The organism is Brenneria izbisi, assembly GCF_025840185.1.
GTDB classification, from domain to species: Bacteria; Pseudomonadota; Gammaproteobacteria; order Enterobacterales; family Enterobacteriaceae; genus Brenneria; species Brenneria izbisi.
In genome coordinates this window covers 1-115,343 of the sequence record NZ_JAMPJU010000009.1, presented here as the reverse complement: position 1 = coordinate 115,343, position 115,343 = coordinate 1, and the positions used below count along the sequence as shown (strand labels likewise).

General features: G+C 52.7%; 101 protein-coding genes, 1 other RNA gene and 1 pseudogene (1 of these 103 running past the window's edge). 55 read left to right on the top strand and 48 right to left on the bottom strand.

The features are described from left to right. On the bottom strand, window positions 1-1,783 hold the 5' portion of the coding sequence (gene cas3, locus NC856_RS12705) for a CRISPR-associated helicase Cas3' (RefSeq protein WP_264090799.1). It extends 941 nt beyond the left edge of the window; the window shows 1,783 of its 2,724 coding nt (coding positions 1-1,783); the start codon lies at window positions 1,781-1,783; the stop codon falls past the left edge of the window. A gap of 73 nt (window positions 1,784-1,856) precedes the next feature. Then, on the bottom strand, window positions 1,857-2,567 hold the full coding sequence (locus NC856_RS12700) for a bactofilin family protein (RefSeq protein ID WP_264090798.1): 711 nt from the start codon (window positions 2,565-2,567) through the stop codon (window positions 1,857-1,859). Between the two features lie 405 nt (window positions 2,568-2,972). Between NC856_RS12700 and NC856_RS12695 the strand changes: the two genes are divergently transcribed. From NC856_RS12695 to NC856_RS12675, 5 genes are all read left to right on the top strand, one after another. Then, window positions 2,973-3,908, top strand: a complete 936-nt coding sequence (locus NC856_RS12695) for an aminoimidazole riboside kinase (RefSeq protein ID WP_264090797.1) — start codon at window positions 2,973-2,975, stop codon at window positions 3,906-3,908. 182 nt (window positions 3,909-4,090) lie between these two features. Then, window positions 4,091-5,641, top strand: coding sequence for a carbohydrate porin (locus tag NC856_RS12690; protein WP_264090796.1), 1,551 nt, complete (start codon window positions 4,091-4,093; stop codon window positions 5,639-5,641). Window positions 5,642-5,738: 97 nt separating this feature from the next. Beyond that, entirely contained in the window at window positions 5,739-7,109 is a 1,371-nt protein-coding gene (locus NC856_RS12685) for a sucrose-specific PTS transporter subunit IIBC (protein ID WP_264090795.1), read from the top strand. Beyond that, a complete protein-coding gene (locus NC856_RS12680; RefSeq protein WP_264090794.1) occupies window positions 7,109-8,518 on the top strand; it encodes a glycoside hydrolase family 32 protein in 1,410 nt (469 codons plus the stop codon). The genes NC856_RS12685 and NC856_RS12680 overlap by 1 nt, the downstream gene beginning before the upstream one ends. 30 nt (window positions 8,519-8,548) lie before the next feature. Further along, window positions 8,549-9,568, top strand: a complete 1,020-nt coding sequence (locus tag NC856_RS12675; RefSeq protein ID WP_264090793.1) for a substrate-binding domain-containing protein — start codon at window positions 8,549-8,551, stop codon at window positions 9,566-9,568. A gap of 57 nt (window positions 9,569-9,625) precedes the next feature. Here NC856_RS12675 and exbD read toward each other — a convergent pair whose 3' ends face one another. Together exbD and exbB are read right to left on the bottom strand one after the other, a co-directional pair. After that, a complete protein-coding gene (gene exbD / locus NC856_RS12670; RefSeq protein WP_264090791.1) occupies window positions 9,626-10,048 on the bottom strand; it encodes a TonB system transport protein ExbD in 423 nt (140 codons plus the stop codon). A 3-nt stretch (window positions 10,049-10,051) separates the two neighbouring features. Further along, window positions 10,052-11,074 carry a tol-pal system-associated acyl-CoA thioesterase gene (exbB, locus tag NC856_RS12665; RefSeq protein WP_264090790.1) on the bottom strand — a complete coding sequence of 341 codons (1,023 nt, stop codon included), beginning with the start codon at window positions 11,072-11,074 and terminating at the stop codon, window positions 10,052-10,054. Between the two features lie 343 nt (window positions 11,075-11,417). On the opposite strand from exbB, the gene metC reads away from it, so the two are divergent. From metC to dkgA, 3 genes are all read left to right on the top strand, one after another. Then, entirely contained in the window at window positions 11,418-12,611 is a 1,194-nt protein-coding gene (metC, locus tag NC856_RS12660; RefSeq protein ID WP_264090789.1) for a cystathionine beta-lyase, read from the top strand. A gap of 206 nt (window positions 12,612-12,817) precedes the next feature. Next, window positions 12,818-13,483, top strand: a complete 666-nt coding sequence (locus NC856_RS12655) for a DedA family protein (RefSeq protein WP_264090788.1) — start codon at window positions 12,818-12,820, stop codon at window positions 13,481-13,483. Between the two features lie 173 nt (window positions 13,484-13,656). Then, window positions 13,657-14,475, top strand: a complete 819-nt coding sequence (gene dkgA / locus NC856_RS12650; RefSeq protein WP_264090787.1) for a 2,5-didehydrogluconate reductase DkgA — start codon at window positions 13,657-13,659, stop codon at window positions 14,473-14,475. Window positions 14,476-14,540: 65 nt separating this feature from the next. Here dkgA and NC856_RS12645 read toward each other — a convergent pair whose 3' ends face one another. Next, a complete protein-coding gene (locus NC856_RS12645) occupies window positions 14,541-15,278 on the bottom strand; it encodes a GntR family transcriptional regulator (protein WP_264090786.1) in 738 nt (245 codons plus the stop codon). Between the two features lie 588 nt (window positions 15,279-15,866). On the opposite strand from NC856_RS12645, the gene NC856_RS12640 reads away from it, so the two are divergent. Together NC856_RS12640 and NC856_RS12635 are read left to right on the top strand one after the other, a co-directional pair. After that, window positions 15,867-17,324, top strand: a complete 1,458-nt coding sequence (locus NC856_RS12640) for a purine-cytosine permease family protein (RefSeq protein WP_264090785.1) — start codon at window positions 15,867-15,869, stop codon at window positions 17,322-17,324. After that, the gene (locus NC856_RS12635) at window positions 17,321-18,256 is read left to right on the top strand and encodes a PfkB family carbohydrate kinase (RefSeq protein WP_264090784.1); all 936 of its coding nucleotides are present in this window, start codon (window positions 17,321-17,323) and stop codon (window positions 18,254-18,256) included. The genes NC856_RS12640 and NC856_RS12635 overlap by 4 nt, the downstream gene beginning before the upstream one ends. 76 nt (window positions 18,257-18,332) lie before the next feature. On the opposite strand, the gene ftsP is transcribed toward NC856_RS12635, so the two are convergent. The 3 genes from ftsP to parC form a co-directional block, all read right to left on the bottom strand. Beyond that, the gene (ftsP, locus tag NC856_RS12630; protein ID WP_264090783.1) at window positions 18,333-19,745 is read right to left on the bottom strand and encodes a cell division protein FtsP; all 1,413 of its coding nucleotides are present in this window, start codon (window positions 19,743-19,745) and stop codon (window positions 18,333-18,335) included. A gap of 94 nt (window positions 19,746-19,839) precedes the next feature. Next, complete coding sequence (locus NC856_RS12625) at window positions 19,840-20,577, bottom strand: 1-acylglycerol-3-phosphate O-acyltransferase (RefSeq protein WP_264090782.1); 738 nt, start codon at window positions 20,575-20,577, stop codon at window positions 19,840-19,842. A gap of 153 nt (window positions 20,578-20,730) precedes the next feature. Beyond that, window positions 20,731-23,001, bottom strand: a complete 2,271-nt coding sequence (parC, locus tag NC856_RS12620) for a DNA topoisomerase IV subunit A (protein ID WP_264090781.1) — start codon at window positions 22,999-23,001, stop codon at window positions 20,731-20,733. 427 nt (window positions 23,002-23,428) lie between these two features. On the opposite strand from parC, the gene NC856_RS12615 reads away from it, so the two are divergent. Both NC856_RS12615 and NC856_RS12610 read left to right on the top strand, forming a co-directional pair. Continuing rightward, complete coding sequence (locus NC856_RS12615; protein WP_264090780.1) at window positions 23,429-24,463, top strand: CAP-Gly protein; 1,035 nt, start codon at window positions 23,429-23,431, stop codon at window positions 24,461-24,463. A 307-nt stretch (window positions 24,464-24,770) separates the two neighbouring features. Continuing rightward, entirely contained in the window at window positions 24,771-27,128 is a 2,358-nt protein-coding gene (locus NC856_RS12610; protein ID WP_264090779.1) for a TonB-dependent receptor domain-containing protein, read from the top strand. A 101-nt stretch (window positions 27,129-27,229) separates the two neighbouring features. Here the strand turns inward: NC856_RS12610 and parE are convergent, their stop codons facing one another. The 5 genes from parE to nudF all read right to left on the bottom strand — a co-directional run bounded on the left by parE (window position 27,230) and on the right by nudF (window position 31,751). Continuing rightward, on the bottom strand, window positions 27,230-29,125 hold the full coding sequence (parE, locus tag NC856_RS12605; RefSeq protein WP_264090778.1) for a DNA topoisomerase IV subunit B: 1,896 nt from the start codon (window positions 29,123-29,125) through the stop codon (window positions 27,230-27,232). Between the two features lie 67 nt (window positions 29,126-29,192). Beyond that, entirely contained in the window at window positions 29,193-29,774 is a 582-nt protein-coding gene (yqiA, locus tag NC856_RS12600; protein ID WP_264090777.1) for an esterase YqiA, read from the bottom strand. Then, window positions 29,774-30,601 (bottom strand): 3',5'-cyclic-AMP phosphodiesterase, encoded by an 828-nt coding sequence (gene cpdA, locus NC856_RS12595; RefSeq protein ID WP_264090776.1) that lies wholly within the window; start codon window positions 30,599-30,601, stop codon window positions 29,774-29,776. Before cpdA ends, yqiA begins: the two co-directional genes overlap by 1 nt. Window positions 30,602-30,682: 81 nt before the next feature. Further along, on the bottom strand, window positions 30,683-31,114 hold the full coding sequence (locus NC856_RS12590; RefSeq protein ID WP_113865338.1) for a DUF1249 family protein: 432 nt from the start codon (window positions 31,112-31,114) through the stop codon (window positions 30,683-30,685). Between the two features lie 4 nt (window positions 31,115-31,118). Beyond that, on the bottom strand, window positions 31,119-31,751 hold the full coding sequence (nudF, locus tag NC856_RS12585; protein ID WP_264090774.1) for an ADP-ribose diphosphatase: 633 nt from the start codon (window positions 31,749-31,751) through the stop codon (window positions 31,119-31,121). Between the two features lie 376 nt (window positions 31,752-32,127). Between nudF and tolC the strand changes: the two genes are divergently transcribed. The 3 genes from tolC to NC856_RS12570 all read left to right on the top strand — a co-directional run bounded on the left by tolC (window position 32,128) and on the right by NC856_RS12570 (window position 35,575). Beyond that, window positions 32,128-33,540 (top strand): outer membrane channel protein TolC, encoded by a 1,413-nt coding sequence (gene tolC, locus NC856_RS12580; protein ID WP_264090773.1) that lies wholly within the window; start codon window positions 32,128-32,130, stop codon window positions 33,538-33,540. 200 nt (window positions 33,541-33,740) lie between these two features. Further along, window positions 33,741-34,403 carry a DUF1190 family protein gene (locus NC856_RS12575; RefSeq protein WP_264090771.1) on the top strand — a complete coding sequence of 221 codons (663 nt, stop codon included), beginning with the start codon at window positions 33,741-33,743 and terminating at the stop codon, window positions 34,401-34,403. 11 nt (window positions 34,404-34,414) lie between these two features. Continuing rightward, window positions 34,415-35,575, top strand: coding sequence for a glutathionylspermidine synthase family protein (locus tag NC856_RS12570; protein ID WP_264090769.1), 1,161 nt, complete (start codon window positions 34,415-34,417; stop codon window positions 35,573-35,575). A gap of 181 nt (window positions 35,576-35,756) precedes the next feature. Here the strand turns inward: NC856_RS12570 and ygiD are convergent, their stop codons facing one another. Both ygiD and xopAK (NC856_RS12560) read right to left on the bottom strand, forming a co-directional pair. Continuing rightward, complete coding sequence (gene ygiD / locus NC856_RS12565) at window positions 35,757-36,542, bottom strand: 4,5-DOPA-extradiol-dioxygenase (protein WP_264090768.1); 786 nt, start codon at window positions 36,540-36,542, stop codon at window positions 35,757-35,759. A gap of 325 nt (window positions 36,543-36,867) precedes the next feature. Continuing rightward, window positions 36,868-37,626 carry a XopAK family type III secretion system effector gene (gene xopAK / locus NC856_RS12560; protein ID WP_264090767.1) on the bottom strand — a complete coding sequence of 253 codons (759 nt, stop codon included), beginning with the start codon at window positions 37,624-37,626 and terminating at the stop codon, window positions 36,868-36,870. A gap of 442 nt (window positions 37,627-38,068) precedes the next feature. Here xopAK (NC856_RS12560) and NC856_RS12555 point away from each other — a divergent pair. Continuing rightward, window positions 38,069-38,425, top strand: a pseudogene (locus NC856_RS12555) (transposase); the annotation flags it as partial. Between the two features lie 4 nt (window positions 38,426-38,429). Here the strand turns inward: NC856_RS12555 and xopAK (NC856_RS12550) are convergent. The 3 genes from xopAK (NC856_RS12550) to rsmI form a co-directional block, all read right to left on the bottom strand. Continuing rightward, window positions 38,430-39,182, bottom strand: coding sequence for a XopAK family type III secretion system effector (gene xopAK, locus NC856_RS12550; protein ID WP_264090766.1), 753 nt, complete (start codon window positions 39,180-39,182; stop codon window positions 38,430-38,432). 401 nt (window positions 39,183-39,583) lie between these two features. After that, window positions 39,584-39,964: RNase P RNA component class A (gene rnpB, locus NC856_RS12545), an RNA gene on the bottom strand. Between the two features lie 25 nt (window positions 39,965-39,989). Then, a complete protein-coding gene (rsmI, locus tag NC856_RS12540) occupies window positions 39,990-40,877 on the bottom strand; it encodes a 16S rRNA (cytidine(1402)-2'-O)-methyltransferase (RefSeq protein ID WP_264090765.1) in 888 nt (295 codons plus the stop codon). Window positions 40,878-40,938: 61 nt separating this feature from the next. Between rsmI and NC856_RS12535 the strand changes: the two genes are divergently transcribed. The 4 genes from NC856_RS12535 to dolP are packed head-to-tail and all read left to right on the top strand — an operon-like array spanning window position 40,939 to window position 44,513. Next, window positions 40,939-42,945: a penicillin-binding protein activator gene (locus NC856_RS12535; RefSeq protein WP_264090764.1), complete on the top strand. Its 2,007-nt coding sequence runs from the start codon at window positions 40,939-40,941 to the stop codon at window positions 42,943-42,945. After that, window positions 42,942-43,298: a YraN family protein gene (locus tag NC856_RS12530; protein WP_264090838.1), complete on the top strand. Its 357-nt coding sequence runs from the start codon at window positions 42,942-42,944 to the stop codon at window positions 43,296-43,298. Before NC856_RS12535 ends, NC856_RS12530 begins: the two co-directional genes overlap by 4 nt. 41 nt (window positions 43,299-43,339) lie before the next feature. Then, window positions 43,340-43,930: a DnaA initiator-associating protein DiaA gene (gene diaA / locus NC856_RS12525; RefSeq protein WP_113865347.1), complete on the top strand. Its 591-nt coding sequence runs from the start codon at window positions 43,340-43,342 to the stop codon at window positions 43,928-43,930. Between the two features lie 10 nt (window positions 43,931-43,940). Next, window positions 43,941-44,513 (top strand): division/outer membrane stress-associated lipid-binding lipoprotein, encoded by a 573-nt coding sequence (dolP, locus tag NC856_RS12520; protein WP_113865348.1) that lies wholly within the window; start codon window positions 43,941-43,943, stop codon window positions 44,511-44,513. Between the two features lie 279 nt (window positions 44,514-44,792). On the opposite strand, the gene mtgA is transcribed toward dolP, so the two are convergent. The 4 genes from mtgA to NC856_RS12500 all read right to left on the bottom strand — a co-directional run bounded on the left by mtgA (window position 44,793) and on the right by NC856_RS12500 (window position 49,968). Continuing rightward, on the bottom strand, window positions 44,793-45,530 hold the full coding sequence (mtgA, locus tag NC856_RS12515; protein WP_264090763.1) for a monofunctional biosynthetic peptidoglycan transglycosylase: 738 nt from the start codon (window positions 45,528-45,530) through the stop codon (window positions 44,793-44,795). Continuing rightward, window positions 45,527-46,180 carry an isoprenoid biosynthesis glyoxalase ElbB gene (elbB, locus tag NC856_RS12510; protein ID WP_264090837.1) on the bottom strand — a complete coding sequence of 218 codons (654 nt, stop codon included), beginning with the start codon at window positions 46,178-46,180 and terminating at the stop codon, window positions 45,527-45,529. The genes mtgA and elbB overlap by 4 nt, the downstream gene beginning before the upstream one ends. A 365-nt stretch (window positions 46,181-46,545) precedes the next feature. Beyond that, window positions 46,546-48,903 (bottom strand): aerobic respiration two-component sensor histidine kinase ArcB, encoded by a 2,358-nt coding sequence (gene arcB, locus NC856_RS12505; RefSeq protein WP_264090762.1) that lies wholly within the window; start codon window positions 48,901-48,903, stop codon window positions 46,546-46,548. 129 nt (window positions 48,904-49,032) lie between these two features. Continuing rightward, the gene (locus tag NC856_RS12500) at window positions 49,033-49,968 is read right to left on the bottom strand and encodes a TIGR01212 family radical SAM protein (protein WP_264090761.1); all 936 of its coding nucleotides are present in this window, start codon (window positions 49,966-49,968) and stop codon (window positions 49,033-49,035) included. A gap of 656 nt (window positions 49,969-50,624) precedes the next feature. Here NC856_RS12500 and gltB point away from each other — a divergent pair. The 3 genes from gltB to NC856_RS12485 all read left to right on the top strand — a co-directional run bounded on the left by gltB (window position 50,625) and on the right by NC856_RS12485 (window position 57,438). Then, entirely contained in the window at window positions 50,625-55,085 is a 4,461-nt protein-coding gene (gltB, locus tag NC856_RS12495) for a glutamate synthase large subunit (RefSeq protein WP_264090760.1), read from the top strand. Window positions 55,086-55,094: 9 nt separating this feature from the next. Next, window positions 55,095-56,513, top strand: coding sequence for a glutamate synthase small subunit (locus tag NC856_RS12490; RefSeq protein ID WP_264090759.1), 1,419 nt, complete (start codon window positions 55,095-55,097; stop codon window positions 56,511-56,513). Between the two features lie 151 nt (window positions 56,514-56,664). Further along, window positions 56,665-57,438: a (S)-acetoin forming diacetyl reductase gene (locus NC856_RS12485; protein ID WP_264090758.1), complete on the top strand. Its 774-nt coding sequence runs from the start codon at window positions 56,665-56,667 to the stop codon at window positions 57,436-57,438. A gap of 85 nt (window positions 57,439-57,523) precedes the next feature. On the opposite strand, the gene NC856_RS12480 is transcribed toward NC856_RS12485, so the two are convergent. The 6 genes from NC856_RS12480 to zapE all read right to left on the bottom strand — a co-directional run bounded on the left by NC856_RS12480 (window position 57,524) and on the right by zapE (window position 61,861). Then, window positions 57,524-57,961 (bottom strand): GFA family protein, encoded by a 438-nt coding sequence (locus NC856_RS12480; RefSeq protein ID WP_264090757.1) that lies wholly within the window; start codon window positions 57,959-57,961, stop codon window positions 57,524-57,526. A 195-nt stretch (window positions 57,962-58,156) separates the two neighbouring features. Then, on the bottom strand, window positions 58,157-58,654 hold the full coding sequence (gene sspB, locus NC856_RS12475) for a ClpXP protease specificity-enhancing factor (RefSeq protein ID WP_264090756.1): 498 nt from the start codon (window positions 58,652-58,654) through the stop codon (window positions 58,157-58,159). A gap of 4 nt (window positions 58,655-58,658) precedes the next feature. After that, window positions 58,659-59,300 carry a stringent starvation protein SspA gene (sspA, locus tag NC856_RS12470; RefSeq protein ID WP_264090755.1) on the bottom strand — a complete coding sequence of 214 codons (642 nt, stop codon included), beginning with the start codon at window positions 59,298-59,300 and terminating at the stop codon, window positions 58,659-58,661. Window positions 59,301-59,661: 361 nt separating this feature from the next. Further along, on the bottom strand, window positions 59,662-60,054 hold the full coding sequence (gene rpsI, locus NC856_RS12465; RefSeq protein WP_109053781.1) for a 30S ribosomal protein S9: 393 nt from the start codon (window positions 60,052-60,054) through the stop codon (window positions 59,662-59,664). Window positions 60,055-60,069: 15 nt separating this feature from the next. Then, entirely contained in the window at window positions 60,070-60,498 is a 429-nt protein-coding gene (gene rplM, locus NC856_RS12460; protein WP_109053780.1) for a 50S ribosomal protein L13, read from the bottom strand. Between the two features lie 232 nt (window positions 60,499-60,730). Beyond that, window positions 60,731-61,861, bottom strand: coding sequence for a cell division protein ZapE (gene zapE, locus NC856_RS12455; RefSeq protein WP_264090754.1), 1,131 nt, complete (start codon window positions 61,859-61,861; stop codon window positions 60,731-60,733). A 221-nt stretch (window positions 61,862-62,082) separates the two neighbouring features. Between zapE and zapG the strand changes: the two genes are divergently transcribed. The 3 genes from zapG (at window position 62,083) to degS (ending at window position 65,343) form a co-directional block, all read left to right on the top strand. Then, window positions 62,083-62,487, top strand: coding sequence for a Z-ring associated protein ZapG (gene zapG, locus NC856_RS12450; protein WP_264090753.1), 405 nt, complete (start codon window positions 62,083-62,085; stop codon window positions 62,485-62,487). Window positions 62,488-62,742: 255 nt separating this feature from the next. Then, on the top strand, window positions 62,743-64,113 hold the full coding sequence (degQ, locus tag NC856_RS12445; RefSeq protein ID WP_264090752.1) for a serine endoprotease DegQ: 1,371 nt from the start codon (window positions 62,743-62,745) through the stop codon (window positions 64,111-64,113). Between the two features lie 144 nt (window positions 64,114-64,257). After that, window positions 64,258-65,343, top strand: a complete 1,086-nt coding sequence (degS, locus tag NC856_RS12440; RefSeq protein ID WP_264090751.1) for an outer membrane-stress sensor serine endopeptidase DegS — start codon at window positions 64,258-64,260, stop codon at window positions 65,341-65,343. A 111-nt stretch (window positions 65,344-65,454) separates the two neighbouring features. Here the strand turns inward: degS and murA are convergent, their stop codons facing one another. The 7 genes from murA to mlaF form a co-directional block, all read right to left on the bottom strand. Beyond that, a complete protein-coding gene (gene murA, locus NC856_RS12435; protein ID WP_264090750.1) occupies window positions 65,455-66,717 on the bottom strand; it encodes a UDP-N-acetylglucosamine 1-carboxyvinyltransferase in 1,263 nt (420 codons plus the stop codon). A 109-nt stretch (window positions 66,718-66,826) separates the two neighbouring features. Continuing rightward, window positions 66,827-67,081, bottom strand: coding sequence for a BolA family iron metabolism protein IbaG (gene ibaG / locus NC856_RS12430; protein ID WP_264090749.1), 255 nt, complete (start codon window positions 67,079-67,081; stop codon window positions 66,827-66,829). Between the two features lie 189 nt (window positions 67,082-67,270). Then, window positions 67,271-67,564 carry a lipid asymmetry maintenance protein MlaB gene (mlaB, locus tag NC856_RS12425; RefSeq protein WP_264090748.1) on the bottom strand — a complete coding sequence of 98 codons (294 nt, stop codon included), beginning with the start codon at window positions 67,562-67,564 and terminating at the stop codon, window positions 67,271-67,273. A gap of 13 nt (window positions 67,565-67,577) precedes the next feature. Continuing rightward, window positions 67,578-68,210 carry a phospholipid-binding protein MlaC gene (gene mlaC, locus NC856_RS12420; protein ID WP_264090747.1) on the bottom strand — a complete coding sequence of 211 codons (633 nt, stop codon included), beginning with the start codon at window positions 68,208-68,210 and terminating at the stop codon, window positions 67,578-67,580. A 12-nt stretch (window positions 68,211-68,222) separates the two neighbouring features. Next, window positions 68,223-68,789, bottom strand: a complete 567-nt coding sequence (gene mlaD, locus NC856_RS12415) for an outer membrane lipid asymmetry maintenance protein MlaD (RefSeq protein WP_264090746.1) — start codon at window positions 68,787-68,789, stop codon at window positions 68,223-68,225. 4 nt (window positions 68,790-68,793) lie between these two features. Further along, complete coding sequence (gene mlaE, locus NC856_RS12410; RefSeq protein ID WP_264090745.1) at window positions 68,794-69,576, bottom strand: lipid asymmetry maintenance ABC transporter permease subunit MlaE; 783 nt, start codon at window positions 69,574-69,576, stop codon at window positions 68,794-68,796. A 7-nt stretch (window positions 69,577-69,583) separates the two neighbouring features. Then, the gene (gene mlaF / locus NC856_RS12405) at window positions 69,584-70,396 is read right to left on the bottom strand and encodes a phospholipid ABC transporter ATP-binding protein MlaF (protein WP_264090744.1); all 813 of its coding nucleotides are present in this window, start codon (window positions 70,394-70,396) and stop codon (window positions 69,584-69,586) included. Between the two features lie 302 nt (window positions 70,397-70,698). On the opposite strand from mlaF, the gene NC856_RS12400 reads away from it, so the two are divergent. From NC856_RS12400 to npr, 11 genes are all read left to right on the top strand, one after another. After that, window positions 70,699-71,661, top strand: coding sequence for a calcium/sodium antiporter (locus NC856_RS12400; protein ID WP_264090743.1), 963 nt, complete (start codon window positions 70,699-70,701; stop codon window positions 71,659-71,661). A 57-nt stretch (window positions 71,662-71,718) separates the two neighbouring features. Beyond that, window positions 71,719-72,705, top strand: a complete 987-nt coding sequence (gene kdsD, locus NC856_RS12395) for an arabinose-5-phosphate isomerase KdsD (RefSeq protein WP_264090742.1) — start codon at window positions 71,719-71,721, stop codon at window positions 72,703-72,705. Between the two features lie 84 nt (window positions 72,706-72,789). After that, window positions 72,790-73,356: a 3-deoxy-manno-octulosonate-8-phosphatase KdsC gene (kdsC, locus tag NC856_RS12390; RefSeq protein WP_264090741.1), complete on the top strand. Its 567-nt coding sequence runs from the start codon at window positions 72,790-72,792 to the stop codon at window positions 73,354-73,356. Next, window positions 73,353-73,919, top strand: coding sequence for an LPS export ABC transporter periplasmic protein LptC (gene lptC / locus NC856_RS12385; protein ID WP_264090740.1), 567 nt, complete (start codon window positions 73,353-73,355; stop codon window positions 73,917-73,919). The genes kdsC and lptC overlap by 4 nt, the downstream gene beginning before the upstream one ends. Further along, complete coding sequence (lptA, locus tag NC856_RS12380; protein WP_264090739.1) at window positions 73,900-74,472, top strand: lipopolysaccharide ABC transporter substrate-binding protein LptA; 573 nt, start codon at window positions 73,900-73,902, stop codon at window positions 74,470-74,472. Before lptC ends, lptA begins: the two co-directional genes overlap by 20 nt. Window positions 74,473-74,474: 2 nt before the next feature. Further along, on the top strand, window positions 74,475-75,200 hold the full coding sequence (gene lptB, locus NC856_RS12375; protein ID WP_264090738.1) for an LPS export ABC transporter ATP-binding protein: 726 nt from the start codon (window positions 74,475-74,477) through the stop codon (window positions 75,198-75,200). Between the two features lie 49 nt (window positions 75,201-75,249). After that, complete coding sequence (gene rpoN, locus NC856_RS12370) at window positions 75,250-76,683, top strand: RNA polymerase factor sigma-54 (RefSeq protein WP_264090737.1); 1,434 nt, start codon at window positions 75,250-75,252, stop codon at window positions 76,681-76,683. Window positions 76,684-76,705: 22 nt separating this feature from the next. Further along, on the top strand, window positions 76,706-76,993 hold the full coding sequence (hpf, locus tag NC856_RS12365) for a ribosome hibernation promoting factor (protein ID WP_264090736.1): 288 nt from the start codon (window positions 76,706-76,708) through the stop codon (window positions 76,991-76,993). 95 nt (window positions 76,994-77,088) lie between these two features. Beyond that, a complete protein-coding gene (gene ptsN / locus NC856_RS12360; RefSeq protein ID WP_264090735.1) occupies window positions 77,089-77,562 on the top strand; it encodes a PTS IIA-like nitrogen regulatory protein PtsN in 474 nt (157 codons plus the stop codon). A gap of 154 nt (window positions 77,563-77,716) precedes the next feature. Continuing rightward, window positions 77,717-78,571 (top strand): RNase adapter RapZ, encoded by an 855-nt coding sequence (rapZ, locus tag NC856_RS12355; protein ID WP_264090734.1) that lies wholly within the window; start codon window positions 77,717-77,719, stop codon window positions 78,569-78,571. Between the two features lie 30 nt (window positions 78,572-78,601). After that, window positions 78,602-78,874 (top strand): PTS phosphocarrier protein NPr, encoded by a 273-nt coding sequence (gene npr, locus NC856_RS12350; RefSeq protein ID WP_113865378.1) that lies wholly within the window; start codon window positions 78,602-78,604, stop codon window positions 78,872-78,874. 63 nt (window positions 78,875-78,937) lie between these two features. Here npr and pmbA read toward each other — a convergent pair whose 3' ends face one another. Next, complete coding sequence (pmbA, locus tag NC856_RS12345) at window positions 78,938-80,278, bottom strand: metalloprotease PmbA (protein WP_264090733.1); 1,341 nt, start codon at window positions 80,276-80,278, stop codon at window positions 78,938-78,940. A 302-nt stretch (window positions 80,279-80,580) separates the two neighbouring features. Between pmbA and yjgA the strand changes: the two genes are divergently transcribed. Beyond that, window positions 80,581-81,126 carry a ribosome biogenesis factor YjgA gene (gene yjgA / locus NC856_RS12340; RefSeq protein ID WP_264090732.1) on the top strand — a complete coding sequence of 182 codons (546 nt, stop codon included), beginning with the start codon at window positions 80,581-80,583 and terminating at the stop codon, window positions 81,124-81,126. Between the two features lie 124 nt (window positions 81,127-81,250). Here yjgA and NC856_RS12335 read toward each other — a convergent pair whose 3' ends face one another. The 4 genes from NC856_RS12335 to aaeX form a co-directional block, all read right to left on the bottom strand. Beyond that, entirely contained in the window at window positions 81,251-82,705 is a 1,455-nt protein-coding gene (locus tag NC856_RS12335) for an NAD-dependent succinate-semialdehyde dehydrogenase (RefSeq protein ID WP_264090731.1), read from the bottom strand. A gap of 112 nt (window positions 82,706-82,817) precedes the next feature. Continuing rightward, window positions 82,818-84,776: a p-hydroxybenzoic acid efflux pump subunit AaeB gene (aaeB, locus tag NC856_RS12330; RefSeq protein ID WP_264090730.1), complete on the bottom strand. Its 1,959-nt coding sequence runs from the start codon at window positions 84,774-84,776 to the stop codon at window positions 82,818-82,820. Between the two features lie 4 nt (window positions 84,777-84,780). Beyond that, window positions 84,781-85,728, bottom strand: a complete 948-nt coding sequence (gene aaeA, locus NC856_RS12325) for a p-hydroxybenzoic acid efflux pump subunit AaeA (protein WP_264090729.1) — start codon at window positions 85,726-85,728, stop codon at window positions 84,781-84,783. 8 nt (window positions 85,729-85,736) lie between these two features. Further along, window positions 85,737-85,940, bottom strand: coding sequence for a p-hydroxybenzoic acid efflux pump operon protein AaeX (gene aaeX / locus NC856_RS12320; RefSeq protein ID WP_264090728.1), 204 nt, complete (start codon window positions 85,938-85,940; stop codon window positions 85,737-85,739). Window positions 85,941-86,262: 322 nt separating this feature from the next. Between aaeX and aaeR the strand changes: the two genes are divergently transcribed. After that, window positions 86,263-87,198, top strand: coding sequence for an HTH-type transcriptional activator AaeR (gene aaeR, locus NC856_RS12315; RefSeq protein WP_264090727.1), 936 nt, complete (start codon window positions 86,263-86,265; stop codon window positions 87,196-87,198). Between the two features lie 148 nt (window positions 87,199-87,346). Here aaeR and tldD read toward each other — a convergent pair whose 3' ends face one another. The 8 genes from tldD to csrD all read right to left on the bottom strand — a co-directional run bounded on the left by tldD (window position 87,347) and on the right by csrD (window position 99,789). Beyond that, window positions 87,347-88,792 carry a metalloprotease TldD gene (gene tldD / locus NC856_RS12310; protein WP_264090726.1) on the bottom strand — a complete coding sequence of 482 codons (1,446 nt, stop codon included), beginning with the start codon at window positions 88,790-88,792 and terminating at the stop codon, window positions 87,347-87,349. Window positions 88,793-88,850: 58 nt separating this feature from the next. Beyond that, complete coding sequence (yhdP, locus tag NC856_RS12305; RefSeq protein ID WP_264090725.1) at window positions 88,851-92,675, bottom strand: AsmA2 domain-containing protein YhdP; 3,825 nt, start codon at window positions 92,673-92,675, stop codon at window positions 88,851-88,853. A gap of 42 nt (window positions 92,676-92,717) precedes the next feature. Beyond that, window positions 92,718-94,187: a ribonuclease G gene (gene rng, locus NC856_RS12300; RefSeq protein WP_264090724.1), complete on the bottom strand. Its 1,470-nt coding sequence runs from the start codon at window positions 94,185-94,187 to the stop codon at window positions 92,718-92,720. Continuing rightward, window positions 94,177-94,770, bottom strand: a complete 594-nt coding sequence (locus tag NC856_RS12295) for a Maf family protein (protein ID WP_264090723.1) — start codon at window positions 94,768-94,770, stop codon at window positions 94,177-94,179. The genes rng and NC856_RS12295 overlap by 11 nt, the downstream gene beginning before the upstream one ends. A gap of 9 nt (window positions 94,771-94,779) precedes the next feature. Beyond that, window positions 94,780-95,268, bottom strand: a complete 489-nt coding sequence (gene mreD / locus NC856_RS12290) for a rod shape-determining protein MreD (protein ID WP_264090722.1) — start codon at window positions 95,266-95,268, stop codon at window positions 94,780-94,782. Further along, window positions 95,265-96,248: a rod shape-determining protein MreC gene (gene mreC / locus NC856_RS12285; protein ID WP_264090721.1), complete on the bottom strand. Its 984-nt coding sequence runs from the start codon at window positions 96,246-96,248 to the stop codon at window positions 95,265-95,267. Before mreC ends, mreD begins: the two co-directional genes overlap by 4 nt. 242 nt (window positions 96,249-96,490) lie before the next feature. Beyond that, a complete protein-coding gene (gene mreB, locus NC856_RS12280; protein ID WP_009114770.1) occupies window positions 96,491-97,534 on the bottom strand; it encodes a rod shape-determining protein MreB in 1,044 nt (347 codons plus the stop codon). Between the two features lie 317 nt (window positions 97,535-97,851). Next, window positions 97,852-99,789, bottom strand: coding sequence for an RNase E specificity factor CsrD (csrD, locus tag NC856_RS12275; RefSeq protein ID WP_264090720.1), 1,938 nt, complete (start codon window positions 99,787-99,789; stop codon window positions 97,852-97,854). A gap of 317 nt (window positions 99,790-100,106) precedes the next feature. Here csrD and msrP point away from each other — a divergent pair, with 317 nt between their 5' ends. The 16 genes from msrP (at window position 100,107) to NC856_RS12195 (ending at window position 115,188) form a co-directional block, all read left to right on the top strand. Further along, complete coding sequence (msrP, locus tag NC856_RS12270) at window positions 100,107-101,108, top strand: protein-methionine-sulfoxide reductase catalytic subunit MsrP (protein ID WP_264090719.1); 1,002 nt, start codon at window positions 100,107-100,109, stop codon at window positions 101,106-101,108. A gap of 14 nt (window positions 101,109-101,122) precedes the next feature. After that, a complete protein-coding gene (gene msrQ / locus NC856_RS12265; RefSeq protein ID WP_264090718.1) occupies window positions 101,123-101,734 on the top strand; it encodes a protein-methionine-sulfoxide reductase heme-binding subunit MsrQ in 612 nt (203 codons plus the stop codon). 239 nt (window positions 101,735-101,973) lie between these two features. Next, on the top strand, window positions 101,974-102,426 hold the full coding sequence (gene aroQ, locus NC856_RS12260) for a type II 3-dehydroquinate dehydratase (RefSeq protein ID WP_264090717.1): 453 nt from the start codon (window positions 101,974-101,976) through the stop codon (window positions 102,424-102,426). Between the two features lie 24 nt (window positions 102,427-102,450). Beyond that, window positions 102,451-102,918, top strand: coding sequence for an acetyl-CoA carboxylase biotin carboxyl carrier protein (accB, locus tag NC856_RS12255; protein ID WP_264090716.1), 468 nt, complete (start codon window positions 102,451-102,453; stop codon window positions 102,916-102,918). An 11-nt stretch (window positions 102,919-102,929) separates the two neighbouring features. Continuing rightward, on the top strand, window positions 102,930-104,273 hold the full coding sequence (gene accC / locus NC856_RS12250) for an acetyl-CoA carboxylase biotin carboxylase subunit (protein ID WP_264090715.1): 1,344 nt from the start codon (window positions 102,930-102,932) through the stop codon (window positions 104,271-104,273). A gap of 467 nt (window positions 104,274-104,740) precedes the next feature. After that, window positions 104,741-104,983, top strand: a complete 243-nt coding sequence (locus NC856_RS12245; RefSeq protein ID WP_264090714.1) for a YhdT family protein — start codon at window positions 104,741-104,743, stop codon at window positions 104,981-104,983. Further along, on the top strand, window positions 104,973-106,424 hold the full coding sequence (gene panF, locus NC856_RS12240; RefSeq protein WP_264090713.1) for a sodium/pantothenate symporter: 1,452 nt from the start codon (window positions 104,973-104,975) through the stop codon (window positions 106,422-106,424). The genes NC856_RS12245 and panF overlap by 11 nt, the downstream gene beginning before the upstream one ends. A 17-nt stretch (window positions 106,425-106,441) precedes the next feature. Further along, a complete protein-coding gene (gene prmA, locus NC856_RS12235) occupies window positions 106,442-107,323 on the top strand; it encodes a 50S ribosomal protein L11 methyltransferase (RefSeq protein ID WP_264090712.1) in 882 nt (293 codons plus the stop codon). Window positions 107,324-107,595: 272 nt separating this feature from the next. Continuing rightward, entirely contained in the window at window positions 107,596-108,561 is a 966-nt protein-coding gene (dusB, locus tag NC856_RS12230; RefSeq protein ID WP_264090711.1) for a tRNA dihydrouridine synthase DusB, read from the top strand. A 23-nt stretch (window positions 108,562-108,584) separates the two neighbouring features. Next, a complete protein-coding gene (fis, locus tag NC856_RS12225; protein WP_012883002.1) occupies window positions 108,585-108,881 on the top strand; it encodes a DNA-binding transcriptional regulator Fis in 297 nt (98 codons plus the stop codon). A 367-nt stretch (window positions 108,882-109,248) separates the two neighbouring features. Next, on the top strand, window positions 109,249-110,019 hold the full coding sequence (locus tag NC856_RS12220) for an amino acid ABC transporter substrate-binding protein (RefSeq protein ID WP_264090710.1): 771 nt from the start codon (window positions 109,249-109,251) through the stop codon (window positions 110,017-110,019). Between the two features lie 26 nt (window positions 110,020-110,045). Next, window positions 110,046-110,711, top strand: coding sequence for an amino acid ABC transporter permease (locus NC856_RS12215; protein ID WP_113865398.1), 666 nt, complete (start codon window positions 110,046-110,048; stop codon window positions 110,709-110,711). Between the two features lie 332 nt (window positions 110,712-111,043). After that, window positions 111,044-112,069, top strand: a complete 1,026-nt coding sequence (locus NC856_RS12210) for an amino acid ABC transporter substrate-binding protein (protein WP_264090709.1) — start codon at window positions 111,044-111,046, stop codon at window positions 112,067-112,069. A gap of 67 nt (window positions 112,070-112,136) precedes the next feature. Further along, on the top strand, window positions 112,137-113,315 hold the full coding sequence (locus NC856_RS12205; RefSeq protein WP_264090708.1) for an amino acid ABC transporter permease: 1,179 nt from the start codon (window positions 112,137-112,139) through the stop codon (window positions 113,313-113,315). Between the two features lie 8 nt (window positions 113,316-113,323). Further along, window positions 113,324-114,418 (top strand): amino acid ABC transporter permease, encoded by a 1,095-nt coding sequence (locus NC856_RS12200; RefSeq protein WP_264090707.1) that lies wholly within the window; start codon window positions 113,324-113,326, stop codon window positions 114,416-114,418. 8 nt (window positions 114,419-114,426) lie between these two features. Next, complete coding sequence (locus NC856_RS12195; protein WP_113865402.1) at window positions 114,427-115,188, top strand: amino acid ABC transporter ATP-binding protein; 762 nt, start codon at window positions 114,427-114,429, stop codon at window positions 115,186-115,188. The last annotated feature ends 155 nt before the right edge of the window (window positions 115,189-115,343 follow it).

Here is a 115,343-nt window from a genome sequence, read left to right as displayed (position 1 = left end):
GCATATCATCCGCTGACACACCTTCCGCCACAAGCTGACGATAGAGAGTAATCGCGTCATCCACCGTGTTTCTGATCCAGCAGGCCGACTGACCGAGCGCCACCGCCTCTTTGATCACCTCAATCCCTTGCTCCCTTAGCGTCAGCCAGCCGACGCTCACTTCCCGTTTCACTTCCGAGCGTGTTGCCAGCGCCGTTTCCTGCAATCCTTCTCGGTTCACCTGCGTCAGCCACGGATAACTCGCGTCGGGATCGGGTTGCCATGATCCCGCGTCACATCCGATGCCGAGCAGGAAAGCCTGCGTTAGCCTGTCACGCAAACTCAGCGGCAAGGTCGCGCTCAGGATGATCACACTTCCGCCACCGCGGGCATGGAAACCAATCAGATGCTCAATGAGCTTGCTCATATAAGCATCATAGGCGTGGACTTCATCCAGAATAAGGATCTTATGCTGTAGCCCCAGTACGCGCAGCGACTGATGGCGAAACGGCATCACCGCCATCAGCGCCTGATCGAGCGTACCTACCCCGACATCCGCCAGCAGCGCTTTTTTGCGTGAATCGGCAAACCAGATGTTGCAATCTTCACTGGCGGCGCGCTCTTCCTTGTCGTACTGCGTCTGCCCCTGACTTTCACCGTCCCACAGAGATTGCCTAAAAGCGGACGACATATGGCGCGCGCCGTGCGCCAGCATCAGCGACGGCGGTAACTCCGGCTGATACAACGCCCGGTATGCCGCAGCAAGCCGTTGATACATGGCATTGGCTGTCGCCATGGTCGGTAAAGCGACATAAATGCCGCTGCCTTTCTGCTGCGCCATCAATCGATGCGCCAGGACCATTGCGGCTTCGGTTTTTCCCGCGCCGGTAACATCTTCCAGAATAAAAAGTTGTGGCCCGACAGCGGAAATAGTCACCTCCAGCGCCTGCTGTTGTAGCGGCGTCGGCTGCTGAATAAACGGAAATAACTGCTGGATATGTTGAAAAGCAGACGGAGAAGGCGTGCGCGGTAAATGTGATACCACTGTTGCCGCCGTCGGCAACGCATAATGTTGCCAATAATCGCTTAGCGGCATCGGGTCGCTGCGATAGTGAAAATCCTGTTGACGCGATCCAAGCCAGTCAGCAAGCACCGTCAGCCCGGCAAGCGCCCAGCTTTGTTGCTTAAGCGTCGCCTGCCAAACCTTATCAGAGAACAGAGTGGGGAAAGCGGATGAAAATGGAAATACATTTGCTAAATCAGAAAGATACTCACCTACTGCCAGATAATCATCCGGGTGGAAAGCAAGTTTTCCCTTAACGCCGCTCTCCGGCGGCTTGCCGTGGTGTCCGGTCACGATGTTCAGCCAGATATCCAGCGTTTTTTTCTCGTAACGAGAAATCTCACCAAAAGGAAAAATCCGTGGGATATCGTCCCGATATTGCCACAGCCAAAATCCTAATGAATCATGTCTGGCAGAAGCGGCCTGACCCGCATTTTTCACCAATGGCGAATCAGGATTGCTATATTTCTGTTGAAAACCGCGGGCAAATTTTCCGATATCATGCCACGCCAGAAAATAGGCAAACCACTGCGCGCCTGTTTCATCCGTCAATTTTAGTTCAGAGAACAGATTATTGGCCTGAAAATAATTATTTTTTACCAACCAATAACCACAGGCAGCCACATCAAGACAATGATAAGGCAATAAATGGTAATCATCCCCTGTCGCTATCTCAGAGGATTGACCAGCTTTGCCCCAATAACGAAAATAACGCTGGTTGGCCGCTTCTTGATTCGTCATTTATATTTACGCCCTGAATAATTAATCCCAATTCCCGTTTATCATGCTACGGAATAATCACCTTACCCCGCACCTACATATTATTCCCCGACAGCGCCATCAGGTTTTCCGGTTCAATAGGATTTTTATCGATTTTATCTTTTTTCTTTTCCACGTAAGTCAATTTTTCCTGTTGCGGTTTTTCAGGTTTTAACGGATTTGACTGACCGGTAAATATGCCGCCTTTTTCAATGGATAACTCATCGGAAAAGATATCGCCGATGACGACGCCCTGCGCTTGTATTGCAACTACGCTGGCGGAAATTCGGCCTTCGACATGGCCGTTGATAATAATCTGCCGTGATGTCATTTCACCTTTTACCTGGCCGCCATGCTCCACTTTGATGGTATTATCACATTGCACATCGCCTTCAATGTGACCTTCCACGGTAATATCGCCATCCACCGCCAGTTTCCCCTTCATCTGCGCGCCCTGAGAGATAAACGTATCCTTCTTTACACGCACAGGGCTTACTGAATTAACCAACTCCGCCGGGTTGTTTATTTCACTATTCTCTTGCGGCGCGGCTGCGGCCTTTTTGCTTTTATCAAATGAAAACATCCAATAACTCCTTTTTAAATTATAAAGAAACACCATCAGCCCACTTGCGCCGATGCCCAGAATAACAGTCAGTATTTGCTCGTAAGCCAGAATGGGTAAATCCAGGGGGATATCAATAAACCAGATAACAATCAATAACGCCCATATCGCCCATAAGCCCCATAACAGATTGTAATTACGCACGGTTATCATACCGCCCCGACAACAGCCTCAAAGGATGTTTTTCCAGACGGCACCACGTGGCGACGATGCAGATAGGGTGCGGAAGTTCGCTGAGTGTGCTGAATTCATTTCGAACCCGCCAAGAAGTGGTTTGGTTCATATCTCGCTCTTCTCCTTTGCGCCATAAATCCTGTCACAGATCGCACTATGCAACGCTGCGTTATTAGGTATCGGATAAAACGTTTTTTTATTTAGCCTGACATTATCGGTGATGGGCGTTGGATCGCACAAATTTTCAGCTTACATAATGAGCTAAAAAAGCGTTTCTTGTGCGCTCGCAAACATCTTACGTGAATGAAGTTGATTAGCTAAACCGATTCTTCTATGTTAGCAAACAGTTTCAATATCCTTTATAAGAGTAAACATATGGCACACAAAATTTGGGTGATGGGCGATGCCGTGGTCGATCTCATCCCGGAAGATTCAGAGCGTTATCTCAAATGTCCTGGTGGAGCGCCGGCCAACGTTGCCGTCGGCATCGCCAGACTGGGCGGCGGCAGCGCCTTTATTGGCCGGGTGGGTGACGATGTTTTTGGTCACTTCCTGCAAGACGTGCTACGCCGGGAAGGTGTTGATACTCAACACATGATTCGGGATAGCCGTCATCGCACCTCGACGGTGGTCGTCAGCCTGGATTGCGTTGGCGAACGTTCATTCACCTTCATGGTTCGCCCGAGCGCCGACTTGTTTTTGCAAACGGAGGATTTGCCCACTTTCCATCGTGGCGAATGGCTGCATCTGTGTTCGATCGCCTTGTCGCAGGAGCCTTCACGCAGCACCGCTTTCACGGCCATGCGACGCATCAAGGCCGCGCAGGGATGGGTGAGCTTCGATCCCAATATTCGCGAGGATTTGTGGAGTAGCGCGCAAGCCTTGCAGGACATGCTTTTTCAGGCATTGGCGCTGGCCGATGTGGTGAAATTATCTCGCGAGGAGTTGAGTTTCCTCAGCGCCACGGATGATCCCAAACAGGGTATCGCACAATTAATGCAACGTTTCCCTATTCAGTTGCTGCTCGTTACACTCGGTAGCGAAGGAGTATGGCTACACGATCGCCGACAACTTCAGCACTTCAGCGCCCCCTATGTCACCCCGATAGATACCACGGGGGCGGGCGATGCCTTCGTCGCCGGTCTGCTGCAAGGTCTTGCCGAATACAACGACTTATCGCAATGCGACTCATGGGATAGCGTGATCGAACAAGCGCAACGGTGCGGTGCGCTGGCCACCACCGCAAAAGGCGCCATGACCGCGCTTCCCTATGCGCAAGAGCTTGAGACCCTTTCCCTCGCCAAACGCTAATCCTCTATTTCAGGGCGGTTTATGGCTTGTTTTGTCGTCAAGATCACAGTTACAGAATCGGGTTGGTAAAATTCCTTGCTAACCCGATTGACGCCCTTTAATTTTCACGAAAAACCGGTTTAGCTATTTAGCAAAACTGTTTTCTGAAACAACAATAAAACTCCTTAAGAAGAGAATGCAATATGAAAAAAAGCCATCTTGCTGTAACAATAGGATTATTACTTTCATCTCCTTTTTATGTATCGGCGGCCAGTTCAGACAGCGTGGAGGCACGTCTGAATGCGCTCGAACAACGACTACAACAGGCGGAAGCCAGAGCCGCGGCAGCAGAAGCCCGTGCGGATGCAGCGGAAAAACAAACACAACAACTTGCTACCCGCACGACGCAAACCGAGCAGAAAACCCAGCAGGTTGAACAGCGCACCAGCGCGCTGGCCAGCCAGAAATCATTTGCCGATGGTTTCGAGTTCCACGGTTACGCCCGTTCAGGTTTATCAATTAATGATTCCGCCACCAGCGCCAAAACCGATATCGGGCCGGGCATGTCGCCCGCCGGTCAAACCGGCGGTTATGTTGGTCGTCTGGGCAACGAAGATGACACCTATGTCGAATTGAAGCTGGAGCACAAACAGAAGCTGGATAACGGCGCCACCACCCGCTTTAAAGTCATGATGGCCGACGGTCAACGTAGCTATAACGACTGGACGGGCGATGAAAGCGATCTCAATATCCGCGAGGCGTTTGTCGAACTGGGCTCGCTGCCGAGCTTCACCGGTGCGTTAAAAGACACCACGCTGTGGGCGGGTAAACGTTTTGACCGCGACAACTTTGATATTCACTGGCTGGACAGCGACGTAATCTTTCTGGCCGGCACCGGCGGCGGGATCTATGACGTGAAATGGGCGGACAACTTCAAGAGCAACTTCTCCTTGTATGGCCGCAGCCTGGGTGAAATCACCGCGCTGGATAACGACGTCAAAAACTACGTCTTTACCGCCAACAACTATGTCGGGCCGTTCCAGTTTATGCTGAGCGGGTTAAAAGCAAAGAATAACGACGTAAAAGAAAACACCGGTTCGAACCGGGACAACACTTTCGTCACTAACACCAACGCGGGCGACAAAGGTTATCACGCCATGGTCGCCTATCATGGCGACAGCTTCTATGGACTGCGTGAAGGTTCGTCTAAAGTCGCGGTACTCTATGGTCGCGGGCTGGGCGCGGAAGTTAAAAATATCGGTTCGGACGGCAACCTGACGGATGACGCCAACACCTGGCGTCTGGCAACCTACGGCACCACGCCGATCAGCAAAAACTGGAGCTTTGCCCCGTCGATTTTGGCGCAAACCAGTTCTGACCGTTATGTCGATGGCGACAGTTACAAATGGATCACCTTCAATGCGCGCCTGATTCAGGAAATCACTGAAAACTTTGCTCTGGCCTATGAAGGCAGCTATCAGTACATGGATCTCGATCCCAAAGGCTACACCACATCAAGCGCGGGCCGGTTGAACAGCGTCAGCGGCGGTTTCTATAAGCTGACCTTTGCGCCGACCTTTAAAGTGGGTGATATCGGCAATTTCTTCAGCCGTCCCGAACTACGTGTCTTTGCCAGCTATATGGACTGGGATAAGCGCCTGGATAACTACTCCAGCGAAGACACCTTCGGTTCGACCGGCTTTAAAGCCGGCGGCGAATGGAATTTTGGCGTCCAAATGGAAACCTGGTTCTGATAGGGAGGTAGCACCAATCCCGGTTATCGAAATCGATAACCGGCGCTAATGATATAGCATATCCTATAAATAAAAGAGGAATAAAAAGAGGAATAAAATGGATATTAACACTACAGCAAATGCTCTTATCCCCCTTCTTGGCGGGAAAGAAAATATCGCCAGCGCCGCCCACTGTGCAACACGTCTGCGTCTGGTGCTGACTGACGATAGTCTGGCCGATAAAAAAGCGATTGAAGCGGTCGACGGGGTGAAAGGCTGCTTTCAAAACGCCGGACAGATTCAGATTATCTTTGGTTCAGGACTGGTCAACAAAGTTTATGCCGAGTTCATCAAGGCCGCAGGCATCAGCGAATCCAGCAAGTCTGAGGCAGCGTCTCTGGCAGCCCGGAAACTGAACCCGGCGCAACGCCTGGCGCGCCTGCTGTCAAACATCTTTGTGCCGATTATGCCGGCGATTATCGCCTCCGGTCTGTTGATGGGGCTGCTCGGCATGTGCAAAACCTACGGTTGGGTTGATGCCAGCAGCGCGGTTTTCATTATGCTGGATATGTTCAGCTCCGCCGCCTTCATTATCCTGCCAATCCTCATCGGTTTTACCGCCGCACGGGAGTTCGGTGGTAACCCGTATCTGGGCGCCACGCTGGGCGGTATCCTGACTCATCCGGCGCTCACCAATGCCTGGGGCATAGCCAGCGGCTTCCAGACCATGAATTTTTTCGGTCTGGAAATCGCCATGATCGGTTATCAGGGTACGGTATTCCCGGTACTACTGGCCGTGTGGTTTATGAGTATCCTGGAAAAACGTTTACACAAAATGGTGCCCGATACGCTGGATATTATCGTCACCCCGTTCCTGACCGTCATTATTTCCGGCTTTGTGGCATTACTGATCATCGGCCCGGCGGGGCGTATGCTCGGCGATGGCATCGCGATGGTGCTGAGTACGTTGATCACCCATGCCGGATGGCTGGCCGGCTTGCTGTTTGGCGGTCTCTACTCGATGATCGTTATCACTGGCGTTCACCACAGTTTCCATGCAATCGAAGCCAGCTTGCTTGGGAATCCGGCCATCGGCGTCAATTTCCTGCTGCCCATCTGGGCGATGTCGAATGTGGCGCAAGGCGGCGCGTGTCTGGCGGTGTATTTCAAAACACGTGATGCCAAAATCAAAGCCATCGCCGTCCCTGCGGGTCTTTCCTGCCTGTTGGGGATCACGGAGGCGGCAATATTCGGTATAAATCTGCGCTTCATCAAAGCATTCCTGTCAGGATTGGCGGGCGGCGCGCTCGGCGGCGCATGGGTGGTCTTCAGTCACGTCAACATGACGGCGGTGGGACTGACCGGCTTCCCTGGGCTGGCAATCGTACAGGCAGGTTCTATGCTGAATTACCTGATCGGTATGCTGATCGCCTTTAGCGCGGCATTTATCATCTCACTGCTACTGAAATATAAAACGGATAGTGAATAATGAAGGAAGTCCACTTATTAAAACGCATGGCGCATGCCCTGATGTCGGGTTGTAACCAGACGCATGATGATCCTTATCGTCCGGCATGGCACCTGTCGCCGACGGTGGGGCTGCTTAACGATCCAAATGGATTTATCCATCACAACGGGCGTTACCATCTGTTTTATCAGTGGAATCCTTTAGCCTGTGCCCACGGAGCAAAATTCTGGGGGCACTGGAGCGCCACCGATTTGGTGCATTGGAAACACGAACCTGTCGCCCTGGTTCCCAGTGAAAGCTACGAAACCCACGGTTGCTATTCAGGCTCCGCCGTGGTGGATAACAATACCATCACGCTGATTTACACCGGCAACGTCAAATACGACGACGGTTCACGTACCGCGTTCCAATGCATCGCCCGTGAAAATAGCAGGGGCGAATACGACAAACTGGGACCGATACTCACGCTGCCCGAAGGTTATACCGGTCATGTACGCGATCCGAAAGTCTGGAAGCACGATGAGCGCTGGTACATGGTATTGGGCGCGCAGGATAAAGCGCTGCAAGGGAAAGTCCTGCTTTACCGCTCCGACGATCTGCTCGACTGGACACAAATCGCCGAAATCGCAGGCTCCCGCCTCGGCGGGCTGGGCGATTTTGGCTACATGTGGGAATGCCCGGACTTATTCCCGCTCGACGGGCGGGAAATCCTCGTTTGCTGTCCTCAGGGGCTGGCGCCGGAAGAAGAACGCTATCTGAATACCTTTCAGGCTGGCTACTTCGTTGGCGATCTGGATTATCAGCGCGGTCAGTACCAACATCAAGGTTTTCACGAACTGGATCTTGGCTTTGAATTTTATGCCCCGCAAACGACGAAAAGCGAAGATGGCCGACGCTTGATGTTTGCCTGGATGTCGATCCCTGATGAGAACGAGTTTTTCGAACCAACGATAGCGCATGGCTGGATCCACACCATGACCTGTCCGCGTGAACTGACGCTCCGTGGCGACACGTTGTTCCAACAACCGGCGCGTGAACTGAAACAGTTGCGCACACAGCATTACACCTGGAACGGCGCGGCGAATTACGCCCCTGCGCTTCCTATTCACAGCGCAGAACTTTTGCTGGCGGTACAAGGCGAATTCCAGTTGGATTTCGCTTCTCTGCTGGTACTTTGCTGGGATGGCGAACGGCTGACGTTAAGTCGTCGCAATCTGCGCACCGGGGAGCCGGAACATCGTTACTGGCGGGGAGAACTGAATCAATTGCAGATCCTGTGCGATCGTTCCAGCATTGAAATTTTTATCAATGACGGCGCGGCGGCGATGTCTGCCCGTTATTTCCCGGATAATAATGCGATGCTTTCCTTCAGCGGCTCCGGACGACTGACGCTGCAACACTGGCTGTTAGCGTCATGCGTGATAGAATAGTGTTACTTTTTTCTGACAGCAGATCCCGTGGTGAAACAGACTAAACGCGTAACAATCAGTGACATCGCCAGGCTTGCAGGCGTATCAAAATCCACCACCAGTCTGGTGCTGAATGGCCGCAGCAAAGAGTTTCGCGTTTCTGATACAACCCGCGATCGTATTCTGGCGGTCGCCCAAGAGCAACGTTATCAACCCAGCATTCATGCCCGTTCATTGCGTTCCTCCCGCAGCCATACGCTGGGGCTGGTGGTGCCGCAAATGACCAACTACGGCTTTGCCGTTATCTCGCGTGAACTGGAAATGTTGTGTCGCGAAGCGGGGCTACAGTTGCTGATCGCCTGTACGGATGAAAATGCCAGTCAGGAAATGATGGCCGTCAACAGCCTGATACAACGTCAGGTCGATGGTTTGATCGTTGCTTCCAGCATGCTCAGCGATCACGAATACCAGAAAATCAATCAACAGTTGCCGGTGGTGCAATTTGACCGGGTAATTGGCGACTCCACACTGCCGCTGGTTATTTCCGAAGCGGTGGAATCAACGGCGGAATTGGTGGAACGTATCGCCCGTCAGCATCAGGAAGAATTCTATTTCATTGGCGGCCAGGCGCGCATTTCCCCTACTCGCGACCGGCTGGCCGGGTTTCAGTTGGGGTTGCAACGCGCAGGGCTGGAATGTCGACCTGAATGGATCATTCATGGCAGTTACCACCCCAGTTCCGGTTATGAAATGTTTGCCCAGCTATGCGCCACGCTGGGCCGTCCGCCCAAGGCGTTGTTTGTTGCGGCCTGTGGCCTGCTGGAAGGGGTATTGCGTTACCTGAATCAGCACAACCTGATGGAAAGCGATATCCGGCTGTGCAGCTTTGACGATCATTATCTGTTTGATTGTTTACCGATGAAGATTGATACCATCGCTCAGGATAGTGAGGCGCTGGCAAGAAACAGCTTTGACATGATTACGCGCTTAATCGACCAGCAACCGCTGGGGGAAGACAAACGCTATATATCGACGCGTATACACTGGCGGCATCCTGATTCACGTCAGTAAATCAAGCGCCGCCAGCGCTGTACATCAACTTATGTACATTCAATTATGTACATTCAACTATTTAGCGGCGGATTCTGCGCCAACCAATCCAACTTTGAGATAACCGGCTTTGCGCAGCGTATCCATGACGCTCATCATGGTTTCATAATCCACGCTTTTATCTGCCTGAAAGAAGATAGTGGTTTCTTTATTGGCGCTGGTTTTGGCATCCAACGCCTGGGCCAGCGACTGCTCATTGACCGCGTCGTCGCCCACATAGAGTTGCTTGTCCGCTTTCACCGTCAGGTAAACCGGTTTTTCCGGGCGAGGCTGCGGCGCGGCAGAAGAAGCTGGCAGGTCGATGCGAATATCCACCGTCGCCAGCGGCGCCGCCACCATAAAGATGATTAGCAACACCAACATGACATCGATAAACGGCGTCACGTTGATGTCATGCATCTCGCCATTTTCACTCACATCATCATTCAAATGCATGGCCATGGCTTATCCCACCCGCAGTTTATGCGCCGATGGCGCCATCCGGTTGTCATTGCTGGCGGCAACATCCAAATCGCGGCTCAATAGCAGCAGCACCTGCGCGGCAGCATCTCCTACCTGCGCTTTATAGCCGGTGATCCAACGAGCGAAGACATTATAAATCACCACCGCAGGGATCGCCGCCACCAAACCAATCGCCGTCGCCAGCAAAGCTTCGGCGATACCCGGCGCAACTACCGCCAGATTGGTGGTCTGCGTCTGCGCGATACCGATGAAGCTATTCATGATGCCCCATACCGTACCAAACAGCCCGACAAACGGCGCCACCGCGCCGACCGTCGCCAGATAGCCATTGCCCCGGCCCATATGACGCCCAGTCGCCGCAACGCGACGTTCCAGACGGAACGCGGTACGTTCCTTAATACCATTGTTATCATCAGAACGGGCTGACAGTTCCATCTCATTCTGCGCATCCATCAGCAGTTGCTGCGTAACGCTGCCCGCTTTGAAAGTTTCTGCGGTTTCCGCCGCATCATCAAGTGTTCTGGCCTGCTCCAATGCCTGAAATTCACGACGCAGGCGACGTCTGGCGCCAGTTATCTCAACCGTTTTGCTGAAGAAAATCGCCCAGGTGACAACGGATGCCAGCAGCAGGCCGATCATCACCGTTTTCACGACGGCATCAGCATGCTGATACATTCCCCAGACAGACAAATCCGTTTTCATCAGATTGTCGGTGCCGGGCGCGGCATTCGCAGGAAGGGAAAGCGATGAAGCGGGAACAGGCGCCGATGCCTCCGGCTGCGTCATTTCCGGGGCCGTTATTGCCGGGGCTGTCTGCGAGGCAGCCGCGCCTGCGTTATCGCCAGAAAGCGGCGTTGTCGCCGGGGCCGCAAACGCATTTCCACTTAGCCCGACGCTAACCAGCAGGATAATCAGCACGCTACGGGAAAATGCGCTGAACGCGCCACGTTTTTTTTGCCAGGCTGACGACGCCTGTTGAGTAATGTTACTGACAGCCGTATTCACGCTGTGCCTCCACCGTTAATTCAGTACTGTTTGCGACGCAAGAAATCAGCCTGAAATAATATCAGACCTTGAGTTAATTGATAGTTGTTCTCATTATTATTTACACTCAAAAAGATGCTGTTTGTCGTCTCACCTCGTGCGGATAGCGGCATCACAAACCAATAAGTTATAAAAAATAGGTTTAGTATGAATTTTTTCCATACTGAAACGCCCATCCACGCATCGTCCAAGGCGTGATAACGTAGAAAGTCTGCAATAACAGAGAGGATTCCGTTAACATTCGGTCATACAGGCGTTTTCAATAACCCGGCGAGACTTGAACAGAGAAAAGGTGATATTGGTTATGACAAGCAAAAAAACGGCAACGGCACTAGTCGCCGCAGGACGCAGCAAAAAATTCACGCAAGGTTCTGTAAATCCCATTGTCCAACGCGCTTCCTCTCTGGTATTTGATACCGTCCAGGATAAAAAACACGCCACTATCAACCGAGCGAAAGGCGCACTGTTTTATGGCCGGCGCGGTACGCTGACCCACTTTTCCTTGCAGGAAGCCATGACCGAACTGGAAGGCGGCGCTGGTTGCGTACTCTATCCCTGCGGCGCGGCGGCGATCGCCAACACCATACTTTCCTTTGTATCGACCGGCGATCATGTACTGGTAACCGGTTCCGCCTATGAGCCGACCCAGGATTTTTGCAACACCGTTCTCAGTAAGATGAATATCGGTACGACCTATTTCGATCCCATGATTGGGGCCGGTATCAGCGCGCTGGTTGAGGAAAACACCACGGTCGTGTTCCTGGAGTCGCCGGGCTCCATCACCATGGAAGTGCATGATGTCCCGGCGATTGTGCAGGCGGTGCGGCGCATCAATCCAGAAATCGTCATCATTATGGATAATACCTGGGCGGCGGGCATCCTGTTCAAGGCGTTGGCGTTTGATATCGATATCTCCGTGCAGTCCGGCACTAAGTACATTGTCGGTCATTCCGATGCCATGCTGGGGACAGCGGTCGCCAACGAGCGTTGCCTGGAGCAGTTACGTGAGCACTCCTATCTGATGGGACAAATGGTTGATGCCGACACCGCCTATCTCGCCAGCCGCGGTCTGCGAACGCTGGGCGTGCGTTTGAAACAGCATCAGGAAAGCAGTATTCGCATCGCCAAATGGCTGGCGGCGCGTCCTGAAGTCGCCGTCGTTAATCATCCGGCCCTGCCTGAATGTAAAGGCCATGCATTCTATGCGCGCGATTTTTCAGGCTGCAACGGTCTGTTCTCCTTCGTTCTGAAAGCGCATCTGAGCAAAGAACAACTGGCGAACTATCTGGACCATTTCGAGCACTTCAGCATGGCGTATTCATGGGGCGGATTTGAATCGTTGATTCTGGCTAATCAGCCTGAAGACCTGGCCGCCATCCGTCCGGTTGCCGGCGTTGATTTTACCGGTACGCTGATTCGGTTACATATCGGGCTTGAAGATAGTGACGATCTGATTGACGATCTGGCCGCGGGCTTTGACAGAATTCAGGAAGTGTGACGTCCATAGGCCCGCCGTTCCTTGATTTCTCTGCATCGGCGCAGGTAAAAGGTGTATGATGGTGAGCGATAAACGCTTACTAAAAATTATTTTATCTTAACCGGAACGTAGCGTTTAGCCCGGTGTTTATCTTTGCGACAGGCTGCGGGCGCTTTGCCCTGTTTCTTTCTGTTTTTTAGGGCTTCAGTCATCTGGCAGGACGTAATATGAGTGTGGTTCACGACATTATTCAGGCGCTATGGCAGCAGGATTTCAGCGCGCTGGGCGACCCCAAAGTCATATGGGTGATTTACGGTATTTTGTTTACCACCCTGTTTCTGGAAAATGGCTTGCTGCCTGCCTCTTTTCTGCCCGGCGACAGCCTGCTGTTGCTGACAGGCGCCATGATTGCCAAAGGCGTGATGAGTTTTCTCCCCACCATGATTTTGCTGACCGTGGCTGCCAGCCTCGGTTGCTGGTTCAGTTATCTGCAAGGACGTTGGCTGGGCGATACCCGGCTGGTAAAAAGCTGGTTGTTGCAGTTACCCGCGCACTATCACCAGCGGGCCTACCGGCTTTTTTATCGTCACGGCCTGGTCGCCTTACTGATCGGTCGTTTTCTGGCATTTGTCCGCACGCTGTTACCAACGATAGCGGGGATTTCCGGGCTGAATAACGCCCGTTTTCAGATATTTAACTGGCTTAGCGGTTTCCTCTGGGTCGGCGGCATCGTGTCATTGGGTTACGCCATGAGCCATATTCCACTGGTCAAACGCTATGAAGATCAGGTAATGACCGGGCTTATCATTCTCCCCATCATTCTGTTGCTGTGCGGATTAATCGGCATGGTGGCGGTTGTGTGGCGCAAACGTCTGACACGCTGTCGGCATTGATTCACAACCCTGCCCGCGTTACCGAAAACCTTAGACGTATTTTTCGACTAGAATGAAACGACATGCCCGTTCTTACCGGGAGATCGCTATCGAGTCGTCTCATCAGCGGGCTGTGCCACCCTCCGCTAAACACCAACTATTATATTGATTAACGGTCGAAAAAGGAGAATGACATGACGCAACCCAAGATTAAGCTGGCTGACGGCAATATTATGCCGCAGCTGGGTCTCGGCGTCTGGCGGGCAAGTAATACAGAAACGGTCACCGCCGTGACCGAAGCTCTGAACATCGGCTATCGCGCCATTGACACTGCGGCAATTTATAAAAACGAAGAAGGTGTCGGTCAGGCATTACACGAGGCGCAAGTCGCGCGCGAAGCGCTATTCATCACCACCAAACTCTGGAACAGCGATCACACCGATCCACAGCGCGCACTGGAAGAGAGCCTGAGAAAACTGCAACTGGATTACGTGGATTTGTACCTGATTCACTGGCCGTTGCCGCATCAGGACACCTATGTCAATGCCTGGCGCGGGCTGATTCAACTTCAGGAGCAGGGGCTGACCAAAAGTATTGGCGTCAGCAACTTCCATAGCCACCATTTGCAACGGCTGAAAGAGGAAACCGGCATCCAGCCCGTTATTAACCAGATCGAACTGCACCCGCTGTTACAACAGCGTCCACTGCATATCTGGAACGTAAACCACCATATTCAAACCGAATCCTGGAGTCCGCTGGCCCAAGGCGGTGAAGGTATCTTCGATCAACCCATCATCCGCAAACTGGCGACGAAATACGATAAAACGCCAGCGCAGATCGTCATCCGCTGGCATCTGGATAACGGGCTGGTGGTGATTCCCAAATCGGTTACGCCTTCACGCATTCGAGAAAATTTTGACGTGTTCGATTTCAAGCTGGATAAAGATGAACTCGCCGAAATCGCAAAACTGGACAGCGGCAAGCGTCTCGGCCCCGATCCTGACGCGCCCTGAATCAGCGCATTTTCTTTTCCGCCGGCAAGCTGCGGCGCTTGCCGGTAAGTCCTCTCGATCTGGTTTTAGTCCGTCACCTGAAACTCATACACATCACTGCGACAGTAAACCTCACAGTACTCCAGTAAATCGCCATGCATATTGTAAGTGTGTTGTCGGGACAGCAACACCGGCGACTCCGCGGGAATGTGCAAATGCTCGGCAATGTCAGCCGGGCAAGCCAATGCCTTCAAACGATAGCGTTTTTTATCCGGGTAGATATTGCGGGCGGCCCAATACTGATAAAGCGAGTGCTCCAGTTGTTCCGGCTCCGGTAATAACGCCAGCGGGATCCATGTGATCTCCAACGATACCGGTTCGCCGTTGATTAAACGAACGCGCCGTAACTTGGTGACCAGTGTATCTGGCGGCAGCGACATTTTCGCTGCTATCGACGCGGGCGCTATTTTATTGACCCGCTCAAGCCACAGATTACCGGCTACCCCGCCCAGACGCAGAACCAATGATGTGAAGCCCGCTTCATCCGAATCCAGAGAATAGTCCAGATGTTGACTGATTCGGGTTCCCACGCCTTGCTGCCGAACAATCAGTCTTTTTTCTTCCAATAACGCCATAGCGCGGGAAACCGTAACACGTGATAACCCGGTTTGTTGAGCAATCAACCTTTCAGCAGGCAAAAACTGACCTGACAGTTCCTTACGCCGACCGATTTCCGTTTCAAGTAGCGAGGCAAGCTGCATATAACGAGGCGCTGAAGAAGGTTCACTCAGCTTATCCCGTATCCAAAGAAGTAGTTCCCGCATATCGCATGCCTTTTATTGTCTTACGCTGCTCTCAGCATACGCAATTGTTAAACACAAACGTTGAGCCAAAATTAGTTTGTCAGATAATTTCTTTAGGACTTAGATTGGCATCATAAAGGTATTAAATTGGACTTGCACGCTTCGTGTAATTTTCGTACACTTTACTCAGAAGTGCCAACACCAGGGGTCATGCAAGTGACCAAACAAAAAAACACCTCACGACATCATTTTGGCTGTCTTTGTTGTCAGCCTGTGGCGCGATGAGAGTGGATTAACTGAAGTCGATAATGCGGCTGTATCCCAAAATATGTCGCCCGCTTTGTTTGGGTCTGGGTCACAGCCGCATCATTTTTTCATCTGCGCTTATCATTTCATTTCTGATTTACACCATACTCATCGCCTTTCAAGCTAAGTTATTACCAGCCGTTAATATTGCATCGGCTAGTATTGATATAACTTTATGATAGGCTGAGTGTTGATGTGGATACGGCAGGAACAGGTGATAACAGCCGTTGTCAGTTGACGTGATGGATTTCACCTTCTTGCTGCCATTCATTGTGAACCTGGGCAAAAAAGGAGCAAGCCAGCATGGGTGAAACACAGCAACAAGATAAATATTCATCAGAAAACAATACCGTCTCAAACGATGCACTCTCACCAGGCAAAACATGGAAAGTAGAAAATACCGGTATTGATTTGGTGCCAGAATCAGAGCGCACCGGTAAGCCACTGGAATTATTCTGGATCTGGTGCGCCGCGAATATCGGTATCCTCGGTATTGTTTACGGCGCCATTGTCGTGTCATTCGGTCTTTCTTTCATTCAGTCCCTCCTTGCCGCCATTATCGGCGTCACCAGCTTTGCGTTGGTCGGTTGTACCTCCTTTGCCGGACAAACCGGACGAACGGCCACCTTGACGCTATCCCGTACCATTTTCGGCTTTAAAGGCAACATTGCCCCTACCGCGCTAAGCTGGTTCACCCTGATGGGGTGGGAAGCGGTGAATCTCATCACCGGTACACTGACGCTCGCCGCATTGTTTGAAGCATTAGGGTTCAACGCCAGCACCATACTGACAGCGGTCTGTCTGGTGCTGTTCGGCGGGCTGACCATCGCCGTCAGTATTCTGGGGCAGAACACGCTGATCTTTTTGCAGAGTTGGATCACGCGTATTTTCGGGACGATGACCCTCGTGGTGGTCATCTATATTCTGTTCAACACGCCGTGGCATACCGTTCTGGCGCTGCCGTCAGGCGACTGGCTGACCGGCTTCCTGCCCGCGGTTTCCGTTATCGCGGCCGGCACCGGCGTAGGCTGGACCATCGCGGGCGCGGACTACAGCCGCTACCAGAGCCCCACATCCAGCCGCCGCCGCGTCTTTGCCGCGGTGGTCGGCGGCGCGGCGCTGCCGTTGGTGCTATTGATGCTGGCTGGCATCCTGCTGTCATCGCAATTGCCCGATCTCGCCAGTTCCGCCAATCCGATTGCTCTGATCGGCACCGTTCTTCCCCCCTGGATGTCCGTGCCTTATCTGTTGACCGCCACCGCGGGCATTGTGACGATTGCCGTGCTCAGTCTCTACTCCGCCAGCCTCAATCTTCTGACCATTGGCGTCAAAGTTCCCCAGTCGATCGCGGTCGCCTTTGACGCGGTGCTGGTCGTCGGCGTCGCCATCTATGTGCTGTTTATTTCCGGTGATTTTCTGACGCCGTTTATCTCTTTCCTGATTTTCTGCGGCCTGTTTCTCGGCCCGTGGTCTGCAATATTTATCCTCGACTACCTGTGGCTCCGTCAGCATCACGGCTACAATCATGACGCCGTGTTCGGCCTGAACGGGAAAAATCTTGGCGTGCGTTGGGTGCCGCTGGTTTGCTGGTTGCTGGGCGCCATTTCCGGTCTGATGGTCACCAAAACCGGCTTTATTGACGGGCCGCTGGCTATCGGTATTTTTGCCAACTCCAGCCTCGGTCTGTTTGTCTCTTTTGGCATTAGCCTGATCACCTACTGGCTTTATCTGTTGATCAACCCGCAAGCGAAACAGTTATGACCGCTTTCATACCTGTACGCCCGATAGTGGTGATTGGCGGCGCTTGCGGCGATATGCTGCTGGCGCTGCCGCGCCTGCCCGTCAGCGGAGAGGATATTGAGGGCCAAGATCTGGGCCAACAGATCGGCGGCTGCGCCTTCAATGTCGCCAGGGTGCTATTTCGACTCAACGTGCCGATCATTAACGGCATGCCGGTCGGTAATGGTCCCTGGGGCAAAGCCGTCGAAGCCGCCATGACGGAGATAAATCTGCCGGTGCTGTTACGCAATACGGAAATGGACAATGGCTGGTGCCTCGCCTTGACCGAACCTGACGGCGAGCGAACCTTTATCGGCATCACTGGCTGCGAAGCGCATTGCAGCCGTGAACTGTTGCAACAGCTTACGCCGCCGGACAATGCCTGGATCTATGTGAACGGCTACGAATTGTTCGGCGAAGGGGGGAAGGCATTACGCGAGTGGATACTGGAACAGCCACAGAAAAAGCTGGTGGATTTCGGGCCGCGCCTGCCGTCCATCCCAGCGGATTTCATTACCGCACTGTCTAATACCGACGCCATACTGACCTTAAACCGCGACGAAACCAGACAGTTATGCGGCGCTGGCGATCCGGTTGCACAGGCAATGCGTTATGCGCAGCGCAGCGGGTTAACGCTGATCTGTAGACTGGATAAGGAAGGAGCGTGGATTTGTCCGCCAGCGGGTGAACCGACGGCCATCGCCGCCTATACGGTCGATGTCGTGGATACCGTCGGCGCGGGCGATGCGCACAGCGGCGGTCTGCTGGCCGGGCTGTCGGCAGGCTGGCCGCTGGTTGATGCCGTCGATCTGGCTAACCGGGTCGCGGCCTGCGTGGTTGCCAGCCAGGGAGCGGCGGGCGCGCCTGACTGGGACACACTACGCCATTACTTTCCGGCTTCACGGTTGCCGTAAGCCAACCCGGTTTCGTTCTATCATTACGGCGCAAGCAGGCCGCTTTTTTACCCGGCGCCGCTGGATAAGCCTCTGATCAAACGGGCGGCTGCACGATAAGTTGCCCCGCAGATCCCCGGTCAGCCATTTCCAGCGTCTGGCTGTAATACAGGAACGGGAAAGCCTGCGATGAAGGCTGGGTGAAATAAACCAGCAATTCGACGTCGTTATCAACCCAGACGGTATCTTTCCAGCCGCCGTCCTCAACCGGCACTGCGCCGCCGTTCACGCTGCGCACCAGAAACTTCACACCCTGTATATGGAACGGCTGTGGCGTATCGGCATGGATCAACCAGCGTTCACAGCGGCCAACCTGTGTTTGCACATCCATGCGGGTCATATCCCACATGGCGCCGTTGATCCCCGGTAGACTGTCGCCCAGACGAAACTCGCGTGTGCGGCTGATGCTGCCTTCAATGATGTTATCCGCCAGCAACCGCATCGGCAGATTGTCCGTCACCAGCGGCAGTAATCCTGTTGGTTTAAGCGTTAATATCTGAGTTGAAATCAGAATGCTGGATGGCTCAAACAGACCGCGCAAGCGATCCATGATCCCGGCTGATTCGCCCGCCGTCAGCGTCACCTCGCCGCCTTCAGCCATATCGACCACGATCTCCCGCCGTTCGCCAGGCGCCAGCGAGATCTGATTCACTGCCATCGGCGCTGGCAGAAGCCCCTGATCGCTGGCAATCACATGCATCGGGCGTCGATCACTCAGATACATCACATAGCGACGGGCATTTGATGCATTCAGCAATCTCAAACGCACCCAACCGCGCGACACTTCCACAAACGGATTCTGAACGCCATTCACCAGTAGCGTATCACCCAGGAAACCGCCGTTGGACGGGCTGTAAATCGGCGCGCCAAAATTATCCAGCCGTTTGTCCTGAATGATTAGCGGGAAATCATCAACGCCATAATGATTGGGAAGCGGAAGCGATTTGCTGGTACTGTCTTCAACCAGCCACAGCCCCGCCAATCCGTTATAGATATGGGCAGCCATGCGGTTCGGCGTATTGGCATGATACCAACAGGTCGCGGCAGGCTGGCGGATCGGCAGCACCGGCGACCAGTCCATCCCCGGCGAGATGATACGAGCCGCGCCGCCCATCAGCGAACCGGGAACCTGCAACCCGCCAATCGTCATCGCCACTGGTTCATTAAGCCGATTGCTGTAAATCAGCTTGACGTCATCGCCGTCATACACCCGTACCGTGGGGCCTAAATATCGGCCATTGATCCCCCAGACCGGGGTTTTGTGAGTATCAATAAAAGCCCAATGGGTGCGTTGCATCGTCAGAAACAGCGGTTGCCCCCGGCGCGACTCCAGTAACGGCGGTATCGGTAATGCGCCGGGAAGTCCATCCGCTTTCGCCGTCAATGGCGTCATCCCCGCACACAACGCAAGACCCGATGCCTGAATAAACTGACGTCGGCTGAGTGACATAATGTCTCCGTAAATCTGTTAAACCGTTTGCAAAGTGTAGCTTCCGACGAGTTACGCGGAAGAAATAACTATTTGGGTTTGGTCTGAGTAAAGCTTATTTTTTTTCCGCCGCTTCGCGTGCCGCGACCTCGGCATCCAGTTGCGCCAGTTTAGCGGCCATCAGATCGTGACAATGTGCGGCCAATTCACGTACCTGCTCTTTGGTGTAAGCATGGGTATCGACAGGCGGCAGCATTTCCACGATAACGAGGCCATTGTTCCAACGATTCAGCTTCACCTTGTTGCTGGTGTTCGAAATGCAAATCGGCACTATCGGCACGCCCGCGCCAATCGCCGCATGAAATGCGCCAGTTTTAAACGGCAGCAGACCACGGCCGCGGCTACGCGTACCTTCAGGGAACATCCAGATGGAAATATTGTGTTCTTTAATATGCTTCACCACCTGCGCGATCGTGCCGTGCGCCTTAGCGCGGTTTTCGCGGTCAATCAGCAGATTGCCCGTCAGCCAGTAAAGCGGACCGAAGAAGGGGATCCACAGCAGACTTTTTTTCCCGACGGTCACGGTGCGCGGTTGTACGGCATTCGATGCGGTAACCATATCGTAATTATTCTGGTGGTTGGCGATATAGATGCAATTACCGTAATGCGCCGCTTCTTCCGGTATGCGTAATTCAACCTTCAGGCCAAACACCACTGACAGCCGCCCGAAAAGACGACCAAATGTCGACACATGTCCGGGGTTTTTGGGACTGAACAGACAGTAAATAGAGCCAAAAATACAGATCAGGACCGATAATACGACCACCACAATAAAACGAACAATGAATAGCATAGCAACCTCATTAGCCAACCGCGCCGCCAGTATAGCGATTTCGCCATAAAAAACACGGTGATTCCTTTGTCGCAAATGGCGTTATGGTTATCAGATAATATCGAAGGGATCAGGCGCGCCGGGACGGTATGATATCGTCCCGGCGCTGATTATTCATTCTTCACTGGCGCCGTAGCCAACCGGTTTGGGCGCATCCACATCAATACGATCGATGCGTTGCAGACCACGCAGCAGCGTTCCTTTTCGTCCGCGTTCTCCCTGATATTTCTGTAGGTCGTTAGGGCGCAGCACCAATTTGCGTTTGCCGAAATACAGCGTAACCGAGGCCTGCGGCGGCAGCAGCAGCAGCCAGGTCAGGCGATCTTTGCCGCTGGCGAAATCCGCGGACGAAATCGACACGATCTTGTTGCCTTTGCCTTTCGATAATTGCGGCAAGTCGGAAACCGGGAACAACAACATTCTGCCGGCAGCGGTTATCGCCATCAGCAAGTTGTCGTCGCCTTTGATTTCAATCGGCGTCAGCGCTTTCGCGTTATCCGGCAGCGTGATAATCGCTTTACCCGCACGGTTGCGCGCCACCAGATCATTGAAGGTACAGACAAAGCCGTATCCGGCATCCGAGGCCATCAACAACGGCTGATCGTCCGCCGCCATCAGCACCTGCTCAATCGTCGCTCCCGGCGGCGGGGTCAGTTTGCCGGTCAGCGGTTCGCCCTGACCGCGTGCGGAAGGCAGCGTGAGCGGATCAAGCGCATAGCTGCGTCCGGTCGAGTCGATAAACACCACTGGCTGGTTGGTTTTCCCTTTCGCCGCGGCGCGGAAGCTATCGCCCGCCTTATAACTCAGTCCGGCGGGATCGATATCGTGTCCTTTGGCGCTGCGCACCCAGCCCATTTCCGATAATACAATCGTCACCGGCTCAGAAGGCACAAAATCGTGCTCGCTCATAGCTTTCGCTTCGCTGCGCTCATGCAGCGGTGAACGACGCTCGTCGCCATAGGCCTGCGCATCCGCCTGAATTTCTTTCTTCAGCAGGTTGCTGAGCTTACGCTCTGACGCCAGCAGCGCCTGAAGCTGATCGCGCTCTTTCGCCAGATCGTCCTGCTCACCGCGGATTTTCATCTCTTCCAGCTTGGCCAAATGACGTAATTTCAGTTCCAGAATCGCTTCGGCCTGGGTTTCACTCAGGCTGAACTGGCGCATCAGTACCGGTTTTGGTTCATCTTCCGTGCGAATGATATGAATGACTTCATCGATATTCAGGAACGCCACCAGCAAACCTTCAAGGATATGCAGGCGCTTGAGCACTTTCTCCAGCCGATAATTCAGACGACGACGCACCGTGTCTCGACGGAATACCAGCCATTCGCTCAGGATCTCGACCAGCCCTTTCACGCGGGGACGACCATCCAGACCGATCATGTTCATGTTGATGCGGTAGCTTTTTTCCAAATCGGTGGTGGCGAACAGGTGGTTCATCACCTGATCGAGATCAATGCGGTTGGAGCGCGGCACCAGCACCAGACGCGTGGGGTTTTCATGATCGGATTCATCACGCAAATCTTCAATCATCGGCAGTTTCTTGGCGCGCATCTGGCTGGCTATCTGCTCCAGCACTTTAGCGCCCGAAACCTGATGAGGCAGCGCCGTGATGACCACGTCGCCCTCTTCTTTCTTCCAGATAGCGCGCATGCGTACCGAACCGCGTCCATTCTGGTATATTTTGCGCACTTCATCGCGCGGAGTGATAATTTCCGCTTCAGTGGGGAAATCCGGCCCCTGAACGTGCTGTAACAACTCATCCAGCGACGCGTTCGGTTTATCAATCAGCGTCACGGCGGCGGCGGCCACCTCACGGATATTGTGCGGCGGAATATCCGTCGCCATCCCGACCGCGATCCCCGTCGTCCCGTTGAGCAAGATGTTCGGCAACCGGGCAGGCAACATCTTCGGTTCCTGCATCGTGCCGTCAAAGTTCGGCACATAGTCGACCGTCCCCTGGCCCAGTTCGCCGAGCAACACTTCCGCATATTTGGACAGCCGCGATTCGGTATAACGCATGGCGGCGAATGACTTCGGATCATCCGGCGCCCCCCAGTTCCCTTGTCCATCCACTAGCGGATAGCGGTAGGAGAACGGTTGCGCCATTAATACCATCGCTTCATAACAGGCGCTGTCGCCGTGCGGATGATATTTACCCAATACGTCACCGACGGTACGGGCGGATTTTTTGAATTTGGCGCTGGCATTCAGGCCCAGTTCCGACATGGCGTATACGATACGGCGCTGTACCGGCTTCAGACCGTCACCGATGAATGGCAACGCCCTGTCCATGATGACGTACATGGAATAGTTCAGATATGCATTTTCAGTAAAGGTATGCAGCGCAAGACTTTCTGCGCCGTCATGAGTCATCTCACTCATTTATCTCACTTTCCTCACATCGCGGCGCGATTATTACGCTTCCCGACACGCCATACGGCGGTATGTTTGGTGGGAATAGTACCGCAAGCGCTGTTCAAAAACACTCATGCGTTTTTTTCGTAGACATGCCTGTCGTTGCCTGCGGCTGAAATAGTAAATTGGCATTATAAATAATGGGGATTTTATATTAGCCATGCTAACAATTTCACTAGTAGCCATATGGTATCGCCCCGAAAGATCCCCCCTGAATACCAGCTAAAAAATTATTAATTAATTGTATTTTATTGATTTTATAGCTGTTTTCTTTTTATTTCCTCACCGTTCCCCTCTGTTTTTTAATTATGACTATACTTTAGCCTGATTAATATTAACACCTTGTTCAACAAGGTGTTAATAGTCTGAAAATAACAGATTAATAGGGGTGGGTATGAACGTTTCGAATGAATTACATGTGGCGAAAAAGATCTCATGGGGCAGTATCATCGGCGGTGTTGTAACCGTATTAGCCGTATCATTATTATTCTCCACGCTTGGCACCGGTTTGGGGTTTTCGATTGTCGATCCTTTGTCGGATGAACCGGTGGATGGCGTGGGAACCACCGTTCTGGTTTGGTCAGCGTTATCCATCATTGTCAGTCTGGCGGCGGGAGCATTTATTGCCGGACGATTAGCGGCGGTAGACGGTTTGATTCATGGCTTTCTGGTCTGGGCGACGGCGCTGATTGTCGCCGCCGTGTTAGGCGGCATGTTGCTTGGCGGCGCGATAAAAGCCACCGGCAACGCGCTCGGCTCAGTGGCATCGCTAACGGGAAACGTGATTTCCGGCGCAGGCTCTGCCGTGGGCGGCGGTATGCAAGGCATCGCCAATCTGGGCGGCAAGGCGTTTGAAAATCTTGATCTGGATACCAGTCTGCAACCGGAACAGATGACCGATGAAGTAGCGGAAGCTTTACGCAACAGCGATATTGAGTCATTGCATCCAGACTATATGCAAAAACAGTTGGAAGGAGCAAAAACCGAGATTGGCGAAGCGATAAAAGCCATTGCCGTCAACCCGGATAACAGTGACGCGATCATCCAGAGTTTGATCGAAAAGCTGAAAGCCCGCGGGGAAGCATTAGCGCAAGACGTGGATCGTGACAGCCTGACCAAAGCGCTGGCAGATAATACCGCCATGACGCAGGAAGAAGTGAACCAAACTGTCGATAACCTGATTGAGGCCAAGAATAAAACGGCCCAGTTGGTCAACCAGCGTCTGAGTGAGGCGGAAGCCCGCATTGAACAGGCCAAACAGCAGTATGCCGACATGAAGCAGAAAACGCGCGAACAGGCGGCGGTTGCCGCTTCCGCCGCTGCACAGGCCGCGTTCTGGTCATTCTTTGCCTTGCTGATTGGCGCTGTCGTCAGCGTATTCGCCGGTTTGTGGGGGGTTAAAACCTGTAACCGGGGCCACATCGCGTAACTGACATTGAGACCATCGTCATACTACAGGCTCCGGGAAAGGGGCCTGTTTTTTATATAAACGTTATTACATAACTCCCTTCTTTATTACCCCGCATATCACCTGCGTATAACTAATCCAAAACGTTTTATTAAGAATTATTCATCATTATTGCAACGGCTAATGATAATGAATAGCATATGATAATAATTATCATTACCTCTTTTTCATCATGTTATAGCCGGTTTGTTTTCTGCCATCGCCATTCATTGCCAGCACGTTATCGCGACGCCGTTGGTCGGACAGAACCATAGCAAAGAGTATCATCATGTTAATTAATAAGAATTTAAATAAGATCTTCCTCAGTGGGATATTAACAGGCATCGCATCAAACAGCGCAGCGGCGGAAACGCCGCCTACCGCCGCCGAACCGACCGGGGACGTGATGATTGTTCACGCGCCGGAAATCGAGAAAAAAGCGGGGTCTTCGGTTTCGATAACCGCTGAGGATATGCAAAAACACGGTGGGAATGACTTCGGCACCATTATGCGTTATCAACCGCTGATTAGTGCGACTGGCTCCAGCGGCGGCGCCTCTAACGGGAAAAGCGGCTTTGATCGTGGCGGTTATACGGGCTACAACATTCGCGGAATTGAAAGCAACCGCGTGGCTATCGATGCCAATGGCATTGCGTTGCCCAACGCGACCGGACGCAGCTATGCCAGCCGCGCCGGATTTAATACCTTCGGCATGGGACGCGACTACATTGACCCTTATCTTTACGGACGCGTCAACATCGAATCTGGCGTAACCCCGGCAGAGAATGCAATCAATGCGCTGGGCGGCAGCGTGTCATTCCGTGCGAAATCAGCCGATGATTACCTAAACGCCAACAAGCGGGAATATTTTGGTTTTCAAAGCGACTACGACTCAGCCAACCGTGGCTGGCATAACGGTATTACGGCGGCGGGCGGAGATGACGAACTACGCGGCATTGTGGTGCTAAGCCGCCGTGATGGTCAGCAAACCCGCAATAACAGCGACGATATCGCGGCTTATCCGGCCAACTGGCACTCCAATGCGTTTTTGGCCTCCGGTATCTGGCAGCCAAATGATGAACATCAGTTCACCGGCACGGTGGACTACTACCATAAAACCAATCACACTCGCTACGATTACTGGGGCAGCCTGCCGAGCAGCAATACCATTTACGGTACGGCGCAGCAAAGCAGCCAGACCCGCCGCTGGAGCGTCAGCCTGAAAGATCGCTGGACGCCGCTCAACAATACGCTGGTCGATCTGATCGATAGCCGCATTTACTTCCAGAACAGTGAATCGCACGATAATACCTGGCTGCCCACCACAACAGGGATCGCCGCCGCTGACAGCCACCGCATCTATTCCGATTACAATGTTAAAACCTACGGGTTGGAAACTCACATGGTGAAAAATTGGGATCGCCATGAGTTCAGTTGGGGTATCAATGCCAGTCAAACCAAAACTGAACGCCCATTCAGGCAAGATCCTAATCAAACGAGCGCCAACAACATTATGCAGCCGGAAGCGGACAGCAATAGTTATACCGTTGGCGGCTTTGTACAGGATACGATTTCCTGGGATCTGGCCGGTCACGCATTTTCCGTCGTCCCTGCTGCGCGCGTGGTGCATCAGCGAACCAAACCGGATAACGCTGGCAGCATGAGCGGCAATGGCAGCGTTATTAATGAATCCGACGTTAACAGATTATACGGTAAAGCCAACAGCGATACGCAGTTCCTGCCTTCACTGAGCTTCCTGTATGACATCACGCCGAAATTGACAACCTATGTGCAATATCGCCGTGGCGCCCAATTTCCAGATGCCAGCCAGCTTTATGGCAGCACCAATCTGGATGCCAACTTTGCCGGCCCTTTCCAATATGCGTTTATTGGCAACAGCGATCTCAAGACAGAAACCAGCAACAACGTAGAATGGGGATTAAAGGGGGAACTGACCGAAGGCGTGACCTTCCGCACCGCGCTGTTCTACAACACCTATAAAAACTTTATTGCCAATACCCGTTACAGCCGTGGCGCCAATCCCGATAGATTTACCAATGTTCCCAGTAATATCAATACGATATACCAGGCTGAAAATCGAGATAAAGCCTATATCTATGGTGGCGAAATCAGCAGCAAAATCAATTTCGGTACGTGGTTCCCAGCCATTGACGGGCTAAGCACCACCCTGGCGTTCGGTTACACCCAAGGTCAATCCAAATCCCGCTATCTGGGCGACCGCTATATTGATCTCGATAGCGTTGCCCCGATGAAAGCGGTCATCGGTATCGCCTATGACGATCCGTCCCAGCGTTACGGTGCGGCGTTGACGTCCACCTTCCAGAAAGGGAAACAGGCACAAGACACTAACCGTCAAAACTATAACAATTCAGGTTCTCCTATTACCGCATCCACCACCGAATACATGCGTGTTCCCGGCTACGGTATGATTGACCTGACGGCTTACTGGCGCGTGCTGCCGAACGTGAAACTGAGCGGCGGCGTGTATAACCTGACGGATCGTAAATACTGGGATTACCTGAGCAGCCGCCAGATTGAAACGATCACGGCTCAGGATCGCTATGATCAGGCATTAGCCGTGCAACCGGGCCGTACCTTCCAGCTTGGCGTTAATGTGGATTTCTGATTCAGATGCAATAAGGCGATGCCGATGCATCGCCTTATCATAGGGACAGAATCACAGGGACAAAACGTGGAAATGTTTTGCGTACTCAGCGGCAACCGACGTTATACCTCGATTTCCGCTTCGTCGCCCTTTTCTTGCAGCCAGTTACGCCGATCTTCGGAACGTTTTTTCGCCAGCAGCATATCCATCATCGCCATGGTTCGATCAACGTCATCGTCACCAATGGTCAACTGCACCAAACGACGAGTATTCGGATCAAGCGTGGTTTCGCGTAGCTGCAACGGGTTCATTTCACCCAACCCTTTGAAGCGCTGTACGTTGGGTTTGCCTTTCTTACGTTTCAGTTGTTCCAGCACACCCGCTTTTTCCTCTTCATCCAGCGCGTAGTAAACCTCTTTTCCCAGATCGATGCGGTATAACGGCGGCATCGCCACGTAGACATGGCCGCCGCGCACCAGCGCCCGGAAATGACGGACAAACAGGGCGCACAACAGCGTGGCGATGTGCAAACCATCAGAGTCCGCATCCGCCAGAATACAGATCTTGCCGTAACGCAACTGGCTGAGATCGTCACTGTCGGGATCGATACCGATCGCCACCGAAATATCATGCACCTCCTGAGAGGCCAGCACTTCATCGGAAGCCACTTCCCAGGTGTTCAGGATCTTCCCCTTGAGCGGCATAATCGCCTGAAACTCGCGTTCGCGCGCCTGTTTCGCCGATCCGCCCGCGGAGTCCCCTTCCACCAGAAACAGTTCGGTACGATTCAAATCCTGCGAAGTGCAGTCCGCCAGCTTGCCGGGCAACGCCGGGCCGCTGGTCAGTTTTTTACGCACCACCTTCTTGGCCGCGCGCATACGCCGCTGAGCGCTGGAGATCGCCAGTTCAGCCAGTTGTTCCGCAGCCTGAACGTTCTGATTCAGCCACAAGCTGAATGCATCTTTCACCACGCCGGAAACAAACGCGGCGCACTGGCGCGAAGACAGACGCTCTTTGGTCTGTCCGGCGAACTGCGGCTCCTGCATTTTTACCGATAGCACATAAGCACAGCGCTCCCAGATATCGTCGGCGCTCAGCTTCACCCCACGCGGCAGAATATTGCGGAATTCACAGAACTCGCGCATCGCATCCAGCAACCCTTGCCGCAGGCCGTTAACGTGCGTGCCGCCCATCGGCGTGGGGATCAGGTTAACGTAGCTTTCCGTCAGCAGGTCGCCGCCTTCCGGTAGCCACAGCAACGCCCAGTCCACGGCTTCGGTATCCCCGGCGATGGAGCCCAGAAACGGTTTTTCCGGCAGGGTGATCAAACCATTCACCGCTTCACACAGGTAATCGTTCAGACCATCCTGATAGCACCAGCGCTGTTCGGTATTGTTGAGCTTGTCCTTGAAAACGATCTCGACGCCGGGGCACAGCACCGCTTTGGCTTTCAACAAGTGCGTCAGGCGCGATACCGAAAAGCGCGCACTATCGAAAAATTTCGCATCCGGCCAGAAATGTACCCGCGTACCGGTATTACGGCGGCCACAGGTTCCCGTTACCGTGAGATCCTGCACTTTGTCGCCGTTTTCAAACGCCATGTCATAGACTTGTCCGTCGCGTCGAACCGTTACCTCCACGCGCGATGACAGGGCGTTAACCACGGAAATCCCCACGCCATGCAAGCCGCCGGAGAACTGGTAGTTTTTGTTGGAGAACTTGCCGCCGGCGTGTAACCGGCACAGAATCAACTCAATGGCCGGCACGCCTTCTTCCGGGTGGATATCCACCGGCATACCGCGGCCATCATCAATGACTTCCAGTGACTGATCGTCATGCAGAATCACATCAATACGCCGCGCATGTCCCGCCAATGCCTCATCGACGCTGTTATCTATCACCTCTTGCCCCAGATGATTAGGGCGTGTGGTATCGGTATACATGCCCGGACGACGGCGCACCGGCTCCAGTCCGCTGAGTACTTCAATCGCATCAGCGTTATAGCTTGATTGAGTCATGGTTTGAATTAATTCTTTGTTTTAAAAAGATTATTTACAGGATCGTTTTCAATGAAATCCGCGGTGATCAGTCTGCCGTCAAGCCCAGAAAATTCACTATGGGCGCAAAAAAGTGTTCAAATCCGACAAAGGCATGATTGCCTCCCGATTCCACTGTTTGACGACAGTGCGTGTAATAGGCGACCGCCTGACGATAGTCCAGAACTTCATCCCCGGTCTGAAGCAACAACCAGAGCAAATCCGGCGATTCCAGCGGTTCAACCTGCATCACTTTCAGATCGTAAACGTGCCGTGACTCTAGCACATATTGCTCGCCTGTGTAGGGGTTCTGATATTCGCCCAAATGGTCGAGCAACAGCTCAAACGGTCTGATGGCCGGATTCACCACAACCGCAGGCAGGGTGAAGCACTGGGATAACCAGGTGGCATAATAACCACCGAGCGAGGAACCAACAATGCCCAGCGGATGTCCGGCGTGCGCCATCACCAGCGACTCCATCAACTCGGCTGCTTGCGCCGGGTAAGGCGGAAGTTGCGGGATCAGCATGTCAATATCAGGGTGCCGGCTTGCCAGCCAGCGCTTCAGCGCGGTGGCTTTCGCCGAATCGGGGGTGCTGTTGAAGCCGTGAAGATAGAGTAAGGTCGGCATTAATAACCGTCCGAATTCATATCCGGCAGAAATTCACTCCCCGACAGACGATACACCGTCGTCTCCAGACGGCCATCAGGCATCAGATCCAGATGACGCCAGCCGGGTGCGACATCATCAATGGTAAAACTGGTGCAGTGTGGTTTGAACTGCACACAAGTCGACGGCGTTGCCAGCACACGGCGGCCATGCCAGTCGAGATCCATTTCCTGGTGGATATGTCCGCACAGAATGGTATTCACCCGCGGGTAGCGCTCCAGCACCGCGTCCAGATGATGCGCATTACGCAAGCTGTGCTGGTCAAGCCAGGTGCAGCCGCAAGGCGAAGGATGATGATGCAGTAAAAGCAGTGTGTAGCGATCAGGCTGGCTTTGCAGGCAGCGCTCCAGCCACTCAAGCTGATAATCGCTCAGTTCGCCATGCGGCACGCCAAAGACCTGACTATCAAGCAGCACGATCTGCCATTTATCGCCGACCAGCACATGTTTGGAGGGCGCAATCCCCGCTTGCGCCAACGCATCCACCATGGCGGGTTGAAAATCATGATTGCCCGGCAACCACACGCAAGGCGCGACCAGTTGCCGGATGCCACGCGTAAAGTGATGATAGGCTTCAAGAGAGTGATCCTGCGCCAGATCTCCCGTCGCGACGATCAAATCGAACTTTCCCTGCTGGGCTTTTATGGCATTCAGTACCGCGTGATAGCTGCGATAGGTGTTAATACCAAGCAATGTTTCATGCTCGCCGGCAAACAGGTGGGTATCTGTTATCTGTAAAATCCTGATTCTGGCCCCACTCGCCACAGGAAGTGTCAACAGGCTTTCCAAATGGTGTCCTTGGTTACTTAAATCTGTCTATACCCGTCATCTTGCAAGTCACAGAGGCATTGGCCTCCCGTGTCTTGAAATCTATTGGGTATCAAAAACCGGAATCGACATCGAACCATACGCCAAACAATACCTTAGCCAATCAGCAAGAAACTGATTAATTTGATGCTTTTCGTCACGTTGATGTAACTTGTTATTCGGATAATCATAACGTGCTTTGAAACGGAAGATCTGCTGACTGGCACACACTTCCGCAACCAGCGCGTCATGATACAGTCTGACCGTCATCATTGGCAGGCTCCAGTAGCTTACCGTCGGCGCGGTCTGCTTAATTTCAACCAGCGAAGTATAACGGGTAGACTCAAGGATCGTTAAACGATAGACCGCATGATTAACGTGATAAACCGCGGTTTCACCGACTTCGTCAATACGGGGCAGCAAACGCCGTAATTGCATAAAATTGGTTTCGCATAACCTCATCATTGCCGGGAAATCCGGGGTATAACGCTTCATAAATTCAATCCACCCACGTGTTTCTCAGTTTCTCATGGTGCAACGCCAACCATTGCAAGGCAATGACAGACGCCGCGTTATCAATAATTCCTTGCTCAACCCATTGATAGCTCTGCTCGCGGCTGACGACATGCACGCGAATATCTTCATTTTCTTCCGCCAGACCGTGAATGCCGATCGCCGTGCGGGTATCCACCTCGCCTACCATAACAGCCAGACGCTCACTGGCGCCACCCGGACTGGCAAGGTAGCTGATTATCGGTTGGCAGCGCCCCACCGTCAGCCCGGCTTCCTCAAGGGCTTCACGTCGGGCAACCTCTTCCAGACTCTCGTCCGGCTCAATCATGCCTGCCACCAACTCAAACAACCAGGGGGAAGCGCTGGTGTCATAGGCGGCGATACGAATCTGTTCGATCAAGACAACCTCATCCCGTACAGGATCATAAGGCAACAGAACCACCGCGTGACCACGCTCAAAAATCTCACGACTCACTTCGCCGCTCATTTCACCATTAAACAGACGATGGCGAAAACGATAGCGTTGCAATGAAAAAAAACCGCTGTATAGCGTTTCACGTGCAATAATTTCCACATCATCTTTCGTAAACGTAACCGGACCAGAGACTGAAGACCCCATGACTAAACTCCTATAATGAGTATTGATGGAATCCGGTATTGTAGGACGGAAATCCTTGTCATTATACTCATCGTTGTTTTGATGGATTTGATTTTGATAGTTTCGTTTGTGGTAGATTTATCGTCTCTCAGCCCGGTTTTTGTACAGACTGATGATAACGGACGTTCTGAAGCGGTCGCGCGTCTCCGGCAAAACGCACCGTTCAGGCCTGAATCGTCAATAACATTAATCGGTTCGGACAACATCCACGGCAAGATGGCACGTTCAGCTACCTTATCCTATTGGCAGATTCTGATAGAATCGACAATTATTTATTCGTCTTATAGATAGCGCAACCATCAACCATAGCGACATTGCGGCACAACAAGGAATGCAAATGAAGAAATTGCTCCCTCTTCTCATCGGTTTGAGCCTGGGCAGCTTTAGTGTCATGGGCCATGCGGAAAATCTCTTACAGGTTTATCAGCAAGCAAAAAACACCAATCCTGATTTACGCAGCGCCGCCTCTGTTCGCGATGCCGCGTTTGAAAAAATCAATGAGGCGCGTAGTCCATTGCTGCCGCAGTTGGGACTGGGCGCTGATTATACCTATAACAACGGTTATCGCGACAATAATGGCGTGGACAGCAATGTGAAAAGCGCATCATTGCAGTTGACGCAGACCCTGTTCGATATGTCCAAATGGCGCGCGCTGACATTACAGGAAAAGCAGGCGGGCATTGAGGATGTCACTTATCAAAGCGCGCAACAGGCGTTGATTCTGAACACCGCTACCGCCTATTTCAATGTGCTGCGCGCGATTGATTCGCTGTCCTACACCAACGCTCAGAAACAGGCGATTTACCGCCAGTTGGATCAGACCACGCAACGCTTCAATGTCGGTCTGGTCGCCATTACCGACGTCCAGAACGCCCGCGCGCAATATGACAGCGTGCTGGCGAATGAAGTGCTGGCGCGTAATACGCTGGATAATGCGCTGGAATCCTTGCGTCAGGTTACCGGGAATTTTTACCCGCAGTTGGCGGGGCTGAATATTGAACGTTTCTCGACGCAGCAACCAGAGCAGGTCAATAACCTGTTGAAAGAAGCTGAAAACCGCAACCTGAACCTGCTATCCGCTCGTTTGAGTCAGGATCTGGCGCGTGAGCAAATCCGGCAGGCGCAAACCGGCCATATGCCGACGCTGGATCTGACCGCATCGACAAGCGTCAGCGATACTCGCTATTCCGGCTCTCAGACACGCAACAGCAATCAGTTCAATGACAGCGACGCCGGTCAAAACCAGGTCGGCATCAATTTCACGCTGCCGCTCTACAGCGGCGGCGCCACCAGTTCTCAGGTGAAACAGGCGCAGCACAGTTTTGTCAGCGCCAGCGAATTGTTGGAAAGCGCTCATCGTTCAGTGGTGCAGACGGTGCGCTCGTCGTTTAACAACATCTCCGCCTCTATCAGCAGCATCAATGCTTACAAACAGGCTGAAGTGTCCGCACAAAGCTCGCTGGATGCGATGGAAGCTGGCTATCAGGTCGGCACCCGCACGATTGTCGATGTGCTGGACGCCACCACCACGTTGTATAACGCCAAGCAGCAGCTTTCCAGCGCGCGTTATGACTATCTGATCAATCAGTTAAACATTAAATCCGCGCTGGGTACGCTCAATGAAAGCGATCTGCAAACGCTGAACGCCGCGTTAGGTCAACTGGTATCAACCACGCCGGCGGTCACCGGCAGCGACGGCGGCGCGCCGCTCGCCAACATGACCTCCGCATCGTCGGCGCCGCTTCAGTAAACTTACCGCTCAGGGGAACATTTGTTCCCCTGTTCATTCCTGTCAGCCCGATAACGCGAAACGTCGCACAGCGGAATGTATAGCAACGTAAAGAGTCGCTTGGTCACGGCCATTGGCGCTTTAAATTCCATTAACCTTCCCCTATTCTTAGCCCACAAGTTGGTTATTCGGCATGACGCCTTTTCTCTGGGATTAACACGATGAAACGTACAAAAGATATTAATCAGGAAACTTTCCGTAAGGGATGGCGGACATACCGTCTGGCGCCGGTCGCGTTAGCGGTCAGTGCGGTATTTGTTTTGGCCGGTTGTGAACAGACTGATGAAACCGTGTCTCTGTATCAGAATGCCGACGACTGCTCCGCCGCCAATCCATCCATGAGCGAACAATGCACCACAGCTTACAATAACGCCTTGAAAGAAGCGGAGAAAACCGCGCCCAAATACGCGACCCGCGAAGACTGCGTGGCCGAGTTTGGCGAAGCGCAGTGTACGCAGGCACCGGCTCCCGCACAGGCAGGCATGGCTGCTGAACCGCAACAAAGCGGCAGTTTCTGGATGCCGCTGATGGCCGGTTACATGATGGGCCGGATGATGGGCGGCGGCGCGGGTTATGCCCAGCAACCGCTGTTTACCTCAAAATCGCCGACCAGTCCGGCTAACGGCAAGTTTGTCGATGCCACTGGCCGGAACTACGGCAATGCCACCACAGGTCGTTCCATTACCGTCCCCAAAACAGCGCTGGCGCCTAAACCGGCAACCACATCCACCGTCACGCGTGGCGGCTTCGGTGAAACCGTCGCCAAACAGACCAGTATGCAGCGCAGTAGCGCCAGTTCATCCTCCCGCAGCATGGGTGGTTGAGGACATATTTGATGAAGCGGATAGAGATTCAGGAACGTCCTGACTGGCGTGAAAAAGCGACTGAGTTCGGTTTTCGTTTTCATACCATGTATGGCGAGGCTTACTGGAGTGAAGAGGCTTACTACCAGTTTACGCTGGCTCAAATCGAAGAGCTTGAAGACACCACGGCGGAACTACACCAGATGTGTCTGCAAGTGGTGGATAAGGTCGTCAACAGTGAACAACTGCTGACGAAATTTCGCATCCCCAAACATACCTGGGATTTTGTCAGAACCTCATGGCGCACCAACCAGCCATCGTTGTATTCACGCCTCGATCTGGCTTATGACGGCCAGACGCCGGCCAAACTGCTGGAGAATAATGCCGATACCCCGACGTCACTGTACGAATCGGCGTTTTTCCAGTGGCTGTGGCTGGAAGATCAAATCAAGTCAGGACAGTTGCCGCCAAGCGCCGATCAGTACAACAGTATTCAAGAAAAACTGATCGAACGTTTCGAAGATCTGAAGCTGAACCATGGTTTCGGATTGATGCATTTCGCCTGCTGCCAGGATACCGAGGAAGACCGCGGTACAGTGCAATATCTTCAGGATTGCGCGCTGGAAGCCGGTCTGCCAAGCGAATTTCTGTACATGGAAGAGATCGGGCTTGGTGAGAAAGGCCAGTTTACCGATCTGGAAAATCAGGTTATCAGCAACCTGTTCAAGTTGTATCCGTGGGAGTTCATGCTACGGGAAATATTCTCAACCAAGCTTGAAGACGCCGGGGTTCGCTGGCTGGAACCCGCCTGGAAAAGCATTATCTCCAATAAGGCATTGCTGCCGATGCTATGGGAAATGTTCCCGAATCATCCTAACCTGCTTCCCGCTTATTTTGCCGAAGATGATCATCCCGCGCTGGAAAATTACGTCATCAAGCCACTGTTTTCGCGTGAAGGCGCCAACATTCAAATAGTAGAAAACGGTAAGGAAATTGCTTCGGTGGGCGGCCCTTACGGTGAAGAGGGAAAAATCATTCAGCAATATCATCCACTGCCGAAATTCGGCGACAGCTATACGCTGATCGGTAGTTGGCTTATCAATGATCAACCCTGCGGCATCGGGATGCGCGAAGATCGTCAGATCATCACCCAGGATCTGTCACGTTTCTATCCGCATATCATTCTGGATTGATGACTGTAAATTACATACCCTAAATAATTCGAGTTGCAGGAAGGCGGCAAGCGAAGGAATCCCGATGAGCTTACACCAGTAAGTGATTCGGGTGAATGAGCGCAGCCAACGCACCTGCAACTTGAAGTATGACGGGTATAGGCACGGTCTTAACAACCGTGCCTCTGTCCGCATAACGCGCTTATCCCACCTGCACCGACAACATGCTTATCGAGCCCATATCAAGACCATCGATCGGGATACTGATAGCTTCTTTACCATCCCAGCCGCCCAGCACATAAAGCAGCGGCAGAAAGTGATCCGGCGTCGGATTGGATAATGCGGCGCCTTCATGCTGCATAAAATTTACCAGCGGATGATCGTCGCCCTGATACGTCAGATTATCTCGTACAAACTGATTGAACGACACCGCCCACGGATAGGGTTCTCCGCCGCCATCCCATTTAATCATGCGCAGATTATGCACCACGTTGCCACTGGCGACGATCATGAAACCTTCATCACGTAACGTAGCCAGTTTGCGCCCCAGTTCATAGTGGTGCGCGGCAGGCTGCGTACCGTCCACGCTGAGTTGCACAACCGGAATATCCGCATTGGGATACATCTTGATCAATACGCCCCAGGAACCGTGATCAAATCCCCATTCGCTCTGATCGGCAACAACCGGATGCGGTGCTAGTACCTGTTGGATCTTCGCCGCCAGTTCAGGCGAACCCGGTGCAGGATACTTCGTATCAAACAGCGCCTGCGGGAAACCGCCGAAGTCATGAATGGTTCTCGGTTTTTCCATAGCGGTTACCGCTGTACCGCGGGTATACCAATGTGCTGATACGGCAATGATGGCTTTTGGCCGCGGCAATGATTCGCCCAACGCTTGCCATGTTTGTGTATAAGGGTTGTTCTCCAACACGTTCATCGGGCTACCATGGCCGAGGAACAGTGCGGGCATCCGGGAAGTGTTGCTCATAAGAATATCCTCAGAAAAAATATCAATGTTGTGCCATCGCACGTGATGAAAGCTACTTTACCCCCTTTGCGCCGCGGATAAAGCCGGATATCTATGATGGAGAGATTCAATAAATTTGAAGAGATGACAGCGGACAAGAAAACGTCCGCCATAAGCCATAAAGTAAACTCCGGCCTTTCGCCAAACGAATATGACAATGGATGAAAAATTGCTGTGCGGCAGGTGTCCTGATTTCGTGATTCACTACATAAAACCGACGATGGAATAATGTGATAAACAGGCTATATGAAGGCGTATATGGCTATTTTTATACTGGACACAAGTGCTAATTCCTTGCTCTTTTCGTGTCAGGGGTATCAGAAAAACTGCTGCTTCCCGTGTCGCTGTCATAATCTTCACCATCACTATATAGCGGCTCCGTGCTGAAATAAATATTATCGGGCGTCATCAAAAGATTGACGTATTCTCCAGAATAAATATCTTCCCAAATGCTGGTGTGAAGGCGAACACCCTGAATATTAAATTGCTGACGTAAGGATAGCAGTTCTCTTTCCGCACTCAATGAGCCCAAATCCGGGTCTGCTGACATAGATCCGCCGACGAGGTACATTTTTGCATTACCCGCCCCTTTTTCATCCATTTTGCTTCTCAATAATTGCAACGCGTCGGCAGGCTCCATCCTTACGCCCGTATAGTGACAAAGCCCCATAATAGTTTCATTTCTGCTATTGAGGCCACGCGCGCAAATTCCGATACATTTGGAAAGACCTGACGTTCCTATATAATCGAAATTATCTTTTGAAGCATTAATGACTTCACATTCATCGAGATCGATATCTTTTACTTTCTTCCCTTCCATGACTCTGGCAGGAGGTTCATCAACCTCCTGTATCTCTCTGGAGGAAAATAAGTCTGCATATTGTCTTTCAAGTTGCTTAAAAGGCGCCATGTCTCTTGCCGTCAGCCGCGGCGAATCTGATGAGCTCCCGCTACACGGTACGCCGTCAGGATGGTCGTTAAGCCCATCCACGGAATCATACGCGGTATATCTCCAGGGATTAGTGATGGTGAGATCAGTTGGCATCTTTTATATCCTTATGTTGGTTTAATTTATTACTGCAATAATTATTTTTCATGAGGCCAATAGATATTCTAAAGAATGTTGCTTGTAGCAAGGCGGCAAACTCGGAAATATCCAGGGACTTAATCTAACTAAGCGGCTGAGTGAGCGTGTTCGGCCAATATAGATGCGACGGTCTATAAATTAAATACGCAAGGGCATATTAATGGGAAGCATCAGCCTCATCATGGATATCAGTGTGTAGGAAAAACGCTCTTTTAGTTCCCTGAGTACGACGACGCCCAGGTTCGTTGCAAAGCGGCGACTAACTACGGCGGAATATAAGAAAGAGGCAACAACCGTTGGCGTATCTCATTTTATTGTTGAGCACCTGAGGAGACAGTAATTTAAATTGTGTATCTGCCTGTTTTTGATATCGTCACTCCGATAACGGAGACAGGTCATTATGGACGAAAAAAAACTTAAAGCCCTTGCGACTGAACTGGCTAACGGCCTTAAAACCGAAGCCGATCTTAATTAGTTTTCCCGTATGCTGACCAAGCTTAACGTTGAAACGGCGCTAAATGCTGAGCTGACTGATTACCCCGGACACGAGAAGATTCCCCCTAAAAAAGCTCAAACACACGCAACGGCTATTCGTCAAAAACGTTGCTATGTGCCGATGGCGAGATTGAACGTAGCACGCCCCGTGACCGCGAAAACACCTTCGAGCCTCAGTTGATAAAGAAAAACCAAACGCGTATCACGCAGATGGCAGATGGATAACCAGATTTTATCCCTGTATGCCAAAGGAATGACCACTACAGCTAATTTCTTGCCCTTTTAGCGTCAGGCGTATTAGATGAACTGCTACTCCCCGCGTCACTACCGTAGCCATCGTTATATAGCTCCTCTGTGCTAAAATAAATATTATCAGGCGTCATCACAAGATTGACCTGTTCATCGGCATAAATATCTTCACAAATACTGGTATGAAGACGAACACCTTGGATATTAAATTGCTGACGCAAGGATAGCAGTTCTCTTTCCGCACTCAATGAGCTCAAATCCGGGTCTGCCGACATAGCGCCACCGACGAGGTACATTTTTGCATTACCCGCTCCCTTTTCATCCATTTTGCTTCTCAATAATTGCATCGCATCGGCAGGTTCTGTCTCTACCCCTGTATAGTGACATAACCCCATAATGGTTTCATTTCTGCTGTTGAGGCCACGCGCGCAAATGCCGATACATGTTGAAAGGCCTGACGTTCCTATATAGTCGAAATTATCTTTTGAGGCATTAATGACTTCACATTCATCAAGGTTAACCACTTTTATTCTCTTTCCTTCCATAACTCTGGCAGGAAGTTCATTAACTTCCTGTATCTCTCTGGAGGAAAATAAGTCTGCATACTGTCTTTCAAGTTGCTTAAAAGGGGCCGTTTCTCTTGCCGTCAGCCGCGACGAATGAGATGAACTCCCGCTACACGGTACGCCATCAGGATGGTCGTTAAGTCCATCCACGGAATCATACGCGGTATATCTCCAGGGATTAGTGATGGTGAGATCAGTTGGCATATTCTATATCTTCATGCTGGTTTGATTTATTACTAGACGGATTATTTTTCATGAGGCCAATATATATATTCTAAATAATTTTAATTATAGCAAGGCGACAAACTCGGAAACCTCCAGGAACTTATATAACTAAGTGGCTGGGTGAGCGTGTACAGCCAAGATAGCTGCGGTGGGTAGATAAATTAAATGCGCAAGAGCATGTTAATGGGAAGCATCAGCCTCATCATGGATATCAGTGTGTAGGAAAAACGTTCTTTTAGTTCCCTGAGTAAGACGATCTTCAGGTTCGTAACAAAGTGACGACACACTACGGCGGAATATTAAGGGAGAGGCAACAACCGTTGGCGTATCTCATCTTGCTTTTGAGCACCTGAGATACGCCAACGTATTGTTTTAGAAGAAGTTGGAGTTGACCGTTAAGCCGGGTTCTGTCGTGGACAGTCATTCATCTAGGCCAGCAATCGCTCACTGGCTCAAGCAGCCTACCCGGGTTCAGTACGGGCCGTACCATGTGAACCCCTATTTGGCCTTGCTCCGGGTGGAGTTTACCGTGCCACGAACTGTTGCCAGCCGCGCGGTGCGCTCTTACCGCACCCTTTCACCCTTACCTGATCCCGCTTAAGCGCGGGCCATCGGCGGTTTGCTCTCTGTTGCACTAGTCGTAGGTTTGCACCTCCCAGGCGTTACCTGGCACCCTGCCCTATGGAGCCCGGACTTTCCTCCCCTTCATCTGTCTCCCCCGAAAGGGACGGCAATGAAGCGGCGACTGTCTGGTCAACTCCGGCGCGGATAATAGGGCAAAATGCCCTACTTGTCATCCTCAGATTCACGGCCGTCGCCGTCTTGTTCCAACGCATAGCGATAAAGCGCGTTTTTCTTCACGCCATGAATTTCCGCCGCCAGCGCCGCGGCCTTTTTCAATGGCAGTTCCGCGCGCAACAAAGCCAGCGTGTGCAAGGCCGTGGCAGGCAGTTCGCGCTCATCCGCCTGATGCCCTTCCACGATCAGCACCATCTCGCCCTTACGACGATTCTCATCTTCTTTCACCCAGGCCAGCAGTTCGCCCACTGGCGCGCCCTGAATCGACTCCCAGGTTTTGGTGATTTCCCGCGCCAGCACCACATAACGTTGCGCGCCCATGACCTCAACCATGTCCTGCAAGCTATCCAGCAATCGATGCGTTGATTCGTAAAAAATCAGCGTGCGCGGTTCTTCCAACAGTGCGCGCAACACATCTTTTCGCGCTTTGGTTTTGGCGGGCAGAAAACCTTCATAGCAAAACCGATCGGAGGGCAGTCCGGCTGCCGATAGCGCGGCAATCGCCGCACAAGCGCCCGGCAATGGAACAACGCGGATACCGGCTTCACGGCAGCGTCTGACCAGATGATAGCCAGGATCGTTAATCAGCGGCGTACCCGCATCGGAAACCAGCGCAATACTTTGTCCAGACTGCAACTTCGCCAGCAATGTGTCTGCTTTTTGCTGTTCATTGTGATCGTGTAATGCGAACAGCCGCGCATTAATAGCAAAATGTTGTAACAGCAAACCGGTATGACGGGTATCCTCAGCGGCAATTAAATCAACACGCTGCAACACCGCCAACGCCCGCTGAGTGATGTCGCCCAGATTGCCTATCGGCGTAGGGACAATGTAGAGGGTGGATGCAGAAATGTCTGCTTGTTGGTCTTGATTCATTGTTTCATCCGGGTTGCCGATTTAATATTGAGCATCTTTAAAAAAAACCACTGGATACAGTATGCTTCCCTTTCATTTCGTCCGTACCCAGGCAGGGCGTATCATCCCTGTTTTGTTAGCGGCACTGTTTCTTGCAGGCTGTCCAAGTCAGGCGCCGCAAAGCCCGCCCCCCGACGTTCAAGGCCCGGCGGATGCTTCCTCTGATTATTATCTGCAACAGATGCAGCAGAGCGGCGATAATAACAAGGCTGACTGGCAATTACTTGCGATTCGTTCCTTAATTCAGGAAGGCAAAGTGCCGCAGGCAAGCCAGCAGTTTAACGCATTACCTGAAAAATTAAGTGATAGGCAGCAGCGCGAGCAGCAATTACTCAGCGCAGAACTGTCCGCCGCACAAAATAACCTGGATGCAACGAATGCCGCCTTAAGTCGGTTGGACCTCAATTCACTCAGCGAAGCACAGCAGCGTCGTTACTATCAGGCGCAGATTAACGCCAATCAGGGGCGTCCTTCCATCACGCTGCTGCGCGCCTATATCGCTCAGGAGCCGTTGCTGCAAGGCGAGGAACGTCAGTCAAATCTTGATCAAACCTGGCAGACGCTGGCGCAAATGAGCCCGCAGGAGTCAGGATCGTTGCTGATCAACGCCAATGAAAATACGCTGGCTGGCTGGGTGGATTTGCTGAATACCTACCAAAATAACCGCCAATCTTCCGATCAATTAAAAGGGTCGATTCTGGACTGGCAGACCCGCTATCCGCATCATCCAGCCGCGAAAACCCTGCCGACGCAGTTGAATCAGGTATTGGACTTCCAACAGGGCGCCGTTGAAAGCATCGCCTTGTTGCTGCCGCTGAGCGGCCAGGCGCAAGTGTTCGCCAACGCCATTCAACTGGGATTCAACGCCGCAAAAAATGGTCAGGCGGCAATGGCTGCCGTCCCTTCGCCTGCGGAGGAACAAAACGAGACGATAGCCCCTAATGTCGCCGCCGACGGGGATGATCAGACCACGCCTTCACAGCCTGAATACAGCGAACAGATTGCCCCGGCCCCGGTTGAGCGGCAGGCTTCCCCCGCCAATCTGGTCAGTTCGCTGCCGGTGAAAGTCTATGACACCTCATCGCAACCGTTGAACAATGTACTGGCGCAGGCGCAACAGGACGGCGCCTCGCTGATCATTGGGCCGTTGCTGAAAAACGAAGTGGAACAGTTAGCCAGCCAACAATCCCCGCTCAACATTCTGGCGCTTAATCAACCTGAGCATGTGCAGAATATGCCCAACATCTGCTATTTCGCGCTGTCGCCAGAAGATGAAGCCCGCGATGCCGCAAAATTCATCCGGCAGCAAGGCAAGCAACAGCCGCTGCTGCTGGTGCCGCGCGGCAATCTGGGCGACCGTATCGTGAACGCATTCGCCCAGGCATGGACTGAACAAGGCGGCGTCAGCCCGTTGCAGCAACGTTTTGGCAGCGCCTCTGAGTTAAAACAAGCCATTAATAGCGGCGCAGGACTAAGCCTGAGCGGTCAGCCCGTCAGCCCCGCGCCAGCACAAACCCAACCGGGCACCACCATCGCCGGTTTGACCATTCCCGCACAGGTGCAACCCACGGTGAGCGAGTCCGTTAGCGGTAACATCGATGCGGTCTACATCATTGCTACACCGGAAGAGTTGTCGTTAATCAAGCCGATGATCGACATGCGCACCAACTCACGTTCACGGCCTGCGCTATATGCCAGTTCACGCAGTTTCCAGGCGGGCAGCGGCCCCGACTTCCGCCTCGAAATGGAAGGGTTGCAGTTCAGCGACATTCCGCTGCTGGCTGGCGCCAACCCTGCGCTGATGCAGCAGGTGAGCAGTCAGTTCAAAAACGACTACTCATTGATTCGCTTGTACGCCATGGGGATGGATGCCTGGACTCTCGCCAGCCAGTTTGGTGAAATGCGTCAGATCCCTGGACATCAGATTGCCGGCGCCACCGGGATGCTGAGTTCCACGCAGGATTGTACGATCAATCGTCAACTGACCTGGCTGCAATATCGTCAGGGACAACTGGTGCCGGCATCCTGAACCAGCGAGCGACAGGCGCCCGTTATGAACAGCAAGCCCGGCGCTATCTTGAACGCGCCGGTTTGATCTTCACGGCGGAAAATGTCACGTTGCGCGGCGGCGAACTCGATTTAGTCATGCGCGACCAGCAAACCTGGGTGTTTGTGGAAGTGCGATATCGACGAAATGCCGACTTCGGTGGCGCAGCCGCCAGCGTCACTCAACGTAAACAGCGGCGGCTGCTACATGCCGCCTCAGTCTGGCTGGCCCAACGCGGCGCCAGTTTTGATACGGTAGACTGCCGTTTCGATGTGCTGGCCATTACGGGTGACGAGTTTATCTGGCTCCCGAATGCCTTTAATGCGCAGGGATGAACCGCGCTTCATGGATTTCAATTAAAGTAGGTTAATTCAACGTGCTGGATAGAATAAAAGTTTGTTTTACCGAGAGCATTCAAACGCAGATCGCGGCGGCGGAAGCCCTGCCTGACGCCATCTCCCGCGCGGCGGTCGTACTCGTGCAGTGTCTGCTGAATGGCAACAAAATTCTGTGCTGCGGTAACGGCACATCGGCAGCCAACGCGCAACATTTTACCGCCAGCATGATCAATCGCTTTGAAGCCGATCGCCCCAGTTTACCGGCCATTGCACTTAATGCCGATAACGTGGTCTTAACTGCGATAGCCAATGATCGACTACATGAAGAGATCTATGCAAAACAGGTTAGGGCGTTAGGACAAGCTGGCGACGTGCTACTGGCGATCTCGACGCGCGGAAATAGCCGAGACATTGTCAAGGCCGTGGAAGCAGCGGTAACCCGCGATATGACCATCGTCGCACTGACCGGTTATGATGGCGGCGAACTTGCTGGCCTGCTTGGTCCACAGGATGTGGAAATACGCATTCCTTCCCACCGCAGCGCCCGTATTCAGGAAATGCACATGCTGACTGTTAATTGCCTGTGCGATTTGATTGATAACACTCTTTTTCCACACCAGAACGATTAAGGAGCACTACATGAGGATATGTTCTGCATTTGCCGTGCTGTCTATCGCCCTGCTGCTACAAGGCTGTGTCGGGGTTGTTGCCGTCGGCAGCGCCGTTGCAACCAAAACAGCAATCGACCCGCGCACCGTCGGGACTCAGGTTGACGACGGTACGCTGGAAGTTCGCGTCGCGAATGCAATCAGTAAAGATGAGCAGTTGAAAAAAGATGCACGTATTGTTGCGACCGCTTATCAAGGGAAAGTATTGCTGACAGGGCAGGCCCCAACCACAGAGCTCGCCAATCGCGCCAAACAGATCGCTCTCGGCGTGGAAGGCGCTTCCGAAGTGTATAACGAAATCCGACAAGGCACGCCGGTCACGCTGGGAACTGCCTCGATGGATACCTGGATCACCACTAAGGTTCGTTCACAAATCCTGGCAAGCGATACGGTCAAATCATCCAACGTGAAGGTCAACACCGAAAACGGTGAAGTCTTCCTGTTAGGTCTGGTGACTCAACGTGAAGGCGCATCAGCGGCGGAAATCGCCAGTAAAGTCAGCGGTGTGAAACACGTCACCACTGCCTTTACCTATCTGCAATAACCGCGCTTCTCTCACAAAACCTCAACCGCTGCTATCGCTGTCAGCGGTTGAGGTTTCAAACAACGTTCAAACAGCGGTTCTGACGCGCCATACTCTCAGACATCAAGAAACGGCTCACCTCGCTCTCACTTCCAATCTAAGGCAAACCCCTTACATTGTCCGCGATCGGGCCGCCAGCCGGCGCTGAGGCGCAAATAATCGCGCTTAATGTTACTGAATGGCGTTACTCTTCTCTGTATCAGGCCGGGATTGAAAATCTGCAATACGCGCCACTCAGGTTCAGTCCCGCAATCCATTCGCGCGCAAAAACGATTCCCCTCCGATCTGGCGTATCTGACGTAAAATCCACTGCTGGCGCTGAATCACATAGCCGGAAGGCGCGTTCACCCGAAAACGAAGCGGGTTTGGCAATACCGCCGCCAGCAATGCCGCCTCGCTTGCGGTTAACCGAGCGGCTGACTTATTGAAATAATGATTAGCCGCCGCTTCCACACCAAACAGGCCGGGGCCGAATTCAGCGATATTCAGATAGACGGTTAAAATCCGCTGTTTGGTCCAGACCAGTTCAACACCGGCGGTAAGTCCGGCTTCAAGACCTTTGCGCAGCCAACTGCGCCCATCCCACAGGAACAGATTCTTCACCGTCTGTTGAGAAAGCGTTGATGCGCCGCGGATCCGCTGCGTATTGCGCTCGTTATGTTTTAATGCCGAATTGATGGCATCCAGATCAAACCCCCAATGCTGCGGGAATTTCTGATCTTCGGCAGCGATAACCGCCAGCGCCATCACCGGCGCAATCTCATCCATCGAGACCCACTTCGAGTGAGCGACATAGCGAAAATCGCCGTTTAGCCAGGCGCTGAGTTGACGATCAATCATCACAGCCGAAAACGGCACCGGCAGAAACGAGAACAGCACAATGCCGGCCAGCCACAGTCCCAAGACCGTTAGCAGACCCCGAACAACCAGACGCTTAAGGCGCATCAGCAAGCCTTTGCCGCGTCGTTTAAATATCATTCAATAAAATCCAGCACACGTGATACCAGTTTATCAATCCCCTGCGCCGCTTCACTGATCGAGTTGGCCAGCATGTAGGCCGGCGTCGTGACAATTTTGTGTTCGGCATCAACCACGATGTCATCAACCGGGCAGACCACGTGAATACCGCCCATTTCCTCGATTGCTTCCCCCGTATCGATATCGTTACCAATGGTTACTCGTATCGGCTCGCCTAACAGCGCCGGCAACAACGCGGGGGCGATGCAAATAAAACCAATTGGTTTATTTTGCTTATAAATTTCCTGGGTGAGTAATTTCAAAAATTCATCAACCTGGCAGGCGGTTCCCTGGGTGGCGAAGTCGCTTAAATTTTTAGCAGCGCCAAACCCGCCGGGAACGATCAACGCATCAAGCTGTTGCGCATCCGCCGCTGAAAGCGGTTGGATTTTTCCTCTGGCGATACGTGCCGACTCGGTTAAAACATTGCGATTCTCATTGGTTACCTCACCCGTCAGATGATTGACGACATCAAACTGCGGTTTATCCGGCGCAAAGCAAACCGCTTCAGCCCCTGCGCGATCCAGTGCAAGCAGCGTCAAAACCGCCTCATGAATCTCTGAACCATCGAAAACACCACATCCACTCAGGACGACGCCAACACGTTTCATCATCTTTTCCCTCATTTCATTACATCAACTAATTGATTTTTTAATTGACAAACACTAATCTACATCACACATTTTAATGATTCTTGTAACAAAGATTTCTGCTTTTGCTATTTTGTTGCTTGATGAAGATGTACTTTAACTGAGACTATACGCTTCAGCGAAAGCAGTAATATCCGCACTTGCGAGCTAACGACCCCTGATATCCATATGCAGGTGCACGGTTTCCCTGGTGTTGGCGCATAATTCGCGCACCCCGGCTTCGGTCGGGGTCATTTTTTTTATACCCCCCGCACTTCCTTGTTATTTCCAATATTTTTACTCGCCGCATCCCTATGGCTCTCCTTACGTGCAGTCACATCGTGACGTTAAAGATTTTTCCCGGAAACTTTTTCAGCCTCGGCCACCCAATCACGCAGAACCTGAACATCATGACGCCAGTCGTGTTTAAGCTCATCAACCCATTCCTGCACGTTATCCCACCATGCTGGCAATGTCGGCGTTTGGATCTGCTGCGCAATCTGTTGCAGGTGGCGAAGCCCTACCGAGCCCGCCGCCCCTTTGATCTTGTGACCTTCCTCAATAATGCCTTTCTGGTCGCGTGCCGTCATATTGGAATCAAGGATCGCCAGATAGCCCGGCATCATCTGCTCGAACATATCCAGACTTTGATAGATCAATTTAGGCCCCACCAAATCCAGATACTGTTCCAGCATCGCAATATCCAACAGTTCTTCATTCACCATTTTTCCACCCTCGGTTTCGACATGCTCATCGACAGTGGTCGCCTGATGGTCCCAATATTGTTTGATTATCGCGGTTAACGCGGGAACGGACAGGGGTTTGCTCAGTACGTCATCCATACCCGCATCCAGATACTCTTTTTTATCTTTCAGCACATTGGCCGTCAACGCCACCAGCGGCGGCAGACTGCGGTTGGCATAGCGCTGGCGTATCTGACGCGCGACGTCCAGCCCGGTCATATCCGGCAGTTGGATATCCAGCAACACCAAATCGAACTCATCAGGATCGAACATATCCAACGCTTCCTGCCCGGTCATCGCCACTTCTACGCTGTTGCCCAGCTTTTCCAGTACCGATCGGGCCACCACCACGTTTAATTCAATATCTTCGACCAACAGAACATGCAGAGCCGGCAGCGGCATATCATCATCGGCGTCCACGCTGGCGCCGCTCTCATCAATGCTGGGGGCCGTTACGGTCAGGGTAAAGCAGGAGCCTTTACCCTGCGCGCTCGTTACCTGAATATCGCCGCCCATGTTTTGCGCCAGACGTTTGGAGACGGATAAACCGATCCCCGTACCCGTCGCCGGTTTCCCGCCATGTTGATCCTTCACCTGATAGTACATGGCGAAGATTTTTTCCAATTCATCCGCCGGGATCCCCATCCCGGAATCCTCCACGTCAAATCGCAGGCGGTCGCCTTGTTCATGCCATACGCGCACCACAATTTTTCCCTGCGGCGTAAATTTCACGGCGTTGCTGAGCAGGTTCCACAGAATCTGCCGCAGGCGCGTGCCATCGGTAATGATTTTTTCCGGCAGCGGCTGATGCGGTTCCACAATCAGCTTTAATCCTTTAGGTTGGGCAAGCAAACCGCCCAGATTCTCCAGATCGACCAGAAAACTGGTGAAATCCATCGGCTGATTATCCAGTTGCACCTTTCGGCGCTCCTGTTTGTCCATTTCAATGATATCGTTAAAGATATTGCCCAGGGTGATGGCGCTGACGTGAATCGTTTTCAAATACTTCTGCTGCTCAGGATCAAGCTGCGTATCCAGCAGGATGCGACTTAACCCGACAATGCCGTTAAGCGGCGTACGAAGCTCATGACTGATCGTTGAGATAAAGGTCGTTTTCTCCCTGCTGGCGTTCTCCAATGCGTCCTGGTAACGCTTACGCTCCGTGATATCACGTCCAAAACCCATTAGCCCGTGACGTTTTCCCATGCGATCATAAAAAGGCACTTTGCGCAGTTCAAAACAGGCTTTACGGCCATCGGGATAGACCAGCCATTGTTCATACGTCAGGGAAACGTTATGGCGGAATACTTTCTCATCCGTTTCCATTACTTTTTCCGCGATGTCGGGAGAATAAACATCTCGCGGCGTCAGGCCGATCAACTGTTTCTGACTTTTTCCGACCAGCAATTCCATTGCCCGGTTGCAGCCGGAAAACTCTTTGTCTTCATTGCGGTAATAAACCAGGTCGGGCGAAGCATCAAGGAAGGAGCGCAACAGCGCCGACTGTTGTTCCAGTTCAATCTGCGCCTGTTCACGCCGCGCCATTTCATCTTTCAGGCGGTTCACCACCCGCAGGCGGGCCTCTTCAGCCTTGATTCGGTCGGCAATTTCCTGATTAAGTTGGACAATATTGCCCTGAAGCTGCGCATTCAACTCCAAATCCCGATGGCGCATCTCTTCCAACTTGGCCACCAGCTTTGACAAACGCTGGCGTGACTCTTCGAGTTGCTCTACCACAACGGACAGGAAGTAGACAGCCCAGGGCGTAATCAGCAACCCGAAAAAAATGGAGCGAACAACATCGATGCTTTCTACTGCACCACTGAGCAACAGCGTCACGGCCATCTGCACCACCATCGCCAGCAGCACCAATACCGAGGCCAGCAGCAGTGAAAAACGAACCAGCCCCAGTTTTACCATCAAATCAACGTAGTACTGAGCCAACAGGCGGATTTGCTTCATAGCGATTTCCCTTAGTCACGAACCACCAAATCATACCGTAAATTGGCGAAGCATAAGGTGCTGTCGCCGAAAATTCAGCGCATCCGGCGCAGGCGCGCTGACACATCATCGCCAACCGCGCCGCGATGATCAGCTTAAGGCTTGATCGTACTGATACGGCCTGTTCAGCGCCGATCCCTGTACGCCATGTGTTTGCAAGTAGCGATCCAGTTCGACCATGCCGGTCCAGCGATTTTCGCACCACAGCGGCGCCAATAACGTCGGGCGGCGTGCACTGGCGGAAATACGATGATAGATAATTTCGGGTGGCGTATGGCGAATCATTTCACCGGCGGTTGCGACATATTGTTCCAGCGCCAGCGCAGGCAGACGACCCGCTCGCCAGGCTTTGGCCATGATACTGCCTTCCACGATGTGCAAAGGATGCAACTTAATGCCCTCAATGCCGGTCTCGACCACCTGCTCCAGCGTCGATAGACAGCGCCGCCCGTCTTCTCCAGGCAGGCCGACGATCAAGTGACAACAGACATTCAGTCCTCTTGCGCGGGCGCGTCTTACCGTTTGCTGATAACAAGCGAAGTCATGACCGCGATTGATGCGATGCAACGTTTTATCGCTGGCGCTTTGCAAGCCCAGTTCCAGCCAGACTTCGTAGCCTTGCTGACGGTAACCAGACAGCAAATCCAGCACGGCGTCAGGTACGCAGTCAGGACGGGTTCCGACGCACAACCCGACCATCTCTGTTTGTCGCAAGGCTTCCTGATACATGCTTTCCAACACCTTCACTTCCGCATATGTGCTGGTATAAGCCTGAAAATAGGCCAGATAACGTTTTGCACGGTTTATCTTGCCCGCCTGCGCTGCCAACTGTTCGGCAATACTGCGCTGCTGCATTTGCTCATCGGCAAAAGAAGCGACATGACAGAACGTACAGCCGCCGCGCCCCAGAGTTCCATCGCGGTTTGGACAATTAAAGCCCCCATGCAAAGTGAGCTTGTGGATCTTCTCTCCATAGCGACGTTGAAGATTTCCACCAAACATGTTGATTAATTTTTGTAATTGCATATTCTGATTAGCCCTCTTTAGAAAGCGCAGCCTACTCTGTCAGCCTCTTCGCCGCGATGACGCCGATCAATCGCCTTCCCTTCATCAGAAATGCATGAATATTCGTTTTTACTGCAAAGAAAGTCACATTCAGGATAATTAATTTTTCTTATCTTGCAGATCGTTTTCATTAAAAGAAGACCCAAAAATGAAAACAGTGACATAAATCGGAAAATCCGCCCCATACAGCATAAGATTCCAGCATGGAAAGATATAGCAGCATGTAGCAGAGAGATCGTGATGGCTGTATAGTGATACGAATCACAGTTCAATTAAACCCGATGTCACGTCAACAGCAAATTTTTGTTAAAAAAATCATTAACTTTCATAGAAATAACTAAAAATTATCGCTTATTGCCACATTTTGCATTGGTATTTGACCTGAACAGGGTTTCTCGCTAATTTGGGAATCCGCTGGAAGCTTTCCTGACGAGTCCGCGACTCGTCATATTTATGCAGTAAATGAAGACTCCCTCTAAAAACAAGTCATTTACCACTTGTGAGACCGTCACGAGAGGCCGAAGAAGAGAGCGGCAGGATTAATAGTCGCTTGATGCCAAGGTGCTTGCTCGCAGTAGGTTGTGAGAGTCACACAGAGCCCGGGGAGGTTCACTAATATGTTGTACGATGCATCCCAAGAGAGAGACAACTGTGGTTTCGGATTGATCGCCCATATAGAAGGTGAACCGAGCCACAAGGTAGTGCGTACCGCGATCCACGCACTTGCCCGCATGCAACACCGTGGCGCGATCCTTGCTGACGGCAAGACCGGCGACGGCTGTGGTTTATTGCTTCAAAAACCCGATCGTTTCTTCCGTCTGGTTGCGGAAGAGCACGGCTGGCGATTAGCCAAAAATTACTCCGTCGGCATGATGTTTCTCAATCAGGATGAAGATCTGGCCCGCGCCGCGCGTCGGATTGTGGAAGAAGAACTACAAAACGAAACTCTTTCGGTGCTTGGCTGGCGTGAAGTGCCGACCAACCCTGAAGTGTTGGGTGAAATCGCGTTTTCGTCTCTGCCGCGTATTGAGCAAATTTTTGTCAACGCCCCGGCAGGATGGCTACAGAGCGATATGGAGCGCCGTTTGTTTATGGCGCGTCGCCGTATCGAAAAACGGATTGAAGACAAAGAGTTCTACGTTTGTAGTTTCTCCAATCTGGTGACGATCTATAAAGGCTTGTGTACGCCTGCGGATCTGCCGCGCTTTTATCTTGATCTGGCCGATCTGCGCCTGGAATCGGCGATCTGCCTGTTCCACCAGCGTTTTTCGACCAACACCGTACCGCGCTGGCCGCTGGCGCAGCCGTTCCGTTATCTGGCGCACAACGGTGAGATCAACACCATTGCCGGCAACCGCCAATGGGCGCGCGCGCGCGCTTATAAATTCAAAACGCCGCTGATCCCTGATTTGCAGGACGCCGCGCCGTTCGTCAACGAAACCGGTTCCGACTCCAGTTCACTGGATAATATGCTGGAACTGTTCCTCAGCGGCGGTATGGACATCATCCGCGCGATGCGCCTGCTGGTGCCACCCGCCTGGCAGAATAACCCGGATATGGACCCCGAACTGCGCGCCTTCTTCGACTTTAACTCCATGCACATGGAGCCGTGGGATGGTCCGGCCGGGATCGTGATGTCCGACGGACGCTATGCTGCCTGTAACCTGGACCGTAACGGTCTGCGCCCGGCGCGCTACGTCATCACCAAAGACAAGCTGATCACCTGCGCTTCCGAAGTCGGCATCTGGGATTATCAGCCAGATGAGGTGGTTGAGAAAGGCCGCGTCGGGCCGGGTGAATTGATGGTTATCGATACCCGTAACGGGCGTATCCTGCATTCAACCGAAACCGACGACGATCTGAAAAGCCGCCATCCGTACAAAGAATGGATGGAGAAAAACGTTCAGCGTCTGGTGCCGTTTGAAGAGTTGCCGGAAGATCAGGTGGGTAACCGCGAATTCGACGATATGCTGCTGGAAACCTATCAGAAGCAGTTTGGTTACAGTAGCGAAGAACTGGATCAGATCATCCGCGTGCTGGGCGAAAACGGTCAGGAAGCCACCGGTTCGATGGGCGACGACACGCCTTTCGCCGTGCTGTCCAGCCGTCCGCGCATTATTTATGACTACTTCCGCCAGCAGTTTGCGCAGGTCACCAACCCGCCCATCGATCCGCTGCGTGAAGCGCATGTGATGTCGCTGGCGACCTGTATAGGCCGCGAAATGAACGTGTTCTGTGAAGCGGAAGGTCAGGCTCACCGTCTGAGCTTTAAATCGCCGATCCTGCTTTACTCTGATTTCAAACAGCTTCTTTCACAGGATCAACAGCATTATCGCGCTGATGTGCTGGACATGACCTTCGAACCGGAAAAGCAGACGCTGCAAGAGACGATTGAGCAACTGTGTGACGATGCCGAGCACAAAGTCCGCGATGGCGCGGTGCTGTTGGTGCTGTCCGATCGCGCTATCGCGGCGCAACGTCTGCCGGTTCCCGCGCCAATGGCGGTGGGGGCGATTCAGCGTCGTCTGGTTGAGAAGAATCTGCGCTGCGACGCCAACATTATTGTTGAAACGGGAAGCGCCCGCGATCCGCACCACTTTGCCGTGCTGTTAGGTTTCGGCGCGACCGCCATTTACCCTTACCTTGCCTATGAAACGCTGGCGCGGATGGTGGACAACCACACCATCGATAAACAGTACCGCGCGGTGATGCTGAATTATCGTAACGGCATCAACAAAGGGCTGTACAAGATCATGTCCAAGATGGGCATATCGACCGTCGCCTCCTATCGCTGCGCCAAACTATTTGAAGCGGTGGGCTTGCATAAAGACGTTTCCGAGATCTGTTTCCAGGGCGTGGTCAGCCGTATCGGTGGCGCCAACTTCAGTGATTTCGAGCAGGACCTGCTGAATCTCGCCAAACGCGCCTGGCTGAAACGCAAAACGCTGGAACAAGGCGGACTGTTGAAGTTTGTTCACGGCGGCGAATATCACGCTTACAACCCGGACGTGGTCACCACGTTGCAAACGGCGGTTAAAAGCGGCGAATACAGCGATTATGAGCAATACGCCAGCCTGGTGAACGAGCGTCCGGCCGCCACCTTGCGCGATCTACTGACGCTGAAACCACAGCAAGGGGCCGCCATTTCCCTTGACGACGTCGAGCCTGCGACAGAAATGTTCAAGCGCTTTGATACCGCGGCGATGTCAATTGGCGCGCTTAGCCCGGAAGCCCATGAATCACTGGCTGAAGCCATGAACAGTCTGGGCGGTTTCTCTAACTCCGGTGAAGGCGGGGAAGATCCGGCGCGTTACGGCACCAACAAGGTTTCCCGGATCAAACAGGTGGCGTCCGGTCGCTTTGGCGTCACGCCCGCCTATCTGGTTAACGCCGACGTCATTCAGATTAAAGTGGCGCAAGGCGCCAAGCCGGGGGAAGGCGGTCAGTTGCCGGGTGATAAAGTTACGCCGTACATCGCCCGACTGCGTTATTCCGTACCGGGCGTGACGTTGATTTCACCGCCGCCGCACCATGACATTTACTCTATCGAAGATCTGGCGCAGTTGATTTTCGATCTGAAACAGATCAACCCGAAAGCCATGATCTCGGTGAAACTGGTTTCCGAACCGGGCGTCGGCACCATCGCCACCGGCGTTGCCAAAGCCTATGCCGACCTGATCACCATTGCCGGTTACGACGGCGGCACCGGCGCCAGCCCGCTGACCTCCGTGAAGTATGCGGGTTGCCCGTGGGAACTGGGTCTGGTGGAAACCCAGCAGGCGCTGGTCGCCAATGGCTTGCGTCATAAAATCCGGCTACAGGTGGATGGCGGTCTGAAAACCGGGCTTGATATCGTCAAAGCGGCGATTCTGGGCGCGGAAAGCTTCGGATTCGGTACGGGTCCCATGGTCGCCTTAGGGTGCAAATACCTGCGTATCTGCCACCTGAATAACTGCGCGACCGGCGTTGCCACGCAAGACGAAAAACTGCGCCGCGATCACTATCACGGTCTGCCGGAGCGCGTGGTCAATTACTTCCAGTTCATCGCGCATGAAACCCGCATGATGATGGCTGAACTGGGCGTCAGCCGGCTGGTGGATTTGATTGGCCGCACCGATCTGCTGGTCGAACTGGATGGTTTCACCGCTAAACAGAACAAGCTGGATCTGTCTCCGCTGCTGTACGCCGCGCAACCTCAACCAGGCAAAGCGTTGTACTGCACCGAGAGTAACCCGTCTTTCGATAAGGGACAGTTGAACAAAGCGCTGCTGGAACAGGCACAGCCGCATGTGGATGCCAAACAGAGTAAATCGCTCTATTTTGATATCCGCAACACGGACCGTTCCGTGGGCGCGACGTTGTCTGGTTTTATCGCGGCGCAATACGGCGATCAGGGATTGGCGGGCGATCCGATCAAGGCCTACTTCTCCGGTACGGCCGGACAAAGCTTCGGCGTCTGGAATGCGGGCGGCGTAGAACTGACGCTGACCGGCGACGCCAATGACTACGTGGGCAAAGGGATGGCCGGCGGCAGCATTTCAGTTCGTCCGCCAGTCGGTTCCGCGTTCCGCAGCCATGAGGCCAGCATCATCGGCAACACCTGTCTGTACGGCGCAACCGGCGGCAAGCTGTTTGCCGCGGGCCGCGCGGGTGAGCGTTTCGCGGTTCGTAACTCCGGTGCGATCACCGTAGTCGAAGGCATTGGCGATAACGGATGTGAGTACATGACTGGCGGTATCGTCTGTGTACTGGGTCGTACCGGCGTGAACTTTGGCGCAGGAATGACTGGTGGTTTCGCTTATGTTCTGGATGAAGACGGCGAATTCCGCAAACGCGTCAACCCTGAACTGGTGGAAGTGCTGGATGTCGAGCTACTGGCGATTCATGAAGAGCATTTGCGCGGCCTGATCACCGAGCACGTTCAACATACCGGTTCACAACGGGGAGAAGAGATCCTCGCTAACTGGCCAGTATGGGCATCGAAATTTGCTCTGGTGAAACCGAAGTCAAGTGATGTGAAGGCATTGTTGGGTCACCGTAGTCGTTCCGCAGCCGAGCTGCGGGTTCTGGCGCAGTAAGAGGTCATCATGAGTCAAAATGTTTATCAATTTATCGACTTACAGCGCGTTGATCCGCCCAAAAAGCCGCTGAAAATTCGTAAAATTGAATTTGTTGAAATTTACGAACCGTTCTCAGAAAGCCAGTCCAAGGCACAAGCGGATCGCTGCCTGTCATGCGGCAACCCTTACTGCGAATGGAAATGCCCGGTGCATAACTACATTCCCAACTGGCTGAAGCTGGCGAATGAAGGCCGTATCATTGAAGCGGCTGAACTGTCGCACCAGACCAACAGCCTGCCGGAAGTCTGCGGACGCGTTTGCCCGCAGGATCGTCTGTGTGAAGGCTCTTGTACGCTTAATGACGAATTCGGCGCAGTGACCATCGGCAATATTGAGCGCTACATCAACGATAAAGCGATCGAGATGGGCTGGAAGCCTGATGTTTCAAACGTACAGCCAACCGGCAAACGCGTCGCGATCATCGGCGCTGGCCCGGCGGGACTTGCCTGTGCTGACGTGCTGGCGCGCAATGGCGTCCAGGCGGTGGTATTTGATCGTCATCCTGAGATCGGCGGCTTGCTGACCTTCGGTATCCCGGCGTTCAAACTGGAAAAAGAAGTCATGGTCAAACGCCGTGAAATTTTCAGTGAGATGGGCATTGAATTCCGTCTGAACACGGAGGTGGGGAAAGACGTTCAGATGCAGGAACTGCTGAACGATTATGATTCGGTGTTCCTCGGCGTGGGGACGTATCAGTCGATGCGCGGCGGGTTGGAAAATGAGGATGCGCCAGGCGTTTATGACGCCCTGCCATTCCTGATCGCCAATACCAAACAACTGATGGGTTTCGACGCGTCCGCAGAAGAACCTTACATCACCATGAACGGCAAACGTGTGGTGGTGCTCGGCGGCGGCGATACGGCGATGGACTGCGTGCGGACGTCCGTCCGTCAAGGAGCAACCCATGTGACCTGCGCCTATCGCCGTGATGAAGAGAACATGCCGGGTTCCAAACGTGAAGTGAAAAACGCGCGTGAAGAAGGCGTCGAGTTCAAATTCAACCTGCAACCGCTAAGCGTGGAAATCAACGGCTCCGGCAAGGTCTGTGGCGTCAGAATGGCGCGTACCGAGTTGGGCGCGCCGGATGCCAATGGTCGCCGTCGTCCTGAAATCGTTGCCGGTTCCGAGCACGTACTGGAAGCGGACGCAGTTGTGATGGCGTTTGGCTTCCGTCCGCACCAAATGGGCTGGCTGGCTGAACATGGCGTCGAACTGGATAGCCAGGGCCGAATCATTGCGCCGGAAAAAAGCGATAACGCTTTCCAAACCAGTAATCCGAAAATTTTTGCCGGCGGCGACGCCGTGCGTGGCTCGGATCTGGTGGTTACCGCCATTGCCGAAGGCCGTAAAGCCGCCGAAGGAATTATGGACTTCCTGGAAGTCTGATCCCTCTGGTCTGGACCGGTCTGTCCGGTCCAGACTGTATCATTCCCGCCTGCTGCTCCTCCTTTCATGTCTGGCACAATTTCTCTCAGCGTCTAATATTATTACGTGCTTGCACGTTGAAATTAACGGAAATATGACACTAGGAGATAATATGGCTGTTAACGTGGCGCTGGTTACTGGCGCAGGTCAGGGGATTGGCCGCGCGATTGCGCTCAGACTGGCAAAAGACGGTTTTGCCGTCTCTCTCGTAGACTATAATCTGGAAACCGCCCGTAGTGTGGCAGAGGAAATCAAGCAATCTGGCGGACAGTCTATCGCTTTACAAGCGGATGTATCGGATCGCGACGCCGTTTTTGCTGCGGTCGCGAAAACCAAAGAACACTTCGGCGACTTTAATGTCATCGTCAATAACGCAGGAATTGCGCCTTCCACCCTTATTGAAGATATTACGCCGGAAATCGTCGATCGCGTTTATAACATCAATGTAAAAGGGGTTATCTGGGGAATTCAAGCCGCTCTTGATGCGTTTAAATCCCTCAACCACGGCGGAAAGATCATCAATGCCTGTTCACAAGCCGGTCATGTGGGCAATCCTGAACTCGCGGTCTATAGCTCCAGCAAATTTGCCGTGCGTGGCCTGACGCAAAGCGCCGCACGTGATCTGGCGCCGCTGGGTATCACCGTCAATAGCTACTGTCCGGGCATTGTTAAAACCCCAATGTGGGAGGAAGTGGATCGGAAAATCTCCGCATCAGCCGGTAAACCGCAAGGCTATGCCACCGAAGAGTTCGCCAAACGCATTACGTTGGGCCGTCTTTCCGAACCGGAAGACGTCGCCGCCTGCGTATCTTATCTGGCAGGCCCCGATTCCAACTACATGACGGGACAATCCTTACTGATCGACGGCGGTATGGTGTTCAATTAATCACTTAACAAGACGCCTCACTCACAACCGGGCGCCACCAGCCCGGTTGTCCCACTCATTTTATTCATTGCTGCCTTTCATTGCATTACACGTCCTTACTGCAAAGTGACTCACTCTGCTCTTGCAATAAGTTCATAACATCCTGCTCCGTTAACAATGACGTATGCTGTGCAAAAGAATAATAAGCGGGCTTATTATCGATATATATCTGCGCCACCAATGATTTATCCGTCTTATCTTCAAACAATGCGACAGGTACAAAATAGATTTTGGGAGAGAGTAACTTATAGAATAGATGTGAACCGCAAACTTTACAGAACGCCCGTTCAGCCCACTCGGAAGAGCGATACGCAGTAATATTTTCCACGCCCGCGATAGCAATATCCTCTTTACAATCAACCGACATAAAAGGACCACCGCCCCACTTCTGACACATCCCACAATGACAGGCAGTTACCGCGTTCACATCCTGACGCGTTGAAAGGGTTACTGCGCCACACAAACAACGACCTTGATGATGCATTCTCGTCTCCTTTAACGCTCTCGTGCGGCTGGCTCGGACTCCGTAAAAGAGCGCTCCCGTCGTATTTCAGGCTCGGTATAACACATATGTATACCTATTTTTTCCAGCGGAAGAATATTGGCAGGCCAACGAGGGAGGTGTTTGTATCTGGCTTACCGTCAGGACACAAAATCGCTGTGTCCTGAGAAAAGCAGATTATTTGACGACCCGCAGCGAAGGTCTGCCGCCTTTGGGCGGCTGTGGCGGTTCGTCATCAGGATTATCGTTTTCCTCCGCCGCATCCGGGTTATTGTCGACGATTGACATCACCGTATTGGATGTGGCGCTTTCATCCTGAAAATCTTCGAACTCGCCCGCCAAATCATAAGCAGGTTCCGGCTCAAACATGGTGCCAGCGCCGTTTTCACGGGCATAAATCGCCAGTACCGCCGCCATAGGAACATAGACCTGACGTGGAACGCCGCCGAAACGTGCGTTAAAACGCACGCTGTCATCAGCTAATTCCAGGCCGCCAACGGCGCGCGGCGCAATATTCAGCACAATCTGGCCATCGCGGGCAAACTCCATCGGCACCATAACGCCAGGCTGAGTGACATCAACCACCAGATGAGGCGTCAACTGGTTATCCAGCAACCAGTCATAAAAAGCCCGTAACAAATACGGACGACGCGGAGACAGTTGAGACAACGCCATTCGTTTAACCTCGCGTTTGCAGACGCATTTCACGCTCTGCTTCCGTCAGGGAAGCCAGGAACGCATCACGCTCAAATACGCGTGTCATGTAGCCTTTCAATTCTTTCGCGCCGGACCCGCTCAGTTCAATCCCTAATTGCGGCAAACGCCACAGCAGCGGCGCCAGATAGCAGTCAACCAGGCTGAACTCTTCGCTCATAAAGTAAGGCGCTTCATTGAATACCGGGGCCACCGCCAGCAACTCTTCACGCAGTTGCTGACGGGCGGAGTCGGCTTCCTGCGTGCTGCTCTGGGTGATTTTTTTCAGCAAAGAATACCAGTCATTCTCAATGCGGTGCATCATCAAACGGCTGTTGCCACGTGCAACCGGATAGACGGGCATGAGCGGCGGGTGCGGGAAACGTTCATCCAGATACTCCATGATAATACGTGATTCATAGAGCGTCAGTTCCCGATCAACCAATGTCGGCACTGAACCATATGGATTGAGATCAATAAGATCCTGCGGCAGATTATCCATGTCCACCTGCTCAATCTCGACACTCACACCTTTTTCCGCCAGTACGATACGGACCTGATGGCTAAAAATGTCGGACGGACCAGAAAACAGCGTCATTACCGAACGTTTGTTGGCAGCGACAGCCATGAAAACCTCCAAGTTTATCGAGAAAATACGGCGAATAACCGAACTGCGATGATCCTGCAAACCCATGCACTAACACGCTTGTCATTCAGCGGTGAAAAAACACCTGACAAAATCAGTCGTTTTCAGAAAGAAACCTGGTGGGTAAACAGGCATAAAATTGGCGAATAGTTTATCAGATTTTGGACGTTCTGTGGGGATATCGCATAATTTCATCATTAACAATCTGATAATAAAGATTATTTTTTTCTAAGAAATTATCACAAGACGATCCAATGGATAGCGGGTAAAACATCCGCCACAAAAAACCCGGTGACCAGCACCGGGTTTTTTCGCCTTGATTTCGCTGCAATACAGCAGGAAATTAACGCTTGGAGAACTGAGGACGACGACGTGCTTTACGCAGACCGACTTTCTTACGTTCAACCTGACGAGCATCACGGGTAACGAAACCAGCTTTACGCAGTTCGCTACGCAGAGACTCATCATACTCCATCAGCGCGCGGGTGATACCGTGACGGATCGCACCAGCCTGACCAGAGATACCCCCACCTTTAACGGTGATGTACAGATCGAATTTACCAACCATATCGACCAGTTCCAGCGGCTGACGAACGACCATGCGGGCAGTTTCGCGACCAAAGTACTGTTCCAGACTACGCTGGTTGATAACGATATTGCCGCTGCCCGGTTTAATGAACACGCGAGCGGCGGAACTTTTGCGGCGACCAGTGCCGTAGTATTGATTTTCAGCCATTGCCTATAATCCCGATTAAATGTCCAGAACTTGCGGTTGCTGTGCCGCGTGATTGTGCTCGGTGCCCGCGTAAACTTTCAGTTTACGGAACATGGCACGACCCAGCGGACCCTTCGGCAGCATGCCTTTAACCGCGATTTCAATCACACGCTCAGGACGGCGGGCAATCATCTCTTCAAAGGTCGCTTGTTTGATACCACCGATGTGGCCGGTGTGATGGTAATAAATCTTGTCGGAACGCTTGTTGCCGGTAACAGCAACTTTGTCTGCGTTCAGAACGATGATGTAATCACCGGTATCAACGTGCGGGGTGTATTCCGCTTTATGCTTGCCGCGCAGACGACGAGCCAGTTCAGTAGCAAGACGGCCTAAAGTTTTACCGTCCGCATCAACAACGTACCAGTCGCGTTTTACGGTTTCTGGTTTAGCTGTAAAAGTTTTCATTAAAAGCTTACCCAATAATTAGTTACACGCAGGTGTTCACCCAACGCTCGAAAACTGTTGAGGCTCACACGACAATCAAGTCCAGCAAACCTACCCCTTCGAATAGCCATTGCCGGCACGATAAAGTTTTTGGGAAAAAAACTTTGTTGTAACGTGGGGTCGCAGGATTATAGAGAAGTCGTCGCCAAAGATCGACCTTTTTTCACGCTCCCCCAAGAAAAGCCGTGGTCTGTCACGCCAGATGCGGCTGACGCAGATAGGCTTCGCTTTGCATTTCCTGCAAGCGGGATAAACAGCGTTGATATTCAAACTTCAGGCGCTCGCCCTGATAAATGTCAAACATGGACGCCTGCGCGGAAATGATGAGCTTGATCCGCCGTTCGTAAAACTCATCGACCAGCGCCAGAAAACGGCGTGCGCTGTTTTCGTCCTTCTCCCCCATCACGGTCACGTTATGCAGCAGGACCGTATGGTAAAGACGTGAGAGCGCGATATAGTCGTTCTGACTGCGCGCTTGCGTACACAGCGTGACGAAATCGATCGCCAGTACGCCCTCGCTCGCCCCCAACGTCGGCAGAGGATGATGGTTGATGTCAAGCGTTGGTCCCGGCGTCACCCACGGTTTTCCCGACAGACGGGTAAACATCTGGCGCATGGTGTCTTCGGTCTGTGCGTCAAGCGGCGTGAGATAAAGATGGGCCTGCGTTAATGTCCGCAACCGGTAATCAATTCCCGCATCGACATTACGTACTTCGCAGTGTTGTTTAATCAGTTCAATCGCAGGCAAAAAGCGGGCGCGCTGCAACCCATTACGGTATAACTCGTCTGGCGGAATATTCGACGTCGCCACCAGCGTAATGCCACGGTTAAACAACGCGCGCAACAACTCGGCCAATAGCATGGCGTCAGTAATATCAGAAACAAAAAACTCGTCAAAACACAGGATGTCCGTTTCGGCTTTAAACCCATCGGCCACCTTTTCCAGCGGATTTTCATGTCCCTGCAACTGGTTTAGCTCCTGATGAACCCGCAACATAAAACGATGAAAATGCAGCCGGAGCTTACGCGTTCCGGGCAGGCTATGAAAAAACAGATCCATCAACCAGGTTTTTCCCCGCCCCACGCCGCCCCACATATACAAGCCGTGCACAGGCGCCAACGCACGTCTCTCCCTCAACCCCAGCCAGGAACGCCATTTCGTCAACCGCCCGGATGTTTCCCCCGCCGTCTGCGCCGCCCGCTCGCACAGTGCCTGATGGATCATTTCCAAACGCATGACCGTTTGGCGCTGTACATCATCGGGTTGATATTCCCCGGCGGAAAGCGCCTGTTGATAGAGCGCCGATGGTGTCGTTTGCTGCATAATGTTCGCAATCCCTGAGAAAAAAGTTAATTATGATTTGTCGCGCGTTGCCGTCGATTTGAACTGTAATCGTCGCCGATAACGGCCTTGATGCCGCAAACGCATCAACATAACCCTAAGTCATCACGCTTCAGGATTCCACTCAGACAAGGTTAGCGGTTATAGTGACTATTATTAAGTGAAAACCCTACGTGGACAACGAAGTCAAAATAGGAGTCATTATGACCTGGGAGTATGCGCTGATTGGTTTAGTCGCCGGTATCATTATTGGTGCCGTCGCCATGCGTTTTGGCAACCGTAAACTGCGGCAACAACAGGTATTGCAAAACGAGCTAGAAAAAAGCAAGACCGAACTGGAAGAATATCGCCAGGAGTTGGTCGGACACTTTGCCCGGAGCGCCGAACTACTGGATAACATGGCGCACGATTACCGCCAGCTTTATCAGCATATGGCGAAAAGCTCCAACAACCTGCTGCCCGACGTGCCAGGCCAGGATAATCCGTTCAAGTATCGCCTGACGGAAGCCGAGGCCGATAACGATCAGGCGCCGGTCGATATGCCGCCGCGCGACTATTCGGACGGCGCGTCTGGATTACTGCGCGGAGAACGTCCCCCCCGCCAGTAAAACACTACAATTTAATGATTGCGGCGTGAGGTTTTATCGAATCTCGCGTCCTTCTCTCCCGCATTGCGCGGTAATTCAGCGCTTTAGGCTATAGTTACCCTCTACTGATTAGTTACAGCCTACTGACAGTTACAATCCACTGACGAAACATCAGTGAACTTTACACACCAATCGTCAGTCTGACTCTTCACCGTGTGTTTAAGTTTATATATCATCGTTTTATTCATCCGCTGGTCGTGAGAGAGTTAATCAACAATGAAGAAAAAATCTTTATTATTTAGTGCACTGGCAATGAGCATGAGTTTAACCCTGTCCACACTCCCGGTGGCGAACGCCGCATTGCCGAGCGTGGTGCAAGGACAGCAGATGCCAAGTCTGGCGCCGATGCTTGAAAAAGTCTTGCCGGCGGTCGTCAGCGTGCATGTGGAAGGCACCCAGGTACAACGCCAGCGCGTACCGGAAGAGTTTAAATTCTTCTTCGGCCCGAATTTCCCTACTGACAAGCAAAACTCACGTCCCTTCGAAGGTCTGGGTTCCGGCGTGATTATCGATGCCGCCAAAAGCTATGTCCTGACCAACAATCACGTTATCAACAACGCCGATAAAATTCGCGTGCAGTTAAACGATGGGCGCGAGTATGAAGCCAAACTGATAGGGCGCGACGAACAATCGGACATTGCGCTGCTCCAGTTGGTGAATGCCAAAAATCTGGTTGCGGTTAAAATGGCGGATTCCGACCAGCTACGCGTGGGTGATTTCGCCGTCGCCGTCGGTAACCCGTTCGGCCTGGGGCAGACCGCAACTTCCGGCATTATTTCCGCATTGGGCCGTAGCGGGTTGAATCTGGAAGGGTTGGAAAACTTTATTCAGACCGACGCCTCCATCAACCGCGGCAACTCCGGCGGCGCGTTAGTCAACCTCAACGGCGAACTTATCGGCATCAACACCGCCATTCTCGCCCCCGGCGGCGGAAATATCGGTATCGGCTTCGCCATCCCCAGCAACATGGCGCAAAACCTGGCTCAGCAACTGGTCGAGTTCGGCGAGGTCAAACGCGGCGTGCTGGGTATCAAAGGCAGCGAGATGACCTCCGAAATGGCGAAAGCCTTTAAGGTCGATGCGCAACGCGGGGCGTTCGTCAGCGAAGTCCTGCCAAAATCCGCGGCGGCCAAAGCTGGCATCAAAGCCGGGGATGTACTAGTCACCCTGGATGGCAAGCCGATCAGCAGCTTTGCCGAACTGCGCGCCAAAATAGGGACAACCGCGCCGGGTAAAACCGTGAAAATCGGTTTGCTGCGTGACGGTAAACGCCAGGAAGTCTCCGTCGTGCTGGATAACAGCGCAACATCGACCACCAGCGCGGAAACTCTGTATCCGGCCCTGCAAGGCGCTTCCCTGACCAATGGTCAGTTGAAAGACGGCAGCAAAGGCATACAGATCGATAATGTCGCCAAAGATTCTCCGGCCGCACAAATTGGTTTGCAGAAAGGCGATGTCATCATCGGCGTTAACCGCGAGCGAGTGGAAAACATTACTCAGCTTCGTAAATTGCTGGAAGCGAAACCGTCCGTGCTGGCGCTGAACATCGTCCGTGGCGACGAAACGATTTATCTGCTGCTGCGTTAATTAACGCCGGGGAGATTTCTGCGTACTGTTTTGCTACGCAACGGGCGTCAGGCCGGTCTGAAAAATCGGACACAGCACGCTGCTGTGTCCGATTGTCTCGTGTTATTCTCGGCTCATATTCCTCTTGCACAGTAAAACACGCTTATGCTGGTTAAGTTATTACGTTCTACTTTGATTGGCGTGATCGCCGCAGGCATCCTGCTTGCGGCGGTTCCCTCGCTGCGTCCTGCGTCATGGCAAACAACCGACGAAAACCCAACGTCCGATACCCCGGTCAGCTATTACGAAGGGGTGCGCCGCGCTGCGCCAGCCGTGGTAAACGTCTATGATAAAGAACCCAATTCTGATCAGAACGCCGAACTCAATATCCGCACGCTCGGCTCCGGCGTCATCATGAGCGACAAAGGTTATATTTTAACCAATAAGCATGTCATCAATAACACGCAGCAGATTCTGGTTGCGCTTCAGGACGGCAGACTTTATGAGGCAATGGTCGTCGGCTCTGACAGCCTGACCGATCTAGCCGTTCTGCAAATCAACGGCGTCAATTTGCCCGTCATTCCGATTAATACTGGTCGCATCGCGCATGTGGGTGATGTCGTGATGGCTATCGGCAACCCTTACAATCTGGGACAAACCATTACCCAGGGGATTATCAGCGCCACAGGTCGCGTCGGGCTGAGCGCGATCGGACAGGATAACCGGCAAAATGGCCGACAAAACCTTTTACAGACCGATGCATCCATTAACCACGGCAACTCCGGCGGCGCGCTGGTGAATACGCTGGGAGAACTGGTGGGCATCAATACGCTGTCGTTTGATAAGAGCGCCGACGGTGAAACGCCAGAGGGGATCGGCTTCGCCATTCCTGTCGCGCTGGCAACCAAGGTAATGGGCAAACTTATTCGCGATGGTCGCGTCATTCGCGGTTATATCGGCATCAACGGGATACAGATAGAAGATATCGAAAGCATTGAAAACGGCAGCCGGCAAGGACGTCCCAACGGTATTCTGGTCAGTACGGTTGATCCGGGCGGCCCGGCGGATAAAGCCGGTATCCGGGTAAGGGATATCCTGGTCAGCGTGAATAACAAACCGACGCGTTCAGTCATCGATACGATGGATCAGATTGCAGAAATCCGGCCAGGAACGGTAGTTCCCGTCGTGATCAAGCGTGACAATAGAGAAATCATGTTAAATATGACGGTTCAGGAGTTCCCGGCCAACTGAATCACGGAACATCGCTTGCGACGGCAAGCAACGGGCGGGTCAGGATAGTCAGTAACCGGGCAGGAAACTCGCCCGATTACTGACTGACGTGATGCGGGGTGGTACTCAGGCTTAATCGTGCTCTTTTACACGCTCGATGTTGGCGCCTAACGCACGTAATTTATCTTCAATGCGCTCGTAACCACGATCGATATGATAAATACGGTCAACAGTGGTGACACCTTCAGCGATACAACCCGCCAGCACCAGACTCGCGGAAGCCCGTAGATCGGTGGCCATGACCTGCGCGCCGGACAGTTTTTCCACACCGTGGCAAATAACCGTATTGCTTTCAATTTCCGCTTGCGCCCCCATGCGAATAAGTTCCGGCACGTGCATGAAGCGGTTCTCGAAAATCGTTTCGGTAATAACGCCCGTCCCCTCAGCCACCAGATTCAACAGGCTGAATTGCGCTTGCATATCCGTAGGGAACCCAGGATGCGGAGCGGTACGCACGGTGACCGCTTTCGGTCGTTTGCCGTGCATATCCAGGATGATCCAATCCTCGCCGGTTTCAATGTCAGCCCCTGCCTCACGCAGTTTAGCCAACACCGCATCCAGTGTATCCGGGCGAGTCTGACGGCAAACCACTTTTCCACCGGAAACGGCGGCGGCCACCAGGAAGGTCCCGGTTTCAATCCGATCAGGCAGAACGCGATAAACCCCGCCGCCCAAGCGCGCCACACCTTCGATGACCACTTTGTCGCTGCCCGCGCCGCTGATTTTGGCGCCCAGCGTGTTCAGAAAGTTTGCCGTATCGACAATTTCCGGTTCACGCGCGGCGTTCTCAATAATGGTGGTGCCTTCCGCCAGCGTCGCCGCGCTCATGATGGTCACCGTGGCGCCCACGCTGACTTTATCCATCACGATATGGGCGCCTTGCAGACGACCATTGACAGCGGCTTTCACATAGCCTTCTTCCAGCGTGATTTCCGCCCCCAATTGCTCAAGGCCGTTGATGTGCAAATCCACCGGGCGCGCGCCAATCGCGCAGCCTCCTGGCAAAGAAACCTGACCTTGCCCAAAGCGCGCCACCAATGGCCCCAGCGCCCAGATAGAGGCGCGCATGGTTTTCACCAGATCATAAGGCGCACAGAAAACATTCACTTCGCTGGCGTCCACATGTACTGAACCATTACGTTCAACACGCGCTCCCAACTGAGTTAGCAACTTCATAGTTGTATCAATGTCCCGCAACTTCGGCACATTCTGGATTTCTACCGGCTCTTCTGCGAGCAAGGCAGCAAATAGAATCGGCAGTGCGGCATTCTTGGCGCCGGAAATGGTGACTTCACCAGTTAACCGGGTTGGGCCGTGCACACGAAATTTGTCCATAGTCGCTATTTCTCAATGTTTCAATTCAATATTGCGTCACATAGCCGCAGGTTTAAAAACTATTTCTTCTTTTAGAAACCCTTAGGTTTCCTGAAAACCGTCAAGTTTCTTAAAACCCATTCAGCTTGCGATCGCGCCGCCACTCTTCCGGCGTATACGCCTTGATAGACAACGCATGAATACGGTTATCCGCGATATATTCCATCAGCGGGGCATATACGGCCTGCTGTTTTTTCACCTGACTCATGCCAGCAAAAAGCTCACCTACCGCGATAACCTGAAAGTGGCTGCCATCACCGGAAACGTGGGCTTCATCCAGTGCCAATGCGTTCATCAGCACATCTTTAATTTCATTATTTTCCATCGCTCTCGATTTCTATGTCAGGGGGGATGATAAACAGGGTGGTATCTTAGATGAATATGGCGCTATCTTAAACAAAGAAATCCCCTAAAAAAATCGCCGGGCGCGATTTTTAACGCCACTTCTGACAGGCCCCTGCCCGCCACAAACAAGGGGGTTCCGCTAGCAATTGATCAAGGCAAGTCAAGCCGCTTATGACACCGGAATGATTTCATTGAGGTTATACAGTGCAATCAGCGTTTTTAGCCGATCGCCGCCGCCAATGATTTGCAGGCGGCGATCTTGTGCAGACGACTGATAGTAAAAATGCAGCAACAAAGCCAGTCCAGCCGAGTCGACACGGCCCAAGCCAGAAACATCCAACGTCGTTTTACCTGACAGCAACGTTTTGCGTTGCGTCCAGAGCGGTAATAACGTTTCGCGATCCAGATCGCCGGTTAATACCAGCATCGATTCCTGTGACTGCCAGTTCAGTGCATTCGCCATTTTTCCGCCCGGATTAATTGTTTTGCTTGTCCAGCGTAATCGGCTGCTTCGCCGCGGCATCAAGTTGTTGGGTCAAGCCATCAACGCCTTTTTGACGCAACGTCGTCGCCCATTCATTCTGCTTGGTGGTAATCATGCTAACGCCTTCAGCAATCATGTCATAAGCCTGCCAGTTGCCGTTCTGACTATTTTTACGCCACTGGAAATCCAGCCGTACCGGTGGTCGGCCACCGTTATCAATGATTGAAACGCGAATGGAAATAATATCCGCGCTCCCTAATGGCTGTTCGGGCGCAATCTGGTAAGTCTGACCGTGGTAGAGTGCCAGCGCTTGTCCATATGCCTGCTCCAGATAGGCTTCAAACGCCTTGAAATAAGCAGTACGTTGCTCAGGCGTCGAGTCTTTATAGTAGCGCCCCAGCACCAAGGCCCCGGCGTACCGGATCTGTACATAGGGCAGCAATTCTTCGCGCACAATAGTGCGTAGGTAATTCGGGTCTTGCTTGATACGCGGTTGTTCTGTTTTCAAGCGATTAAAAGTCTTGTCTGCCGCTTCATTCATCAAACGGTAAGGATTGGTTTGATCAGCAGCGTTGGCCAATGGCGCCACCACCAGTAAAGCCACCATCAGTAAACGTTTAAACATGCAGATATCCTCTTATGGATGTGGAGTCACGAGCTGACTCTGAGATTCGGGCGTCGCTGCCGCGTCGGTCGCGGGTCCTGAACCGGTCTGACCGGGATTATCCTCGCTGTTGCCGCCGCTCTTATATAGGAATTGACCGATGAGATCTTCCAATACCATGGCAGACTTGGTGTCCTGAACCACACCGCCGTCTTTCAGTATCGAGGTGCCCATCTCTTCATCTTCAAAACCGATATTCAAGGCCAGATACTGCTCGCCCAGCAACCCAGAGGTGCGGATCGCCAGAGAACTGGTATCGGGAATATGGTTGTAACGTTGCTGGATATCCATTGCCACACGGGGAAGGTAGGTTTTCTCATCAAGCGAAATATCCGCTACCCGTCCAATCACCACTCCGCCGATTCGCACCGGCGAGCGCGCTTTCAGTCCACCGATGTTATCGAACGTCGCGTACAAACGGTAGGTGGGTTCACTACCGATGGATTTGAGATCAGCGACCTTCAGGCACAAAAAAAGGATGGCGCCCAGCGCAATCAACATGAATATCCCCACCCAAACTTCATTTTTCTTTGTTTGCATTGAATCAGTTCCCAAACATCAGTGCTGTCAGCACAAAATCCAATCCCAATACCGCAAGAGACGAATGCACCACGGTACGGGTCGTCGCCCGACTGATCCCCTCTGAAGTAGGAATCGCATCATAGCCGTTAAACAGCGCAATCCAGGTCACGGTTATCGCGAAGACGATACTTTTAATTACGCAGTTCACAATATCCTGCCGCCATTCCACCGCACCTTGCATGGCTGACCAGAAGAACCCGCTGTCGATACCCTTCCAGTCGACGCCAACCAGCGCCCCGCCCCAGATGCCAACCGCGACAAAAATCAACGCCAGCAACGGCATACTGATTAACCCGGCCCAGAAACGCGGCGCCACCACGCGACGCAACGGATCAACCGCCATCATCTCCATGCTGGACAGTTGCTCGGTGGTCTTCATCAGACCGATTTCCGCCGTCAGCGCCGAACCTGCGCGTCCGGCAAACAGCAACGCGGTGACGACGGGGCCAAGCTCCCGCAGCAACGAAAGCGCCACCATCATGCCCAAACTGGCTTCCGCGCTGTAAGTGGTCAGCACCAGATAACCTTGCAAACCAAGCACCATGCCGATAAACAGGCCGGAAACCATGATGATCAACAGTGACTGAACCCCGACGCTATACAGTTGTTTGATCAACAGCGGCCACTGTTTCCTGAACTCAGGTTTGCCCACCAGCGCATTAAACAGCATCAGTCCGGCACGACCAAAGGCGGCACAGGTAGAAATTCCCTGACGTCCCAACGACGCCAACGCCTGTAATAACATGAGTTCGTTAACCCCCTGAACCTAACAGCGCGGTTTTATAATCATCCGCCGGGAAACGGAAAGGGACGGGCCCATCGGCAATGCCATCAAGAAACTGACGCACGCGAGGATCATCATTCATGTTCAACTGTTCCGGCGTCCCTTCCGCCACCACCTGACGATCGGCGACGATATAAGCGTAATCGGCAATACTCATGACCTCCGGTACATCATGGGACACCACAATGCAGGTAACGCCCAGCGCATGGTTCAGTTCATCAATCAACTTAACCAGCGTTCCCAGGGTTATCGGGTCCTGACCGACAAAAGGCTCATCGAACATAATCAACTGCGGATCGAGCGCAATCGCCCGCGCCAGCGCCGCGCGCCGCGCCATACCGCCGGAAAGCTCCGCCGGCATCAGATCCGCGGCTCCGCGCAATCCGACCGCTTCCAGCTTCATCATCACGGTGCTGCGCAACAACGGTTCCGGCAACCGGCTATGCTCGCGCAGCGGCCAGGCGACATTATCAAACACGTTCAGATCGGTAAATAAGGCGCCAGACTGAAATAACATGCTCATTTTTTTGCGGGCGTTGTACAGTTCCGTGCGTGACAGCGACGGGATATTATCGCCATCAAACCAGATTTCCCCGCTGTCCGGCTGGAGTTGTCCGCCAATCAAACGAAGCAATGTGGTTTTACCGATACCGGAAGGCCCCATGATCGCGGTGACTTTCCCTCTGGGCACACTCAACGTGATATCGGTGAAAATCTGCCGCTCTCCGCGCCGAAAGCTCAGGCCGCGGATCTCAACCAGATTGGTAACCTTTTGGTTCATTATTTCATATTCCTTACCGATCAGTATGTTACTTATGATCGTCAGCGTGAAACGAATAATGGTAATGCGCTTCCATCTTTAAATCCTAATGGCTGATGTGCCGCAAAGCCCGAATTTTACAAAAACTTACTGTAAGTTCTTGTCCGATAGGGCGGAAGCGAATCGTCATAAGTTTTACTTTTTCGCCCTACACAGTCAGAATTAGCGCTCATGATGGAAAACATTTTTTGTTCAGAATTCGTCCATAAATACCGGTTTATAAACCCGTCAACCAGTGATTATACCTTAATAAAGGACGCGGCATGCTTTTTGCGACAGTACTCTTGATCGTTGGTTTGGTGTTGCTGGTATACGGCGCCGATCGTCTGGTGTATGGCGCCGCGATCCTGGCTCGCGCCGTGGGTCTGCCGCCTTTCATTATCGGCCTTACTATCGTCGGTATCGGTACGTCGCTGCCCGAACTGATCGTTTCCATCACCGCGGCCTTGAACGATCAGATCGATATGGCCGTGGGCAATGTGTTGGGTTCGAATATCGCCAATATACTGTTAATTCTCGGCAGCGCCACCCTGATCCGCCCGTTGACCGTTCATTCAGAACTGTTGCGCCGGGAGTTTCCGCTTATGCTGCTGGTCACCGTTTTATGCGGCTTTTTACTTCATGATAACGATCTGAGCCGAACAGACGGCGTGATCCTGCTGAGCGCCGCCGGAATATTTCTGTTTCTGATGATCCGCATGACGCGTCTGGCGCAGCAGGAAGGCGTGGACAGCCTGACGCGGGAGCAGTTGGCGGAACTGCCACAGGCGGACAGCAACCAGACAGTGGCGATTTTATGGCTGATTCTCGGCCTGATTATTTTACCCATGGCCGCCCGTATGGTGATCGACAATGCCACCGTGCTGGCGCGCTATTTTCATATCAGCGAACTGACTATCGGTCTGACCGTGCTGGCTATCGGCACCAGCCTGCCGGAACTGGCCACCGCCATTGTTGGTACGCTGAAAAAGGAAGATGACATTGCGTTGGGCAATCTCATCAGCTCGAACATCTTTAATATTGCCATCGTATTGGGCGTACCGGCCTTGCTTTCGCCAGGCGCGCTCAATCCCCTGGCCTTCGGGCGCGATTATTGGGTCATGCTGGGGGCCAGCGCGTTACTGGCTGCGCTGTGCCTTAGCAGAAAACGCCATATCGGGCAGGGTGCCGGCGCGCTGCTGCTCTGCGCGTTTGTCGTTTATCTCTTGGTGTTGTTCTTGGTTTGATTCGCCAGAACATCAGAGCATTAACCAAAACATCACAACAGGCAGGATTATTCAGGTATGTCACATTTTGAACTACAACCCGGCTTTGATTTTCAGCAGGCAGGCAAACAGGTTCTGGAAATTGAGCGCGAGGGCCTGGCGCAACTGGATCAATATATTGATGATAATTTCACCCAGGCTTGTGAGAAAATCTTTTACTGCCAGGGAAAAGTGGTTGTCATGGGGATGGGGAAATCCGGTCATATCGGCTGCAAAATGGCCGCCACCTTTGCCAGCACCGGCACCCCGGCTTTTTTTGTTCATCCCGGCGAAGCCAGTCATGGCGATCTGGGCATGGTCACGCCGCATGACATCGTGATCGCCATTTCCAACTCTGGCGAATCTCACGAAATTCTGTCGCTGATCCCGGTGCTGAAACGCCAGCAGATTTTCCTGATTTGTATGACCGGCAAGCCCGAAAGCACCATGGGAAAAGCGGCAGATATCCACCTGTGCGTCCATGTTCCACAAGAAGCCTGCCCGCTTGGTCTGGCGCCGACCAGCAGCACCACCGCAACGCTGGTAATGGGGGATGCGATGGCCGTCGCGTTGTTGCAGGCGCGCGGTTTTACCGCCGAGGACTTTGCCCTCTCCCACCCCGGCGGCGCACTTGGCCGCAAGCTTCTGCTGCGCGTCAGCGATATCATGCATTCGGGCGCAGAGATGCCTCATGTTCCTCATGACGCCTCCTTGCGCGATGCTTTGCTGGAAATTACGCGCAAAAATCTGGGGATGACGGTAATCTGCGATGAAAATCTGAAAATCCTCGGTATCTTCACCGATGGCGACTTACGCCGCATTTTCGACATGAAGATTGACTTGAACAGCGCACGCATTGCTGATGTGATGACCGCCGGCGGTATCCGGGTCACACCGCAAACGCTGGCCGTGGATGCGCTGAACCTGATGCAGTCGCGCAATATTACTTCGTTGCTGGTGGCGGAAAACGATCATCTGGTGGGGATCGTTCACATGCACGATATGCTGCGCGCCGGCGTGGTGTGATACGCCCGCGCAGGTTAGCCGTCATGGTGCGGACACCGCCCAACACGGTAGAGCTAAAGCTAAAAGAATCAAGGATAAACGCCAATGAGTAAAACCAGGGTGCAAGCCGATACCTGTTATGGACCTGTCGATCGACAGGTACTGGATAAAGCCCGTGAAATTCGTCTGTTAATCTGTGATGTTGACGGCGTCATGTCGGACGGTCTGATTTATATGGGCAACCACGGTGAAGAACTAAAGGCGTTTAACGTGCGCGATGGTTATGGCATCCGCTGTCTGCTGACCTCCGGTATTGACGTCGCCATCATTACCGGACGATCAGCCGACCTGCTGGTGGATCGCTGTAAAACGTTGGGCATCACCCATCTTTATCAGGGGCAATCCGATAAGGTTTTGGCCTTCCACGATCTGTTGGATAAACTAGCGTTAACCGCCAGTCAGGTCGCCTATATCGGTGACGACCTCATCGACTGGCCGGTGATGGCTCAGGTGGGCCTGAGCGCTGCCGTGGCGGACGCGCACCCCTTGCTGTTGCCGCGTGCTGATTATGTTACCCGTATCACCGGCGGACGTGGGGCGGTACGCGAACTGTGTGATTTGATCCTGTTGTCACAGGATAAGCTGGAGTATGCCAAAGGGCTGTCGATATGAGTAAAACCAAGCGTTGGCTGACCGCTTTGCTGGCACTGCTGGCCGTTATCCTGATCGGCTGGACTATCGCAGATGAAGAATCGGCGGCGCCCGCCCACAGCGACAGCCCCGCCGTACCGGTGTATACCAGTGAGAAAACCACCACACAGGTATACAGCCCGGCGGGGAAACTGAGCTACCGTCTGATCGCGGACAAAGCAGAATACTTCAATGACGAACAGCTAAGCTGGTTTACAACGCCTGTCGCGACGCTGTTTGACGAACAGGGAACGGCAACCTGGTCAGTAAGCGCGGACCGCGCCAAGCTGACGAAAGACAAAATGCTCTATCTGTATGGTCATGTCGAGGTTAACAGCCTGACAAATGACTCGCGGCTGGAGAGGATCAAAACCGACAATGCCCAGGTGAATCTGGTCACTCAGGACGTCTCTTCCGATGATGAAGTCACCCTGTACGGCGCCGGTTTTACTTCCAATGGGATGAAAATGCGTGGGAATCTGCGTAACAAGACAGCCGAGTTGATCGAAAAGGTAAAAACCTCTTATGAAATCCAAAACCAATAATCTGATGCGTAACACCCTGATCGCCGGCGCGCTGTTCGCTGTCAGCGTTCCCGCGCTGGCACTCACCGGCGACAGTAATCAGCCCATTCATATCGATTCCGAGCAGCAATCGCTGGACATGCAAAGCAATACGGTAACATTCACCGGTAATGTGGTCGTGAAGCAGGGAACGATTGAAGTCAAAGCCGATAAAGTCGTCGTTACCCAACCACAGGGCGAGCGGGGTCGTGAAGTTGTCGAGGGCTACGGCAATCCCGTCACCTTCTACCAGATGCAGGACAACGGCAAACCCGTAAAAGGTCATGCCCGGAAGGTGCGTTATGAACTGGCCAATGACTTTCTGGTGCTGACCGGCGACGCCTATTTGGAGCAGGTGGACAGCAATGTGAAAGGCGACCGTATCACTTATCTGGTAAAACAGCAGCAGATGGAAGCCTTCAGCGACAAAGGTAAACGCGTCACCACGGTATTGGTTCCTTCCCAACTTCAGGAGAATGAAAGCCAGCCCGCATCCTCCCCGTTTCAAAAACCGCAACCACGAGTCACTGAATAACTATGGCAACATTAATCGCAGAAAATCTGGCTAAGGCGTATAAAGGTCGCAGGGTGGTGGAAAACGTCAGTCTCACCGTCAACTCCGGCGAGATCGTCGGTCTGCTGGGGCCGAATGGCGCCGGGAAAACCACCACTTTTTATATGGTGGTCGGTATCGTCCCGCGCGATGAAGGACGGATTGTGATTGATGACGACGATATCAGTCTGCTTCCCTTGCATGATCGCGCTCTGCGCGGGATCGGCTATTTACCGCAGGAAGCGTCGATCTTTCGCCGGTTAAGCGTCTATGACAACCTGATGGCCGTGTTGCAGATCCGTAAGGATCTGACCTCGGAGCAACAGGAAGACCGGGCGAATGAGCTAATGGAAGAATTCCATATTATTCATTTACGCGATAGTCTGGGACAATCGCTCTCCGGTGGTGAACGACGCCGGGTGGAAATCGCCCGCGCACTGGCGGCAAATCCTAAATTTATCCTGCTGGATGAACCCTTTGCCGGTGTTGACCCCATTTCGGTGATTGATATAAAAAAAATAATTGAACATCTGCGTGACAGCGGGCTCGGCGTGTTGATCACCGATCATAACGTCCGTGAAACGTTGGATGTTTGCGAGCGCGCCTATATCGTGAGTCAGGGACACCTGATCGCCCACGGTTCACCATCGGAAATCCTGGCCGATGAGCAGGTAAAACGCGTCTATCTGGGCGAAGGCTTCCGACTCTGACAGAGTCGTGTTTTCAACTGAATAATATATAAGGAAGTTAGCGCTACTTATGAAGCAAGGTTTGCAACTCAGGCTTAGCCAGCAACTGGCCATGACTCCACAGCTACAGCAGGCAATCCGTCTGTTGCAACTGTCCACGCTTGAACTGCAACAAGAGATTCAACTGGCGCTGGAAAGCAACCCGTTACTTGAGCAGACGGACAACCACGAAGAAATAGAGTCATTCGAGATAGCTGATAGTGATTCGCTGGATACCGGCGAAGCGCTGGAACAAAAAGACATGCCGGAAGAACTGCCGCTTGATGCGACCTGGGATGAAATCTATTCCGCAGGCACGCCCTCCGGCACCGGCACCGATTACCGGGATGAAGAGTTACCGATCTATCAGGGCGAAACCACACAAACCCTTCAGGACTACCTGATGTGGCAGGTTGAATTGACGCCTTTTTCAGATACCGATGCGGCGATAGCGACATCCATTGTCGATGCGGTGGACAATACCGGTTATCTTACGGTGCCGCTGGAAGATATTCTGGACAGTATCGGCGATGAAAACGTTACGCTTGAAGAAGTGGAAGCGGTGCTCAAGCGGGTACAGCGCTTTGATCCGGTGGGCGTCGCCGCCCGCGATCTGCGCGATTGTCTGCTGGTACAGCTTTCCCAATTTGTTGACAGCACGCCGCGCCTCGCGGAAGCGAAGCTGATCGTAAGCGAGTACCTCGATCTGCTGGCCAACCATGATTTCCGCAGTCTGATCCGTTCAACACGCCTGAAAGAAGAGGTACTGAAAGAAGCGTTGGCGCTGATTCAATCCCTCGATCCCCGTCCGGGTCAATCCATCAACACGGGTGAATCCGAGTACGTCATTCCTGACGTGCTGGTACGCAAGATCCAGGGACGTTGGGTGGTTGAACTGAATACCGACAGCATACCCCGTCTACAGATCAACCAGCAATATGCCGCGTTGGGCAACAACGCCCGCAGCGACAGCGACGGTCAGTTCATTCGCAGCCATTTGCAGGAGGCGCGCTGGTTAATCAAAAGTCTTGAAAGCCGTAATGATACCTTGCTCAAAGTGACCCGCTGTATTGTCGAACAACAGCAGGATTTCTTTGAACAGGGCGAAGAATTCATGAAACCGATGGTGCTGGCGGATATCGCCCAGGTTGTGGATATGCATGAATCCACCATTTCACGGGTGACCACACAGAAGTTCCTGCACAGTCCGCGCGGCATTTTTGAACTAAAATATTTCTTCTCCAGCCATGTGAATACCGACAGCGGAGGCGAAGCTTCGTCAACGGCGATCCGCGCACTGGTCAAGAAGTTAATCGCCACGGAAAACCCCGGCAAGCCTTTAAGCGACAGCAAGCTGACTTCGCTGCTCTCTGAACAAGGCATTATTGTGGCACGGCGCACCGTGGCGAAATACCGAGAGTCTTTATCTATCCCACCATCAAATCAGCGTAAACAACTGCTTTGATCTCAACAGAGAGGAAGACGCTATGCAGCTCAATATTACCGGACACCACATCGAAATTACCGAACCATTACGCGATTTCGTCAATACCAAATTTGCCAAGTTAGAACAATACTTTGACCGCATCATTCAGGTCAACGTGGTATTGAAAGTGGAGAAAGTACAACAAATTGCTGATGCTACCGTCCACGTCAACGGTGGAGAGCTGCACGCCACATCAGAAGCGGAAGATATGTACGCCGCGATCGATTTGCTGATCGATAAGCTGGCTCGCCAGCTGAATAAGCATAAGGACAAGCTGAAGCAGCACTAGTTTTTCTCTTGCCCATCGGCAGGAGAACAGACCCGGCCCGCGCACCTGACGGGCCGGGCTTACCGCAAGTGAAAGTGTCGTTAAGTGAATATAAAATGAACAACGTTCCCGTTTTGCAACTCAGCACCGTGTTACGCCCAGAGTGCACCCGAAGCGCCGTCCATTGCCAGAGTAAAAAACGCGCATTGGAAATTATCAGCGAGCTGGCCGCCAACCAGCTTAATCTCTCTTCACAGATTATTTTTGACGCCATTCTTACCCGCGAACGGATGGGCAGCACGGGTATCGGCAACGGCATTGCCATTCCCCACGGTAAGCTCGAAGACGATAACGCCCTGGGCGCAATTGGGGTATTTATTCAGTTGGAACAGCCTATCGCTTTCGATGCCGTTGATCATCAAGACGTTGATTTGCTTTTTGCCTTGCTGGTTCCGGCAGAACAATGTAAAACCCATTTACATACGCTGTCGCTTGTTGCCAAACGACTGGCTGATAAAACGGTGTGTCGTCGTCTGCGAGCGGCGCAAAGCGATGAAGAACTTTATCAGATCATGATGGAAAGCGGTTAAGTCGAATGGCGACATGGCTTACGATGAATAGCGCCCCAGGCTGGAATGACAGAATGCTTGCAATCCATGTGCTAACCCTTCATTTTCTAGCCGTTCACGATAAAAACCATCGCGGCGAGAGTTCGCCATCACGTTGCCAGGGGGGAGTTATCAGATGGTGCTGATGATTGTTAGTGGTCGTTCAGGGTCAGGTAAATCCGTCGCTCTGCGTGCGTTGGAAGACATGGGGTTCTACTGCGTGGATAACCTGCCGGTGGTGTTGTTGCCGGAACTGGCCGATACGCTTGCGACGCGCAATATCTCCGCCGCGGTCAGCATTGATGTGCGCAACATGCCGGAATCGCCGGAAGTCTTTGAACAAGCAATGGCGCAACTCCCGCAGAGCTTCTCACCACAGTTGTTATTTCTGGACGCCGATCGCAATACACTGATCCGTCGTTACAGCGATACCCGCCGTCTGCACCCTTTATCCAGTAAGAATCTGTCGCTGGAAAGCGCCATTGATGAAGAAAACGATCTCCTGGAACCCCTGCGGTCGCGCGCCGATCTGATCATCGATACCTCGGAAATGTCGGTGCATGAACTGGCTGAAATGCTGCGTACCCGCCTGCTGGGTAAACGAGAACGCGAGTTGACGATGGTGTTTGAATCTTTCGGCTATAAGCATGGCATTCCCATTGACGCCGACTACGTGTTTGATGTGCGTTTCCTGCCCAACCCGCACTGGGACCCCAAACTCCGTCCGATGACCGGCTTGGACAAGCCGGTCGCCGCCTTCCTCGATCGTCATACTGAAGTCCACAATTTTATCTACCAGACGCGCAGCTATCTGGAACTGTGGCTTCCCATGCTGGAAACCAATAACCGCAGTTACCTGACCGTGGCGATTGGCTGTACCGGCGGCAAGCACCGCTCGGTTTATATCGCCGAACAGTTGGCGGACTACTTCCGCTCCCGCGGCAAAAATGTCCAGTCCCGCCACCGTACTCTGGAAAAGCGTAAATCGTGATGGTCAGGCAAATTAGCGTCAGACGAAATAATGACAGTCAAACAAACCGTTGAAATCAAAAACAAGCTGGGCATGCACGCCCGCCCCGCCATGAAACTGTTTGAACTGGTGCAAAGTTTCGACGCGGAAGTGATATTGCGCAATGACAGCGGTACGGAAGCCGAGGCCAGCAGCGTGATTGCCATGCTGATGCTGGACTCAGCCAAAGGTCGGCTGGTTGAAGTCGAAGCGACTGGCCCGGACGAAGCACAGGCGCTGGCCGCCGTGATTACGCTGTTTGAAGCCGGGTTTGATGAAGAGTAACCGCTGTCTTCTTTGGGCGGCGGCGATCACATAAAACCGATGACCGCCTTCTTCCGTACAGCTTTACTGTCCCGCAATCTTCATTTCCGGCAATAGCAATGATCCGCACTGAATATTACTGCGCGTTTCAATGTCGTCGCCCACCGTCACGATATTGCGCAACATGTCTTTCAGATTGCCTGCGATGGTAATCTCACTGACCGGATACTGAATTTCACCGTTTTCCACCCAGAAACCGGACGCGCCACGGGAATAATCCCCGGTTACGCCGCTGACGCCCTGGCCCATTAATTCCGTCACCAGCAGTCCTTTGCCCATTTGTCTGAGCAAGCCTGCGAAGTCCAGCCCTTGACCGGCGATACGCCAGTTATGAATTCCCCCGGCATGCCCGGTGCTCTTCATGCCCAGTTTACGTGCGGCGTAACTGGTCAGCAGCCAGGTCTGCAACACGCCGTCCTTCACAATCTCACGCCGCTGGGTGCGAACCCCTTCACTGTCGAACGGCGTGGACGCCAGCCCCTTGCGTAAATGCGGCTGTTCTTCAATCGTCAACCATTCAGGCAGGATTTGCTGGCCCAGTTTGTCCAGCAGGAAAGTCGATTTGCGATATACGCTGCCGCCGCTGATGGCGCCGACCAGATGGCCGAACAGACCTGTCGCCACCTCAGCGGAAAACAGAACTGGCGCCTGCATGGTTGGCAACTTACGCGGCGATAAACGGGATAATGTACGCCGCGCACACTCTTCACCCACCCACTCAGGCGTCTTCAAATCCTCCAGCGAACGGCCAATGGTGTAGGCGTAATCCCGCTCCATGTCGCCATTCACTTCGGCAATCACACAACTGGACATGGAATGACGGCTGGAACAATAGCTTTGCAGCATGCCGTGGCTATTGCCAAACACTTTGATAGCATAATGGCTGTTGAAGCTGCCGCCTTCAGTATTGGTGATCCGCTTATCCGCCTTCAGCGCGGCCTGTTCAGCACGTGCGGCTAACTCGATGCCACGATCCGCATCCAGTTCCGTCGGGTGAAACAAGTCCAGATCCGGGGCATCAAAAGCCAGCAGTTCTTTATCCGCCGGCCCCGCAAAGGGATCGACGGAGGTGTAACGGGCAATATCCAGCGCCGCCTGCACAGTTCGCGCGATGGCATCCGGGCTGAGATCAGTGGATGAGGCGCTGCCTTTACGCTGCTGGAAATACACCGTAATCCCCAGCGCCCCGTCGCTGTTGAATTCGACGTTTTCAACTTCACCATAACGGGTGCTCACGCCAATACCGGTGGTTTTCGATACGGAAACTTCCGCCGCATCCGAACCCGCTCGCGCCAGTTCCAGCGCCTGTGCAACCGCTTGTTCCAGCGCCGTGCGCTGTTGTGCAACCTGAGTGATGATTGTCATTGTTCTGCCATAATGAATGAGAAAACCGCTCCGACGGACGACGCGACACGTTTATGCCGATGCGCAATCGTATTACGCTCAGCATAAACATAAGGAATATTTCCACACATTCCTCGTCATCCCGCCATCTAAAAAGGTGTAGCATAATGCCTCTGAGTCTAACAGGATCCGCGGACAATTTCGCACAAAGCCCAAACCTGTTAGTATCAGCCTCTTTTTTATGGCGGGCGACCTGCCTGTTACCTTCAGGGCTGCGGCAAGCGGCGTTAAAAATTTGTCCTGAAATTTTTTAGGAACCAACCATGAGCAAAAAAACCGAAGACTGGCTTGATGAAGTCCCGGACAATAATGAAGACGACGATGAAATTATCTGGGTGAGTAAAAGCGAGATAAAACGTGACGCTGAAGCACTGAAAGCGCTCGGTGCGGAACTGGTTGAACTGGGTAAAAACGCGTTGGAGAAAATTCCGTTGGATGACGACCTGCGCGCCGCCATCGAATTGGCGCAGCGTATCAAGAAAGAGGGCCGTCGCCGCCAGTTGCAACTGATTGGTAAACTGCTGCGCGCCCGCGATCCAGACCCCATCCAGGCCGCGTTGGATAAACTGAAAAACCGTCATAATCAGCAGGTGGTGCTGTTTCACAAGCTTGAACTGCTGCGCGACCGTCTGGTGACCGAAGGGGATGACGCCATTCCTGATATTCTGGCGCTTTACCCGCATGCCGACCGCCAGCAGCTACGTTCGCTGGTGCGCAATGCGCAAAAAGAGCAGGCGGCAAATAAACCGCCGAAATCCACCCGACAGATTTTTCAGTATCTGCGTGAATTGTCAGAAACCGAGGCATGAAAGCCTGCGCCACCCCATTGGCGAATGTCGTTCGCAACAGGAACCACGGTGATTAATGAGGCTCCTCCGGGAAGCCTCGCACCGTGGTCGCCTCAGACATTTTTGTCACACCGGGACGGCAAGCTTATAGCCCGCTCAGATGCCAGGTTTTTACTTCCAGAAACTCATCCAGCCCCAGCACCGATCCTTCACGCCCCAACCCTGACTCTTTCACGCCGCCAAACGGCGCCAGTTCAGTGGACACGGCGCACTCATTGATACCGATCATGCCGCTTTCCAGCGCGTCCGCCACCCGAAATACGCGTTGTAAATTCTGGCTGTAAAAGTAAGCCGCCAGACCAAACGGCGTATCGTTGGCACGCTGGATCACCTCTTCTTCCGTTTTAAACCGGAAACATGGCGCAACCGGACCGAATGTTTCTTCCTGAGCCAGCAACATCGTTTCACTGGCATCGGCAATCACCGTCGGTTCAAAGAAACAGCCGCCCAGCGAATGGCGTTTCCCACCCACGATGGCCCGCCCGCCCTGCGATATCGCATCCTTAACGTGTTTTTCCACTTTTTCCACTGCCGCGTCATTAATCAATGGGCCAAGCGCCACGCCATCGTCCATGCCGTTGCCCACTTTTAGGTTTTTCACCTCTGCCGCCAGCAAGGAAACAAACTCATCGTACACGCCGTCCTGGATATAAAACCGGTTGGCGCTGACGCACACCTGTCCGGCATTGCGGAAACGATTGGCGATAGCCCCTTTGACGGCTTCATTAATATCCGCATCGTCAAACACGATATAAGGCGCGTTGCCGCCCAGTTCCATAGAAATACGTTTCATGGTGTCTGCGGCATTACGCATCAGCGTTTTCCCTACCGCCGTGGAACCGGTGAAGGAAATCTTGCGCACTTTGGCGCTGGTCATAACGGTATCGCTGATCGCCTGGGTATCCCCCGCGACGCCATTGAGTACCCCGGCAGGCACCCCCGCCTGCTCTGCCAAAGCCAGCAGCGCAAAAGCAGATAATGGCGTATTATTGGCAGGCTTGATAACCCCGGTACACCCCGCCGCCAGCGCAGGGCAGAGCTTACGCGCCAGCATCGCCAGCGGAAAATTCCACGGCGTGATGGCAACCACCACGCCAACCGGCTCACGCGTGGCATAAATACGCGATCCTGGTTTGGCTGGCGGAATAATCTCGCCGTTGACTCGTTTTGCCTGCTCAGCAAACCATTGGATAAAGTTTGCGGCATAGATCACTTCACCTTCCGCCTCTTTGACTGGTTTACCTTGCTCAGCGGTCATCAGTTCCGCCAAATAGCGTTTATTTTCCAGCATCAGTTCGTACCAGCGATAAAGAATTTCAGAACGTTCTTTCGCGGTCTTACGTTTCCATGCTGGAAAAGCCTGATATGCCGCATCAATGGCGGCCTGTGTTTCCGCTTTACCCGCTTTGGACATCGCGGCGATCCGTTCACCGGTCGCCGGATTCAAGATATCGAATGTCGCCGTCGCCTGCCGCCATTGTCCCGCGACAAAGTAACCGGTTTTAAACAGCGTGTTATCCTGCAAATGTTGTTGTGACATCGTGTTACCTCCTGATAACTGTCGAGTCTCATTACATCATGAGGAAAAATCGTGAATGATAAGTATAGAAGTGATGCGCGGAACACGCTGTCCAATGACAGCATTGAAGCTGTTAATCACTCAACGCATGCTGATATTTGCGCAGCATGGTGACGAAACGTCCGACGGGCGCCGTGATATCCGGCGGCAATTGCCGCTGCGCCAACTTGTGCTGATACTCGTCAAGTTCATCCAGTAGTTGTGCAAACGTCTGGCTGCGCGTGGGGCCACGTCGCGCGCCTACCACGCGCTCCGCCGTGGCGCGAATTTGACGGTGAAAGGCGGATAGCGCGTCATCTTGTGGGATCGCCAGTGAACGCAAACGCTGATGCGCGATAATCAACGACAAGGCCAGACGATATTTGGCGATATCGCCGGGGAACATGTTCAGCAACAAAAACAATTGCTGATAAAGTGCGGGCAGATGGTTCTCTTTACGCCGCGCCTGATTGGTGGTCAATGCCGATACCGCGCTGTAAACAAAGCGATTCAACAATGTGCGACCGGTATGGATTTTGGCATTGTCGCGAATCAGCAGAATCACCATCAGCGCCAGAAAACAGCCGATGATCTGCCCGATGGCATTATCCAGGAATTGATTGATATGAAACGTCATCGGGTTATCCAGCACCAGAATATTAATCGTGCTCGCTAACGTACCCAGCGATCCGAGACGCCGCTTTTGCACCTCGATACCAATGACGAACGCTATCGCCCCCAGGCTGAGGCAAAGCAGCAACATACTTTGCTGCGTCGAAGGCATGATAAACATAAACATCAGCGCCCCCAACGGCAGTGCCACGATGGTGCCGTAAAGGAAATCCACCGCCGCCATTTTGGGATTTGGCAAGCGCATCGCCAGCGATGTCACCACGGCAAGCATGACCATGCAAACGCTACCTGACGTCCAGCCGGTGCTGAGCCAGAACAGGCAGCCCAGCGCCGTCGCCACGCCCGTGCGCAATCCGTTGATCATGGCGTGATGGGTTTCGGCCGATGGCGCCTTAATCTCCACATCGCTGTGCAGCACATCCGCTTCCACTTTACTGATGCGACCATTGGTCTGCACGCCTTTAGCCAATAACTGGTAGCGGGTGGCGATCCCGACCCAGCTACTTACCGTGGATGGAATCGCCTGACGATGGCTACCCGCAATCAGGTACCGCAGTGATTTCAGGCGGCGGTGAACGTCCTGCATCGATTCAACCGGCTGTTCGATGATCCATTGCAGGCTGCTTTTACTCCAGGACGGGTGGTCCTGTAAAACCAGATACGTTTCGCAAGCCTGCGTAATCAACGCCAGCGATTGGGTATGCATCGATTTCAAACGATGATTGCTGTTCTGCCAGCGCGATGACTCCATCATTAAATGATTGCGCATGCCGTCCAGCGCGGTCGTTTTACGCACCAGCGCATGCCAGGCGGCATCAATCGCCTCTTTTTCCGCCTGATTGACACACAATTGCAGTAACCGGTACTGATCCACCAGCAGCGCTTCGATACTGCGATCAATATCTTGTTTGATTGAACGTGGGGAAAACAGCAGATCAGCCAGGATCGCGCACATAATTCCCAACACGATCTCACTACAACGTTCGACCACAAACTGTGGCGTCAGCAATGGCGTCCCCTGTGTGGAAACGATGATGATAAGCGTCGTGTAGCCTGCCAGCCCGAACAAATAGGCGTTTTCAACTTTGACCAGTGAAGAGATCCAGGTACAGACGCCCGCCCAGACGCAACAAAGCATCAACATAAGAACCGGCGCCCGAACCGTTGCAATAATGAGGATTAATGCAGCGATACAACCAATAAACGTGCCGACAATACGCAACATGCCACGATGACGGATAGCGCCGGAAAAAGGTTCGCCGCCCGCGACGAAGGCTGGCCCGGCTGAAACAATCGCCGCCGTCAACACCGACCAGCGCGGCGTTTCCAACTGTAAATGGAACCCCAGAAACAGAGACAGGACAATAGCGAAGCTCAGCTTAAACGCAAAGCGGAAGCGAATAAATATCGGGCTTTTCATGCTATTAGCCGAACTCACGCAGGCGATATAATAAGCGGATCAGTGGCGACGGCTGTTTATCATTGTCAACTTTCTCTCCGGTAATGACGACGGTGGCCGTCGTCCCCGCAGGATAAAGATCGCCCATCTGATGATCCAGTTTGATCTTCACCGGCACGCGTTGCGCTAAACGCACCCATTCCAGATTGGAGTCAACCGCCGCCAGACCTTTACTATCAACGCTGCTACTGCTGTTGTTTACCCCGGCGGCCACACTGTCTACTGTGCCGTAGAAAATACGCTCGCTGCCCAGCGGGGTGATTTCGGCGCGATACCCACGGCGTACGCCTTCCAGTTTCGTCTCTTCCATATAAGCCAACAGGTAGAACGAATCTTTTTTCACCAGCGCCACCGCGGTTGAGCCACGGGTAATAAACTCTCCGCTCTGCACATTCAGGTTGGTGACCCAACCATCCGCCGGCGCGCGCACCACGGTGCGCTCCAGATCCAATTTCGCCAGATCCATAGCAGCCTGTGCTTTAGCAAGCTGGTGTCTCGCCGTTTCCAGCGCACTCCCGGATTGATCAATATTCTCCTGCGACATCGCCTGAATACCTAAACGCACCCGACGCCCCGCCTCCCGCTTTTTCTCCACCACCAACGTCTGATAGTAGGCTACATCGGCTTCTGCCTGCGCCAGCGCCGCACGATACCGGGGTTGATCCACAATAAACAGCACATCGCCCTGCTGCACCAGTTGGTTGTCGGTCACCCGCACATCAGTAAGCAACCCGCTAACATCGGGAGAAATTGCCACGACATCCGCGGTAAACTTCGCGTCACGCGTCCAGGGCGATTCGGTATAAAACGCCCAGATACGAAATACCGCCACAATAGCGAGTAACACCAAGACCAACGTGATGGCCACACGACCCAATTTTTTCGTGAGCGTAGTGATAAAGAGAGATTTCACAAGCGACCTCAAAGACCATAACGGAACAGCAGATAGAACAGGCAGCAGAATAATGCCGTATTAAACAAGGCCGGGTGCCAGACAAAATCATAGATGCCTGTCGGTTTCAGCAACCTGTTCACGACGAAAAATAGCGCCAGTGATACCAGCAACACAAAGAAGACCGGCGGGAACGATAAGCCGAACAGCACCATAACCGGGAGTGAACTCACCCTCTTTTCCTTATTTTTCATCAGAGTTAACAAGACATACTGGTACGTTACCGTAATTAACGCATAGCCAACCATAAGCCTTTGTCCCTGGCTTCATAGCCAGCAGGTCAACATGGCGAAACTGATATATATGATTGCAGGCGCAGGCCGCTGATTCTATAAGCGATGTTAAATCAGCTTTTTTTACGCTACGGTAACAACAATGATAGACCGAAGGTTGGATATGTCCTGTCCGATATCATCAGACAGGCCATATTATGGATGTTTATTATCATCTTATCTACATAGTGTGATCTAAATCACTTTTAAGCCAGAGTAAACAATGGAACGATTAAAAAGTATGTCGGTGTTCGCCAGAGTCGTGCAATGCGGCTCTTTTACCGCCGCCGCGCGCCAACTCCAGATGAGCGTTTCCGCCGTCAGCCAGACCGTTACCAAGCTTGAAAACCAATTGCAGATCAAGCTACTTAATCGCAGTACGCGCAATATTGGCCTGACCGAAGCAGGAAAAATCTATTACCACGGTTGCCGCCGCATGCTGCATGAAGCGCATGAGGTGCATGAACAACTTTATGCCTTTAACAGTACCCCGATCGGCACATTACGCATCGGTAGCTCGTCCACCATGGCGCAGAATGTTCTCTCCGCCATGACCGCCGACTTACTCAGGGAATATCCGGGGCTTGCCGTTAATCTGGTCACCGGTATCCCCGCGCCTGATTTGATTGCCGATGGGCTGGATATCGTCATTCGGGTTGGCGCGTTACAAGATTCAAGTTTGTTTTCCAAACGGCTGGGTTCGATGCCGATGGTGGTCTGCGCCGCCAAAAGCTATCTGGCGCAACATGGCGCCCCGGAAAAACCCGCTGATGTCGTGAACTTTTCCTGGCTGGAATATAGCGTGCGGCCGGATAGCGAATTCGAACTGATTGCCCCCGAAGGGATTTCCACCCGGCTTTCTCCTCAGGGCCGCTTTGTTACTAACGATCCACAGACGCTGGTCAAGTGGTTAAAGGCGGGCGCCGGGATCGCCTATGTTCCCCTGATGTGGATAATCGAAGAGATTCAGCGTGGCGAAATGGAAATTCTGTTTAATCATTACCACTCCGATCCGCGTCCGATCTATGCGTTATATACCCGCAAAGACAATCTGCCGCTGAAAGTACAGGTCTGTATCAATTACATGATTGAGTATTTCAAGAAAGTCGCCCAGACGTATCAGGGGTATCGCCAGAATAATGAGGAAGAAAAAAAATAAATTCGCAAGTGGTCAGTCATTCCTCAGCAATCCACCTCGATGATAAAAAAAGCGCCGAAAAGTCGCCATAAAAACCGCCAGTAGGAATTGCCCGTGATAAAAACCGCGTTCGCACACGGTTTTTATCACGACAACGGGATACGCCGGATTACGCCGTTCCCCCTACCGTCAGGCTTTCAAGTTTCAGCGTCGGCTGACCTACGCCGACCGGCAGGCTTTGCCCTTCCTTACCGCACACGCCAACGCCTTTGTCCAGCGCCAGATCGTTGCCCACCATAGAGATCTGCTGCATGGCTTCAATACCGGAACCAATCAGCGTGGCGCCTTTCACTGGCGTGGTCACGCGGCCATTTTCTATCAGATACGCTTCCGAGGTGGAGAACACAAACTTGCCGGACGTGATATCCACCTGACCGCCGCCAAAGTTCGGCGCGTATAAACCGTATTCCACGCTGGCGATAATCTCTTCCTGCGTTGATTGGCCCGCCAGCATATAGGTATTGGTCATCCGCGGCATCGGCAGATGCGCATACGATTCCCGGCGACCGTTGCCTGTCGGGGCGACGCCCATCAGACGGGCGTTCAGTTTATCCTGCATGTAACCTTTGAGGATGCCGTTCTCAATCAGCACGTTATACTGACCCGGCACGCCTTCGTCATCCATCGCCAATGAACCGCGACGCCCTTGCAGCGTGCCGTCATCCACCACCGTACACAGTTCGGACGCCACCAGTTTCCCCATCTGCCCGCTGAATACCGAGGTTCCACGGCGGTTAAAATCGCCTTCCAGACCATGTCCCACCGCTTCATGCAGCAATACCCCCGGCCAGCCCGCGCCCAACACCACTGGCATCGATCCGGCGGGCGCGGCAATCGCCGACAGATTAATCAGCGCCATGCGTACCGCTTCTTTCGCCCAGGCTTCCACGCGAGGCTCACCGTCAACCGCTTCCCAGAAATAGTGATAACCGCTGCGCGAACCCCCGCCGCTGCCGCCGCGCTCACGCTTGCCGTCCGCTTCCACCAGCACGCTTACCGACAGACGCACCAGCGGGCGGACATCCGCTGCCAGCGTACCGTCAGTCGCCGCCACCAGCACCAGTTCGTACACCCCCGTCAGACTGGCCGTCACTTCCTGTACTCTGGCGTCGGCGGCACGCGCCACCGCATCCGCTCGCTGCAACAACGCGATTTTCTCTTCGCGGGTCAGACTATCAAGCGGGTTAAGCTGAGGGTAAAGCGCGGGATGCGACACTTCGCCCAACGTATGCAACTTGCCGTTGCCTGACTCACGCACAATACTGCGTGCCGCTTGAGCGCTTTGATGCAACGCATTCAGCGTAATCTGGTCAGCATAGGCAAACCCTGTTTTTTCGCCATCAATCGCGCGGATCCCTACGCCCTGATCGATATGATAGGAGCCTTCCTTGATGATGCGGTCTTCCAATACCCATGACTCATGGTAACTGGACTGAAAATAAAGGTCGGCATAATCCAGACGACGTTCATTCAACACGCCCAATACGGAAGACAGGTCATTAAGATTCAATTTGTTAGCGGTGAGTAATTGCTCACTGACAAACGACAGACTCATATTTTTTCACTCTTTATTAGATGAAATCGGGTGAACGAACTGCGCTGCCCATATGTCGCTATTCGCCCTGCTTGTGACTCGGCTCACGCAGTACTTCCTGAATCTTCGGCTGATCGATGCTACCGGAAATCTGGTAACGAATCAGCGAAATCTTGTTCCATAGCGGCGCCAGCACCTTACTGGCGGCAAAAACCGCCGCCCCCACCACCGGGTTAACGGCAAATGCCGTGGCGACGCCCACCGTGGCCGAAATTTCCGGCGCCACCACCGCCTCGATATTGACCTGACGTTGCACCAAATCGACACTGCCTTTCATGGCGATATCCGCTTCCAGGCCGTCAACCAACATATCGTCAGTATGCAGCACGCCCTCTTTGATCCATGCCGTGCTGCGGATACCATCGAAATAAAAACCACTGCCGAATGTATCGCTGAAATCGAAGCGAAGCTTACGCAGTAAGGCATCGAAACTGACCAGACGCAACAATTGCCCGGCCTGGCCCGTCCCCGCATCGGCGATTTCCCCTTTGCCTATCCGCGTGTGCAGAATACCGCTCAGACTGGCGATATCCGGCGCCCACGGCGTGCCGCGCCAGTAAAGATCGTAATCCACAGCAAACGATCCGGCGCGTAACGGGGTATCGACGCCGAACCACTCGGCGTTTTGCACCAGACTGTCGCCGGTTAATCGCCCTTTCAACGCGGTACGAACGCCCTGGGCGTTATCCTGCCAGCTACCGTTAACCGTTAGCCGCGCCTTTCCGGTATCAATAACACCGTCACTCAGCAGCAGCTTGTCTTGCTCAGGCTGTAGCGTACCCTGAACGCGGCCAACGTTTTGTCCGATAAACCAGCACTGACGACAATCGATCTGCAACGCGGGCCAATTCTGAAAGCTGATGCTGGGATCGTTCAGCGGCGATCTCTTTTCGGCCAATGCAATCGGATTGGTCGCTTCATTCCCTTTCCATTGGGGATTGTAATAGAGATAACCGATATCACTGCGCCATATGCCGTTGCGCGGAATGTTAAGCGTGGCGTCAATTTCACGCCCCGTGGCGCGCACTTCGCTGCCGGTCAGACTATTTTTGCTGGTAATCGCTAAATCATGCCACCGCTGCCCTAACAATGTCAGAACCGGTGTACGTAATGTCACTTCCGTCGGCAAACGGAAATTACCGCCAGCCCCTTTCCCGCCCAATGAGGACTGTGCTGCCGGCAGCAATCCGAGCCAACTTTCGCCATCCAGCGCGGGCAAATCGAGCACCAGCGCCGAGCTTTCCGGCAACGACGGCAGCGTGCCGGTGTTGCTTTTCCAACTGCCGCGCGCCAGTGTGACGGTATCGCCTTTCAGCAACCACTGGCTGTTAAACCGAGAGTTCTTGCCAATACGACTATTCAGCGCAAACCCATTCAGGTCGCCCTTAACATTGACCTGCAACGGCATAGGATCGCCAGCAGATTTATTTAACGGACTTGGTAAGTGACTACTTACTTTCTGTAGATCCGCTTCGATATCTACGCCATAGGTTATTTTGCCCTGATAGGGCAAATTGACGGCAACCGTACTTTTCCAGTCCGCCACGCCTGCGATCCGACTGGCAAGCGACGTCGGCAAGTCTGGCAAACGGGCGGGTTGCCACGCGCCCTGTAACCCGACATTCACCAGAAACGCGCTTGCCTGCTCTTCAGTGGTGAAATTCACCTGCATCGGCTGCCCCAGCCAGTTGGCTGAAAGCGTTTCACTACGCAGGTTGCCATTATCATAACGAAAACGTCCAGTAAGATTTTTTAGCGTCGTCGCCAGCGGCTTGATGTACAGGCTGTTATTATTCAAGGCGATATCGCCGCTGGCGCGCACTTCGCCGCCATCCAGCGGAATAGCAAGATTTAGGCCGCCTTTTATCGGGCCAGTAATGTTCAACGCATCCAGCGCCGCGCCCACCGATGATTTCAAGGGCGTCTGCTGGAAATAGCTGCCGACTTCCTGACCCGGCCCCTCTAGTTCGCCATTAACCAGCAGCCTCTCTTTACTGTAATCTGGGATCACGGCGCTGATGTTTCGGCCTTCCACTTTGCCCAGCCAGGCTTGCGGCGCGAACATCCACAGGCCGTTATTGGCGAAATCCAGGTTGATATCCAACTGCGTCAGGGCAGGCCAGCCCGGTTGATACTCAAATACCGCATTCTTGACCGGCACCCAGACTTCAAACTGTCCTTCGTTATGCGCGTAAGGGAAATTCCGCGGATTACCGGCAAAAATCAATGTGCCGTTCTCCACCCTGCCGCTTTTGAGGGCGTTGCTCAGGTAATCCACCAGCGCCTTGCCCATAAAAGGCTCAGGGTAATAGCGCCAGGCGTCAGCCGCATCCGTCAGACGAAGGCCGGCCAGAATATCCAGTCTGGGCTCGCCTTTTTCAGGGTGCTGATAACGAAAATCACCGTTGACCCATAGCGATTTGGCCTGCACATCCAACCCGTGGCTCCACAGTTCCCAGCCCTGCGGGTTGTCGCGCCAGTAAATCGTCCCGCTGGCTTGATTGATTTCCAGCGGTGCGCGAAACATCCCCTCATAAGGCAGCGTACTCTCAGCCAGATCGATATTCAGTTGTCCTTGTTCCACACTGCCGCTGACCGAACCGGAAAAATGGTTCATTCCCGGCAGCCGTTCCCACTGTTGCCAACTGACATCCTGCCAACGACTCTGAAAGCGGGCTTTTTCCGGTTGTTGCACAGGAATATCCAATGCCAGCGCCGTGAGTTTGCCTTTCGGTTGCAGTGATCCCCAACGCGCTTTCACATCAGGCGTCGTGGTGGACAACAACGGCAACAGTGAGCCCAAACGCTCCAGTTGCAGATTGGCGGCCCGAATACGCAATTCCTCCTGACGATCCGCCCCCAGCACGGATTCGCTCTTCGGCACCCACAGCGCCGATAACTGGCCTGTCGGCCAGGCCACGCCATCCGTCGCCAGGTTCAACGCGGGAACATCCACTTGCCAGCCATTTTCCTGACGGCTGATGCGCAGCGCCATATCATCAACATTCAGACGATGCCCGTTTTCCCCTTCCCGCCAGGTTGCCGTTCCCTGATTCAGGAACACCTCTGCACCATGAATAGCGCCATCACGCACATTAAGCCAGGCCGCCAGACTGAAGTCCGCGCTTTCCAGCCCGGTATTGTTTTTCAGCCAGCGACCCAGCCAGGGTTTCATGTCAATATCATCGGCCTGTAGATACAGCGTACCGGTATTGAGCAGCCCTTGATCATCTTGTAAATCCATCCTCATCTGCACCACGCCATGCTGACCAGTGAAGCTCGACAGGCTGATCAGCCCTTCGGCGCGGTGACGGTTATCCTGATTCAGCCAGGTCAGTTGGGGAATGCTCAACTCAGCGCGTGCGCCGGATGGCGTAAGAAAAGAGATACGACTATCGCGCAGATCAAAGTGATCGAACTGGCGCAGGAAAAGATCGCTCAATTTTCCCGATTCCAACAGATCGCCATCCTGACGCTGTCCGGTCAGGGTGGTGTTGAGATCAAAGCGGGATTGATAAAAAGTGAGATCGCGGAACTGCCAGCGAGCATGCAGCAGAGATTGCCACACATCCAACGCCAGTGTGATACGTTCAACCTGCCAGTCGGCTTCCGGCGACGAGGAACGAAAATTGTCAATTTCCAGTGTGGGGCCAAACGTTTCCCAACGCCCTTTCAGCGATCCGATCGCCAGCTTAACCCCGGAGACAGACTCTGCCCATGCCACCAGTTGTGGCCGGAAGTGATCGATCTGTGGCAGCGCCAATCTTAAACCGCTGACTAACAGCGCGACAATCACGATAAGAGTGGCGCCCGTGACGAATAATATTCCGGGCAGTCGCCTCACGAATTTCTCCTTGTTTTCGTCGCTAACGACGAGGGCACGAATTTACATCATGACGACATCAAACTGTTCCTGACTATACAGGGGTTCAATCTGTACTTTGACCTGTTTGCCGACGAAAATTTCCACTTCGGCCAGCGCATGCGACTCTTCGCTTTTCAGCGCTTCTCCGACAGCGGGCGATGCATAAACCAGGAAACGATCGGTATCATACGCGTGGTGAACGCGCACAATCTCACGCATGATCTCATAACAAACGCTTTCCACGGTTTTCACCGTACCGCGTCCGTGGCAGGTCGGGCATTCATGGCACAAGACATGCTCTATACTCTCACGGGTGCGCTTACGCGTCATCTCCACTAATCCTAGTTGGGAGAAGCCATTAATACTGGTTTTTACCCGATCTTTACTCAGCGCCTGTTCCAGAGAATGTAATACCCGACGGCGATGATCTTCATTGTTCATATCAATGAAATCGATAATGATGATGCCGCCCAGATTTCGCAGCCGCAATTGCCTTGCAATGGCCTGCGTCGCTTCGATATTGGTGTTGAAAATGGTTTCATCAAGATTGCGATGGCCGACAAAAGCCCCGGTATTGATATCGACGGTGGTCATCGCCTCTGTCTGGTCGATAATCAGATAACCGCCGGACTTCAGTTCGACTTTTCTATCCAGTGAACGTTGGATTTCGTTTTCGACATCGAACAGATCAAAAATTGGTTGTTTACCCGCGTAGTGCTCCAGCTTGCCCGTCATTTCCGGGATATATTCGGCCGTGAACTCCAGCAACGCATCGTAGGTCAGCCTGGAATCCACTCGAATGCGATCCAGCGCCTCGCCCGCAAAATCACGCAAAACGCGTTGCGCCAGAGCGACTTCGCCATAGAGCTTGCATTTGGCGTGGTTGCGTTTTTTACGCTCCATCACCTTACCCCACAAGCGCTTGAGGAAAGCCGCGTCCTGAGCAAGTTCTTCTTCGCCAATGCCTTCCGCTGCGGTACGGATGATAAAACCGCCCTGTTCATCGCAGTAATCCGCGACCGTTCTCTTCAAACGTTCGCGCTCAGCTTCGCTTTCGATACGCTGCGACACGCCGACGTGTGAAGCCCCCGGCATGAAGACCAGATAACGCGATGGCAATGTGATGTCCGTCGTCAGACGCGCTCCTTTGGTGCCAAGAGGATCTTTTACCACCTGCACCATCAGATCCTGTCCCTGACGCACCAGTTCGGCGATATCACGAACATGAAAATTTTTCTGCTCGTCCCCGGCGACGCATTCGGTGTGCGGCATAATATCGGAGGCGTGCAAAAAAGCCGCCTTGTCCAGACCAATATCGACAAACGCCGCCTGCATGCCCGGTAATACGCGGCTTACACGGCCCTTGTAGATATTGCCGACAATGCCGCGTTTCGCTTCACGCTCAATATGAATTTCCTGCAAAATGCCGCCATCGATATAGGCAACCCGCGTCTCTGAAGGTGTGACGTTTACCAATAACTCAGCAGTCATGTTTTCCTCTTGCCTGTCGCAGCGCAGTAAAATTACTGAACAACTCATACGTCTCTACCAGCGGTAATCCGACCACCGCGTGATAGCTCCCGTTGAGCGACCGAACAAAGCATCCTCCCTTGCCCTGAATACCATAGGCACCGGCTTTATCCATCGGTTCGCCGCTGGCAATGTAAGTATCAATATCCTGTTGGGACAGCGTGCGGAACACCACATCCGTCTTGACCAGCGTGCTCAGGCTGTCATCTCTGTCGGCCAATGCCACCGCGGTCATGACCTGATGCGGTTGGCCGGACAGCATCGCCAGTATGTGCGCCGCGTGCGTTTCATCCCGCGGTTTTTCCAGCACCTGTCCGTTCAATACCACAATCGTATCCGCGCCCAGCACCGGCAAATCGGCAGGCGCGGCGCATACCCCAGCGGAAGCTTTTTCCTGCGCCAGCCGGCGAACGTAGGCATCGGCCATTTCATCGGGCAAACGCTGTTCCGTCACTGTCGTATTCAGCACGGCAAAAGAGAGATCGAGCAACGACAACAGTTCCCTGCGGCGAGGCGAAGCGGATGCCAGATAAAGCTGAGTCATGATTAACCTTTATTGCACGGTAAACTGACGACGTATTTTACGCATCAGCAGGAACAACCACGGCCACAGTACGCCATCGACCACGCTATTCCAGAAAGTTTCAGGCCGGAACGAGACATTAATCACCAGGAATTCGGCCCAGAAGACAATCAAATCCATCAACAGCGACAGCAGCATGACCATCAGCGCCTGTTGCCATAATGCCATATTCCTGAAAAGCTGAAATTTAAATGCCACCAGATAAGCCACAATACTGAGCGCCAGCGCACGCACGCCAAGCGTCGATCCTAAAATCAGATCCATTATCATACCGAGTACAAACCCGGTGCCGACATTCACCCGATGCGGCAACGCCATCACCCAGTAGATTAGAAAGAGCGTCAGCCAGGAGGGACGATAAATATAGATCTCCTCCGGCCACGGCATAATCTGCAAGACCATAGCGATTAAAAACGAGAGCCAGATAATCCAGTTGCCATTCCTGCGGTAGCGGTTCATTGGCTGTCTCCCGGCGGTGTCGTCGCAGGCGCGTTGACCGGGGGCGGGAGCGACGGCCCCATTTCATCGGGAGAAGGCAATACCTGCGGCATCATCTGCATCAGTCGTTCATTGGCGACGCGATGAACCTCTCCCGGCGGTAACGCGGCGCTGGCATTTCTGTCCACGCCCCATAAGAGTAATAGATAGCGCAAACGCTGCAAGCCTGCCGTCGGACGCGCCTGAATGATGGTATAAGCGCGTTGAGTATCCACTTTCACTGAGGACACCACGGCGACCGGATAACCCTCAGGGAAACGCCCGCCCAAACCAGAGGTGACCAGGACGTCGCCGACGCGGATATCCGTGTTGTTGGGTAAGTGTTCCAGTTGCAGATCATCCGTACAACCGTTGCCTGCCGCAATCACGCGGATATCGTTGCGCAGCACCTGAATAGGCAGCGCGTGGGAAACATCACAAATCAGCAAAACCCGGCTGGTTAGCTGCCCGACCGCGACCACCTGACCCACCACGCCCTTATCACTGATGACGGGCTGGCCTTCGTATACGCCGTTGATCAAACCTTTATCGATCACCACCTGATCGCTATAAGGGTCCGTGCCGGCGGAAATCACCTGCGTCACCATTTTCTGCTCGTCCTGACGCAGCGGCGATCCGAGCAATTCACGCAACCGGGCGTTCTCCTGTTTCAATTGCCCCAGTAGCAGCAGGTCGCTGTTCTTCATCAGCAATTCCTGACGCAGCGCGGTATTTTCGATCCCCAGTTGTTCACGGGTCGCCAATGATGCCGAAACGTTGTCCAGCATCTCGCGCGGGCCATTTGCCAGAAAATAAAAGGGACTGACCGCGGTATCCATGTATGTTCTGATTTTCGTGAACGTACCAAGCCGACTGTCTGCAATAATCACAGAAATCGCGGTAATGACAGCGAGAAAAAGTCGTAGTTGCAAGGAAGGTCCCCTGCTAAAAATCGGCTTCATAAAATTCGTGTATTCCTCGACAGCAATAAATCGCCTGGCGCGATTTTTGACAACGCGACGCGTTGGTCCGCAGGGCAGCGGACAGGGAAAGCCTGCCGTCATAAACGCCGGGAGCGTTTTTCAACGTTGCAAAGCGTTGGCACACAAGCGGTGGACCGGGAGCGCCCGCCATAAAAAAAGGGCGACCGCGCGGGATGAAAAACGCACACGTTCATCCATACGGCCCCCCTTTCCTGACCAGATTATTCTTCGCTGAACAAATCGCCGCCATGCATGTCGATCATTTCCAGCGCTTTACCGCCGCCGCGCGCGACGCAGGTCAACGGATCTTCAGCCACCACGACCGGGATCCCCGTTTCTTCCATCAGCAACCGATCGAGATTACGCAACAACGCGCCGCCGCCAGTCAACACCATGCCGCGCTCGGAGATATCAGAAGCCAGTTCCGGCGGACACTGTTCCAACGCCACCATCACCGCGCTCACGATACCCGTCAACGGTTCCTGCAATGCTTCCAGAATCTCATTGGAATTCAAATTAAAGCCGCGCGGCACGCCTTCCGCCAGGTTACGACCGCGCACCTCAATCTCAAGCACTTCATCACCCGGATAGGCCGAACCAATCTCATGCTTGATGCGTTCTGCCGTGGCTTCGCCAATCAGTGAACCGTAATTACGACGAACATAGTTGATAATCGCTTCATCGAAACGGTCGCCGCCAATACGCACGGAAGAGGAATACACCACGCCGTTGAGAGAAATCACGGCGACTTCCGTCGTACCGCCGCCAATATCCACCACCATGGAACCAGTGGCCTCGGAAACCGGCAGACCCGCGCCAATCGCGGCGGCCATCGGTTCTTCAATCAGAAAGACCTCACGCGCGCCAGCGCCTTGCGCGGACTCACGGATCGCACGGCGTTCCACCTGCGTGGCGCCCACCGGCACGCACACCAGCACACGCGGGCTGGGACGCATAAAGCTATTGCTGTGCACTTGCTTGATAAAGTGTTGCAACATTTTTTCAGTCACGAAGAAATCGGCAATCACGCCGTCCTTCATCGGACGAATTGCGGCGATATTGCCAGGCGTTCTGCCCAGCATCTGTTTGGCGTCATGGCCGACAGCAGCGACGCTTTTCGGCGAACCGGCACGATCCTGACGAATAGCGACCACGGAAGGTTCATTCAGTACGATGCCCTGCCCTTTAACATAAATCAGGGTATTGGCGGTACCCAGGTCGATGGACAAGTCGTTGGAAAACATGCCACGAAATTTCTTAAACATAACGAAAGGATAATCCTGCAAGCTGGGGGCGAAAAATAAATCCGCCTACTTTACCAACCACACGAAGCAGCGACAAGGCATGAAAACGCTCTGCTTCGGTGAAAAAAGTCTGTGTCGTACACATCGGCTTTAAAAAGGAATACCGCACGAAACGCCTTCCTTTCAAGCAATGGGGCAACTTATCACGTCCTACCAGACGGAATGGCACTGACACAGGACATAAAATCTAACATTTAATCGGATTGCGCTAACGTAAGCACACACTAACCGATTCAACAACCGACTCATTCTACGTCAATTTGAACAGGACGTTTACACTAAACACGATAGCGAGGTGAATATTTTTTCAACTCATCGCCTACCGAACGCGAAGCGGCAAAAAAATCGCCTTGTCCGCCATAAACGCCCTTCTCCAATAACGTTTGCCACTCTTCTTTGGTGCGCACGCCCGCCGCAAAAACCATCGTCTGCGTGCCTTTACAAGCTTCCGTTAGACTTTGTACGAATAATTGATTTTCCGGACGACGCTCAAGACTACGCACCAACCCCGGATGAAGCTTAATAATTTCCACCGGCAATGACTTGATATACGTCGTACTGACCAGCGTTAACCCCGCCTGCGTCACCGCAAGACGACAGCCCAGCCCCAACACCAGATTCAGCGCCGGACGTAAACGGCCGATATATTGACAAACATTCGCCTCAGCAAGTTCAAATAAAATACGTTGCCGCTGTTGCTTAGGGCATTGCAGCAACGTGTCCTGCAACCAGCGAATAAACGGCTTTTGCAGAAGTGAATCGACGCTCACCGGCATCGCCAGCGTTTCCTCCGGCCAACTGACTGATAACTCAAGAGTGCGGACAATAAGTTGTCGATCATAACTGGCGGTCAAACCCAGTTGCTGAACCAACGGCATATATTCCGCCGCCAGCAATTCCTGAGCGCCGTCATAGATACGACTCATCATTTCACGATGGTGGACAACGCCATGCCTGGTAACCGCCGGTTTCTGGTATAGCCTCGGCCCACCTCTGGCCAGCGTCAGTTCCAGCAACGTTCGCCATTTCACGCTGCCCCGCCCTTTGTCCGGCACCTGGCGATCAAATACGCACCAACCATTTCCGCCCTGTAGCACCGCGTTGCGGGTGGCGTCTTCCACACTTTCCATCACCTGTTCCGAACTTTGCCCGCTGCGATAAGCGCATATCCCGATATGCAGGATATCTTCACGATCAATCAGCGGCGTCACTGGCAGAATATCAATGGCTTTGACTAACTGAGCGGCAATACTGTCCGCGTCTTTCAGAGTGCGGTGCGGCAACAACACGGTAAAATCATTGTTGTAATAACGCGCCAGCAATGCGCCGGGATAACGCATGACAAAAGTCGATAACAAATTCACCAGCGTATTGCGGTATTCCTGAATCGTACCGTGATAACCGTGCATTTCCTGTAATGTTTCAAAATCAGGTACGCGGATCATCATGACGATACCGTGAGTACCGACATCTTCGATATCCTCCAACTGCGTCGTCAGTTGATTGTCAAAAAACAGGCGATTGCTGAGGCCGGTCTGCGCATCCTGCGCCGCAAATGCACGGATCAACGCATCGACCCGGCTACGCTCTTCGCGGGCCGCCGTCAAATCAGACAGTAGTTGATCGATCGCGCCGCTGGCATTGATCGGCCATTCCCGCACGGAACCGTGCATCACCGACTCACGCTCGCCATTGAGGATGCGTCGGGCGCGTTCTTCCAGTTCCTCCTGTCCGGCAGTTTGACGGCGCAACCAGCAAATGGACAGATAAAGCACCAGCACGATCAAGCCAATGGACAGAAACACCGACAGCGTCGACATGAGAAAATGCGGCATGCCAAGCACGGGATTGAGGTAGGTAACCGCCGCCACCATGTCCAGATGGTGCATCAAGGCGATTTGGGTATCACAATAGATGTAACGATGAACATCATCCGCCTCAGGCAACCGTGCCGAATACAAGACCGAATCGGCATTCCTCACCTCTAGCACGACGATACCGGCGGATTTCATCATAGCCGGTAGCCAGAATTTGATATTCTCCGGCGATTGCACCAACAGCGCCTGATCGATGCTGGCAGCGACTTCTCGCAACTGTTGCGACGTTCGCTGATGGCTGTAATAGAAGAGGCTAAAGATACTGCTGGCAAGCATCAGAAAAATCGCCAATGCCGTCAGTAGCGTCATAAGTATGGAGAATCTGGTCGTAAATCCCATCCCTGCGTCCTATTTCCGGGTAGATGATGCCAACATTCCTGCAATTTGAAAGATGACGGGTATGCTACCTGTTACAAATATAGTCGCTAAATGATCACACACCTTTTTTATCCGGTGCAATCTTCACTCGCCGAAATATTGCGTCGGCATACCGTGGTGCCATGACGAGTGACGGTTACACCCGACAAAAAAGTCTTTCACTTGTTTGCTCGGTATTTCCCGCTGGCTTCATCTATAAATAAGTAAACAACCACATGAAAGACGCCACGTTATCCCGATAGTGATAAGTCAAGAGCAATAACGGGCGGGAGTGCGCCATGCTTAAAAATCGCAAATTAACCGAAGCCGATGTTACCCCGGAATCGGTTTTTCATCGTCGCCGACGCGTATTGAAAGCGCTGGGGATTACCGCGGCATCGTTATCGCTGCCTCTGTCCGCGCAAGCTGACCTGCTCGCCTGGCTCACAGGCAATGATCGTGCGAAAGCTGCGCCGGGAAAACCGTTATCCTTCACGCAACCCGCCCAGTGGCGGCTTGATCTGCCACTGACGCCTGAAGATAAAGTTACGGGTTACAATAATTTCTATGAATTCGGGCTGGATAAAGCCGATCCCGCCGCCAATGCGCAAGCATTGAAAACCGAAGGATGGACAATCCAGATTGATGGAGAAGTCGCCAAGCCCATCACGCTGCATATCGACGATCTGCTTAAACGCTTCCCGCTGGAAGAGAGAATTTACCGTTTCCGTTGCGTGGAAGCCTGGTCGATGGTCGTTCCGTGGATTGGCTTTGAACTGGCAAAACTGATCAAGTTTGCCAATCCCACCGGCCACGCGCGTTACATTGCGTTTCAGACCTTGAACGACCCGGAGCAAATGCCGGGACAAAAAGATCGCTTTATCGGCGGCGGGTTAAGCTATCCCTATGTCGAAGGCTTAAGGCTGGATGAAGCCATGCACCCGCTGTCTCTCCTCGTCATCGGCGTGTACGGCAAAACGCTTCCCCCGCAGAACGGCGCGCCGATCAGGTTGATGACGCCATGGAAATATGGTTTTAAAAACATCAAATCCATCGTGCGGATAAGCTTTACTCGTGAGCGCCCGCCTGCAACCTGGAACCTTGCCGCCCCGGATGAATATGGTTTCTACGCCAATGTGAACCCGCAGGTGGATCATCCCCGCTGGTCGCAGGCGACGGAGCGCGTCATCGGCGCCGGTGGTCTGCTCAACGTACAGCGCCAGCCCACGCAGCTATTCAACGGCTATGCCGACCAGGTCGCATCACTGTATCGAGGTCTGGATCTACGGCAGAACTTTTAATCAGGAAACACGGCATGCGACTCACGCACCAGCAGATAAAATGGCTAAAAATCATCCTTCATCTGGCCGCTTTGTTGCCCTTCGTCTGGCTAATCCTGGCCGTAACGCAAGGCGGGTTGAGCGCTGATCCGGCCAAGGATATCCAACATTTTACCGGCAGAATGGCGCTTAAACTGTTGTTCGCCACCCTGCTGGTCACCCCGCTGGCCCGTTATAGTCGGCAGCCGCTACTGATTCGCTGTCGGCGGATGCTCGGCCTGTGGTGCTTCGCCTGGGCCACCTTGCATCTGGTCAGTTATTCCGTATTGGAATTGGGTGTAAGCCATCTGGCGCTACTGGGAACGGAGTTGATATCTCGTCCCTATTTAATGCTCGGCATCATCAGTTGGCTGATTCTGTTGGCGTTGGCGCTGACCTCACCACAAGTGATAACACGCAAGTTGGGAGCCCACTGGCAAAAACTGCATAATTTTATCTATCTGATCGCCATTCTCGCGCCGATGCACTATCTTCTGTCAGTCAAAACTCTGTCGCCACAACCGGTTTTGTACGCGCTGGCCGCGCTGGTTTTGTTATCATTCCGTTATAAAAAGTTCCGCCAATGGTGGCGTCAGAAGGTGCGATGACGCTGTTGCTTACTGTCGCAGCCTTGCCCTTTTCGCCGAACATAATGGGTGACTGCCAGAATATCTCCGCAGATAAGACCAGTATTTAGCTGCTAATTGCTACGATATCGTTATAATGCACGACTTTGATTTTTCAGCGTCGGACAATTTACACGCGAAAGGTGACAAACGAATAGCTTCGCGCTATTTTGTGCGACACCATTTTGCAATCTGGGCGAATCGCGGGAGATAGCAGCACAATGGCTGAAAAGTTTCACATTTTGCTTTTGAATGGTCCAAACCTCAATTTACTGGGCGCCCGCGAGCCGGATAAGTACGGCAAGACGACGCTGGCCGAGATTGTCAGCAACCTGGAAACCCAGGCGCAGGCGCTGAATGTGGTTTTTTCCCATCTGCAATCCAATGCGGAACATGTCTTGATCGATCGAATCCATCAAGCCAGAGGAAACACGGATTTTATATTGATTAATCCGGCGGCGTTTACTCATACCAGCGTCGCGCTGCGAGATGCTCTGCTGGCAGTCGCCATCCCGTTTATCGAAATTCATCTGTCCAACGTGCATGCGCGTGAAGCTTTCCGTCATCACTCTTACCTGTCGGATATTGCGGTGGGCGTGATTTGCGGACTTGGGGCAGAGGGTTATAACTATGCTTTACAGACAGCGGTAAAACGCCTGTCAACTTCCAATTAAACAAGAGAGTACGGAACCACACCCATGGATATTCGTAAAATCAAAAAGCTGATCGAACTGGTCGAAGAGTCCGGCATCGCCGAACTGGAAATTTCTGAAGGTGAAGAATCAGTACGTATCAGTCGTGCTCCGGCCGCGCCATGTTACCCTGTGATGCAGCAGGCCTATGCGCCAATGCAACAGCAACCGGCTCTGGCTGCCGCTGTCGCGCCGGCACCTGCCGCAGATGCCGCGCCAACGGCGCCGGCGGCGATCAGTGGTCACATCGTTCGTTCCCCAATGGTAGGTACGTTCTACCGCACCCCAAGCCCTGACGCTAAAGCGTTTGTCGAAGTGGGCCAGCAAGTGAATGTTGGCGATACGCTTTGTATCGTTGAAGCCATGAAAATGATGAACCAAATCGAAGCCGACAAAGCGGGCGTGGTTAAAGCGATCCTTGTCGACAACGGTCAACCAGTTGAATTTGACGAGCCACTGGTTGTCATCGAATAACGAGGCTTACCATGCTAGATAAAATCGTTATCGCCAACCGCGGAGAAATTGCGCTGCGCATTTTGCGCGCCTGCAAAGAACTGGGCATCAAGACGGTTGCCGTTCACTCCAGCGCGGATCGCGATCTGAAACACGTATTACTGGCGGACGAAACGGTGTGTATCGGCCCGCCGCCGTCCACGAAAAGTTACCTGAATATCCCGGCGATCATTTCTGCGGCGGAAATCACCGGATCGGCGGCAATCCACCCCGGTTACGGTTTTCTGTCAGAAAATGCCGACTTCGCCGAACAGGTTGAACGTTCAGGCTTTATTTTCATCGGCCCGCGCGCTGACACCATTCGCCTGATGGGTGATAAAGTCTCCGCCATCAATGCCATGAAAAAAGCGGGTGTGCCTTGCGTACCCGGTTCCGATGGTCCGTTAGACGGCGATATGGATAAGAACCGCGCGTTTGCCAAGCGTATTGGCTATCCGGTGATTATCAAAGCGTCTGGCGGCGGCGGCGGTCGCGGTATGCGCGTGGTGCGCAGCGATAAGGAACTGGAACAGTCCATCAATATGACCCGTGCGGAAGCTAAAGCTGCTTTCAACAACGATATGGTCTATATGGAAAAATACCTGGAAAACCCGCGTCACGTGGAAATCCAGGTACTGGCGGATGGTCAGGGCAACGCGATTTATCTGGCTGAGCGTGACTGTTCCATGCAGCGCCGTCACCAGAAAGTGGTGGAAGAAGCGCCAGCGCCAGGCATCACTGACGAACTGCGTCGTTTTATCGGCGACCGGTGCGCCAAAGCCTGTATCGATATCAATTATCGCGGCGCGGGTACGTTTGAATTCCTGTATGAAAACGGCGAGTTTTATTTCATTGAAATGAATACCCGTATTCAGGTGGAACACCCGGTCACGGAAATGATTACCGGCGTGGATTTGATCAAGGAGCAATTGCGTATTGCCGCAGGTCAGCCGCTGTCCATCAAACAGGAAGATGTGGTGGTTCGTGGTCACGCGGTAGAATGCCGCATCAACGCTGAAGACCCGAATACCTTCCTGCCAAGCCCTGGTAAAATTACCCGCTTTCATGCGCCGGGTGGTTTCGGCGTGCGTTGGGAATCGCATATTTATGCCGGTTATACCGTACCGCCGTACTATGATTCCATGATCGGCAAGTTGATTACTTACGGTGAAACCCGTGAAGTGGCGATTTCCCGCATGAAGAACGCGTTGGCTGAACTGATTATTGATGGCATCAAAACCAACGTTGATCTGCAAATGAAGATCATGAACGATGAAAACTTCCAGAAAGGTGGCACAAACATCCACTACCTGGAGAAGAAACTCGGTTTGCAATAATTTCGCATTGCTACCCGGAAGGCCAGCCTGACGCTGGCCTTCTTTCATTAAGCCGCGGGATAACGTGACAATTGGGGTGTCATCACCACACGTATCTCCGCCGGTGGCGCGGCGTTACGCAAACTGGCTACGTGCGCGGCCCAGTCATCAGGAGTGGATATCCTCCAGCGAAAGCTGGTCAAGAAAAGCCTCTGGAATGTAGATCATCTGACACGCTCCGGTAGCGTTAATAATCGATATGTATTTTTTTATATTACGAATAAAATTATCGACCTCCGACACTGCGGTCAATCATCAATGTCCTGTTTCCCCAAACCGTATGTCCGGTTTGAAAAATAGAACGACGTCCAGAAACAATTATTACTAGGCAATTGGCTCACATGTCGTAAAATTCCCTGCTTTGTCATTCCAATACTTTCATCTTAATCAATACAACACCATTGCTCCGGCTTACTGTGGAGGAAAAAATGGATATACGTTTCATTCAGGCGCACCGGGAAGCCCGCTGGGCTTTTTTCCTGACGCTGGCTTACCTGCTCGCCTGGATCCTGGCAGCTTATCTGCCCGATAACTCACAGGGCATTACCGGTCTTCCTCACTGGTTTGAAATGGCCTGCCTGTTGTTGCCGCTGATTTTCACGCTATTGTGCTGGCTGATGGTGCGATTCATTTTCCAGGATATCTCTCTGGAGAATGACGATGCAAAATGAAGTGCTCTTGCCATTGCTGGGCTATCTGCTGCTGGTGTTCGGACTGTCGGTATACGCTTATCGTCGTCGTCAGGCCGGTAACTTTCTCAACGAGTATTTCCTCGGCGGACGCTCAATGGGCGGCTTTGTACTGGCGATGACCCTGATCGGCACCTATGTCAGCGCCAGTTCGTTTATCGGCGGGCCGGGCGCGGCCTACAAGTATGGACTGGGCTGGGTATTGCTCTCCATGATTCAGGTGCCCACCATGCTGTTGTCGCTGGGCATTCTGGGAAAGAAGTTCGCTATTCTGGCCAGACGTTACAACGCCATCACGCTCAATGACATGCTCTATGCCCGCTACGGCAGTCGCCTGCTGGTATGGTTCGCCAGCCTTAGTCTGCTCGTCGCCTTTATCGGCGCCATGGCGGTACAATTCATTGGCGGCGCACGCCTGTTGGAGACCGCGGCCAATATCCCTTACGATGTCGGCCTGCTGATTTTTGGCGTCACTATCGCGCTGTATACCGCTTTTGGCGGCTTTCGGGCCAGCGTATTGAACGATGCCATGCAAGGCATCGTCATGCTGTTAGGCACAGTCATATTGCTGGTGGGCGTTATCCACGCCGCAGGCGGCTTACACAGCGCTGTGGATAAGCTGCAACAGATCGATCCTGCGCTGGTGACGCCGCAAGGCAGTGGCCAGATGCTGTCCATGCCATTTATGGCATCGTTCTGGGTGTTGGTCTGCTTCGGGGTTATCGGCCTGCCCAATACGGCTGTGCGTTGTATCTCTTACCGCGACAGCAAGGCGCTGCATCGCGGCATTCTTATCGGCACCATCGTGATAGGTATTCTGATGCTGGGGATGCACTTGTCAGGCGCGTTGGGCCGCGCGGTAATGCCGAACCTGACCATCCCCGATCAGGTGCTGCCCGCTCTGATGGTCAACGTTTTACCGCCTCTGGCGGCGGGTATCTTTCTCGCGGCGCCGATGGCGGCTATCATGTCCAACATCAATGCGCATCTGCTACAAGCCTCCGCCACAATCATCAAAGATCTCTATCTCAGCGTGCGGCCACAGCAGATACACAATGAGCGGCACATCAAGCGCCTGTCCAGCATGACAACGCTGTTGCTGGGGTTACTGGTGCTTGTCGCATCCTGGCGACCGCCGGAAATGATTATCTGGCTCAATCTGCTGGCGTTTGGCGGTCTGGAAGCCGTATTTCTCTGGCCGCTGGTGCTTGGCCTTTATTGGGAGCGCGCCAATTCAGCGGGCGCGCTCAGCGCCATGTTCAGCGGCGCTATTTGCTATACCTTGCTGGCCAGTTTTAATCTTCAACTGGCCGGTTTTCACCCCATTGTGCCATCGCTGCTACTTAGCCTGATGGCGTTTATTGTTGGTAACCGGTTTGGCCATCAAGTCCCTCAACCGGTTGCTGCTTCCGCTTCACTTTAAATGTATTAGAGACTGCTATGCCGTGGATTCAACTGAAAATCAATACCTCCGGTCGTCATGCCGAGCACTTGGGCGACGCGCTGATCGCGTGCGGCGCGGTATCCGTTACATTTCAGGATACTCACGATACGCCAGTGTTTGAGCCACTGCCCGGCGAAACCCGCTTATGGGGCGATACCGACGTCATCGGCTTATATGACGCGGAAACCGAGATGGCCGCCGTCATCGCGGCGCTGGAGCAACAACGGCTGCTGGGCGCCGGATTTAAGCACAAAATCGAACAATTGGAGGATAAAGATTGGGAGCGCGAATGGATGGATAACTTCCACCCAATGCGTTTTGGCGAGCGCCTGTGGATTTGTCCAAGCTGGCGCGACATCCCCGATCCGACCGCCGTCAACGTCATGCTCGACCCCGGCCTGGCGTTTGGCACCGGCACCCATCCGACAACCGCACTATGTCTGCAATGGCTGGACAGCCTGGATTTGGCGGGCAAAACCGTCATCGATTTTGGTTGCGGCTCCGGCATTCTGGCAATCGCCGCGCTGAAACTGGGAGCGGCCCGCGCGATCGGCATTGATATCGACCCGCAGGCGATTCAGGCAAGCCGCGATAACGCGCAAAGGAATAATGTCGCTGACCGTCTTGAGCTCTATCTGCCGGAAAAACAGCCGGCTGACCTCTCAGCAGATGTCGTGGTCGCCAATATTCTTGCTGGCCCGCTGCGTGAGCTGGCGCCGCTTATCAGCGATCTGCCTAAATCCGGCGGCTATCTTGGCCTATCCGGGATATTGGCGACGCAGGCCGCGGGCGTGGCGGAAGCCTATACCGATAAATTCGCACTCGATCCGGTTGCAGAACGTGAAGAATGGTGTCGTATCACCGGACAACGTAAATAATCATGCAGACCAAACATCCACTATACTCCGCGTTATAGTGGATAATGCCAGCGACCGGTAAAATTTGGTTGCCGAAGGATTATTTTTTTGAGCAAAAAAAACGCGTAAAAACTCAACTCTTTGTTAAATATGAATAATATTTTCATATGGCATCACGAACGACATTTTCATTGCTCGATAGCGGCAAATTGGTCAAAGTTTGGCCTTTCATCTGACGTGAAAAATGCGTAATATACGCGCCCTTGCAGACACAGTATGGTCACTCTTTGTCTATGCGCATTGGACAATTTCAGCTTACCAATCGCCTGATAGCAGCCCCGATGGCTGGTATTAGCGATCGCCCATTCAGAGCACTCTGTCATGCGATGGGCGCTGGAATGACAGTATCGGAAATGCTCTCTTCCAACCCGGAAGTGTGGCGTTCAGATAAGTCGCGTCTGCGCATGGTACATAGCGATGAACCCGGGATCAGAGCCGTGCAAATTGCCGGTTGTGATCCCGATGAAATGGCGGCGGCTGCCAGAATCAATGCTGATTCCGGCGCACAGATCATCGACATCAATATGGGTTGTCCGGCAAAGAAGGTGAACCGCAAGATGGCAGGATCTGCATTATTGCAGTACCCGGATTTGGTTAAGCAAATCCTCTTCGCGGTAGTGAAAGCGGTAGACGTACCGGTGACGCTGAAAATCCGTACCGGCTGGGCGCCAGAGCACCGTAACTGTGTAGAGATTGCCAGATTGGCTGAAGATTGTGGTATCCAGGCCCTGACCATTCATGGACGCACTCGTGCATGTCTGTTCAATGGTTCGGCGGAATACGACAGCATTCGGACAGTTAAGCAGGCCGTTTCCATTCCCATTATTGCGAATGGCGACGTGACTTCCCCGCATAAAGCCAGAGCGGTTCTTGACTATACTGGGGCTGATGCCCTGATGATAGGACGAGCCGCTCAGGGAAGACCCTGGATCTTTCGGGAAATCCAGCATTATCTGGACACAGGGGAGTTGCTGACACCAATGCCTTTGGCTGAGGTTAAGCGCTTGTTGATCGAACACATACGGGAATTGCACGACTTTTATGGTCCAGGCAAGGGATTCCGTATCGCTCGTAAGCACGTATCCTGGTATCTCCAGGAGCATGCCCCAAACGACCAGTTTAGGCGCACATTCAACGCCATTGAGGATGCCAGCAAACAGCTGGAGGCGTTGGAGGCATATTTTGAAAATCTTGCGTAAACAGAAAAAGAGCTGACAGAACTATGTTCGAACAACGCGTGAATTCTGATGTACTGACCGTTTCCACCGTAAACTCTCAAGCTCAGGTGACCCAAAAGCCCCTGCGCGACTCGGTTAAACAGGCACTGAAGAACTATTTTGCTCAATTGAACGGTCAGGATGTTAATGACCTGTATGAGCTGGTACTGGCTGAAGTTGAACAGCCACTGTTGGACATGGTGATGCAATACACCCGCGGCAACCAAACCCGTGCGGCCCTGATGATGGGTATCAACCGCGGGACTCTGCGTAAGAAATTGAAAAAATACGGCATGAATTAATCAAAATTCATAACCTGTTGTTTTTAAAGGCGTTAATGAGAAATCATTAACGCTTTTTTTATGTCATCAATACCTGAAACTTTAAAAAAAAGTAAATGACGCCCCTATGATGATGAAAGCAGATTACGGCCATCCGATATCACTGTGAGTTTTTATAACTGTAATTATGTTTCAGTTTAAGCGGCATGCGTTATAGCCAAATACCCGCCGCCGGGCATGGTCAAAACAGCAGATGAAAACTATATTCATTGTTGATATAAACCATTGCCTTATATGATTAGTAAAACAATATGACATAACGTAAATTTGCCGCGTTTCATGCCAACGATAGCGAAATGCTGTCCTGATGAGGGTGCAGAGGATATATATGAAGAAAATCGGTTTTGCTTTACTGACTGGCGCATTGCTCGCAACCAGTTTATTCGCTCAGGCACAGGATGACCTCAGCGCAATCAAATCCGCCGGAGTGATTAAATTCGGAACAGAAGGCACCTATGCGCCTTATACCTATCATGAAAAATCCGGTGAGTTGGTTGGTTTTGATGTGGAAATTGGCCGAGCCGTCGCTGAAAAACTGGGAGTCAAAGCACAGTTTATTGAGGGGCGCTGGGATGGTCTGATTGCCGGTATCGACGCCAAACGCTACGACGCAGTGATTAATCAGGTCGGCGTGACCAAAGAGCGTCAGGCCAAATACGACTTCTCTAAACCGTATATCGATTCCAAAGCCGTGCTGATTATCCGTGGCGATAACACCGCCATCAAAGACTTCGATGATCTGAAAGGCAAGAAAGCCGCCCAAAGTCTGACCAGCAACTATTCGAAACTGGCAACCCGCTATGGCGCAGATATCGTGCCAACCGATGGCTTTAACCAATCACTGGATCTGGTGCTCAGCGGACGTGCTGATGCCACACTGAACGATAACCTATCATTCCTTGACTTCAAAAAGCATAAGCCTGATGCCAATGTAAAAATCATCGCCACCTCACCCGACGGTGAACCTTCCGCGATTTTGATCCGCAAAAATCAGACACAACTGGCAGATGCGTTGAATAAAGCGCTCGATGAAATTAAAGCGGATGGCACCTATAAAACGATATCTGTGCGATACTTCGGTCAGGATGTATCTCAATAATTGCACTGTTATCGGAGTTATTTTTCATGCCGCCTTGGCTACAACTTATGGCAGACTCCTTTTGGAGTCTGCTGTCCGCCGGACTGAAATTCACGGTTCCCCTCGCCATTCTTTCCTTTATATTCGGATTGGCCGTTGGCGTGATCGTTGCGCTAATCCGTCTCTATGGTCCAAAGCCACTCAAATGGCTGGGTGATTTCTACGTTTGGGTTATTCGTGGGACACCATTGCTGGTACAGCTTTTTCTCATCTTTTACGGGCTTCCCAGCGCCGGTATCACACTTGATGCATTTCCCGCCGCATTAATCGGCTTTACCATTAGCGTCGGCGCTTACAGTTCGGAAATTGTCCGGGGCGCCATCCTGTCCGTTCCCAAAGGTCAATGGAGCGCGGCTTACTCGCTTGGAATGAATGGCAGGCAGGCAGTTCGCTGGATTATCTTTCCACAATCCATTTTTGTCTCATTGCCGCCGTTATCCAATACGTTTATCTCGTTGATTAAAGACACGTCATTGGCCGCCGTCATTACCGTGCCTGAAATGTTCCTGTCTGCGCAGCGAATTGTTTCCGTCACCTATGAACCGCTGATCCTCTATATTGAAGCCGCCTTGATTTATCTGATGTTCAGCACGGTACTCAGTCAGTTACAGGTAAAGTTGGAGAAGTATTACCAACGTCATCTTGTACATTAATTTTTCGTTCGCCAGTCTGCGCTGATAGTTTGGCTGGCGCATCGCCTTACATTACCAGCTGTGAATCAATTGTTCCCAAACTGTTACTTTTGACGCACCAAAGCAGGGCATGGTGACTACCCTCCCTTTATTTTGGTGCATCGATGTTTCCTGGAAATTGCCACAAAAGCCGGGTCAACTTCAATATTTATATTGATTATCATATAGATAAATAATTGGCATCCTGTTTGCTTAACTCTTGCCGCGGCAAGAAGCCGAATGACAGAATTGGTGCACCTAGTCTGGTGCGCCGCGACACAACAGCATATAACTATTTAGCCACTAGGATGATTATGAAAAGAATGATTATTTCTACTCTGGTTGCCGGCGCATCAATGTTTGCCGCCATCAATCAGGCTCATGCTGGCGCAACGCTGGATGCGATTCAGAAAAAAGGTTTCATACAATGTGGTATCAGCGACGGCTTACCCGGCTTTTCCTATGCAGACGCCAGTGGCAAATTCGCTGGTATTGATGTTGATGTATGCCGCGGTGTGGCGGCGGCCGTGTTTGGCGATGCGAATAAAGTAAAATTTACTCCGCTGACCGCGAAAGAGCGTTTGACCGCCTTGCAATCTGGTGAAGTAGATATTTTATCTCGTAACACCACCTGGACCTCATCGCGCGATAGCGGCATGGGCATGCTGTTCACTGGCGTAACCTATTATGACGGCATCGGCTTCCTAACCCACAATAAAGCCGGGTTAACCAGCGCGAAAGAACTGGATGGCGCTACCGTTTGTATTCAGGCAGGCACCGACACTGAACTGAATGTCGCTGACTATTTCAAAACCAACAAAATGCAATATACCCCGGTGACATTCGATCGTTCTGACGAAAGCGCCAAGGCGCTGGAATCCGGTCGCTGCGATACGCTGGCTTCTGACCAATCTCAGTTGTACGCGTTGCGTATCAAGCTGAGCAATCCAGGCGAATTTGTGGTGCTGCCTGAAGTGATCTCCAAAGAACCTCTTGGCCCTGTGGTTCGTCGCGGCGATGAAGAATGGTTCTCCATCGTTCGCTGGACGCTGTTTGCGATGTTGAATGCCGAAGAAATGGGCGTAACGTCCCAGAACGTCGATCAACTGGCAGCTAAACCGACAACACCTGATATGTCTCACCTGCTTGGTCATGAAGGCAACTACGGTAAAGATCTCAAATTACCAACCGATTGGGCTTTCAAAATCATCAAACAAGTGGGTAACTACGGTGAAATCTTCGAACGCAATGTCGGTATGGGCAGCGAACTAAAAATCAAACGCGGTCTGAACGAATTGTGGAATAAAGGCGGGATCCAGTACGCACCTGCTGTACGCTAATTACTTGCAGAAACCGGGGGCAGTCACAACACTGCCCCTTCTGTATCCCCGTTATTGAGGCTTCAACATGCTACAACGCCCAACCGTGAAAAGTGATTTATCACTAACTAATCCAGCGGTGCGCGCCTGGCTGTATCAAATCATCGTTGTTATCGCCGTATTAGCTATCGCTGGTTATCTATTACACAATACCGTTACCAATCTGGCTCAGAGGGGGATCACATCTGGATTCGCCTTTTTAAACAACACGGCAGGCTTTGGGATTGTCCAACATCTGATTGATTATCAACAGGGCGATACCTTCGCGCGCGTTTTTCTAGTCGGATTATTCAATACCTTGCTGGTGTCAGCTTTGTGTATTGTCTTCGCCTCTTTCCTTGGTTTTATTATTGGACTGGCTCGCTTATCGGATAACTGGCTGCTGCGGAAAATCTCCACTATCTATATCGAAATTTTCCGTAATATTCCGCCGTTATTGCAGATTTTCTTCTGGTATTTTGCCGTACTGCGTAATTTACCAGGGCCACGGCAATCCATTAATGCCTTTGATATCGCCTTTCTCAGCAACCGCGGCTTTTATTTGCCTTCTCCAGAAGCAGGGCCGGGAGCGCTAGCCTTTTTCCTGTCTATTATGATTGCGCTCATTACCGCGTTTGTTGTCTTTCGTGCCAATAAACGTTACCACACGCTCACGGGACAGCAACGCAAGACATGGCCCATCGTTTTGGGCGTATTGGCCGTACTGCTCGTTTTGAGTCATCTGATTTTTGGACGGGCGGTACATTGGGCTGTGCCTGAACTAAAAGGATTTAACTTCCGCGGCGGGATGGTATTAATTCCTGAACTGGCGGCGCTGACACTGGCGCTCTCGGTTTACACGTCCTCCTTTATTGCGGAAATCATTCGCTCAGGAATTCAGTCCGTTTCGCACGGTCAACATGAGGCGGCACGCTCTCTGGGATTGCCCAATTCCATCACCCTGCGCAAAGTTATCCTGCCTCAGGCACTGCGTGTGATTATTCCTCCGTTGACCAGTCAGTATCTTAATATCGTCAAGAACTCTTCATTGGCCGCCGCTATCGGTTATCCAGACATCGTTTCACTGTTCGCCGGCTCTGTACTGAACCAAACCGGTCAGGCCATCGAAACTATCGCCATTACGATGTCGGTCTATCTCATCATCAGCCTGCTGATATCCTTGTTGATGAACATATATAACCGCAAGATTGCGCTCATTGAGCGTTAAGAGGACTCATGACGATGATTCAACCGATACAGAACCGTCAGGCCCCTCTTTTCAAAGCAATTCACTGGGCTCGACAAAATCTTTTTTCCAACATCACCAATAGTCTGCTCACCCTGCTTTGCCTGTGGTTATTGTGGATTACCATTCCGCCATTATTAGACTGGGCGATATTTCAGGCTAACTGGATTGGAACAACCCGCAACGACTGCACCAGGGATGGCGCATGTTGGGTGTTTATCCGTGCCAGGTTCGGTCACTTCATGTATGGGCTATATCCGACAGAAGAGATCTGGCGCATTAACTTTGCACTGGTCATCGGCTTGCTCAGCATCCTGCCAATGTTTTTACGTCAAATCCCTCATCGTGGACGCTACATTGCGATCTGGGCCGTAGCTTACCCGCTGGTGGCCTGGTGGCTGCTCTATGGTGGGTTTGCAAGCCTCCCTCGTGTGGAAACCCGTCAATGGGGAGGCTTAACGCTAACCTTGATTATTGCGGCGGTCGGCATCGCTGGCGCCTTACCACTTGGTATTCTGCTGGCGCTGGGGCGTCGTTCCAAACTCCCCGTCGTTCGTATGCTTTCCATCATTTTCATTGAGTTCTGGCGCGGCGTTCCATTAATTACCGTGCTATTCATGTCCTCTGTCATGCTGCCGCTGTTTTTAACAGAGGGAACCAGTATCGACAAGCTACTGAGAGCACTGGTGGGGGTCATTCTTTTCCAGTCTGCTTATGTCGCCGAGGTCGTCCGCGGTGGCTTGCAAGCATTACCGAAAGGCCAGTATGAAGCAGCAGAGTCGCTGGGATTGGGTTATTGGCGCATGCAAGGGCTGGTTATCCTGCCACAAGCGCTGAAAATGGTGATACCGGGATTGGTGAATACCATTATCTCGCTGTTTAAGGATACCAGTCTGGTGATCATCATTGGTTTATTCGATCTCTTCAGCAGTATTCAACAGGCAACTGTCGATCCAACCTGGCTTGGTATGTCGACCGAAGGCTATGTTTTTGCCGCCATGATCTATTGGGTCTTTTGTTTCAGCATGTCGCGCTATAGCCAACATCTGGAAAATCGTTTTAACACCGGACATAAGTCGCACTGAGGCCATCCATGAATCAGAATTCTTTAACGCAATCAGCCGATCACATGATCACACTGGAGAATGTGAATAAGTGGTATGGGCAATTCCACGTACTGAAAGATATCAATCTACAGGTCAAACAGGGAGAACGGATTGTACTTTGCGGTCCATCTGGCTCAGGCAAATCCACGACTATTCGCTGTATCAACCACCTTGAAGAACATCAGCAGGGACGTATTGTCGTAGATGGTGTGGAATTAAACGGTGATTTGCGGAATATTGAAAAAATCAGAACAGAGGTGGGCATGGTATTTCAGCACTTCAACCTGTTCCCGCATTTGACTGTATTGCAGAACTGCACGTTGGCCCCTTGCTGGGTACGCCACACGCCGAAAAAGGAGGCAGAAGAACTGGCTATGCATTATCTGGAACGTGTACGCATTGCAGCCCACGCACACAAATTCCCAGGCCAGTTATCCGGGGGACAGCAGCAACGTGTCGCTATTGCCCGCTCGCTGTGTATGAAACCTAAAATCATGCTGTTCGATGAACCTACCTCAGCTTTAGACCCTGAAATGGTTAAAGAAGTGCTGGATACCATGCTTGGACTTGCTCAGGACGGAATGACCATGCTATGTGTCACTCATGAGATGGGCTTTGCAAAAACCGTGGCCGACCGGGTGATCTTTATGGATCAAGGGGAAATCGTCGAGCAGGCACCACCGGACATCTTCTTCTCTACACCGCGCTCTGAACGTACCCAAACATTCCTGGCGCAAATTCTTCACTAATCGAATACCACGATGTTTTGCAAAAGCCTGCCAGAGAGCAGGCTTTTGTTTACACCCATATCAATGGATTCAACCGGCCACAACGCAAAAAGCCCCATGCTGTCGCATGGGGCTTTCCACTTAGTTGATGCCTGGCAGTTCCCTACTCTCACATG

What these genes read in the sequence shown, in the direction of transcription:
- NC856_RS12695 (WP_264090797.1), top strand. Translation starts at nt 2,973, where the DNA reads ATGGCACACAAAATTTGGGTGATGGGCGATGCCGTGGTCGATCTCATC.
- NC856_RS12690 (WP_264090796.1), top strand. Translation starts at nt 4,091, where the DNA reads ATGAAAAAAAGCCATCTTGCTGTAACAATAGGATTATTACTTTCATCT.
- NC856_RS12685 (WP_264090795.1), top strand. Translation starts at nt 5,739, where the DNA reads ATGGATATTAACACTACAGCAAATGCTCTTATCCCCCTTCTTGGCGGG.
- NC856_RS12680 (WP_264090794.1), top strand. Translation starts at nt 7,109, where the DNA reads ATGAAGGAAGTCCACTTATTAAAACGCATGGCGCATGCCCTGATGTCG.
- exbD (WP_264090791.1), bottom strand. Translation starts at nt 10,048, where the DNA reads ATGGCCATGCATTTGAATGATGATGTGAGTGAAAATGGCGAGATGCAT.
- metC (WP_264090789.1), top strand. Translation starts at nt 11,418, where the DNA reads ATGACAAGCAAAAAAACGGCAACGGCACTAGTCGCCGCAGGACGCAGC.
- NC856_RS12655 (WP_264090788.1), top strand. Translation starts at nt 12,818, where the DNA reads ATGAGTGTGGTTCACGACATTATTCAGGCGCTATGGCAGCAGGATTTC.
- dkgA (WP_264090787.1), top strand. Translation starts at nt 13,657, where the DNA reads ATGACGCAACCCAAGATTAAGCTGGCTGACGGCAATATTATGCCGCAG.
- NC856_RS12645 (WP_264090786.1), bottom strand. Translation starts at nt 15,278, where the DNA reads ATGCGGGAACTACTTCTTTGGATACGGGATAAGCTGAGTGAACCTTCT.
- NC856_RS12640 (WP_264090785.1), top strand. Translation starts at nt 15,867, where the DNA reads ATGGGTGAAACACAGCAACAAGATAAATATTCATCAGAAAACAATACC.
- NC856_RS12635 (WP_264090784.1), top strand. Translation starts at nt 17,321, where the DNA reads ATGACCGCTTTCATACCTGTACGCCCGATAGTGGTGATTGGCGGCGCT.
- ftsP (WP_264090783.1), bottom strand. Translation starts at nt 19,745, where the DNA reads ATGTCACTCAGCCGACGTCAGTTTATTCAGGCATCGGGTCTTGCGTTG.
- NC856_RS12625 (WP_264090782.1), bottom strand. Translation starts at nt 20,577, where the DNA reads ATGCTATTCATTGTTCGTTTTATTGTGGTGGTCGTATTATCGGTCCTG.
- parC (WP_264090781.1), bottom strand. Translation starts at nt 23,001, where the DNA reads ATGAGTGAGATGACTCATGACGGCGCAGAAAGTCTTGCGCTGCATACC.
- NC856_RS12615 (WP_264090780.1), top strand. Translation starts at nt 23,429, where the DNA reads ATGAACGTTTCGAATGAATTACATGTGGCGAAAAAGATCTCATGGGGC.
- NC856_RS12610 (WP_264090779.1), top strand. Translation starts at nt 24,771, where the DNA reads ATGTTAATTAATAAGAATTTAAATAAGATCTTCCTCAGTGGGATATTA.
- parE (WP_264090778.1), bottom strand. Translation starts at nt 29,125, where the DNA reads ATGACTCAATCAAGCTATAACGCTGATGCGATTGAAGTACTCAGCGGA.
- yqiA (WP_264090777.1), bottom strand. Translation starts at nt 29,774, where the DNA reads ATGCCGACCTTACTCTATCTTCACGGCTTCAACAGCACCCCCGATTCG.
- NC856_RS12590 (WP_113865338.1), bottom strand. Translation starts at nt 31,114, where the DNA reads ATGAAGCGTTATACCCCGGATTTCCCGGCAATGATGAGGTTATGCGAA.
- nudF (WP_264090774.1), bottom strand. Translation starts at nt 31,751, where the DNA reads ATGGGGTCTTCAGTCTCTGGTCCGGTTACGTTTACGAAAGATGATGTG.
- tolC (WP_264090773.1), top strand. Translation starts at nt 32,128, where the DNA reads ATGAAGAAATTGCTCCCTCTTCTCATCGGTTTGAGCCTGGGCAGCTTT.
- NC856_RS12575 (WP_264090771.1), top strand. Translation starts at nt 33,741, where the DNA reads ATGAAACGTACAAAAGATATTAATCAGGAAACTTTCCGTAAGGGATGG.
- NC856_RS12570 (WP_264090769.1), top strand. Translation starts at nt 34,415, where the DNA reads ATGAAGCGGATAGAGATTCAGGAACGTCCTGACTGGCGTGAAAAAGCG.
- ygiD (WP_264090768.1), bottom strand. Translation starts at nt 36,542, where the DNA reads ATGAGCAACACTTCCCGGATGCCCGCACTGTTCCTCGGCCATGGTAGC.
- xopAK (WP_264090767.1), bottom strand. Translation starts at nt 37,626, where the DNA reads ATGCCAACTGATCTCACCATCACTAATCCCTGGAGATATACCGCGTAT.
- xopAK (WP_264090766.1), bottom strand. Translation starts at nt 39,182, where the DNA reads ATGCCAACTGATCTCACCATCACTAATCCCTGGAGATATACCGCGTAT.
- rsmI (WP_264090765.1), bottom strand. Translation starts at nt 40,877, where the DNA reads ATGAATCAAGACCAACAAGCAGACATTTCTGCATCCACCCTCTACATT.
- NC856_RS12535 (WP_264090764.1), top strand. Translation starts at nt 40,939, where the DNA reads ATGCTTCCCTTTCATTTCGTCCGTACCCAGGCAGGGCGTATCATCCCT.
- dolP (WP_113865348.1), top strand. Translation starts at nt 43,941, where the DNA reads ATGAGGATATGTTCTGCATTTGCCGTGCTGTCTATCGCCCTGCTGCTA.
- mtgA (WP_264090763.1), bottom strand. Translation starts at nt 45,530, where the DNA reads ATGATATTTAAACGACGCGGCAAAGGCTTGCTGATGCGCCTTAAGCGT.
- elbB (WP_264090837.1), bottom strand. Translation starts at nt 46,180, where the DNA reads ATGAAACGTGTTGGCGTCGTCCTGAGTGGATGTGGTGTTTTCGATGGT.
- arcB (WP_264090762.1), bottom strand. Translation starts at nt 48,903, where the DNA reads ATGAAGCAAATCCGCCTGTTGGCTCAGTACTACGTTGATTTGATGGTA.
- NC856_RS12500 (WP_264090761.1), bottom strand. Translation starts at nt 49,968, where the DNA reads ATGCAATTACAAAAATTAATCAACATGTTTGGTGGAAATCTTCAACGT.
- gltB (WP_264090760.1), top strand. Translation starts at nt 50,625, where the DNA reads ATGTTGTACGATGCATCCCAAGAGAGAGACAACTGTGGTTTCGGATTG.
- NC856_RS12490 (WP_264090759.1), top strand. Translation starts at nt 55,095, where the DNA reads ATGAGTCAAAATGTTTATCAATTTATCGACTTACAGCGCGTTGATCCG.
- NC856_RS12485 (WP_264090758.1), top strand. Translation starts at nt 56,665, where the DNA reads ATGGCTGTTAACGTGGCGCTGGTTACTGGCGCAGGTCAGGGGATTGGC.
- NC856_RS12480 (WP_264090757.1), bottom strand. Translation starts at nt 57,961, where the DNA reads ATGCATCATCAAGGTCGTTGTTTGTGTGGCGCAGTAACCCTTTCAACG.
- sspB (WP_264090756.1), bottom strand. Translation starts at nt 58,654, where the DNA reads ATGGCGTTGTCTCAACTGTCTCCGCGTCGTCCGTATTTGTTACGGGCT.
- sspA (WP_264090755.1), bottom strand. Translation starts at nt 59,300, where the DNA reads ATGGCTGTCGCTGCCAACAAACGTTCGGTAATGACGCTGTTTTCTGGT.
- rpsI (WP_109053781.1), bottom strand. Translation starts at nt 60,054, where the DNA reads ATGGCTGAAAATCAATACTACGGCACTGGTCGCCGCAAAAGTTCCGCC.
- rplM (WP_109053780.1), bottom strand. Translation starts at nt 60,498, where the DNA reads ATGAAAACTTTTACAGCTAAACCAGAAACCGTAAAACGCGACTGGTAC.
- zapE (WP_264090754.1), bottom strand. Translation starts at nt 61,861, where the DNA reads ATGCAGCAAACGACACCATCGGCGCTCTATCAACAGGCGCTTTCCGCC.
- zapG (WP_264090753.1), top strand. Translation starts at nt 62,083, where the DNA reads ATGACCTGGGAGTATGCGCTGATTGGTTTAGTCGCCGGTATCATTATT.
- degQ (WP_264090752.1), top strand. Translation starts at nt 62,743, where the DNA reads ATGAAGAAAAAATCTTTATTATTTAGTGCACTGGCAATGAGCATGAGT.
- degS (WP_264090751.1), top strand. Translation starts at nt 64,258, where the DNA reads ATGCTGGTTAAGTTATTACGTTCTACTTTGATTGGCGTGATCGCCGCA.
- murA (WP_264090750.1), bottom strand. Translation starts at nt 66,717, where the DNA reads ATGGACAAATTTCGTGTGCACGGCCCAACCCGGTTAACTGGTGAAGTC.
- ibaG (WP_264090749.1), bottom strand. Translation starts at nt 67,081, where the DNA reads ATGGAAAATAATGAAATTAAAGATGTGCTGATGAACGCATTGGCACTG.
- mlaB (WP_264090748.1), bottom strand. Translation starts at nt 67,564, where the DNA reads ATGGCGAATGCACTGAACTGGCAGTCACAGGAATCGATGCTGGTATTA.
- mlaC (WP_264090747.1), bottom strand. Translation starts at nt 68,210, where the DNA reads ATGTTTAAACGTTTACTGATGGTGGCTTTACTGGTGGTGGCGCCATTG.
- mlaD (WP_264090746.1), bottom strand. Translation starts at nt 68,789, where the DNA reads ATGCAAACAAAGAAAAATGAAGTTTGGGTGGGGATATTCATGTTGATT.
- mlaE (WP_264090745.1), bottom strand. Translation starts at nt 69,576, where the DNA reads ATGTTATTACAGGCGTTGGCGTCGTTGGGACGTCAGGGAATTTCTACC.
- mlaF (WP_264090744.1), bottom strand. Translation starts at nt 70,396, where the DNA reads ATGAACCAAAAGGTTACCAATCTGGTTGAGATCCGCGGCCTGAGCTTT.
- NC856_RS12400 (WP_264090743.1), top strand. Translation starts at nt 70,699, where the DNA reads ATGCTTTTTGCGACAGTACTCTTGATCGTTGGTTTGGTGTTGCTGGTA.
- kdsD (WP_264090742.1), top strand. Translation starts at nt 71,719, where the DNA reads ATGTCACATTTTGAACTACAACCCGGCTTTGATTTTCAGCAGGCAGGC.
- kdsC (WP_264090741.1), top strand. Translation starts at nt 72,790, where the DNA reads ATGAGTAAAACCAGGGTGCAAGCCGATACCTGTTATGGACCTGTCGAT.
- lptC (WP_264090740.1), top strand. Translation starts at nt 73,353, where the DNA reads ATGAGTAAAACCAAGCGTTGGCTGACCGCTTTGCTGGCACTGCTGGCC.
- lptA (WP_264090739.1), top strand. Translation starts at nt 73,900, where the DNA reads ATGAAATCCAAAACCAATAATCTGATGCGTAACACCCTGATCGCCGGC.
- lptB (WP_264090738.1), top strand. Translation starts at nt 74,475, where the DNA reads ATGGCAACATTAATCGCAGAAAATCTGGCTAAGGCGTATAAAGGTCGC.
- rpoN (WP_264090737.1), top strand. Translation starts at nt 75,250, where the DNA reads ATGAAGCAAGGTTTGCAACTCAGGCTTAGCCAGCAACTGGCCATGACT.
- hpf (WP_264090736.1), top strand. Translation starts at nt 76,706, where the DNA reads ATGCAGCTCAATATTACCGGACACCACATCGAAATTACCGAACCATTA.
- ptsN (WP_264090735.1), top strand. Translation starts at nt 77,089, where the DNA reads ATGAACAACGTTCCCGTTTTGCAACTCAGCACCGTGTTACGCCCAGAG.
- rapZ (WP_264090734.1), top strand. Translation starts at nt 77,717, where the DNA reads ATGGTGCTGATGATTGTTAGTGGTCGTTCAGGGTCAGGTAAATCCGTC.
- npr (WP_113865378.1), top strand. Translation starts at nt 78,602, where the DNA reads ATGACAGTCAAACAAACCGTTGAAATCAAAAACAAGCTGGGCATGCAC.
- pmbA (WP_264090733.1), bottom strand. Translation starts at nt 80,278, where the DNA reads ATGACAATCATCACTCAGGTTGCACAACAGCGCACGGCGCTGGAACAA.
- yjgA (WP_264090732.1), top strand. Translation starts at nt 80,581, where the DNA reads ATGAGCAAAAAAACCGAAGACTGGCTTGATGAAGTCCCGGACAATAAT.
- NC856_RS12335 (WP_264090731.1), bottom strand. Translation starts at nt 82,705, where the DNA reads ATGTCACAACAACATTTGCAGGATAACACGCTGTTTAAAACCGGTTAC.
- aaeB (WP_264090730.1), bottom strand. Translation starts at nt 84,776, where the DNA reads ATGAAAAGCCCGATATTTATTCGCTTCCGCTTTGCGTTTAAGCTGAGC.
- aaeR (WP_264090727.1), top strand. Translation starts at nt 86,263, where the DNA reads ATGGAACGATTAAAAAGTATGTCGGTGTTCGCCAGAGTCGTGCAATGC.
- tldD (WP_264090726.1), bottom strand. Translation starts at nt 88,792, where the DNA reads ATGAGTCTGTCGTTTGTCAGTGAGCAATTACTCACCGCTAACAAATTG.
- rng (WP_264090724.1), bottom strand. Translation starts at nt 94,187, where the DNA reads ATGACTGCTGAGTTATTGGTAAACGTCACACCTTCAGAGACGCGGGTT.
- NC856_RS12295 (WP_264090723.1), bottom strand. Translation starts at nt 94,770, where the DNA reads ATGACTCAGCTTTATCTGGCATCCGCTTCGCCTCGCCGCAGGGAACTG.
- mreD (WP_264090722.1), bottom strand. Translation starts at nt 95,268, where the DNA reads ATGAACCGCTACCGCAGGAATGGCAACTGGATTATCTGGCTCTCGTTT.
- mreC (WP_264090721.1), bottom strand. Translation starts at nt 96,248, where the DNA reads ATGAAGCCGATTTTTAGCAGGGGACCTTCCTTGCAACTACGACTTTTT.
- mreB (WP_009114770.1), bottom strand. Translation starts at nt 97,534, where the DNA reads ATGTTTAAGAAATTTCGTGGCATGTTTTCCAACGACTTGTCCATCGAC.
- csrD (WP_264090720.1), bottom strand. Translation starts at nt 99,789, where the DNA reads ATGGGATTTACGACCAGATTCTCCATACTTATGACGCTACTGACGGCA.
- msrP (WP_264090719.1), top strand. Translation starts at nt 100,107, where the DNA reads ATGCTTAAAAATCGCAAATTAACCGAAGCCGATGTTACCCCGGAATCG.
- msrQ (WP_264090718.1), top strand. Translation starts at nt 101,123, where the DNA reads ATGCGACTCACGCACCAGCAGATAAAATGGCTAAAAATCATCCTTCAT.
- aroQ (WP_264090717.1), top strand. Translation starts at nt 101,974, where the DNA reads ATGGCTGAAAAGTTTCACATTTTGCTTTTGAATGGTCCAAACCTCAAT.
- accB (WP_264090716.1), top strand. Translation starts at nt 102,451, where the DNA reads ATGGATATTCGTAAAATCAAAAAGCTGATCGAACTGGTCGAAGAGTCC.
- accC (WP_264090715.1), top strand. Translation starts at nt 102,930, where the DNA reads ATGCTAGATAAAATCGTTATCGCCAACCGCGGAGAAATTGCGCTGCGC.
- NC856_RS12245 (WP_264090714.1), top strand. Translation starts at nt 104,741, where the DNA reads ATGGATATACGTTTCATTCAGGCGCACCGGGAAGCCCGCTGGGCTTTT.
- panF (WP_264090713.1), top strand. Translation starts at nt 104,973, where the DNA reads ATGCAAAATGAAGTGCTCTTGCCATTGCTGGGCTATCTGCTGCTGGTG.
- prmA (WP_264090712.1), top strand. Translation starts at nt 106,442, where the DNA reads ATGCCGTGGATTCAACTGAAAATCAATACCTCCGGTCGTCATGCCGAG.
- dusB (WP_264090711.1), top strand. Translation starts at nt 107,596, where the DNA reads ATGCGCATTGGACAATTTCAGCTTACCAATCGCCTGATAGCAGCCCCG.
- fis (WP_012883002.1), top strand. Translation starts at nt 108,585, where the DNA reads ATGTTCGAACAACGCGTGAATTCTGATGTACTGACCGTTTCCACCGTA.
- NC856_RS12220 (WP_264090710.1), top strand. Translation starts at nt 109,249, where the DNA reads ATGAAGAAAATCGGTTTTGCTTTACTGACTGGCGCATTGCTCGCAACC.
- NC856_RS12215 (WP_113865398.1), top strand. Translation starts at nt 110,046, where the DNA reads ATGCCGCCTTGGCTACAACTTATGGCAGACTCCTTTTGGAGTCTGCTG.
- NC856_RS12210 (WP_264090709.1), top strand. Translation starts at nt 111,044, where the DNA reads ATGAAAAGAATGATTATTTCTACTCTGGTTGCCGGCGCATCAATGTTT.
- NC856_RS12205 (WP_264090708.1), top strand. Translation starts at nt 112,137, where the DNA reads ATGCTACAACGCCCAACCGTGAAAAGTGATTTATCACTAACTAATCCA.
- NC856_RS12200 (WP_264090707.1), top strand. Translation starts at nt 113,324, where the DNA reads ATGACGATGATTCAACCGATACAGAACCGTCAGGCCCCTCTTTTCAAA.
- NC856_RS12195 (WP_113865402.1), top strand. Translation starts at nt 114,427, where the DNA reads ATGAATCAGAATTCTTTAACGCAATCAGCCGATCACATGATCACACTG.